The sequence below is a fragment of the Stagnihabitans tardus genome (assembly GCF_009925085.1).
In the GTDB taxonomy this organism is placed as follows: domain Bacteria; phylum Pseudomonadota; class Alphaproteobacteria; order Rhodobacterales; family Rhodobacteraceae; genus Stagnihabitans; species Stagnihabitans tardus.
The window spans coordinates 1-111,749 of sequence record NZ_JAABNR010000007.1; the positions used below are offsets into that span (position 1 = coordinate 1).

At 66.1% G+C, this 111,749-nt stretch carries 108 protein-coding genes, 2 tRNA genes and 2 pseudogenes (1 of these 112 running past the window's edge); 50 read left to right on the forward strand and 62 right to left on the reverse strand.

Annotation, left to right across the window (positions count from 1 at the left end):
- From GV832_RS08595 to mdh, 22 genes and pseudogenes are all read right to left on the reverse strand, one after another.
- A pseudogene (locus GV832_RS08595) lies at positions 1-1,096 on the reverse strand (IS66 family transposase); the annotation flags it as partial.
- A gap of 220 nt (positions 1,097-1,316) precedes the next feature.
- Positions 1,317-1,553 (reverse strand): IS66 family insertion sequence element accessory protein TnpB, encoded by a 237-nt coding sequence (gene tnpB, locus GV832_RS08600; RefSeq protein ID WP_168774446.1) that lies wholly within the window; start codon positions 1,551-1,553, stop codon positions 1,317-1,319.
- 282 nt (positions 1,554-1,835) lie between these two features.
- Positions 1,836-1,997 (reverse strand): annotated as a pseudogene (locus tag GV832_RS21995) (transposase); the annotation flags it as partial.
- Positions 1,998-2,224: 227 nt separating this feature from the next.
- Complete coding sequence (gene lpdA, locus GV832_RS08605) at positions 2,225-3,613, reverse strand: dihydrolipoyl dehydrogenase (RefSeq protein WP_168774447.1); 1,389 nt, start codon at positions 3,611-3,613, stop codon at positions 2,225-2,227.
- Between the two features lie 110 nt (positions 3,614-3,723).
- Positions 3,724-4,119, reverse strand: a complete 396-nt coding sequence (locus GV832_RS08610) for an MAPEG family protein (protein ID WP_168774448.1) — start codon at positions 4,117-4,119, stop codon at positions 3,724-3,726.
- Positions 4,116-4,478 carry a nuclear transport factor 2 family protein gene (locus GV832_RS08615; protein WP_168774449.1) on the reverse strand — a complete coding sequence of 121 codons (363 nt, stop codon included), beginning with the start codon at positions 4,476-4,478 and terminating at the stop codon, positions 4,116-4,118. Before GV832_RS08615 ends, GV832_RS08610 begins: the two co-directional genes overlap by 4 nt.
- Positions 4,475-5,311 carry a sulfotransferase family 2 domain-containing protein gene (locus tag GV832_RS08620; protein WP_168774450.1) on the reverse strand — a complete coding sequence of 279 codons (837 nt, stop codon included), beginning with the start codon at positions 5,309-5,311 and terminating at the stop codon, positions 4,475-4,477. Before GV832_RS08620 ends, GV832_RS08615 begins: the two co-directional genes overlap by 4 nt.
- 103 nt (positions 5,312-5,414) lie before the next feature.
- Positions 5,415-5,966: a L,D-transpeptidase family protein gene (locus GV832_RS08625; RefSeq protein WP_168774451.1), complete on the reverse strand. Its 552-nt coding sequence runs from the start codon at positions 5,964-5,966 to the stop codon at positions 5,415-5,417.
- Between the two features lie 3 nt (positions 5,967-5,969).
- A complete protein-coding gene (odhB, locus tag GV832_RS08630) occupies positions 5,970-7,157 on the reverse strand; it encodes a 2-oxoglutarate dehydrogenase complex dihydrolipoyllysine-residue succinyltransferase (RefSeq protein WP_227754322.1) in 1,188 nt (395 codons plus the stop codon).
- Between the two features lie 11 nt (positions 7,158-7,168).
- Positions 7,169-10,114 carry a 2-oxoglutarate dehydrogenase E1 component gene (locus GV832_RS08635; protein ID WP_168774452.1) on the reverse strand — a complete coding sequence of 982 codons (2,946 nt, stop codon included), beginning with the start codon at positions 10,112-10,114 and terminating at the stop codon, positions 7,169-7,171.
- A gap of 49 nt (positions 10,115-10,163) precedes the next feature.
- Positions 10,164-10,709 (reverse strand): hypothetical protein, encoded by a 546-nt coding sequence (locus tag GV832_RS08640; protein ID WP_168774453.1) that lies wholly within the window; start codon positions 10,707-10,709, stop codon positions 10,164-10,166.
- An 88-nt stretch (positions 10,710-10,797) separates the two neighbouring features.
- The gene (locus GV832_RS08645; RefSeq protein WP_168774454.1) at positions 10,798-11,520 is read right to left on the reverse strand and encodes a hypothetical protein; all 723 of its coding nucleotides are present in this window, start codon (positions 11,518-11,520) and stop codon (positions 10,798-10,800) included.
- Entirely contained in the window at positions 11,517-12,182 is a 666-nt protein-coding gene (locus tag GV832_RS08650; RefSeq protein WP_168774455.1) for a DUF805 domain-containing protein, read from the reverse strand. The genes GV832_RS08645 and GV832_RS08650 overlap by 4 nt, the downstream gene beginning before the upstream one ends.
- 279 nt (positions 12,183-12,461) lie before the next feature.
- Complete coding sequence (locus tag GV832_RS08655; protein WP_168774456.1) at positions 12,462-12,998, reverse strand: DUF805 domain-containing protein; 537 nt, start codon at positions 12,996-12,998, stop codon at positions 12,462-12,464.
- 2 nt (positions 12,999-13,000) lie between these two features.
- Positions 13,001-13,885: a succinate--CoA ligase subunit alpha gene (sucD, locus tag GV832_RS08660; RefSeq protein WP_168774457.1), complete on the reverse strand. Its 885-nt coding sequence runs from the start codon at positions 13,883-13,885 to the stop codon at positions 13,001-13,003.
- Between the two features lie 217 nt (positions 13,886-14,102).
- Complete coding sequence (locus GV832_RS08665) at positions 14,103-15,299, reverse strand: hypothetical protein (RefSeq protein ID WP_168774458.1); 1,197 nt, start codon at positions 15,297-15,299, stop codon at positions 14,103-14,105.
- Between the two features lie 68 nt (positions 15,300-15,367).
- Positions 15,368-16,561, reverse strand: coding sequence for an ADP-forming succinate--CoA ligase subunit beta (sucC, locus tag GV832_RS08670; RefSeq protein WP_168774459.1), 1,194 nt, complete (start codon positions 16,559-16,561; stop codon positions 15,368-15,370).
- A 157-nt stretch (positions 16,562-16,718) separates the two neighbouring features.
- A complete protein-coding gene (locus GV832_RS08675) occupies positions 16,719-17,891 on the reverse strand; it encodes a hypothetical protein (protein WP_168774460.1) in 1,173 nt (390 codons plus the stop codon).
- A gap of 44 nt (positions 17,892-17,935) precedes the next feature.
- Positions 17,936-18,601 (reverse strand): class I SAM-dependent methyltransferase, encoded by a 666-nt coding sequence (locus tag GV832_RS08680; protein ID WP_168774461.1) that lies wholly within the window; start codon positions 18,599-18,601, stop codon positions 17,936-17,938.
- Positions 18,602-18,751: 150 nt separating this feature from the next.
- Positions 18,752-19,966, reverse strand: a complete 1,215-nt coding sequence (gene pepT / locus GV832_RS08685) for a peptidase T (protein ID WP_168774462.1) — start codon at positions 19,964-19,966, stop codon at positions 18,752-18,754.
- A 4-nt stretch (positions 19,967-19,970) separates the two neighbouring features.
- Positions 19,971-20,147 carry a hypothetical protein gene (locus GV832_RS08690; RefSeq protein WP_168774463.1) on the reverse strand — a complete coding sequence of 59 codons (177 nt, stop codon included), beginning with the start codon at positions 20,145-20,147 and terminating at the stop codon, positions 19,971-19,973.
- A 129-nt stretch (positions 20,148-20,276) separates the two neighbouring features.
- On the reverse strand, positions 20,277-21,239 hold the full coding sequence (gene mdh, locus GV832_RS08695; RefSeq protein WP_168774464.1) for a malate dehydrogenase: 963 nt from the start codon (positions 21,237-21,239) through the stop codon (positions 20,277-20,279).
- Positions 21,240-21,440: 201 nt separating this feature from the next.
- Here mdh and GV832_RS08700 point away from each other — a divergent pair, with 201 nt between their 5' ends.
- Positions 21,441-22,217, forward strand: a complete 777-nt coding sequence (locus tag GV832_RS08700; RefSeq protein ID WP_168774465.1) for a sulfite exporter TauE/SafE family protein — start codon at positions 21,441-21,443, stop codon at positions 22,215-22,217.
- On the opposite strand, the gene GV832_RS08705 is transcribed toward GV832_RS08700, so the two are convergent.
- A complete protein-coding gene (locus GV832_RS08705) occupies positions 22,214-22,510 on the reverse strand; it encodes a hypothetical protein (protein WP_168774466.1) in 297 nt (98 codons plus the stop codon). The two genes, GV832_RS08700 and GV832_RS08705, sit on opposite strands and share 4 nt — an antisense overlap.
- Positions 22,511-22,707: 197 nt before the next feature.
- Between GV832_RS08705 and GV832_RS08710 the strand changes: the two genes are divergently transcribed.
- From GV832_RS08710 to GV832_RS08770, 13 genes are all read left to right on the forward strand, one after another.
- The gene (locus GV832_RS08710; protein WP_168774467.1) at positions 22,708-23,538 is read left to right on the forward strand and encodes an HpcH/HpaI aldolase/citrate lyase family protein; all 831 of its coding nucleotides are present in this window, start codon (positions 22,708-22,710) and stop codon (positions 23,536-23,538) included.
- A complete protein-coding gene (locus GV832_RS08715; RefSeq protein ID WP_168774468.1) occupies positions 23,535-24,086 on the forward strand; it encodes an NnrU family protein in 552 nt (183 codons plus the stop codon). Before GV832_RS08710 ends, GV832_RS08715 begins: the two co-directional genes overlap by 4 nt.
- Position 24,087: 1 nt before the next feature.
- Entirely contained in the window at positions 24,088-24,291 is a 204-nt protein-coding gene (locus tag GV832_RS08720; protein WP_168774469.1) for a DUF1737 domain-containing protein, read from the forward strand.
- A gap of 70 nt (positions 24,292-24,361) precedes the next feature.
- Positions 24,362-25,384 carry a MaoC family dehydratase gene (locus tag GV832_RS08725; protein WP_168774470.1) on the forward strand — a complete coding sequence of 341 codons (1,023 nt, stop codon included), beginning with the start codon at positions 24,362-24,364 and terminating at the stop codon, positions 25,382-25,384.
- Between the two features lie 34 nt (positions 25,385-25,418).
- Positions 25,419-26,171, forward strand: coding sequence for a DUF4344 domain-containing metallopeptidase (locus GV832_RS08730; protein ID WP_168774471.1), 753 nt, complete (start codon positions 25,419-25,421; stop codon positions 26,169-26,171).
- 84 nt (positions 26,172-26,255) lie between these two features.
- Positions 26,256-26,879 carry a TorF family putative porin gene (locus GV832_RS08735; RefSeq protein ID WP_168774472.1) on the forward strand — a complete coding sequence of 208 codons (624 nt, stop codon included), beginning with the start codon at positions 26,256-26,258 and terminating at the stop codon, positions 26,877-26,879.
- A gap of 179 nt (positions 26,880-27,058) precedes the next feature.
- Positions 27,059-27,460, forward strand: a complete 402-nt coding sequence (gene sdhC, locus GV832_RS08740; protein WP_168774473.1) for a succinate dehydrogenase, cytochrome b556 subunit — start codon at positions 27,059-27,061, stop codon at positions 27,458-27,460.
- A gap of 7 nt (positions 27,461-27,467) precedes the next feature.
- Entirely contained in the window at positions 27,468-27,845 is a 378-nt protein-coding gene (gene sdhD, locus GV832_RS08745) for a succinate dehydrogenase, hydrophobic membrane anchor protein (RefSeq protein WP_168774618.1), read from the forward strand.
- A 7-nt stretch (positions 27,846-27,852) separates the two neighbouring features.
- Positions 27,853-29,655, forward strand: a complete 1,803-nt coding sequence (sdhA, locus tag GV832_RS08750; RefSeq protein ID WP_168774474.1) for a succinate dehydrogenase flavoprotein subunit — start codon at positions 27,853-27,855, stop codon at positions 29,653-29,655.
- Between the two features lie 67 nt (positions 29,656-29,722).
- On the forward strand, positions 29,723-30,172 hold the full coding sequence (locus GV832_RS08755) for a DUF3052 family protein (RefSeq protein WP_168774475.1): 450 nt from the start codon (positions 29,723-29,725) through the stop codon (positions 30,170-30,172).
- Positions 30,169-30,453 carry a hypothetical protein gene (locus GV832_RS08760; protein ID WP_168774476.1) on the forward strand — a complete coding sequence of 95 codons (285 nt, stop codon included), beginning with the start codon at positions 30,169-30,171 and terminating at the stop codon, positions 30,451-30,453. The genes GV832_RS08755 and GV832_RS08760 overlap by 4 nt, the downstream gene beginning before the upstream one ends.
- A gap of 9 nt (positions 30,454-30,462) precedes the next feature.
- Entirely contained in the window at positions 30,463-31,239 is a 777-nt protein-coding gene (locus GV832_RS08765) for a succinate dehydrogenase iron-sulfur subunit (RefSeq protein WP_168774477.1), read from the forward strand.
- Positions 31,236-32,000 carry a sulfotransferase family 2 domain-containing protein gene (locus GV832_RS08770; RefSeq protein WP_168774478.1) on the forward strand — a complete coding sequence of 255 codons (765 nt, stop codon included), beginning with the start codon at positions 31,236-31,238 and terminating at the stop codon, positions 31,998-32,000. Before GV832_RS08765 ends, GV832_RS08770 begins: the two co-directional genes overlap by 4 nt.
- Here GV832_RS08770 and GV832_RS08775 read toward each other — a convergent pair.
- Entirely contained in the window at positions 31,997-32,431 is a 435-nt protein-coding gene (locus tag GV832_RS08775; protein ID WP_168774479.1) for an autoinducer binding domain-containing protein, read from the reverse strand. The two genes, GV832_RS08770 and GV832_RS08775, sit on opposite strands and share 4 nt — an antisense overlap.
- Before the next feature lie 169 nt (positions 32,432-32,600).
- On the opposite strand from GV832_RS08775, the gene GV832_RS08780 reads away from it, so the two are divergent.
- The 3 genes from GV832_RS08780 (at position 32,601) to GV832_RS08790 (ending at position 34,888) form a co-directional block, all read left to right on the forward strand.
- Positions 32,601-33,194 (forward strand): helix-turn-helix transcriptional regulator, encoded by a 594-nt coding sequence (locus GV832_RS08780; RefSeq protein ID WP_227754323.1) that lies wholly within the window; start codon positions 32,601-32,603, stop codon positions 33,192-33,194.
- 123 nt (positions 33,195-33,317) lie between these two features.
- Positions 33,318-33,977 (forward strand): acyl-homoserine-lactone synthase, encoded by a 660-nt coding sequence (locus tag GV832_RS08785; RefSeq protein ID WP_168774481.1) that lies wholly within the window; start codon positions 33,318-33,320, stop codon positions 33,975-33,977.
- A 50-nt stretch (positions 33,978-34,027) separates the two neighbouring features.
- Positions 34,028-34,888: an urea carboxylase-associated family protein gene (locus tag GV832_RS08790; RefSeq protein ID WP_168774482.1), complete on the forward strand. Its 861-nt coding sequence runs from the start codon at positions 34,028-34,030 to the stop codon at positions 34,886-34,888.
- Between the two features lie 51 nt (positions 34,889-34,939).
- Here the strand turns inward: GV832_RS08790 and GV832_RS08795 are convergent, their stop codons facing one another.
- Entirely contained in the window at positions 34,940-35,770 is an 831-nt protein-coding gene (locus tag GV832_RS08795; RefSeq protein ID WP_168774483.1) for an SDR family oxidoreductase, read from the reverse strand.
- Between the two features lie 85 nt (positions 35,771-35,855).
- Here GV832_RS08795 and GV832_RS08800 point away from each other — a divergent pair, with 85 nt between their 5' ends.
- Complete coding sequence (locus GV832_RS08800) at positions 35,856-36,227, forward strand: winged helix-turn-helix transcriptional regulator (protein ID WP_168774484.1); 372 nt, start codon at positions 35,856-35,858, stop codon at positions 36,225-36,227.
- Here the strand turns inward: GV832_RS08800 and GV832_RS08805 are convergent.
- The 4 genes from GV832_RS08805 to GV832_RS08820 all read right to left on the reverse strand — a co-directional run bounded on the left by GV832_RS08805 (position 36,224) and on the right by GV832_RS08820 (position 39,699).
- Positions 36,224-36,682: an arsenate-mycothiol transferase ArsC gene (locus GV832_RS08805; RefSeq protein WP_168774485.1), complete on the reverse strand. Its 459-nt coding sequence runs from the start codon at positions 36,680-36,682 to the stop codon at positions 36,224-36,226. The genes GV832_RS08800 and GV832_RS08805 overlap by 4 nt on opposite strands.
- Before the next feature lies 1 nt (position 36,683).
- Positions 36,684-37,151, reverse strand: a complete 468-nt coding sequence (locus GV832_RS08810) for a UPF0262 family protein (RefSeq protein WP_168774486.1) — start codon at positions 37,149-37,151, stop codon at positions 36,684-36,686.
- The gene (hisD, locus tag GV832_RS08815; protein ID WP_168774487.1) at positions 37,148-38,458 is read right to left on the reverse strand and encodes a histidinol dehydrogenase; all 1,311 of its coding nucleotides are present in this window, start codon (positions 38,456-38,458) and stop codon (positions 37,148-37,150) included. Before hisD ends, GV832_RS08810 begins: the two co-directional genes overlap by 4 nt.
- A 218-nt stretch (positions 38,459-38,676) precedes the next feature.
- On the reverse strand, positions 38,677-39,699 hold the full coding sequence (locus tag GV832_RS08820; RefSeq protein WP_168774488.1) for a GlxA family transcriptional regulator: 1,023 nt from the start codon (positions 39,697-39,699) through the stop codon (positions 38,677-38,679).
- A 216-nt stretch (positions 39,700-39,915) separates the two neighbouring features.
- On the opposite strand from GV832_RS08820, the gene GV832_RS08825 reads away from it, so the two are divergent.
- Entirely contained in the window at positions 39,916-40,707 is a 792-nt protein-coding gene (locus tag GV832_RS08825) for a sulfite exporter TauE/SafE family protein (protein WP_168774489.1), read from the forward strand.
- 73 nt (positions 40,708-40,780) lie between these two features.
- On the opposite strand, the gene GV832_RS08830 is transcribed toward GV832_RS08825, so the two are convergent.
- Both GV832_RS08830 and metG read right to left on the reverse strand, forming a co-directional pair.
- A complete protein-coding gene (locus GV832_RS08830; protein WP_168774490.1) occupies positions 40,781-41,704 on the reverse strand; it encodes a hypothetical protein in 924 nt (307 codons plus the stop codon).
- Positions 41,671-43,389, reverse strand: coding sequence for a methionine--tRNA ligase (gene metG / locus GV832_RS08835; protein WP_168774491.1), 1,719 nt, complete (start codon positions 43,387-43,389; stop codon positions 41,671-41,673). Before metG ends, GV832_RS08830 begins: the two co-directional genes overlap by 34 nt.
- Before the next feature lie 164 nt (positions 43,390-43,553).
- Here metG and GV832_RS08840 point away from each other — a divergent pair, with 164 nt between their 5' ends.
- Positions 43,554-44,150, forward strand: a complete 597-nt coding sequence (locus GV832_RS08840) for a hypothetical protein (protein ID WP_168774492.1) — start codon at positions 43,554-43,556, stop codon at positions 44,148-44,150.
- On the opposite strand, the gene GV832_RS08845 is transcribed toward GV832_RS08840, so the two are convergent.
- Both GV832_RS08845 and GV832_RS08850 read right to left on the reverse strand, forming a co-directional pair.
- The gene (locus tag GV832_RS08845) at positions 44,151-44,897 is read right to left on the reverse strand and encodes an SDR family NAD(P)-dependent oxidoreductase (protein WP_168774493.1); all 747 of its coding nucleotides are present in this window, start codon (positions 44,895-44,897) and stop codon (positions 44,151-44,153) included.
- An 81-nt stretch (positions 44,898-44,978) separates the two neighbouring features.
- A complete protein-coding gene (locus GV832_RS08850; RefSeq protein ID WP_168774494.1) occupies positions 44,979-45,614 on the reverse strand; it encodes an ImuA family protein in 636 nt (211 codons plus the stop codon).
- Positions 45,615-45,710: 96 nt separating this feature from the next.
- Between GV832_RS08850 and GV832_RS08855 the strand changes: the two genes are divergently transcribed.
- From GV832_RS08855 to GV832_RS08865, 3 genes are read left to right on the forward strand one after another with little or no spacing between them, the layout of a single operon-like run.
- Complete coding sequence (locus GV832_RS08855) at positions 45,711-46,745, forward strand: aldo/keto reductase (RefSeq protein ID WP_168774495.1); 1,035 nt, start codon at positions 45,711-45,713, stop codon at positions 46,743-46,745.
- Complete coding sequence (locus GV832_RS08860) at positions 46,745-47,314, forward strand: hypothetical protein (protein WP_168774496.1); 570 nt, start codon at positions 46,745-46,747, stop codon at positions 47,312-47,314. Before GV832_RS08855 ends, GV832_RS08860 begins: the two co-directional genes overlap by 1 nt.
- Positions 47,311-47,769 (forward strand): lipocalin family protein, encoded by a 459-nt coding sequence (locus GV832_RS08865; RefSeq protein ID WP_168774497.1) that lies wholly within the window; start codon positions 47,311-47,313, stop codon positions 47,767-47,769. Before GV832_RS08860 ends, GV832_RS08865 begins: the two co-directional genes overlap by 4 nt.
- Positions 47,770-47,803: 34 nt before the next feature.
- On the opposite strand, the gene GV832_RS08870 is transcribed toward GV832_RS08865, so the two are convergent.
- Positions 47,804-48,634 (reverse strand): helix-turn-helix domain-containing protein, encoded by an 831-nt coding sequence (locus GV832_RS08870; RefSeq protein WP_354001943.1) that lies wholly within the window; start codon positions 48,632-48,634, stop codon positions 47,804-47,806.
- 114 nt (positions 48,635-48,748) lie between these two features.
- Here GV832_RS08870 and GV832_RS08875 point away from each other — a divergent pair, with 114 nt between their 5' ends.
- Entirely contained in the window at positions 48,749-49,639 is an 891-nt protein-coding gene (locus tag GV832_RS08875) for a fatty acid desaturase (protein ID WP_168774499.1), read from the forward strand.
- A 43-nt stretch (positions 49,640-49,682) separates the two neighbouring features.
- Here the strand turns inward: GV832_RS08875 and GV832_RS08880 are convergent, their stop codons facing one another.
- Both GV832_RS08880 and GV832_RS08885 read right to left on the reverse strand, forming a co-directional pair.
- Positions 49,683-50,276 (reverse strand): NUDIX hydrolase, encoded by a 594-nt coding sequence (locus GV832_RS08880; RefSeq protein ID WP_168774500.1) that lies wholly within the window; start codon positions 50,274-50,276, stop codon positions 49,683-49,685.
- Positions 50,263-50,697: a DUF983 domain-containing protein gene (locus GV832_RS08885; RefSeq protein WP_227754324.1), complete on the reverse strand. Its 435-nt coding sequence runs from the start codon at positions 50,695-50,697 to the stop codon at positions 50,263-50,265. The genes GV832_RS08880 and GV832_RS08885 overlap by 14 nt, the downstream gene beginning before the upstream one ends.
- A 181-nt stretch (positions 50,698-50,878) precedes the next feature.
- Between GV832_RS08885 and GV832_RS08890 the strand changes: the two genes are divergently transcribed.
- From GV832_RS08890 to GV832_RS08905, 4 genes are all read left to right on the forward strand, one after another.
- A complete protein-coding gene (locus GV832_RS08890) occupies positions 50,879-51,379 on the forward strand; it encodes an EF-hand domain-containing protein (RefSeq protein WP_168774501.1) in 501 nt (166 codons plus the stop codon).
- Positions 51,380-51,472: 93 nt separating this feature from the next.
- Positions 51,473-52,081: an RNA polymerase sigma factor gene (locus tag GV832_RS08895; protein ID WP_168774502.1), complete on the forward strand. Its 609-nt coding sequence runs from the start codon at positions 51,473-51,475 to the stop codon at positions 52,079-52,081.
- Complete coding sequence (locus tag GV832_RS08900; RefSeq protein ID WP_168774503.1) at positions 52,081-52,443, forward strand: dihydroorotate dehydrogenase; 363 nt, start codon at positions 52,081-52,083, stop codon at positions 52,441-52,443. Before GV832_RS08895 ends, GV832_RS08900 begins: the two co-directional genes overlap by 1 nt.
- Position 52,444: 1 nt before the next feature.
- Positions 52,445-52,951, forward strand: a complete 507-nt coding sequence (locus GV832_RS08905) for a periplasmic heavy metal sensor (protein ID WP_168774504.1) — start codon at positions 52,445-52,447, stop codon at positions 52,949-52,951.
- 814 nt (positions 52,952-53,765) lie between these two features.
- Here GV832_RS08905 and GV832_RS08910 read toward each other — a convergent pair.
- Positions 53,766-55,133, reverse strand: coding sequence for a diguanylate cyclase (locus GV832_RS08910; protein ID WP_168774505.1), 1,368 nt, complete (start codon positions 55,131-55,133; stop codon positions 53,766-53,768).
- A gap of 107 nt (positions 55,134-55,240) precedes the next feature.
- On the opposite strand from GV832_RS08910, the gene GV832_RS08915 reads away from it, so the two are divergent.
- The 7 genes from GV832_RS08915 (at position 55,241) to GV832_RS08945 (ending at position 62,778) form a co-directional block, all read left to right on the forward strand.
- Positions 55,241-55,546, forward strand: a complete 306-nt coding sequence (locus tag GV832_RS08915) for a DUF3572 domain-containing protein (RefSeq protein WP_168774506.1) — start codon at positions 55,241-55,243, stop codon at positions 55,544-55,546.
- A complete protein-coding gene (locus tag GV832_RS08920) occupies positions 55,531-56,220 on the forward strand; it encodes an HAD family hydrolase (RefSeq protein ID WP_168774507.1) in 690 nt (229 codons plus the stop codon). The genes GV832_RS08915 and GV832_RS08920 overlap by 16 nt, the downstream gene beginning before the upstream one ends.
- Positions 56,217-57,053, forward strand: a complete 837-nt coding sequence (locus GV832_RS08925; RefSeq protein ID WP_168774508.1) for a sugar phosphate isomerase family — start codon at positions 56,217-56,219, stop codon at positions 57,051-57,053. Before GV832_RS08920 ends, GV832_RS08925 begins: the two co-directional genes overlap by 4 nt.
- Before the next feature lie 115 nt (positions 57,054-57,168).
- Positions 57,169-58,725, forward strand: coding sequence for a trimethylamine methyltransferase family protein (locus tag GV832_RS08930; protein ID WP_168774509.1), 1,557 nt, complete (start codon positions 57,169-57,171; stop codon positions 58,723-58,725).
- 566 nt (positions 58,726-59,291) lie between these two features.
- A complete protein-coding gene (locus GV832_RS08935; RefSeq protein ID WP_168774510.1) occupies positions 59,292-60,938 on the forward strand; it encodes a DUF4153 domain-containing protein in 1,647 nt (548 codons plus the stop codon).
- Positions 60,939-61,138: 200 nt separating this feature from the next.
- Positions 61,139-61,723, forward strand: coding sequence for a heme NO-binding domain-containing protein (locus GV832_RS08940; RefSeq protein ID WP_168774511.1), 585 nt, complete (start codon positions 61,139-61,141; stop codon positions 61,721-61,723).
- A complete protein-coding gene (locus GV832_RS08945; protein ID WP_168774512.1) occupies positions 61,720-62,778 on the forward strand; it encodes a GGDEF domain-containing protein in 1,059 nt (352 codons plus the stop codon). The genes GV832_RS08940 and GV832_RS08945 overlap by 4 nt, the downstream gene beginning before the upstream one ends.
- Positions 62,779-63,693: 915 nt before the next feature.
- Here GV832_RS08945 and GV832_RS08950 read toward each other — a convergent pair.
- On the reverse strand, positions 63,694-64,260 hold the full coding sequence (locus GV832_RS08950; RefSeq protein ID WP_227754325.1) for a glutathione peroxidase: 567 nt from the start codon (positions 64,258-64,260) through the stop codon (positions 63,694-63,696).
- 171 nt (positions 64,261-64,431) lie between these two features.
- On the opposite strand from GV832_RS08950, the gene GV832_RS08955 reads away from it, so the two are divergent.
- Positions 64,432-64,506, forward strand: a tRNA-Glu gene (locus tag GV832_RS08955).
- 170 nt (positions 64,507-64,676) lie between these two features.
- A complete protein-coding gene (locus tag GV832_RS08960) occupies positions 64,677-66,926 on the forward strand; it encodes a beta strand repeat-containing protein (protein WP_168774513.1) in 2,250 nt (749 codons plus the stop codon).
- Between the two features lie 9 nt (positions 66,927-66,935).
- Here the strand turns inward: GV832_RS08960 and GV832_RS08965 are convergent, their stop codons facing one another.
- Complete coding sequence (locus tag GV832_RS08965) at positions 66,936-67,952, reverse strand: LacI family DNA-binding transcriptional regulator (RefSeq protein ID WP_168774514.1); 1,017 nt, start codon at positions 67,950-67,952, stop codon at positions 66,936-66,938.
- 149 nt (positions 67,953-68,101) lie between these two features.
- Between GV832_RS08965 and GV832_RS08970 the strand changes: the two genes are divergently transcribed.
- The 3 genes from GV832_RS08970 to GV832_RS08980 all read left to right on the forward strand — a co-directional run bounded on the left by GV832_RS08970 (position 68,102) and on the right by GV832_RS08980 (position 71,658).
- Complete coding sequence (locus tag GV832_RS08970) at positions 68,102-69,640, forward strand: sugar ABC transporter ATP-binding protein (RefSeq protein ID WP_168774515.1); 1,539 nt, start codon at positions 68,102-68,104, stop codon at positions 69,638-69,640.
- Entirely contained in the window at positions 69,641-70,645 is a 1,005-nt protein-coding gene (locus GV832_RS08975; RefSeq protein WP_168774516.1) for an ABC transporter permease, read from the forward strand.
- 62 nt (positions 70,646-70,707) lie between these two features.
- Positions 70,708-71,658, forward strand: coding sequence for a substrate-binding domain-containing protein (locus GV832_RS08980; RefSeq protein WP_168774517.1), 951 nt, complete (start codon positions 70,708-70,710; stop codon positions 71,656-71,658).
- 37 nt (positions 71,659-71,695) lie between these two features.
- Here GV832_RS08980 and xrtE read toward each other — a convergent pair whose 3' ends face one another.
- From xrtE to GV832_RS09000, 4 genes are all read right to left on the reverse strand, one after another.
- Positions 71,696-73,246: an exosortase E/protease, VPEID-CTERM system gene (gene xrtE / locus GV832_RS08985; RefSeq protein WP_265332507.1), complete on the reverse strand. Its 1,551-nt coding sequence runs from the start codon at positions 73,244-73,246 to the stop codon at positions 71,696-71,698.
- Between the two features lie 113 nt (positions 73,247-73,359).
- A complete protein-coding gene (locus tag GV832_RS08990) occupies positions 73,360-73,527 on the reverse strand; it encodes a hypothetical protein (RefSeq protein ID WP_168774519.1) in 168 nt (55 codons plus the stop codon).
- Positions 73,528-73,657: 130 nt separating this feature from the next.
- The gene (locus GV832_RS08995; protein WP_168774520.1) at positions 73,658-76,585 is read right to left on the reverse strand and encodes an SdrD B-like domain-containing protein; all 2,928 of its coding nucleotides are present in this window, start codon (positions 76,583-76,585) and stop codon (positions 73,658-73,660) included.
- A 419-nt stretch (positions 76,586-77,004) separates the two neighbouring features.
- Positions 77,005-77,460 (reverse strand): hypothetical protein, encoded by a 456-nt coding sequence (locus tag GV832_RS09000; RefSeq protein WP_168774521.1) that lies wholly within the window; start codon positions 77,458-77,460, stop codon positions 77,005-77,007.
- Positions 77,461-77,561: 101 nt separating this feature from the next.
- On the opposite strand from GV832_RS09000, the gene GV832_RS09005 reads away from it, so the two are divergent.
- Positions 77,562-77,966, forward strand: a complete 405-nt coding sequence (locus GV832_RS09005; protein WP_168774522.1) for a SufE family protein — start codon at positions 77,562-77,564, stop codon at positions 77,964-77,966.
- Positions 77,967-78,564: 598 nt separating this feature from the next.
- On the opposite strand, the gene GV832_RS09010 is transcribed toward GV832_RS09005, so the two are convergent.
- Complete coding sequence (locus GV832_RS09010; protein ID WP_168774523.1) at positions 78,565-80,340, reverse strand: aminopeptidase P family protein; 1,776 nt, start codon at positions 80,338-80,340, stop codon at positions 78,565-78,567.
- A gap of 69 nt (positions 80,341-80,409) precedes the next feature.
- The gene (gene cobT / locus GV832_RS09015; protein ID WP_168774524.1) at positions 80,410-82,275 is read right to left on the reverse strand and encodes a cobaltochelatase subunit CobT; all 1,866 of its coding nucleotides are present in this window, start codon (positions 82,273-82,275) and stop codon (positions 80,410-80,412) included.
- Between the two features lie 243 nt (positions 82,276-82,518).
- Between cobT and GV832_RS09020 the strand changes: the two genes are divergently transcribed.
- Positions 82,519-83,103 carry an NADPH-dependent FMN reductase gene (locus tag GV832_RS09020; protein WP_168774525.1) on the forward strand — a complete coding sequence of 195 codons (585 nt, stop codon included), beginning with the start codon at positions 82,519-82,521 and terminating at the stop codon, positions 83,101-83,103.
- Between the two features lie 43 nt (positions 83,104-83,146).
- On the opposite strand, the gene GV832_RS09025 is transcribed toward GV832_RS09020, so the two are convergent.
- From GV832_RS09025 to cobS, 3 genes are all read right to left on the reverse strand, one after another.
- Positions 83,147-83,500 carry a hypothetical protein gene (locus GV832_RS09025; RefSeq protein WP_168774526.1) on the reverse strand — a complete coding sequence of 118 codons (354 nt, stop codon included), beginning with the start codon at positions 83,498-83,500 and terminating at the stop codon, positions 83,147-83,149.
- A gap of 153 nt (positions 83,501-83,653) precedes the next feature.
- The gene (locus GV832_RS09030) at positions 83,654-84,049 is read right to left on the reverse strand and encodes a thermonuclease family protein (RefSeq protein ID WP_168774527.1); all 396 of its coding nucleotides are present in this window, start codon (positions 84,047-84,049) and stop codon (positions 83,654-83,656) included.
- 297 nt (positions 84,050-84,346) lie between these two features.
- Complete coding sequence (gene cobS / locus GV832_RS09035) at positions 84,347-85,321, reverse strand: cobaltochelatase subunit CobS (protein ID WP_168774528.1); 975 nt, start codon at positions 85,319-85,321, stop codon at positions 84,347-84,349.
- Between the two features lie 130 nt (positions 85,322-85,451).
- Between cobS and GV832_RS09040 the strand changes: the two genes are divergently transcribed.
- Both GV832_RS09040 and GV832_RS09045 read left to right on the forward strand, forming a co-directional pair.
- Positions 85,452-86,249 carry a class I SAM-dependent methyltransferase gene (locus GV832_RS09040; protein WP_168774529.1) on the forward strand — a complete coding sequence of 266 codons (798 nt, stop codon included), beginning with the start codon at positions 85,452-85,454 and terminating at the stop codon, positions 86,247-86,249.
- Positions 86,201-87,907, forward strand: a complete 1,707-nt coding sequence (locus GV832_RS09045) for a glycosyltransferase family 4 protein (RefSeq protein WP_168774530.1) — start codon at positions 86,201-86,203, stop codon at positions 87,905-87,907. The genes GV832_RS09040 and GV832_RS09045 overlap by 49 nt, the downstream gene beginning before the upstream one ends.
- 365 nt (positions 87,908-88,272) lie before the next feature.
- Here GV832_RS09045 and GV832_RS09050 read toward each other — a convergent pair whose 3' ends face one another.
- Positions 88,273-88,899 carry a J domain-containing protein gene (locus tag GV832_RS09050; protein ID WP_168774531.1) on the reverse strand — a complete coding sequence of 209 codons (627 nt, stop codon included), beginning with the start codon at positions 88,897-88,899 and terminating at the stop codon, positions 88,273-88,275.
- Positions 88,900-88,982: 83 nt separating this feature from the next.
- Between GV832_RS09050 and GV832_RS09055 the strand changes: the two genes are divergently transcribed.
- Positions 88,983-89,234, forward strand: a complete 252-nt coding sequence (locus GV832_RS09055; RefSeq protein ID WP_168774621.1) for a BolA family protein — start codon at positions 88,983-88,985, stop codon at positions 89,232-89,234.
- A gap of 131 nt (positions 89,235-89,365) precedes the next feature.
- Entirely contained in the window at positions 89,366-90,619 is a 1,254-nt protein-coding gene (locus GV832_RS09060) for an aspartate kinase (RefSeq protein ID WP_168774532.1), read from the forward strand.
- Between the two features lie 213 nt (positions 90,620-90,832).
- On the opposite strand, the gene GV832_RS09065 is transcribed toward GV832_RS09060, so the two are convergent.
- Positions 90,833-91,582 (reverse strand): hypothetical protein, encoded by a 750-nt coding sequence (locus GV832_RS09065; RefSeq protein WP_168774533.1) that lies wholly within the window; start codon positions 91,580-91,582, stop codon positions 90,833-90,835.
- Positions 91,583-91,804: 222 nt separating this feature from the next.
- Here GV832_RS09065 and GV832_RS09070 point away from each other — a divergent pair, with 222 nt between their 5' ends.
- On the forward strand, positions 91,805-94,042 hold the full coding sequence (locus GV832_RS09070) for a phosphoenolpyruvate--protein phosphotransferase (protein WP_168774534.1): 2,238 nt from the start codon (positions 91,805-91,807) through the stop codon (positions 94,040-94,042).
- A gap of 97 nt (positions 94,043-94,139) precedes the next feature.
- On the opposite strand, the gene GV832_RS09075 is transcribed toward GV832_RS09070, so the two are convergent.
- A complete protein-coding gene (locus GV832_RS09075; RefSeq protein WP_168774535.1) occupies positions 94,140-95,630 on the reverse strand; it encodes an alpha-glucosidase/alpha-galactosidase in 1,491 nt (496 codons plus the stop codon).
- Between the two features lie 80 nt (positions 95,631-95,710).
- Here GV832_RS09075 and GV832_RS09080 point away from each other — a divergent pair, with 80 nt between their 5' ends.
- Complete coding sequence (locus GV832_RS09080; RefSeq protein WP_168774536.1) at positions 95,711-96,571, forward strand: AraC family transcriptional regulator; 861 nt, start codon at positions 95,711-95,713, stop codon at positions 96,569-96,571.
- An 83-nt stretch (positions 96,572-96,654) separates the two neighbouring features.
- On the opposite strand, the gene GV832_RS09085 is transcribed toward GV832_RS09080, so the two are convergent.
- The 7 genes from GV832_RS09085 to GV832_RS09115 all read right to left on the reverse strand — a co-directional run bounded on the left by GV832_RS09085 (position 96,655) and on the right by GV832_RS09115 (position 107,593).
- Positions 96,655-98,148, reverse strand: coding sequence for a tryptophan halogenase family protein (locus GV832_RS09085; RefSeq protein ID WP_168774537.1), 1,494 nt, complete (start codon positions 98,146-98,148; stop codon positions 96,655-96,657).
- 87 nt (positions 98,149-98,235) lie between these two features.
- Positions 98,236-99,597 (reverse strand): alpha-glucosidase/alpha-galactosidase, encoded by a 1,362-nt coding sequence (locus GV832_RS09090; protein WP_168774538.1) that lies wholly within the window; start codon positions 99,595-99,597, stop codon positions 98,236-98,238.
- Positions 99,598-99,637: 40 nt separating this feature from the next.
- Positions 99,638-101,656 carry an alpha-galactosidase gene (locus tag GV832_RS09095; RefSeq protein ID WP_168774539.1) on the reverse strand — a complete coding sequence of 673 codons (2,019 nt, stop codon included), beginning with the start codon at positions 101,654-101,656 and terminating at the stop codon, positions 99,638-99,640.
- The gene (locus GV832_RS09100; RefSeq protein ID WP_168774540.1) at positions 101,657-103,264 is read right to left on the reverse strand and encodes an ABC transporter ATP-binding protein; all 1,608 of its coding nucleotides are present in this window, start codon (positions 103,262-103,264) and stop codon (positions 101,657-101,659) included.
- A gap of 10 nt (positions 103,265-103,274) precedes the next feature.
- A complete protein-coding gene (locus GV832_RS09105) occupies positions 103,275-104,372 on the reverse strand; it encodes an ABC transporter permease (protein ID WP_168774541.1) in 1,098 nt (365 codons plus the stop codon).
- Positions 104,372-105,394 (reverse strand): ABC transporter permease, encoded by a 1,023-nt coding sequence (locus GV832_RS09110; RefSeq protein WP_168774542.1) that lies wholly within the window; start codon positions 105,392-105,394, stop codon positions 104,372-104,374. The genes GV832_RS09105 and GV832_RS09110 overlap by 1 nt, the downstream gene beginning before the upstream one ends.
- 132 nt (positions 105,395-105,526) lie before the next feature.
- On the reverse strand, positions 105,527-107,593 hold the full coding sequence (locus GV832_RS09115) for an ABC transporter substrate-binding protein (RefSeq protein WP_168774543.1): 2,067 nt from the start codon (positions 107,591-107,593) through the stop codon (positions 105,527-105,529).
- Positions 107,594-107,763: 170 nt separating this feature from the next.
- Here GV832_RS09115 and GV832_RS09120 point away from each other — a divergent pair, with 170 nt between their 5' ends.
- Positions 107,764-108,666: a helix-turn-helix domain-containing protein gene (locus tag GV832_RS09120; protein ID WP_168774544.1), complete on the forward strand. Its 903-nt coding sequence runs from the start codon at positions 107,764-107,766 to the stop codon at positions 108,664-108,666.
- Between the two features lie 202 nt (positions 108,667-108,868).
- Here GV832_RS09120 and GV832_RS09125 read toward each other — a convergent pair.
- A tRNA-His gene (locus GV832_RS09125) sits at positions 108,869-108,945 on the reverse strand.
- A 158-nt stretch (positions 108,946-109,103) separates the two neighbouring features.
- Here GV832_RS09125 and GV832_RS09130 point away from each other — a divergent pair.
- Complete coding sequence (locus GV832_RS09130) at positions 109,104-109,322, forward strand: DUF6324 family protein (RefSeq protein ID WP_168774545.1); 219 nt, start codon at positions 109,104-109,106, stop codon at positions 109,320-109,322.
- A gap of 81 nt (positions 109,323-109,403) precedes the next feature.
- Here the strand turns inward: GV832_RS09130 and GV832_RS09135 are convergent, their stop codons facing one another.
- The 3 genes from GV832_RS09135 to purD form a co-directional block, all read right to left on the reverse strand.
- Entirely contained in the window at positions 109,404-109,853 is a 450-nt protein-coding gene (locus tag GV832_RS09135; RefSeq protein ID WP_168774622.1) for an MmcB family DNA repair protein, read from the reverse strand.
- 694 nt (positions 109,854-110,547) lie between these two features.
- Positions 110,548-110,847, reverse strand: coding sequence for a hypothetical protein (locus tag GV832_RS09140; protein WP_168774546.1), 300 nt, complete (start codon positions 110,845-110,847; stop codon positions 110,548-110,550).
- A 308-nt stretch (positions 110,848-111,155) separates the two neighbouring features.
- A protein-coding gene (purD, locus tag GV832_RS09145) for a phosphoribosylamine--glycine ligase (protein WP_168774547.1) crosses the window boundary here: on the reverse strand, positions 111,156-111,749 show its final stretch. Its footprint extends 675 nt past the window's final position; only the last 594 of its 1,269 coding nucleotides appear in the window; the start codon falls outside the window, past its right edge — the gene reads right to left on this strand; the stop codon is at positions 111,156-111,158.

The window sequence follows — 111,749 nt, forward strand, 5'->3', positions numbered from 1 at the left end:
ATTTCGGCGGCATATTCGCCTTTGCGCCCGGGTCGATAGTGGAACACGACACCCGGCGGGGCGCTGCCGCTCCAGCCCCGGTCGTCCCGAAGAACCGCCCAGAGATATCCGGTCTTCGTTTTGCCTTTCCCGGGGTCCAGCACCGGGGCGGTGGTCTCATCGACGTAAAGACGCGTGCTGTCGGCCATCAGCCGCTTGGCCATGTGATCGACCACCGGGGCGATCATCGCGCCTGTGCGCCCCATCCAGTCGGCCAGAACCGACCGGTCATCAGGCCACACCATGCCGCGCCATGACCACGGCCTGCCGGTTCAGCGGCATGTGCGGGGACATGCTTGGAGACGGCGATCTGGGCGAGGAGCGCCTCGGTCGGCCAGCTGCCCTCCAGCAAATGCGCCGGGGCTTTGGCTTGCACCACGCCGGTCCTGCCTTTGGGGCAAGCATACTTCGGGCGGATCGTGACGATGACCTGATAGCGCGCCTGGGTCGACGAGGATCAGCGAACAGTCCGGGTGCGAGCAAAAGCAATTGATCCGGGGGATCAATTGACTTGCGAAGCGGTTCGCCCGAGGAGGATCGAGCCGTTCGCTCCGGTCTTCGCCGATCCGGACCATGTCGCCACATCCGCAGGGGCAGGCAATGCTGGCAGGCAGGGTCACCCGTTCCACCCGCGGGCCAAGCTGTCCGGCAAGGCGCACGACTTGCGCGGAGCACGCGCAGGGGCCGCCTCGGGATCTGTCGCGCGCGCCGCGATCTTCGCCTCGACGGTGGCAATTTGTGCCTGGGTCTCGGCGATAGCCGTTTCCAGGTCTTCCAGCCCCAGTTCCAGCTGCGCCGAGTCCCGCTTCTCGGACTTCGGCCCGAACTTCGTGCGCCGGTAGTCCTGGACCTGGCTCTCCAGCTTCTCGATCAGGACCTTCAACTCGGTGATGAAGGCGTCTTTCTCGGCAACTACCGCCTGCTCGTGCCGTCGCGCTGCACGCTCGACCAAGGCCTCGGACCGAGCAGCTTCCAAAGCAGCCTGCTGGTCAGCAAAGGCCTTCACCACCTCGGGCGGCGGGTCAGGGAACTGGCTCAGATCTAGGCGCTGCGACATGCGTTTTCCTACCCGATACAGGCAGGAAAGCCCAGTAAAACAAAGACAAAATTAGCCTCCTGATCATCCTGCCGAAGTCGGAGGCAACACCCTCTGGGCGATCACCCGCCGCCAGTCCAGACCTTCGAACAGAGCCTCGAACTGTGCCCGCGACACCCGCATCACCCCGTCCTGAACCTTCGTGCCCGGGCAAAGTTGCCCTGTTCGAGGACCTTGTAGATCAGCACCATCCCGGTCTTGCGCCATGGCCGCTCGGACCAGTGGCGCGTCCATGGCTCACCCAGACCAGGATCTTCAGTCTGTCGCATCGCTTCGAGCGAAAGACCACCGTCACCCCGGAATGTGGATCGAGCTTCAGCTCGCTCTCCACCATCAGCGCCAAGGCCTGATGGCCGCATCGGAAGTCCACCGGCTTCGTCGCGATCAGGACGGGCAGCCGTTGTCCCGCGACGATCATGCCGCCCTGCGCAAGGCGCGCACCAAAGCGGTCACCCTTTCCACGGGGACGTCGCTCGGAACGCGCAGCACCAGGTCGCCACCAAATTCCAAGGTCAGGGTGCCGGATCCCATGTTCTCCTCCGGCCCGCTCCTCGGCATCTCTGCCTCGGGTTCGACCGATAGAGGCACAAACCCGATCTCGGCCGGGGGGCATCGAGCTCGGCGACAGCCCGATCAACAATTCTGCCGGGAGGGCCAGAATGCCGTCGCGAGCCTGTCGCCGCCAATCCGAAAGCTGATGCGCAACGACACCATGCCGACGCGCAACATCCACGACCCGAACCCCGGGCGCAAAGCTCTCCGCGATAATCCGCGCCTTCAAAGCTTCCGGCCACCGCCGATTGCCCCGGCGCGGCTCAACGACCTCACATCGCCCCGCAAACCCGTCCCCACCATCCGCCATCCGAAAACCTCCCGTCGATCCCAGCAATCAGATCGCAGAGCGGCAGACCTTCAGAAACCCGCGAAATCAATGGGGTGCAGGCGGCGGAGACGCCCCACCGGGCAACGGGTTGCGCGATCCGCCAAGGCGTGCCGCAACGAAAAGGGCGCAAGGTCTCCCCGGCGCCCTATTTCATTGGTCCATAAACATCCCACGGGGGTCCGGGGGTGTGAAACCCCCGGGGCCTGTCACGCGTGAATCGCGCCGTCGCCGCAGGCCAAGGCCGCCTCGCGCACGGCTTCCGAATAGGTCGGATGGGCATGGCAGGTCAGGGCCAGGTCCTGGGCCGAGGCGCCGAATTCCATCGCCACGCAGACCTCGTGGATCAGGTCGCCCGCGCCCGGGCCGATGATGTGGCAGCCCAGGATCCGGTCGGTCGCGGCATCGGCCAGGATCTTGACGAAGCCTTCGGCCTGGAAGACCGCCTTGGCGCGCGCATTGCCCATGAAGGGGAACTTGCCGGCCTTGTAGGCGCGGCCCGCCTCTTTCAGCGCCTCCTCCGTGAGGCCCACCGAGGCCACTTCGGGCGTCGTATAGATCACGCCGGGGATGACGCCGTAATTCACATGACCATGTTTGCCGGCCAGGACCTCGGCCACCGCCATGCCCTCATCCTCGGCCTTGTGCGCGAGCATCGGGCCCGCCACCGCGTCACCAATCGCATAGACGCCCGGGATATTGGTCGCCCAATGGGCATCGGTCTTGATCGTGCCGCGCGGGCCCATCTCGACGCCCAAGGCCTCGAGCCCGAGGCCGGCGGTATAGGGCTTGCGGCCGGTGGCCACCAGCACGACCTCGGAATTCAGCGTGGCCAAGCTGTCGTCCTTGCGGAGCTTGTAGGTCGTGACCGCACCCTCGGGGCCGGTCTCGACGCCCTGGACTGCCGCGCCCATGATGAACTTCAGCCCCTGCTTGGTCAGGATGCGCTGGAAGGTCTTTTGCACCTCGGCATCCATGCCGGGGGTGATGACGTCCAGATATTCCACCACGGTGACCGCAGCGCCGAGGCGCGCATAGACCGAGCCGAGCTCCAGCCCGATGACGCCCGCGCCGATCACGGTGACGGAGGCGGGGATACGGGCCAGCTCCAGGGCGCCGGTCGAGGTGACGACGGTCTTCTCATCCACCGTCACGCCCGGCAGCGACGCGGGCTCCGACCCCGTGGCGATGACGATCTTCTTGGCCGTGTGGGTCTCTTCGCCGACCTTGACCTGGCCCGGAGCCGTGATCTGGCCCCAGCCTTTCAGCCAGGTGACCTTGTTCTTCTTGAAGAGGAACTCGATCCCCTTGGTGTTGCCGTTCACGACATCCTGCTTGTAGGCCAGCATCTTGACCCAATCGACCGTGGGCGCGCCGCCCATCAGGCCCATCTTCTCGAAGTTCTCGTGAACCTCGTGCAGGTGGTGAGTGGCGTTCAACAGCGCCTTTGAGGGGATGCAGCCCACGTTCAGGCAGGTGCCGCCAAGCGTCTCACGCCCCTCGACCACGGCGGTCTTCAGCCCGAGTTGGGCGCAGCGGATGGCGCAGACATAGCCGCCGGGGCCAGCGCCGATGATGATGACGTCGAAGTCGGACATTGTGGTCTCCTTTGGTCAAGGCCGGGGGGCGCTGCCTCCCGCGTCACTTGTTGCTTGAACCAGTGGCGCAATCAAGCGACGCACCCCGGGATGTTTTCGAACAGATGAAGTCAGATGAGGGCTGCGATCAACATGGCATTCGTGGCGAAGAAGCCCGCCGACCAGATCAGCGAGCGGAGGGGCGCCCAGCCCAGGGCATAGGCCGGGACATAGGCCACGCGGGCGGCGAGGTAGGTCCAGGCGCAGGCAGCAGAGAAAGGGGTCGATTGGCCGCTTTGGACCGTGACGAGGACGGCGATGGTGAAGAGGATCAGCCCCTCGAAATGGTTGTTCAGGGCGCGTTGCAGCCGGGCGGTGACCTTGGACAGGGCCCGGGGCGGCGGCGTGTCGCGCGGCGAGGTCGTGTAGGCCGGGGTCAGCTCCAGGTTCGCCGGCAAGGCGAAGAGCACGAACTGGATGGTTTGCCACAGCGCGGCAAGGGCCAGGGCGGTGAGTTCGGGTGTCATGGGCTTTCCTTCGCCATGGTGGGTGTGCCCTGGTGGAAACGCAGCTGCCAGCGTCCGGAGCTGCGGTCCCAAAGCGAGGCGCGGTTGGCCCATTCGAGTCCGTCTGGGCCGGTCAGCTCCGAGACATAGGTCACGAGGGCGATCGTGTCGGACATTTCCTTCACCTCAAGGTCGTGCAGTTGGGCGGTGAAGGGCCTGGCCGCGCTGGGGGCAAGGATCAGCTCCTCGCGCGTATAGCGCCGGCCCGAGCGTCCGAATTCGAAGAAATCGGCGGCCAGGGTCGCCTCCATCAGGGCGGGATCATGGCGGGTCTCGGCGCGCCAGAGCTGCCATTCCAGCAGGGGCAGGTCCCGGGTCATGGAGCCCCCAGGTCATGCGGATCATATCCGAACCGCGCGTAGTCCTCGCCATAGACCTCGGCGATGCGGTTGCGCAATTCGCGGGAGGCGAGCAAATCGTCCTGCGCCCGACCTTGGGTGTTCTGATGGCCCATCGGGGGGATTTCGGAAAGGTTCAGCCTTTCGGCCACATCCCGGGCCAGGCGGTCAAGGTCTTCGACGCGGCCGATCACGCTGGGGGGCAGGATATCGGGGCGCAGGTTGCGGACCTGGGCGCGCCAATGGATGGCGGCGGGGGTCTGGTCCGCAGTCTCATGCAGGATCTCGACATAGTCGAGGAACTTCGCCAGGCCGCGTTCGGTGCCGGGGTCCCTGTCCCAGTCGAAGCCGGTTTCGGCATTGATCCGCAGGCGGACGGGCAGGAACTGCTCGCTCCCCGTGGCGCCCGATTTGCAGAGATAGCGAAAGCTGGACAGGGCGCGGGTCGCGGGGTGGCGGACGGTGACGATCCGGCAGGCCGTTTGCAGATGTGCAAGGCCCGAGCGCAGTTGCAGCGCGGGGCGGAAGATATCGGCCTGGACCGTGTGATGGGCGACCGAGTTCTCGTTCAGCATGGCCTCGCGCGAGAGGGGGGCGGTCAGGCGCGCGCCGAACTCGACCTCGAAGAGCCAGGAGAGGACCGAGGTCGTGCCGGTCTTGCCGTTGCGGCAAAAGCTCCAGCGCAGCGAGGGCGGCAGGATATGCCGCTGCAACAGGGCCTCTGCCTCACGCTCGGGCAGGCCGGACAGCCTTTGGGCCATCGCACGGGCTTCGTGCGGCGGCAGGGGGCTTTCGGTGAAGAGGCGCGAGGGCATGGGGGTCCTGGGGGTGGGAAGACGGAAGGGCGGCTTCAGCTTCGCAGGGCGGCTTTGGATGGAGGGACGGCGAGGGGGCTTCGGGGGGCGGTCGGTTCGGGGGTCATGACCTTATCTCGATTGGCGTGCCATCGGGCACGCGGGACCAGATATCCTGCATTTGTGCATTGGTAACCGCGATGCAGCCATCGGTCCAATCCCAGATCAGGTGCAAGGCGCTCAATGCGCCCCAACCATTGGGAAGGCCATGGATCATGATATCTCCGCCCGGGTCGCGCCCCTCGACCTTGGCTTGCGCCAGGTCTTCGGGGCGGGGGTAGGAAATGTGCAAGCTCAGATGCGCGATCGACTCGGGGTTGCGCCAGTCGATGACATAATGGCCTTCGGGCGTGCGTTCGTCCCCCCGGGTGGTCTTGGGGCCCGCATCGCCACGGGCGCCAAGAGAAACCTCGTATTGCGCGAGGACCTGATCGCCGCGCATCAAGGTCAGAAGCCTGGACGATTTTTCGACGAGAACCCGGTCAGCCTGCGCCTCGGTCGGGGCCATCGGAGGGGGCGTGCCGTGCCAGAGCCGCGCCGCGACCTTGGTATAGGCCAAGGTCGCGGCGGCCAGGCAAAGACCCGTTGCAGCCGCAATCGGAACGGCACGCCGCATCGGTCAGAGATCCATCAACAGCCGACGCGGATCCTCCAGCGCCTCTTTCACCCGGACCAGGAAGGTGACCGCGCCCTTGCCGTCGACGATGCGGTGATCGTAGCTCAGCGCCAGGTACATCATCGGGCGGATCACGATCTGGCCGCCGACCACCACCGGGCGGTCCTGGATCTTGTGCATGCCAAGGATGCCCGACTGCGGGGGGTTCAGGATCGGCGAGGACATCAGCGAGCCGTAAACCCCGCCGTTCGAGATGGTGAAGCTGCCGCCCTGCATCTCGGCCATGGTCAGCTTGCCGTCGCGGGCGCGCAGGCCCAGTTCGGCGATCTTCTTCTCGATGGCGGCAAAGCCCATCTGGTCGGCATCGCGCAGCACCGGAACCACGAGGCCCGAGGGCGTGCCCACGGCAACCCCCATGTGGACGTAGTTCTTGTAGACCACGTCCTGGCCGTCGATCTCGGCATTGACCTCGGGGATTTCCTTCAGCGCATGGATGCAGGCCTTCACGAAGAAGGACATGAAGCCGAGCTTCACGCCGTGCTTCTTCTCGAACTGGTCCTTGTAGGTGTTGCGCAGCTCCATGATGCCCGACATGTCGACCTCGTTATAGGTCGTGAGCATCGCGGCGGTGTTCTGGGCATCCTTCAGCCGCTTGGCGATGGTGGCGCGCAGGCGGGTCATCTTGACGCGCTCTTCGCGGGCGGCGTCGCTGGCGGGGATCGGCGCCCGCGGAATGGCGGCGGGCGCGGGGGCAGGGGCCGAGACCACGGCGGCCGGCACGTCCTCCTTCATGATCCGCCCGTCGCGGCCCGAGCCCTGGACCTGGTCGCGGGTCAGACCCGCCTCGGCCATGGCCTTTTTCGCGGCCGGGGCGTCTTCGACATCCTTGGCCGCCACGGGGGCAGGGGCAGGGGCAGGGGCCGCCACGGGGGCGGCAACCGGGGCCGCAGCCGAAGCCCCCTCGGTCACGATGGCCAGCCGGGCATTGGCGGCCACGGTCGCGCCTTCGGGCGCCAGGATTTCCGCCAGCACGCCCGAGACCGGCGAGGGCACTTCGACCGAGACCTTGTCGGTCTCAAGCTCGCAGAGCATCTCGTCCTGTTTCACCACATCGCCCGGCTTCTTGAACCAGGTCGACACCGTCGCCTCGGTCACGCTTTCGCCAAGGGCGGGCACCATCACATCGGTCATGTCTCTTCCTCTCAGGCCAGCGCGTCGTTCACGAGCGCGGTTTGTTGGGCTTTGTGCTTGGAGGCCAGGCCCGTGGCGGGCGAGGCGGATGCGACGCGTCCGGCGTATCGGGCGCGGCTGTTCTTGGCGCCGATCTTGGTCAGGATCGCCTCAAGCTCGGGCTCGATGAAGGACCAGGCGCCCTGGTTCTTGGGCTCTTCCTGGGCCCAGACCCATTCGGCGCCCTTGAAGCGCGAAAGCTCCGCCGTCAGCGATTTGGTCGGCACGGGGTAGAGCTGTTCGATGCGCAGAAGATAGGTGTCATCCTGGCCCCGCGCGTCGCGTTCGGCCAGAAGGTCGTAATAGACCTTGCCCGAACACAGCACGACCTTGCGGATCTGGTCATCGGCCTTCAGCTTCAAGGCCGAATGGCCCTTTTGCGCATCGTCCCACAGCACGCGGTGGAAGGTCGAGCCGTCGATGAAATCGGCGGTGTCGCTGACGGCCATCGGGTGACGCAGCAGGCTTTTCGGCGTCATCAGGATCAGGGGCTTGCGGAAGTCGCGGTGAATCTGGCGGCGCAGGATGTGGAAATAGTTGGCGGGCGTCGAGCAATTCGCCACGATCCAGTTCTCTTCCGCCGAGAGTTGCAGGAAGCGTTCCAGACGGGCGGAGGAGTGCTCCGGCCCCTGACCCTCGAACCCGTGGGGCAGAAGGACCACAAGGCCCGACATCCGCAGCCATTTCGATTCGCCCGAGTTCACGAACTGGTCGAACATGATCTGCGCGCCATTGGCGAAGTCGCCGAACTGCGCCTCCCACAGGGTCAACCCGTTGGGCTCGGCCAGGGAATAGCCGTATTCGAAGCCCAGGACCGCATATTCCGACAGCATCGAGTCGATGACCTCATACCGCGCCTGGCCCGGGCGGATGTGGTTCAAGGGATAGTGCCGCTCTTCCGTGGTCTGGTCGATCCAGCCGGAATGGCGCTGCGAGAAGGTGCCGCGCGTGCAGTCCTGACCGGCCAGACGCACCGGGAAGCCTTCGACTTGCAGCGTGCCGAAGGCCAGGGCCTCGGCGGTCGCCCAGTCGAAACCGGTGCCCTTGGCGAACATCTCTTTCTTTGCCTCAAGCTGGCGGGCGACCGTCTTGTGGAGGTCAAAACCCTCGGGCACGCGGGTCAGGCCGGCACCCACCTCGGCGAAGGTTTCAGGCTTTACCCAGGTCTCGCCGCGCTGGTAATTCTCCAGGTCCTTCGGAGCCATGTTCTTCCAGCGCCCATCCAGCCAGTCGGCCTTGTTGGGCTTGTAATTCTTGCCGGCCTCGAACTCTTCGTTCAGGCGGGCCTGGAAGGCGGCCTTCATATCCTCGATCTCGCCCTCGGGGATCAGGCCGTCTTTCACCAGGCGTTCCGCGTAAAGCTGCAAGGTAGTCTTCTGCTTGCGGATCTTGTTGTACATGGCCGGGTTGGTGAACATCGGCTCGTCGCCTTCGTTGTGACCGAAGCGGCGGTAGCAGAAGATGTCCAGGACCACGTCCTTGTGGAACTTCTGGCGGAATTCGGTGGCGACTTTCGCCGCGTGAACCACGGCCTCCGGGTCATCGCCGTTGACGTGGAAGATCGGCGCCTCGACCATCAGGGCGATATCGGTCGGATAGGGCGAGGTGCGCGAGAAATGCGGCGCGGTCGTGAAGCCGATCTGGTTGTTCACGATGATATGGATGCAGCCGCCCGAACGGTGCCCCTTGATGCCCGACAGCTGCAGACACTCCGCCACGACACCTTGACCGGCAAAGGCCGCATCGCCGTGCAGGAGGATCGGCAGGACCGAGATGCGGTCGGCGTCGTTCAGTTGATCCTGTTTCGCCCGTGCCTTGCCCAGGACCACCGGGTTCACCGCCTCGAGGTGGGAGGGGTTGGCGGTCAAGGAGAGGTGAACCGTATTGCCGTCGAAGCTGCGGTCCGAGGAGGCGCCGAGGTGGTATTTCACGTCGCCCGAGCCATCCACATCCTCGGGCTTGTAGCTGCCGCCCTGGAATTCGTGGAAGATCGCCTTGAAGGGCTTTTGCATCACGTTGGCCAGAACATTCAACCGGCCCCGGTGCGGCATGCCGATGACGATCTCCTTGACGCCCAGGTTGCCGCCGCGCTTGATGATCTGCTCCATCGCGGGGATCAGCGCCTCGCCGCCATCAAGGCCGAAGCGCTTGGTGCCCATGTACTTGACATGGAGGAACTTTTCATAGCCCTCGGCCTCGACGAGCTTGTTCAGGATCGCCTTGCGGCCCTCGCGGGTGAAGGCGATCTCCTTGCCGTAACCCTCGATCCGTTCCTTCAGCCAGCCCGCCTGTTCGGGGTCGGAGATATGCATGTATTGCAGGGCAAAGGTGCCGCAATAGGTGCGTTTGACGATCTCGACGATCTGGCGCATCGAGGCCATTTCGAGGCCAAGCACCATGTCGAGGAAGATCGGCCGGTCCATGTCGGCCTCGGTGAAGCCATAGGAAACCGGGTCAAGCTCGGGGTGGTTGCCGCGGTCGGTCATGCCCAGGGGATCGAGGTCGGCAGCCAGGTGGCCCCGGATGCGATAGGCGCGGATCAGCATGATGGCGCGGACCGAGTCCAGCACGGCGCGGCGGATCTGCGCCTCGGTCAGGGCCACGCCCTTCTCGGCGGCCTTCTCAGTGATCTTCTTGCCCCCGGCCTTGACCTCGGCTGGCCATTCGCCGGTCATCGCGGCGGTCAGGTCATCGTTGGGCTGCGGCGGCCAGTCGGTGCGCGCCCAGGACGGCCCCGCCGCCTGACGCTTTTGTTCCAGCGAGTCATCGCCCAGAAGCCGGAAGAATTCTGCCCATTGCGCATCGACCGAGGTCGGGTCATTGGCATATTTCGCGGCCAGCGCGTCGACGTAATCGCCATTCGCCCCTTGCAGGAAGGACGAGGCGTGGAGGGCTTTGTTCGGGGTTTGGTCGGTCATGGCTCAAGCCTTCGGAGTGTGATGGCGGCGCTGGGGCCGCGAAGATGGGTCAGTTGACGCGCTTGTCATAGGCGACGAGATGGATTCCGCGCTGCCCAAGGATCGGCGCGGTGGGCTCGAAGATCACGAGGTAGCCGGATTTCTGGTCCAGCACCGCAGCCAGCCCATCCTCGGCCATGCCCTTGGTGCCAAACCGGTCGACAAAGGCCTTGACGACGGTGCTTTCGCTGGAATTCGTCCCGAAGACCATCGAGCAGCGCCGATCCTGGCCGCTGCCTTCGATCTGGAAGGACAGGTTCTCTTCCACGCTGTAAAGCGTCGCGGTCCCCATGGGCGAGGGCACCTTGACGTCGTTGGCCGCCATCACCGCCGTGGCCCCGGCAAAGCGGTTGGGCGCGGTGGCGATGCAGACGGCGTCGAAAAGCTGCAGGGCGCGGGCGAAGGGGACAGCCTTGGCCGTGCCGGTGAAGACGGCCGAGGTCGCCCCCGGCTCCAGGGTCGGGGGCGCCGAGGCTGGGCTGGTCGCCTCGACACAGCCCGACAAGAGGGCGAGAGAGGCGCAGAGGGCGATGCACTTCGGGAGCAATTTGGTCATTCGGGGTCTCCTGCCTTGCGGCGACAGCAATTTAGATCGTGAAAGCGTAAAGTGGGGTTAACCCCGACCGGCGGGCGAAGGGGGAGGATCATGGCGCGGAGCCCTCCCGCAGCAGGGGTTGAGAATAGATCGACACGGCCGCCGCCGCCTGGGGCGGCGCGCCCAGGCGCTGGGCGGCCTCTGGCGTCAGGATCGCGACCAGTTGGGCAGAGACCTGGGTGACCCCCTCGTGGTTCTCCGTGGTCTCGAGGGAATACTGATGGACGAAGTTGTCGTTCATCTCGGTAAAGCGAGAGCGTTCCATCTGGGCCACGAAGCTTGCGATCTCGGTGGGCAGGGGGCCCGCGTAATAGCAATGGACCCGGCCTTCCAGAACCATGCCCTCGTCCAGGATCGCCAGCACGGCCACCGGGTTCCCGGTCGAGACCAGGACGGCATAGGTCAGGTCGGGTATGCCCGCCGCCGCGCGGTCGTCCGCCGACATGGCGAGGATCCCGGACAACTGGTCCGCCATCGCACGGGTCTCGGCCCATTGATCGGGGCTGGCTTGCGCCTTGATCGAGGTGGCGATGAAGGCCTCCGTCAAGAGGGGGCGATAGCTCTCCCACATGCCGGGGTTCCGGCGGCTCCACCCGGCTGCGGTCAGGGCATCGACGCGCTCGGCAAAGCCGAGGCGCGTGTCGCCGCAGATCGTGGGAAATCTGTCGATGAGCGCATCGGCCGAAGCCGGCCCGCAGAGAGCGAGGGTGCAGGCCACCAACAGCGCCGCGCCCAGCCGTCTTGGAGAAAGAGACAGGACCTGCCCGGTCATTTGAAAGCCTCCGAAAGGACGAGATCGCTGCCAGCCACCGGGGCCGAGGCAAAGACATAGACCGCAAAGAGCGCGCTTGCCTCGCTGGCACGGGGGGCGATTTGGGTGAAGAAGGGTCCGATGACGCTTTCTGTCCAAAGGCTTGCCAGGGACTGCGCGCCCAGCAGCCCGCCCACAAGCACCAGGCCGTTGCTGATCAGCAACAAGAGTTGCGGCCAGGTCCAGGCCAGAAGCACGGCAAAGGGCGGCCAGCCCGCATCCCGCGCGCGGCGCAGGGCAAGGCTGATCGTGGGCAGGGCAAGGGCGAGGAAAACCGGAAGGCCCAGCTGACCACTGGGCGAGGACAGGAAGGTCCAGTTCCCCATCCAGCTTCCCCGCAGGACACCGCTCTCGGGGAAATAGCCCAGCGGGACGGTCAGGAATTGCTGGACCGCGTTCGACGCTATCGAGAGGCCGTGCAGCCAGGCCAGGGTCGGGAGGGCCAGGTCGGCCTCGCGGATCCAGCCCGCGTTCCACAGCAGGAACTCGGCCTCGGACAGATAGCGCTGCACGACCAGGCAGAAGAGTGCAAAGGTCCAGAACTCGAGACGGCTGGCCCGCCCCGTGCAATCGAAGGACTTGGCAAAGCCCGTCCTGATGACCTGCGCCGGTCCCATGGTCACCTCGCCACGGGTTTCAGCATGTCGGGCGCAGGGCCCAGGTTCCCGAGGCGCGGCAGTCGCCGACGCTTGGGCAGAGGAGACAGGCTGTCTTTGGTCATGTGCAGGCCTCGGGTGAGGAAAAGGCGGTGGCGGCGGTCATGGTCGGACCGCAATGACAAGAAGGGTGGAGCGTGGGGTGTCTGGATCGGGCAAGCCGATCTTGAAGGCGAAGAACTGGATCGCCCTTGGCCCCTGTCACGAAGAACGAGGCGTGAAGGGCTTTGCTCGGGCTTTGGTCGGTCATTTGGGTGCCTCAGTGGGGCTGGGGCCGGAACGTGGGGGAGCCTGCCGGGAGGGTGCGGCCATTTGGCTGAACAGGGCAGACCCTGTGATCAGACCAACGAAAAATTGGTGAAAGAGGATGGGGAGCAGGAGGATATTCCCCATCAGCCAGCAGATCATGACGCCAAAGCCGCCCGGACCATCGGCGCCCTGAGCCCAAAGGTCGAAGGCCCAGCGATTGAGGCTGACTTCGGCCCAAAGGGCCGCGCAGAAGATCACCAGCGCCATCAGCGGGGTCTCGAACCAGATCGGCGCTTCTCCGCTGTCCAAAAGGCGCCGCCGGGTCACGGCCATCAGGGGAGACAAGGCAAGGGCGCCAAGCCCGAAGAGCAGGGGAAAGGGCATGTCGGGGCGCAGCGTCAGGGCCGTCCCCAGAGCCGCAACTGGCAGGGCGGCGCCGACAGGCAAAAACCACCAGTATTCAGAGCGGCTGGCCCGCCCCGAATACTGGAAGGACTTGGCAAAGCCGGTCCTGATGGCCTCTGCCGGTCCCATGTTTACTTGCCCATGGCCTTGAGCACGGCCTCACCCAGCGTCGCCGGGCTGTCAGCCACGACGATGCCCGCAAGCTTCATCGCCTCGATCTTCGATTCCGCGTCGCCCTTGCCGCCGGCCACGATGGCGCCGGCATGGCCCATGCGGCGGCCTTTCGGTGCCGTGCGGCCCGCGATGAACCCGGCGCAGGGCTTGGAACGCCCACGCCGCGCCTCGTCGGCCAGGAACTGCGCGGCTTCCTCTTCGGCCGAGCCGCCGATTTCGCCGATCATGATCAGCGCTTCGGTCTCGGGGTCGGCCAGGAACATCTCGAGCACGTCAATATGTTCGGTCCCCTTGATCGGGTCGCCGCCGATGCCCACGGCGGTGGATTGGCCAAGGCCAAGGTCGGTCGTCTGCTTGACCGCCTCATAGGTCAGGGTGCCGGAACGCGAGACCACGCCCACCTTGCCGCGACGGTGGATATGGCCCGGCATGATGCCGATCTTGCAGGCGCCGGGGGTGATGACGCCGGGGCAATTCGGCCCGATCAGCCGGGTCTTCGAATTGATCAGCGCGCGCTTGACCTTCATCATGTCCAGGACCGGGATGCCCTCGGTGATGCAGACGACCAGTTCGATCTCGGCGTCGATGGCCTCGAGGATCGAATCCGCCGCGAAGGGCGGGGGCACATAGATCACGCTGGCATTGGCCCCGGTCCGGGCCACCGCGTCATGGACCGAGTCGAAGACCGGGAGCCCGAGATGCTCGGTCCCGCCTTTGCCGGGGGTGACCCCGCCGACCATCCGCGTGCCATAGGCGATGGCCTGTTCGGAGTGGAACGTGCCCTGGCTGCCAGTGAAGCCCTGGCAGATCAGCTTGGTGTTTTCGTCGACGAGAATGGCCATGGTAATCTTCCGTTCGGCTGGTTCTGGCGCGAGATTGGCCGCGCATGGGTTGGGTCAGGGCCTGGCTTTTGGCGGCAAAGCCCCGGGGTTCGGGTCAGGGATGGGCGGGTCTCATGGGAAACCCGGGGTAAAGGGCACGCCTCCGGCTCGTCCCGGCCTGGGGCCGGGTCTGAAGGGGCAGGAAGAGAAGGGGCAGGGGCACGGGGTTGCGGTCCATTCAGGGGTGAAGAAAGGGGGTCAGGTCAACCGGCGGGGCTTCGGGGGCAAGACGCGACTCCAGGGCGGCCAGCGACAGATGCGCGCCGGTGATGGGCAGGCCCGCGATGAATGTCTCCAGCGAGGCGGCCATCGTCGGCTTGTCGGCCTGGATCAGCTTGGGCAGGGCCGTGCCCAGGGCCTCGACGACCGGGGCGGCGGCGATGTCCGAAAGCGGCTGGGGCGCCACGACCGGCTCGTGCAGCCAGTCATCGGTTGCGGGGACCTGGAACCACTGGCGCGCAAAGGCGGCGCGCTCGGTCTCGAACCGGGCGTTCATCGCCTCCTGGATATAGATGGGCAGGCGAAAGCGGCTGCCACCGATCCGTGCCGCCTTGGCCGCGACCTCGGCCCAGATCAGCCGCATCGACTGCGCCATGGTCGAAAAGACATAGGGCGCCCCTTCGACTTCGGCCCGCTCGGCCTCGGAGGCGCCGGCGTAAAGCGCCATCGCACAGGCCCGCATCACGGCGGTCACCTCTGCCGTGGGCGAGGGATTGGCGCGGGTCTCAAGCGCAATGGCCCGGGCGCGCAGGTCCGCCGGCAGACCGGCCATGTCCCAGAAATCGGCGACGACAGAGCCATCGGCCAGGGCCTTGGGGTGATATTCGCGCAGGGTCATGCGATCCTTGCCGAAAACCTCGGCAAAGCGCGCCATCGCCGCCATGAACTGCACCGGAGGTTCGCTGAGCATGTCCAGATGCGCGCTGATCGGGCCACGCCGGTGCCCCATCTTCGCCGATTGCAGGTAAAGCGCGCCCAGCATGGCGACACTGGGCCGCAGATAGCACAGGAGCGAGACATCATGGCATCCGATCTCGGACAGGACGCGGGCCAGGGTCTGGGGCGGCACATGGATCAGCGGCTCTGCCGTGATGAGAAACCGCGACCCCGCCGGAGCGGCAGCGATCTCTTGGCGCATCAGGGTCAGGAAGGGCTGCTCCCCCCCGGCCTCGATGTCATGGCGGATGCCGTAATGCGCGGTGAGATTCTTGCCCAGGCCCGGCATGATCACCCCCCGGGCCGCAAGCTCGCTGCGCAGGCTGCGCAGGACCAGTTGCACCGCCGTGGAGCCGGTCTTGAGATTGCCGATATGAACCACGGCCGCAGCCGCGCCCTGGGGGCGCGCGGTCTGCAGCGATGGAGCTTGGCTGGTCACGGGGCTTGTCCTGGTCTTGGGGGCGGGGCGGGAGGGGAGGCCCCCTCACCGCCGGAGTTTCCGGGCGCTTAGCCCTGAACGGCCTTGACGATCTTCTGCGCCGCGTCCGACAGGTTGTCGGCCGCGATCACGTTCAGGCCCGAGTTGCGGATGATCTCTTTGCCGAGTTCCACATTCGTGCCTTCAAGCCGGACGACCAGCGGCACCTTGAGGCCCACTTCGGTCACGGCGGCCAGGACGCCCTCGGCGATGATGTCGCAGCGCATGATGCCGCCGAAGATATTGACCAGGATGCCTTGGACATTGGGGTCCGAGGTGATGATCTTGAAGGCCTCGGTCACCTTCTCCTTGGTGGCGCCGCCGCCGACATCGAGGAAGTTGGCGGGTTCCGCGCCGTAAAGCTTGATGATGTCCATGGTGGCCATAGCCAGGCCCGCGCCGTTCACCATGCAGCCGATGTTGCCATCGAGCGCCACGTAGTTCAGGTCGAACTTCTGGGCGGCGAGCTCCTTGGGGTCTTCCTCGGTCTCGTCCTTCAGCGCCGCGATATCGGCATGGCGATACATCGCATTGCCGTCAAAGCCCATCTTGGCGTCGAGAAGCTTCAAGGAGCCGTCCTTCAGCACGCAGAAAGGGTTGATCTCCAGCATGTCCATGTCCTTGTCGACGAAGAGCTGGTAGAGCTTCTTGACGATCTGGACGCATTGCTTGACCTGGTTGCCGGTCAGGCCAAGGCCAAAGGCCACGCGGCGGCCGTGGAAATCGCTGATGCCCGAGGCCGGATCGACCGAGAAGGACAGGATCTTTTCCGGCGTGTCATGGGCCACGTCCTCGATCGACATGCCGCCCTCGGTCGAGGAGACGATCGAGATGCGCGAGGTCTGGCGGTCGATCAAAAGCGCCAGGTAGAACTCGCGCTCGATGTCGGAACCGTCTTCGATATAGATGCGGTTGACCTGCTTGCCCTGGGGCCCGGTCTGCACCGTCACCAGCGTGCGGCCCAGCATCTGGCGGGCAAACTCGGCCGCCTCTTCGACCGAGCGGGCCAGGCGGACACCGCCCTTTTCGCCGGCCTCGGGCTCGATGAAATGGCCCTTGCCACGGCCACCGGCGTGGATTTGCGATTTGACGACCCAGAGCGGGCCATCGAGCTCGCCCGCCGCGGTCTTCGCGTCTTCGGCGCGGGTGATGGCGCGACCGTCAGAGACAGGGATGCCATAGCTGCGCAACAACGCCTTGGCCTGGTATTCGTGAATGTTCATCCGAAAGGCTCCCGCATAGGATTTGCCGCGTTCTGGCACAGATTTCTGCGCGGGCAAAATGCGAAATCCTTGGGCAAGCCGGAAAAGCGACATTTGTGATCACAGCCAAAATTTTTGTGATCACGCGTAAGGATTAGGCAAGGTTTGAACGGCAGGTTCAGTTGAAATAGAGCGCGAAAAGCATGGCGTTGCCCTGCAAGAGCGCGTCAAACCTGTCCAACGACTCTGCGGTCACAAGGGGTCCCTGCTTCAAATAGGGCAGGGCGGACCAGCCCTGGACCCAGCCCGGAATGTCCAGGGGCGCGGGCTTGTCGAGGAAGGCGCCAAGGTCGATGCCCGCGCCTTCGATGCGCCACCAGGGGATCAGCTTGCGGCCCTCGAGCAGGGCCTGGACGTCGTCCAGCACCCTCAGCCACTCGGCCCCCGCGCCTTGCGGAACCGCGATGCCGAGCGCCGAGGTCTGGCGGTCGTTGGGGATCCACTCGGCCTGGTTGTCGGTCTCGGCATTGACCTTGGTCCAGAAGTCGCGGTTCAGGGCGACCATTTGCAGAAGATGCGCCTTGGCCGAGGCGGTGCGGGCGGGGTCGGGCTCCCGGCGCAGGGTCTCGATCACGACGGCAAAGAGGTCGACGAAGTCGAGACCGCCGGGGTTCATGTCGCCGAAGATCGGGTCGGGGGTGAGGGGGCCAAGCTCGGCCAGCTTCGCCTTGGTCGCGGCGACCTTGGTCATGGCCTCGGTCGGGTCATAGGCCAGGATCAGGTCGCAGAGGCCAGACAGGAGATGCGCATAGGCGGCAAGCCAGGCGGCGTCGGCGGTGTCGAAGGTGACCTTGGGCAGGGGTCCCGGACTGGCTGCGGTGAAGGGGGCGATGAGGGTGGCGAAGCCCTCTTCGGGTTCGCGCAGGGCATTGGCGTTGATGTCGAACCACAAGTCGTCGAGGCCGATGGTCAGGGCGAAATCAGTGGTGAGGGGGGCGACCTGGTCGAGTTCCGCCTGGGCCGCGCGGAAGAGGTTCGACAGGAAGGCTGGGTCGAAGGGCGCGGGGGAGGGGCTCTCGGGCAGGGGCAGTTGCAGGAAGGGCAGCATGCCCGTCCGGTCGGTCACGCCTGCGGCGTATCGGGCCTGGAAGGTGACCTCGACGGCGCGGAGGAAGTGCAGGCCATTGATCGCAAAGGCTTCCTCGGGGGAAGGCGAGGGCAGGGCCGAGAGGCGGGAGAGGGTGGGGGCGATGCCCTTGGCCGCGATCTCCTGGCTCAGGTCTTCGGCCTGGGCGGGCGGGGCTGCGAGGGAAAGGGCTGCAAGGGAAAGGGCGGGGATGAAATGGCGCATGGGACCTCCGTTGGTCTCAGGCTGCGCCTTTCGCCCGGATTTGTCTAGCCGGGCAGGCAGAGGCAGAGCCTTTGACCCCGGGGCAGATAGGGGTCTGACAGCGTGGCCACGAACCCCGCCGTGCTTGCGCAAGCGAGCACCTCTGCTTCGCGGTGGTGCCAGGGGAAGCGGTCCGGGTGCGTCACGACGCCATCGGGCTGGCGATGGGGTTTGTCATAGCCCTCATCCGGAGCGAGGAAGACGGTGAAGAGGAGCTTTTGCAGGCGGGGGAGTTTCTGGCGCAGTTTCGGCAGGGCCTCGGCCAGGTGCGAGAGCGGCAGATGGGTGAAGACGGCAAAGCAGATGGCGAAGTCGATGTCTTGCGGCACGCCGGGGAGGTCGAAACTCGCATCTTCGATCAGCTGGGTGGCGGGGAGGCGGGATTTGTCGGCGATCTCATCGCGGTAGCCGCGCTGAAGAAGCGCGCCGGAGAGGTCGGTCGCCCAATAATTGCCGGGGTTCAGATAAGGCACCGCGCGGCAGCCGAGGCGGAGGCTTCCCGCGCCGATGTCGAGGAGCTTGTGATGCGGGTCCAGCCCCTGGGCCAGCAGAAGCTGCATCTGGACGAGGCCCGTCTCCTCCCACCGCCCGCCCACGATGTCGCGGTGGCGACCCTTGGCCAGCGCCTCGTCGTAGAAGCCGGGGGCGTGATAGGGGGAGATCGGTTTCATCTGGCTTTACAGGGCCTTGGGCGATGCTCTTGTGGGACACGCCCGGGGGTTTCACACCCCCGGACCCGTTGCTGAAGCCGGGGGTTTCACACCCCCGGACCCCCGTGGGAGTATTTGAGCCAAGTTGAAAGAGCGGGGGGCTCTCTCGGGTCAGGGGGAGACGATCTTGAGCATGAGGTTGGTGGCGACCTCCATATCCTGGATCGAGACCCATTCCAAAGGCCCGTGGATTTCGGCCATGCCGGTGAAGAGATTGGGGCAGGGGAGCCCCATCTCGGTCAGGCGCGAGCCGTCGGTGCCGCCGCGAATGGGCGTGGTCGAGGGGGTGAGGCCGAGGGCGCGCGCGGCGTCCAATGCGCGGGTCACCGGGGTCATGTCCTTTTCCAGCCAATAGCGCATGTTGCGGTATTGCGGCTTGATTTCGCAGGAGATTTTCGCGCGGGGTTCCTCGGCCTGGAGCCTGGCGCAGGCGTCTTGCAAGAGGGCGCCCTTGGCGGCAAGTCCCTCGCGCTCGAAGTCGCGCAGGATCAGGCGGATGGTGACCTCGGAGGAACCGCCCGCCATGTCGGTGACATGGATGAAGCCCTCGCGGTCTTGGGTGTTCTCGGGCGTCCGGCTTTGCGGCAGGGCCATAAGGAGCTTCGCGGCCAGAGTCGTGGCATTGACCATTTTGCCCGTGGCATAGCCGGGATGGGCGGAAACGCCGGTGATCGTCACCGTGGCACCATCGGCGGAGAAGCTCTCGAACTCGATCTCGCCGACCTTGCCGCCGTCGAATGTATAGGCGAAATCGGCGGCCAGATCGCGGGGCAGCTGCGGATTGACGCCGCGGCCGATCTCCTCGTCGGGGGTGAAGGCGATGCGGATCTTGCCATGGGGGACGGGGTTGGCCAGCAGCTGGCGCGCGGCCGCCATGATGATCGCCACGCCCGCCTTGTCATCGGCGCCCAGAAGCGTGTCGCCGCTGGCGGTCACGATCGTATGGCCGATCTTCTTGGCCAGCTCGGGCGAGGTCTCGGGGGAGAGCACCAGATCGGGGTTGAGCGGATAAGTGATCGCCCCGCCGTTGTAGCCGCGATGGACGCGGGGCTTGACGCCCGTCGCCTTGTACTGCGGGGCGGTGTCGACATGGGCGAGGAAGGCGATGGTGGGCCCCTGCGCCGTGGCCGGGATCGTCGCCAGCACGGCGCCGTAATCGGTCAGGGTCACATCCTCGGCGCCGATCTCGCGCAGCTCGGCCACCAGAAGCCGCAGCATGCCGAATTGCACCTCGGTCGAGGGCGAAGTGGCAGAGCCCGCATCGCTTTGGCTGTCGATGGCGCAATAGCGGGTGAGGCGGGATTCGAGCTCGGCGGCGAAGGACATGGGATCAGCCGTTCTTGGACTCGGCGGCCTTCTTCTCGGCGGCGGCTTTCATGCGGGCCAGGAGCTCTTCCTTGGAAGGGTGCTGGCCATGCGGCTGCTTGGGCGCGCCGAAGCGGTTCTGGCCGTCGAAGGCGGGGCGGCCCTTTGCGCCCTTGGCGCTGCCGGATTTCGAATAGTCCATGTGGGGGCTCCTTTGCGAGATGGGGGTCTTTGCCCGAAGAACGCATCCGGCGCAAGGTTAGGGCCAGGCCAGGCTGCGGAAAAGCAAAAAGCGCGCCACGGGGGCGCGCTTTCCGCAAGGGTCAGATGGTCAGGCCAGCGAGGGGTCGATGGCCTTGCAGGCGGTGACGAGGCCCTTCACGGCATCGACCGACTTCTGGAACATGGCGTTCTCGTCTGCGGTCATCTGGATTTCGACCAGACGCTCGACGCCGCCCGCGCCCAGGATCACCGGAACGCCGACATACATGCCATCCAGACCGAAGGCGCCCTTGACATAGGCGGCCACGGGAAGGAGGCGCTTTTGGTCCTTGAGATAGGCTTCCGCCATCTCGATCGCGGAGGCTGCGGGGGCATAGAAGGCCGAACCGGTCTTCAACAGGCCCACGATCTCGGCGCCGCCATCACGGGTGCGCTGGATGATGCTGTCGAGCTTTTCCTGCGTGGTCCAGCCCATCTTCACCAGGTCGGGCAGCGGGATGCCGGCCACGGTCGAATAGCGCGCCAGCGGCACCATCGTGTCGCCATGGCCGCCGAGGACGAAGGCGGTCACGTCCTTCATCGAGACGTTGAACTCGGTCGCCAGGAAATGCCGGAAGCGGCCCGAATCAAGGACGCCCGCCATGCCGACGACCTTGTGGTGCGGCAGGCCGGAGAATTCGCGCAAAGCCCAGACCATGGCATCGAGCGGGTTGGTGATGCAGATCACGAAAGCGTTCGGCGCGTGCTCTTTCAGACCCTCGCCCACGGCCTTCATGACCTTGAGGTTGATGCCCAGGAGGTCATCGCGGCTCATTCCCGGCTTGCGGGGGACACCGGCGGTGACGATGCAGACATCGGCGCCCGCGATATCGGCATAGGAATTGGCGCCCTTCAGCGTCGCATCGAAGCCCTCGATGGGGCCCGATTGCGCGATATCCAGCGCCTTGCCCTGGGGCGTGCCCTCGGCGATGTCGAAGAGGATCACATCCCCCAGCTCTTTGATCGCGGCGAGGTGGGCAAGCGTGCCCCCGATTTGCCCCGCGCCGATCAGCGCAATCTTCGGTCTGGCCATGGAAATCCCCCCTTGGCATGGAAGTTGACGTCGCTGGCATAAGCGCAAGGGGGGCGTCTGGCAAGAGCGCTGCGCTGCGGCAAAGGGCTGCGGGGGTGGTGAAATGCCTCAGATTGCGCTAACGGAGCTCGGGCGGGGGCTCTGTCCCCAGGGCCTGCGGCCTTTCCCCCGGGATATTTGGGCCAAATTGAAAGCAAAAAGATGGACACTTGGCAGTTCTGGCTCGTGGCGATGATCGGTGCGGTCCTGACCGGGGCGGGCAAGGGGGGCTTGCCCATCGTGGGCGCCCTGACGGTGCCGGTCATGTCGCTGGCCATGTCTCCGGCGCTGGCGGCGGGGCTGATGCTGCCGGTCTATGTCGTCTCGGACATGTTCGGGCTTTACGCCTATCGCAAGGAGTTCGACCGGCGCGTCTTGTGGATCGCCTGCCTGGGGATGAGCTTTGGCGTGGCTCTGGGTTGGCTGACCGACAAGCAGATCCCCGAGAACTGGGTGACGGTGCTGGTCGGTGTCATTGCCGTGGCTTTCAGCCTGAACCAGCTCTTGCGGCGGGCTGTCGTGGCAGCGGCGAAGCGGGCGGAGGTCGCGCCGGGGGTCTTCTGGTGCACCATCGCGGGCTTCACGAGCTATGTCAGCCACACGGGCGGGCCGCCCTACCAGGTCTTTACCCTGCCGCTGGGGATGAAGAAGGCGGTCTTTGCCGGAACCTCGACCATCGCCTTCGCCTATATCAACGCCTTGAAGCTGATCCCCTATTGGTTCGTCGGCCGCATCACGCTGCAAAGCCTGGAGACCGCGCTTTACCTGATGCCGGTGGCGGCGGTCTCGGTCTTTGCCGGGGTCTGGGCGGTCAAGCGCCTGCCGGAGAAGGCGTTTTTCACCTTCGTCACCTGGTCTTTGCTGGTGATCGGGATCGACCTGGTGATCAAGGGCCTGACCGGGGTCGAGCCGCTGATCACGCTCTTCTCATTGCTTTAGGTCGGGTCGCCCTTGACCTGGGTCGGCGCGATGGATTCGAAATTCTTGCCCGTGGCCACCAGGCAGGTGACGCCGTTGGGCATGGTGACGGTCAGCGTCCAGGTTCCGGTCGTGGGGGCGGCGTAAAGCTCCATCACCGTGGAATCCTCGGCCAGGCCCATGGCATGGGCGCTTTCGCCATATTGGTCCATCAGGGCCCTGGCGATGGTGTCATGGGCCGCGCAGGGGCGCGGGTCGGCCTGGGCGGGCAGGGCAAGGCCCAGGAGGCAGAGCGCGAAGAAGGTCCTTTCCATGGGTCGAACCCCGGGGCGGAAGCGGCCGCCCTGACCGTTTGCCGTTCTGGCCGGATCAGGCTGCGCCCGGGGTGCTGATATTCGGTTAACGCGGGGTGCGCCTTTGGGAGACGGTTTTTCTGCGGCGCGGCAAAATGGCGCTTGCGGAAAGTGGCGGCATCGTGCCATCTGACGCAAGATTGTTGCGCGGAGGAATCATGGCTTTGATGCGGTCGGTCCTGTACATCCCGGGGTCCAAGGCGCGGGCCTTGGACAAGGCGGCGAGCCTGCCCTGCGACGCCATCATCTTCGACCTCGAGGATGCCGTGGCGCCCGGAGAGAAGGTGGCCGCGCGCGATCTTCTGGCGCAGATGCTGTCAGAGGTGGATTACGGACCGCGCCTGCGGCTGGTGCGGGTGAATGGCGCGGGCACCGAATGGGGCGCGGCGGATGTTGCGGCCTTTGCGGACCATCCCGGGGTGGACGGGATCTTGCTGCCCAAGGTGAATGGGCCTGCCGACCTGGACCTGCCGGGCGAGAAGCCGCTTTGGGCCATGATGGAGACGCCCCTGGCCATGCTGAACGCGGGGGCCATTGCCGCCCATCCGCGCCTGGCGGGACTGGTCATGGGGACCAACGACCTCTTGAAGGACCTCGGCGCGCGGTTCCGGCCGGACCGGGCGGGGCTTGCGACCGGGCTTGGCCTTTGCCTTCTGGCCGCCCGCGCCCATGGCAAGCTGGCGGTTGACGGGGTCTATAACGCCTTCAAGGACCTTGCCGGGCTGGAGGCCGAGTGCATCCAGGGCCGCGACCTGGGCTTTGACGGCAAGACGTTGATCCATCCCGACCAGCTGGAGGTCGCCAACCGCATCTTCGCGCCCTCCGAGGCCGAGGTCGACCTCGCCCGTCGCCAGATCGCGGCCTTCGAGGAGGCGGCGACACGGGGCGAGGGCGTTGCGGTTCTGGATGGCAAGATCGTCGAAAACCTGCATATCGTCACGGCACGGGCCACGCTGGACAAGGCCCGAGCCATTGCGGGAATGACATGACACTTCTGATCCTTGGGGTTCTTCTCTGGGCCGCCGCCCATCTTCTGAAACGCCTGGCGCCCGGGCTTCGGGCGCGGCTGGGGGAGGGGCCGGGCAAGGGCCTCGTGACCCTGGCGCTTCTGGTCTCGCTTTACCTGATGGTCACGGGCTATCGCGCGGCCGATTTCGTGCACCTTTGGGAGCCGCCGCTTTTCCTGCGCCATGTCAATAACTTGCTCATGGTCTTTGCGGTGATCCTGGTGACGATGCAGGCCAACCGGGGCCGCATGCAGAGCCTCATGCGTCACCCGATGCTGACCGGGGTCAAGACCTGGGCGCTGGCGCATCTTCTGGTGAACGGCGACCTCGCCTCGGTGGTGCTGTTTGGTGGCATGCTGGCCTGGGCCGTGGTCGAGGTCATCGTGATCAACCGCGCGAACCGCTCCTGGACCCGGCCCGCTCCGGGGCCCTTGGTGGCCGATATCGCCCATGTCGCGGGCGCCCTGGTGCTGATGGGCGGGATCATCTGGCTGCATGGCTGGCTGGGCTATCCGGCGGTGGGGGGCTGAGATGCGGCTCTATCGCTTTTTGTCCGACGACGACACTTCGGCCTTTTGCCACAAGGTGACGGCCGCGCTGAACAAGGGCTGGGAGCTGCATGGCGCCCCCACCTATGCCTTCGACGCCGCCCGCGGCGTGATGCGCTGCGGCCAGGCGGTCACCAAGGAGGCGCCGGGGACCTATACGCCCGAGGTGAAGCTGGGCGAGCAATGAGGGCGCGGTGGGTTGGCACCCACCCTACCCGCAAACGTAGGGTGGGTGCCAACCCACCATTAGGGAAGACATGAAAACCAATCCGGGCCGTTTCTTCGAGGATTACCGCATGGGCGAGGTCATCGCCCATGCCGTCCCCCGCACAATCTCGGGCGGAGAGCGGGCGATCTATCACGCGCTTTACCCGGCGCGGGGGGCGCTCCATTCCTCGGACGCCTTCGCCCAGGCCTGCGGGCTGAAGGCCAGCCCGATGGACGACCTGATCACCTTCCATACCGTCTTCGGCAAGACCGTCCCGGACATTTCCCTGAACGCCGTGGCCAACCTCGGTTATGCCGAGGGGCGCTGGCTGGAGCCGGTCTGGCCGGGGGATACGCTCACGGCAACCTCCGAAGTCATCGGGTTGAAAGAGAACTCCAGCGGGACGACCGGCGTGGTCTGGGTCCGCACCACGGGGCGCAACCAGCACGGCGTCCCGGTCCTGACCTATGTCCGCTGGGTCATGGTGAAGAAGCGCGGCACGGCGCCCACCGGGGCGGCCACCGCGCCGGTTCTCTCCCCCGTCGTCGCCCCGCTAGACCTGGTGGTCCCGCCGGGCCTGGACTTCACCCGCCATGACTTCACCCTTTCGGGCGAACCGCACCGCTGGGGCGACCATGCCCCCGGCGAGGTCATCGACCATGTCGACGGTGTCACCATCGAAGAGGCCGAGCACATGCTGGCCACGCGGCTCTGGCAGAACACCGCCAAGGTGCATTTCGACACGACCCAGCGCCCGGATGGCAAAAGGCTGATCTATGGCGGCCATGTCATCAGCCTGGCCCGGGCGCTCTCCTTCAACGGCCTGGCCAATGCGCATCTGATCGTGGCCCTGAACGGCGGCGCCCATGTGAACCCCTGTTTCGCCGGCGACACCGTCCGCGCCTGGTCCGAGGTGCTGGAGCGCGCCGAGACCTCCTCCCCCGGGGTGGGCGCCCTGCGGCTGCGGCTCGTGGCCACGCGCGGCGCCCCCGGTGTCCTGCGCGACGCTTCGGGAAAATACGAGGCATCGGTGCTGCTCGATCTGGATTACTGGGCGTTGATCCCGCTTTGAGCCTGTGGCAGCCTTCCCGAAAGCGGAGGTTGCCATGTTCAAGCGGTGCGTTGCGGTTCTGTGTCTTGTGGCGGGTCCGGCGCTTTCGGCGCCCTTCGTCTTTCCCGACGACCCCGACGAGGCCGATTTCATCGCGGGCGAGGTCATCGCCACCTTCTACCACGAGCTCGGCCATGCGCTGATCGACGTGCTGCAAGTGCCGGTTCTGGGCAAGGAAGAGGATGCGGCCGATACGCTTTCCGTCATCCTCATGCATGACGGCTGGCAGGAAGAGGCTGCGACCGCGATCCTGACCGCCGACGCCACCAGCTACGCCCTGCGCGCCAGCGACCCCAACCTCGAGCCCGACGAAAGCTCCTTCGCCGATGTCCATTCGCTGGACATCCAGCGCTATTACGCGGTGGTCTGCCTGTTCTACGGCGCCAATCCCGAAGAGCGGCGGCAAATGGCCCTGGACCTGGAACTGCCCGAAGAGAAACTGGAAAGCTGCCCCTATGAATATGACCAGGCCCGCGCCGCCTGGGGCACGGTTCTGGACCAGGCCGTCCCGGGGCCCGAGATGGCGGGCCTCGTCATGGCGCCGGGGCAGGAGGGGCAGGATCTCGCCGACCTCCTGGCCGAAGAGGTCGCGGCCTTGAACGAGGTCATCGGCCTGCCGGTCGAGGTCACTGTCGTGGTGGCCGATTGCGGCGAGGCCAATGCCTTTTACTCGCCCGACGACAAGACCATCACCATGTGCAACGAATATGCCGAGGACCTGCAAGCCCTGTGGCGCGCCAATCCCTGAGCGGGCTTTGTGATCACAAAGGCTTCCTTGCCTCTGCCCTCAGGCCTGATACGGTTGGTCCATCCAATCGAAAGGCCTGCCGCCATGCGACTTTCCCTCGCGCTTCTGCTTGCGCTTGCTTCACCCGCCCTGGCCGAAGGCCCCGTCGTGACCGGCGGCCTCTCGCTGAGCCTGACCACCGAGGACGACCCCGGCGCGCGCCAAAGCGCCGGCGCCTATGTCGAGGCCGAGTTCAGCGGGCTTTACGCCGGCCTGTCCTATGACATCTACAAGGACAACCTGCTGAACGAGGCCGATCTTTATGTCGGCTACCGCAACACTTTCGGCACGCTGGATGTGGATGCGGCCTATACCCGCTACATTTATCCCAGGGATGGCGGGGATTGCTGCGGCTCCCTCGACCTGACCCTGGGCCTGCCGCTGGCCGGTTTCGACACCGCGCTCGAGGTCAGCCATGACCCTGACCTGAAGCTGACGACGCAGGAGGCGACGCTGTCGCGCGACTTCACCCTGGCCGACCGCGTGACCCTGACGCCCAGCTTCACCGTGAACCATGCCCCCGGCGACTATTCGACCGAATGGGAGCTTCAGGCGGATTATGCCATCGGCACGGCTTCGACGCTGAGCGGCTATGTGGCCGATGGCAGCGATTACGCGCCCTATCTTGGGGTAGACCTGACCTGGGATGTGACCCTGCTCGGGGGTTGATTTTTGTGATCACGGTTTTTCTAGCCGTGATCACAAATGCAAGATTCTCCGCGACATTTCCGCCTCGCCCGGTTTTTGGTATGATATCGCGCGTGACAGATTAAATTTTGACGCTAAGAAAACCTTAGCTTCTGCGGCGCAGCATGTGGGCCGCAGGCGGACCAAGCGAGAGGGCAGCCATGTCCAGCAAGACCACTCCGGCGAAACGGGTCGAACGGCCCCTGTCGCCTTTCATGATCGGGCCCTACTACCGGCCGCAGATCACTTCGATTTCGTCGATCCTGATCCGGATCACCGGGCTTGGCCTCATGGCCGGGGTGATCCTGGCGGTCTGGTGGCTGATGGCCGCGGCCATCTCGGACAGCTATTTCGCCTTTGCCAACGCGGTCGTGACCTCGTGGTTCGGCAAGCTGGTCTTCACCGGCTCGCTCTGGGCGGTCTGGTATCACTACCTGGGCGGGCTTCGTCACCTCTACTACGACGCGGGCCATGGGCTCGAGATCAAGACGGCCGAGAAGCTCGGCTGGGCCATGGTGATCGGATCGGTCGTCCTGACCGTCCTGACGCTGCTGATCCTGTGAGGGCATGATGCGCTATCTGACCGACCGCAAACGCGCCGTGGGCAAGGGCTCGGCCCATTCCGGGACCGAGCATCACTGGTCGATGACCGTGACCGCCGTGATCCTGGCCTTCCTGGTGCCGACCTGGCTTTACATCTTCGGCAGCGCCCTGGGTGGCACGCGGGCAGAGGTCCTGGCCACCTTCGCCCGGCCCTTCCCGGCGATCCTGACCGCCCTGGTCCTGGTGGTCGCCATGCGCCACTTCGCCAAGGGCGCGACCAGCGCGATCGAGGATTACCTGCGCGGCTCTGCCCGCAAAGCCACCCTGATCGCCGTCTATTCCCTTGCCGCATTGATTGCCGCCGTGGGCTTCTGGGCCCTGCTGCGCATCATGATGATCTCCTGAGGACGACATGACCGCTTATCCTTACGAAGTGCATGACTATGACGTGGTCGTCGTGGGTGCGGGCGGCGCGGGCCTCCGGGCGACGCTCGGCATGGCCGAACAGGGCCTGCGCACGGCCTGCGTGACCAAGGTCTTCCCGACGCGCTCCCACACGGTCGCCGCGCAGGGCGGCATCGCGGCCTCCTTGGGCAACATGGGGCCGGATTCCTGGCAGTGGCACATGTATGACACCGTCAAGGGCTCGGACTGGCTGGGCGACACCGACGCCATGGAATACCTGGCGCGCGAGGCCCCCAAGGCGGTCTACGAGCTGGAACATTACGGCGTGCCTTTCAGCCGCACCGAAGAGGGCAAGATCTACCAGCGCCCCTTTGGCGGCCATACGACCGAATTCGGTGAGGGCCCGCCGGTGCAGCGCACCTGCGCCGCGGCTGACCGCACCGGCCACGCGATCCTGCACACGCTCTATGGGCAGTCCCTGAAGAACAACGCCGAGTTCTTCATCGAGTATTTCGCCATTGACCTGATCATCACCGATGGCCGCTGCACCGGCGTCGTCGCCTGGAAGCTCGATGACGGCACGATCCATGTCTTCAATGCCAAGATGACGGTCCTGGCCACCGGCGGCTATGGCCGCGCCTATTTCTCCGCGACCTCGGCCCATACCTGCACCGGCGACGGCGGCGGCATGGTGGCCCGCGCAGGCCTGCCGCTTCAGGACATGGAGTTCGTGCAGTTCCACCCGACCGGCATCTATGGCTCGGGCTGCCTGATCACCGAAGGCGCACGCGGCGAGGGCGGCTACCTGACGAACTCCAACGGCGAACGCTTCATGGAGCGCTATGCGCCCCACTACAAGGACCTCGCGCCGCGCGACTATGTCTCCCGCTGCATGACGCTGGAGATCCGCGAGGGCAGGGGCGTGGGCGAACATGGCGACCACATCCACCTGAACCTCTCGCACCTGCCGAAAGAGACGCTTGACCTGCGCCTGCCCGGCATCAGCGAGAGCGCCCGCATCTTCGCCGGCGTCGACCTGACCAAGGAGCCGATCCCCGTCCTGCCCACCGTCCATTACAACATGGGCGGCGTGCCGACGAACTATTGGGGCGAGGTCCTGAACCCCACCCATGACAATCCCGACGCCGTCTTCCCGGGCCTGATGGCCGTGGGCGAGGCGGGCTGCGCATCGGTCCACGGCGCCAACCGCCTGGGCTCGAACTCGCTCATCGACCTCGTGGTCTTTGGCCGGGCGGCGGCGATCCGCGCGGGCCAGGTGGTGAACCCGAAAGAGGCCGCCCCCGCCCTGAACAAGCCCGAGATCGACAAGGCCCTCGCCCGCTTCGACGGTCTGCGCCATGCAAACGGCGCCATCCCCACGGCAGAGCTGCGCCTTGACATGCAGCGCACCATGCAAAGCGACGCCGCCGTCTTCCGCGCCGAGGCCACCCTCGCCCAGGGCGAAAAGAAGATGACCGAGATCGCCGCCCGCATGTCCGACATCAAGGTCACCGACCGCTCGCTGGTCTGGAACTCCGACCTGATGGAGACGCTCGAGCTCACGAACCTCATGCCCAACGCCTTGGCCACGGTCTACGGCGCCCATGCCCGCACCGAAAGCCGCGGCGCCCATGCGCATGAGGATCACCCGCACCGCAACGACGCCGAGTGGCGCAAGCACTCACTGGCCTGGGTCGATGGCGCAAAGGTGAAACTCGACTACCGCGCCGTCCACACCGCCCCGCTGACGACCGAGGCCGAGGGCGGCATCTCCCTCAAAAAGATCGCCCCGGCGGAGCGCAAGTTCTGATGGCTTTCAATTTGGCCCAAATATCTCTCGGGGGTCGGGGGGCAGACAGCCCCCCGGCGGTCCGCCCATGACCACCGCAGGCTATTCCGGCACGCCCCTCGCGAAGAAGCTCGGCCTGAAAGACGGCCAGGCCGTGGCCTTCGTGCGCCTGCCGGACAGCCTGCAAAGCCTGAAAGACGCAGCCCTTTTTCGCCGGCTGGAGCTTGCGCCGGACTGGCGCGCGCTCCCGGAAGGGGCCCGCGACGTCATCCACCTTTTCTCCACCGAAAAGTCCGATCTCGCGGCCCTGCCGGTCCTGCGCGACCTGATCGCTTCTGACGGGATGATCTGGGTCTCCTGGCCGAAAAAGGCCTCCAAGGTCCCGACCTCCCTCACCGAGGACCTGATCCGCGACGCGGCGCTTGCCGACGTCCTGGTCGACGTCAAGGTCTGCGCCGTCGATGCCACCTGGTCGGGGCTGAAGCTGGTGATCCGCAAGGAGCACCGTGCCACCCATATCCATGCGGGGCTGCAATGAAACGCCTCTCGCTCCTCTTGCTTCTTGCCGCCTGTGGCCCGATCCCCCTCGCCGATGCCGAGCGGCAATGCCTGGACGAGGCCCGCCTGGCCCAGCAACCGCGCGGCCAGATCGCATTTGGTGCGGGCTCGGGCGGCCTTGGCGGCGCTTTCGACGTCACGATCTCTTCCGACTACCTCCTTGGGCGCGATCCCGATGCGGTCTATGCCTCTTGCGTGCAAAGCCGCGCAGGGCAGGGCCCCTCGCGCCCCTTCTCCTCCTTGCCGCAATCCCGGATGTAAGGCTGACAGATGGTCCAGTTTTCGCTCCCCAAGAACTCCAAGATCCGCACCGGAAAGACCTGGCCCAAGCCGGATGGCAAGAACATCCGCAAGTTCCAGATCTACCGCTGGTCGCCCGATGATGGCGAGAACCCCCGGGTGGACACCTATTTCATCGACCTCGACAAATGCGGGCCGATGGTCCTGGACGCGCTGATCAAGATCAAGAACGAGATCGACCCGACCCTGACCTTCCGCCGCTCCTGCCGCGAAGGCATCTGCGGCTCCTGCGCCATGAACATCGACGGGATCAACACGCTCGCCTGTATCTATGGCCTGGATGAGGTCAAGGGCGATGTCCGCATCTATCCCTTGCCCCATATGCCGGTCATCAAGGACCTGATCCCCGACCTGACGCATTTCTACGCGCAACACGCCTCGATCATGCCCTGGCTGGAAACCAAGACCAACCGCCCGGCGAAAGAGTGGCGCCAGTCGATCGAGGACCGCTCCAAGCTCGACGGGCTTTACGAATGCGTCATGTGCGCGTCCTGCTCGACCTCTTGCCCGTCTTACTGGTGGAACTCCGACAAATACCTCGGGCCGGCGGCCCTGCTCCATGCCTATCGCTGGATCATCGACAGCCGCGACGAGGCCACCGGAGAGCGGCTGGATGACCTGGAAGACCCGTTCAAGCTCTATCGCTGCCACACGATCATGAACTGCGCCAAGACCTGCCCCAAGGGGCTGAACCCGGCCAAGGCGATTGCCGAGATCAAGAAGATGATGGTCGAACGCCTGGTATGAGTGCCGCGCCCGAGCCTCTGGCCCATGTGCCCCTGATCACGCTGGATGATCTGCGGGCCATGCTGGCGCTCTATTCGGGCTCTGCACGGCATCTCTTCATCCATATCCCGAAGAATGCCGGGGTCTCGATGCGGATGGCGCCGCAGTTGCGCTGGAAGATGGTGGGGGTCCACAAGACCTTCCTGAAGGACCGCGCCTACCTGATGGACCTGCGCCGCGCCATGGGGGCGGCGGGCCAGCATCACGGCATCGCCCATGCCCGGCTTTGCGATGTCAGCCCGCGCATCCTGTCGCGGGTCCAGCCCCTGGCCGTGATCCGCAACCCCTTCGCCCGCGTCGTCTCGCGCTTTCGCTTCGCCCAGCTGATCGCGGAGCAGGGGTCGAAATTCGCCTCGGTGCCGACGACCAGTTTCGAGGCCTTTCTCGACACCCGCCATGAGGACGGCAACCGGCCCTTCTTCTGGCATCGCGCGGTCAGGGGCTGGTATCCGCAGGTCGATTACGTCACCGATGCGTCGGGGCGGATCGGCGCCGATCTCTTGCGGCAGGAACATCTGACCGAAGAGAGCGCGGCCTATTTCCGCCTCTCTTCTCCGATCCAGCCGCGCAACGTGACCCGCAAGGGCAGCGCGCCGGACTGGAAGAGCTTTTACACCCCGCAGACCATCCAGATCGTCGCCGACTGGTATGCCAAGGATATCGAGACCTTTGGTTTCGACTTCGACACGCCCGCCACCCGCAACACCTGGGCGCAGCGCTAGAGCCTGCGCGCCCGGTCCTGTTCGGCCGCGGGCCAGGTCTTGAAATCGGCGGTCATCTCGTGGATCTCGGTCATGATGGCCGTCATCCGGTCGATTTCCTCTGCCGTATGGGCGCGGTCCGACCGGGTAAAGCCCGCGATCGTCTTGTCCATCCTGTCGCCCAGGGCCAGGGTCCAGCCATGGTGCAGGCCAAAGTTGCGGGCGGCCGTCAAGACGCCTTCGGGGTCCTTGTCCGCCAGGCTGTCCCAGATCACCCGGCCGGTGTTTTCCAGGCCCCAGTGCACGACCGGATCGCTGAGCATGTAGCCATGCTCCGAGTAATGGTCGCTCCAGGCCGGGTCATAGGTCTGGAACAAGAGCGTGGGCCTGGTCAGGCGGATGTGGATGGCCAGGGCGAAGCCCGAATCACAGGTCTCGCGCAGTGTGCTCAAAAGAGTTGCGAGCTTGTCGCATCGGTCCGTGGCCGTGGTCAAAACTTCACCTCAAGGATGCTAATTGTTGCGTCGCACAGCTAAAACGGGCAAGTGTTAACGCCAAGAGGCTATGAGCAGTTCTGGCCACCGACAACCTGTTTTAAAGTAGATGGCAACGTTACAGGGGATGAAGGACCGAATCGACAAGATCGCGGATGCGGGCTTTTACCTGGCCCTCCGCGTCGGTTTTTCCTTTCCCGAAGAGGAACTGAACGCCCTGCCGGCCAATTGGGTCGAGTTCTACACCGCCAATGGCCTGGTCGTGCATGATCCGGCGTTGAAATGGGTCTATGGCAATACCGGCGCCACGCGTCTCTCCGACATCGCTTTGCCCGATCCGCAGCAGATCATGGGGCGGGCGCGGGTCTTTGGCCTGCAACATGGGGCTGCGGTTTCGGTCGTGACCCCGGCGGACCGGGGGCGGCGCAGTTACGGGCTGTTCTATCGCAATGCGGACGCCTTCAGCGATGGCGACCTCTTGGCCCTGCACGGCATGCTGCGCGAGTTGCACAACGGCAATGCCGCCGAGCCCGGCCTGACCGCCGCCGAGGTCGAGGCCCTGCAGATGCAGGCCTCGGGCTTGCGGCTGAAGCAGATCGCCGGAGACCTTGGCATTTCGGAAAGCGCGGTCAAGGCGCGGCTGAACAATGCCAAGCGCAAACTGGGGGCCCGGACGCTGAGTCAGGCCGCCTCGATCGCCGTCGGGCGTCGGATCATCTGAATCACTCGCCGAAAAGTTGAAATGGCGTGGCGTCGCGCCACCATGGGCGTCGTTTTGACCTTAGCATACAACCCAGAGCAGTTTAGAATCCATTTACTGCAACTTATTGTCTTGGGGACTCACATGGAAAACATCCGCTTCGACTTCTCTGGCCTGCACCTGCATGGCCGCGCCTTCTACGAATTCCTCGGCCTGCGCAAACAGGTCTTCGTGGACGAGCTCGGCTGGGACGTGCCGCACAATGCCCATGTCGAAATGGACCAATACGACACGCCATTGGCGCAGTATTCGCTGGTTCTGAAGAATGGCCGCGTGGTCGGTGGGGCGCGGGCCATGGCCACGACCGTGGCCTGGGGCGATCACACCTACATGCTGCGGGATGCCTATACGGGCAAGCTGCGCCATATCCCGGGCCATATCATGACCACCGACATTGCCGCGCCCGATGTCTGGGAATGCACCCGGCTCGTGGTCTCGGACGCGCTGACGACCCAGGCCGAACGGTCGGAATGCCTGCGCCTGATCGTCGACGGCCTGGTCGAGACGGCGCGGGCCCAGGGCGCCGTGCAAATGATCTGCCTCTCGTCGATGCTCTTGATGCGGGCGCTGCGCCAACTGGGCTACGGGGTCGAGAAGGCGGGTCCGACCTATGTCAACGACGAGGACGGGCGGGTCTACGGCGTCTTGCGGATGCCTGCGGATTATTCGACCGCCCGCCGCGCGGCCCCGGCCCGGGTCATCCGCCTGGATCTTGGCAAACCCGCCCTGGCCGAGGCCGTCTGACCCCTTGTCTCTGCCAGGCCTTCGGGTCAGCTTGACGGCAGGAGGACGTCATGAAACCCGAGACACCACAGCACCGCGCGCCCCTGGACGCCTCCGCCCGCAAGGCGGTGGCGCCCGTGATCTGCTATCCGGTCGAAAGCCTGACCCGTCCCGACCTCGCCCCCTTTCACGCGGCTCGCGAGGGGTGGCGCCTGGTCTCCTCCACCCTGGTCCCCGCCCGCGAGGCGCGGTGTTTCGATGTGCCCCAGGGCCATTTCTTCCGGATTTCAAGCGTCGAGGGACCCCAGGTCGGCGACCTGAACCTCTGGAACGCCCATGACCTTGGCGAGCGCTTCTTCTCGGGCAAGACCCGCGCGCTGCATGGCACGCATCTGAGCAGCGGCGACCGGATGTGGTCGAACCTGCCCCACCTGCGCCCCCTGGCGCTGATCACCGAGGATACGCTGGACTGGTATGGCTTCGACGCCTTTGGCGGCTCGGTCCATGACGTGATCGGCACGCGCTGCGACCCCTATACGCATAACCTGCTGAGCGGGGGCCAATACCACCATTGTTGCCATTCGAACCTGACCCGGGCCCTGGCCGCGCGGACGGGCCTGCCCCTGCACCAGGCCGAAGCCCATATCCATGACGTGCTGAATGTCTTCATGTGCACCGGCTTCACCCGCGACACGGGGCAGTATTTCATGAAGGCGAGCCCGGTGCGCCCCGGGGATTACCTGGAATTCTTCGCCGAAACCGACCTGATCGGCGCGCTCTCGGCCTGTCCGGGCGGGGATTGTTCGGCGGAGCATTCCTCCGACCAGGCCGCCTGCCACCCGCTTCTGGTCGAGGTCTTTCAACCGCAAGAGGCCCCGGAAGGCTGGACGCCCCCGGGACCCAATGCTTACGACCGCAGCCACGGTCTTTGATTTCATCTTTTCCCAAATATCCCGGGGGGTGAGGGGGGCTGGCCCCCCTCCTTACGCCAGCGCCGCAGCGACGACTTCGGCCATGGGCGTGGTGGGCCGCCCGATCAGGCCCGACAGGGTCTTGCTCTCATCGAACAGCGCCCCGCGCGAGGAATGGTCGTCCGAATCCGCCAGGATCGCGGCAAAGCCCGCAGGCAGGCCAAAGCCCTCCAGCGCCTTGGCGTAATCGGCCGGCGGCATCGAGACATAGGCCACCGGCTTGCCAGCCTTGGCCGAGACCACCGCAGCCATCTCGGCCATTGTAAAGGCCACATCGCCCGCCAGCTCGTAGACCTGTCCCTGCTTGCTCGCATCCAGTGCCACGGCGGCAATCGCCTCGGCATAATCGGCACGGGCGGCGCCCGAGATCCGGCCCTTTCCGGCCGAACCGATCATCGCGCCGTGCTGGATCGCAGCCCCCAGCGCGCCCGTGTAGTTCTCGATATACCAGCCGTTGCGCAAGAGGGTGAAGCCCAGGCCCGAGGCTTTCAGCGCGGCCTCCGTCCCGATGTGATCCTGCGCCAGGATCATCGGCGAGGCATCGCCCTTCAGGATCGAGGTATAGATCACGTGACCCACGCCATGGGCCTTGGCGGCCGCGATCACCGCCTTGTGCTGGCCGACGCGGTCGTTGAAATCATTGGACGAAATCAGCACCAGCACATCGACGCCCTTCAGCGCGCCAAAGGTCTCGGGCTTGGTATAGTCGAAGGCGCGAGCCTCGCCCGAAACTTTCGACGGGTCGCGGGCAAGCGCGATGGCCTGGCCGCCGCGGGCCTTGATGGCGGCAAGGGCGAGCTGGCCGAGTTGGCCGGTGGAGCCGGTGATGGCGATGGTGGTCATGGGAGCCTCCTGTGCTTGACGTCCCCTACCTAAACCCATACTTACGAAAAGGAAGAACCCACATTTCTGTAAGTATGCCGCACCCATGCACAAGTCCCTGAACGAAATCGCACAGCACTTGCCCGCCAATGTCCTGGCCGAGGATTGCCCCTCGCGGGCCATCCTTCAGCATGTCACCTCGCGCTGGGGCACGCTGATCCTGATCGCCCTGGCCCCCGGCACCCTGCGTTTTGCCGAGCTGCGGCGCCGGGTCCAGGGCATCTCGGAACGGATGCTGGCGCAAACCTTGCAGGTGCTGGAAAGCGACCACCTGGTGATCCGCACGGCGCATGAGGTCGTGCCGCCCCATGTCGATTATGCGCTGACCCCGCTTGGGGCAGAGCTGGCCGTGCGGGTCCTGTCGCTGGCGCATTGGATCGAAGAGAACTTGCCCGCCTTGCAAGAGGCGCAGACCTAGTCCTGTGTGATCGGCGGGCCAAAGCGGTTGAAGATCCGGTCGCGGATCTGGTCGCGGGCCTGGGCATAGGCGGACAGCTTGGCCTCGCGCGTTTCTCCCAGCCCCGTGGGATCGAGGATCGGCCAATATTCGACCTCGACATGATGGGTCCGCGTCAGCTCCAAGGCCATGCGCTGGCTGGCCGGAGACAGGGCCACGATCAGGTCATATTGCCCCAGGTCGTCGCCCCATTGCTGCATCTCTTCGAAGGACCGCGAGCGGTGGCGCGACAGCTCGACCCCCAGCTCTGCACAGACCGCGATCGAAAAGCCGTCGATCTCCATGTCGTTCTTGACCCCGGCGGACTGGACATAGACCTCCTGGCCATAGAACTTCTTCATCATCCCCTCGGCCATCGGAGACCTGACGGCGTTGTGGTCGCAGCAAAACAGCACGGCCGAGGGAAGTTTGCCCATGTCAGCCCCAGTGCATGACGCAAATCAGGGTGAAGAGGCGCCGCGCCGTGGCGGTGTCGACCACGGCCTTGCCCTCGAGCCGCTCTTGCAGCACCCGCGCGCCCTCGTTGTGGATGCCGCGGCGTGCCATGTCGATGGCCTCGATCTGGCTGGGGGGCAGGCGCTTGACCGCCTCGAAATAGCTTTCGCAGATCTGGAAATAGTCCTTCACCACCTGGCGGAAGGGGCCCATCGACAGGTGGAATTCGGCCACCTGCGCCCCGTCTTCGGTCGAGATGCCAAAGACCAGCCGCCCCTCGCGGACCGCCAGGCCCAGGCGGTAGGGCCCGGGGAATTCCGCCGCGCGGGGGATGGAGAAAGCGTTGTCCTCCAGGAGGTCAAAGACCGCGACCTTGCGTTCCTGGTCCACTTCCGGCGAGGGGGCAGGCAGCGCCCGGTCGTCGATGTCGATGGCGATGAGGCGGCTCATCTCTCCCCCCCGTTCAGAACGTCCAACCTGGCGCGCACCGAAAGCCCATGGGCCTGCAGGCTTTCCGAGATGGCCAGGCGTTCGGCATTCGGCCCGATGGCGGAAAGCGCCCCGGGTGTCATCTTGGCCAAGGTCGTGCGTTTGACGAAATCCATCACCGAAAGCCCCGAAGAGAACCGCGCCGAGCGTGCCGTGGGCAGCACATGGTTCGGCCCTCCGATGTAATCACCGATCGCCTCGGGCGTATAGGCCCCAAGGAAGATCGCGCCCGCATGGGTGATCTCGGCCGAAAGCGCCTCCGGGTCGGCGACGCAAAGCTCCAGGTGCTCGGGCGCCACGCGGTTCGAGAGGGCCGCCGCCTCGGAGAGGCTCCGCACGACGATGACCGCGCCATTCGTGGCCCAGGAGGCGCCCGCGATGGCGCGCCGCTCCAGCGTTTCCAGGCGCTTGGCCACCGCATCGGCCACCGCCCGGCCAAAGGTCTCGGAGGTCGTCACCAGGATCGACTGCGCGCTTTCGTCATGTTCGGCCTGGGACAGGAGGTCCAAGGCGATCCAGTCCGGGTCGTTGTCGGCATCCGCAATCACCAGGATCTCCGACGGGCCCGCGATCATGTCGATGCCCACGCGCCCAAAGACCCGCCGCTTGGCCGCCGCCACATAGGCATTGCCCGGCCCGGTGATCTTGTCGACCGGCGCGATGGTCTTGGTCCCATAGGCCAGGGCCGCAATCGCCTGTGCCCCGCCGATCCGGTAGATCTCGTCCACCCCGGCGATCTGGGCCGCCAGCAGAACCAGGGGGTTCACCACTCCGCCCGGGGTCGGACAGACCACTGCCAGCCGCGAGACACCCGCCACCTTGGCCGGGATCGCATTCATCAGGACCGAAGAGGGATAAGAGGCCAGCCCCCCCGGCACATAAAGCCCCGCCGCCGTCACGGGAGTCCAGCGCCAGCCAAGCGTCGCGCCGATCTCATCGGTCCAGAGCGCATCCTGCGGCATCTGCCGCGCGTGATAGGCCCGGATGCGCTCGGCCGCCATCTCCAGCGCGGCGCGGTCCTCGGTCGAGACCCTGGCCACCTCGGCCGCAATCTCGCCGGGCGAAAAGGCCAGGGTTTCGGGCGTCAGCTCCAGCCGGTCGAAGCGTGCCGTCAGCTCCAGCACAGCCCGGTCGCCCCGCGCCCGGACATCGGCGATGATGGCCGCCACCGCCTGATCCACATCCTCCGCCTCTTCGCGCTTCATCCCCAAAAGGGCCGCGAATTGCGTTTCGAAATCGGCATCGATCGTGGAAAGGAACAGGGGCATGGGGGAAACTCCGCTTTGCCCTTCCATAACGCTGCACCTGCGGCATCGCAAGCAGGGGGGCGCTGCCCCCCAAACCCCCCGGGATATTTATGAAAAGATGAATGGGAAGAGGGGCCTTCTATTTCATCTTTTCCCAAATATCCCCGCCGGAGGCTCCCTCGAGCCGAAGGGCGCAAGCCCGCAGGCGAGGCAAAAGGCTTGCGCCGCAAGGCGCTCCGTCAGGTCGTGGGGTCAGCGCCGCCGAAGTGGGAAAAGCGATAGGGGGAGAGCCCGTATTTCTTGCGGAAGCTCTTCGAGAAATGCGAGGCCGAGGCGAAACCGCAGGCCACGGCGACCTCGGTCACCTTCATGTCGGTCTCCGACAGCAAAGCCCGCCCCCGCGCCAGCCGCAGGTCGTTCATATAGCGCACCGGGGTCACGTCGAGATGCGTGGCAAAGAGCCGCTCGATCTGGCGGCGCGAGAGGTTCAGATGGGCGGCACAGGCGTCGAGGTCGAAGGGCTCCTCGATCCGCGCTTCCAGGAAGGCCGCGGCCTGCAAAAGCTTTTCATGCCGCGTGCCAAGCCGCGCGGCCAAGGAGGTCGTCTGCTGATCGGCCTCATCGCGTCTTTGGGTCAGAAGGCACATGTTCATCACGCCCTGCGCCAGCTCCGCGCCATAGCGGTCGGCGATCAGCTTCAGCATCAGATCCGCCGCAGCCACGCCCCCGGCACAGCTCATCACCCGGTCGTCGATGCAAAACACCTGCCGCGCCGGGGGCAGGTCGGGATGGAGCTCGGCAAAGGCCGGGATATTGTCCCAATGCAGCGTGAACCGCCGCCCCTTCAGGATCCCGGCCGTGGCCAAAGCATAGGCCCCGGTGCAAAGCCCCCCCACGATCCGTCCCCGCCGCCAGAGGCCGCGCAGCCAATCCCCCAGGGCGCCACTGGCCTTGCCCTCGGGCTCCACCCCCGAGATCACCAGGACGATCCCCTCGGGCTGCGCCTCGGCCCAGGGACCGTCCACCATGATCGGCACGCCGTTCGAACAGGCCACCGGAGCGCCGTCGTCCGAAAGCACCTGCCACTTGAACAGCACCTGTCCGGTCAGCTGGTTGGCCATCCGCAAGGGCTCGATGGCCGAGGAAAAGGCCAGCATGGTGAACTTGGGCAAAAGCACGAAGCTGACGGGCAGGGCCCGGCCCTGGGTGGCCAGGGTCACATGGGCAGCGCCCTTGGAGACGAATTTTGCGACCTCGTTCATGGCGCGATCTTAGCAGCTTGTGCCGCGGGTTTCACCCCCAGATCGCCGCAGTCGCGGCCTTATGCGTCATTTCCTCGTGAGTGCGTCGTTTTTGGGCGGGTTGGGGCGGCGATCTTCATCATAATCTCACCTTCATCAGTCGAGATTTGTTTTTTTCATTGACAGGAAAGCCCGGCCTGCGCCACCTCATCGCCGAAGCAAAAGGATTCCCCCCAGATGCAGTTCGGCGACATCAACCTTCTCTTTTCTCTCTCCGGCCTGGTGGTCGGCGTGATCGTCGGCCTGACCGGCGTGGGCGGCGGCTCGCTGATGACGCCGCTTCTGATCGCGCTTTTCGCGGTGGAGCCTTCCAAGGCCGTGGGCTCGGATCTCTTGTATGCCGCCCTGACCAAGTCGGTCGGCACGGCGGTCCATGGCAAGAACGGAGCGGTGGATTGGCAGATCGTGCGGCGGCTGGCCCTGGGCTCGGTCCCGGCGACGCTGCTGACCTTCCTGGTGATGATCCATTACGACCTGGCCGGGACGAAGAGCGGAGTTCTGGTGACAGCGCTGGCCTGTGTGCTGGTGGTGACGGCCTTCACCATGCTCTTGCGCGGACGGATCGTGGCCTATCTCGCCCGCGCGGTCGAGGGGGTGAGCGAGTTCTCCATCGCCGCGATGACCGTGGTGACGGGGGTCGTGCTGGGCGTCCTGGTGACGCTGACCTCGGTGGGGGCAGGGGCCATCGGGGTGACGGCGCTGTTGGTGCTCTATCCCCGCATGGCGACGGTGCGGATCGTGGGGTCAGACATTGCCCATGCCGTGCCCCTGACCCTGGTGGCGGGGCTCGGGCATTGGTATTTCCTGGGCGATGTCGATTGGGCGATGCTGGCGTCCTTGCTGATCGGCTCGGTGCCGGGGATCTATATCGGCGCCCATCTCGCCCCCCGCCTGCCCGAGGCCGCGCTGCGGACCATGCTGGCGGTGGTGCTCTTCCTGGTCGCGCTGAAGCTCTTTGGGGTCTATTGAGGCAAGGTGCGGAGCGGTGCGCTGAAGCGCACCCTACGCGCGGGGAAAGGGGCCGTCCTTCGGGGCGGCCTTGTCATTCGCGGACCTGGTCGGGCGGAGGGTAATCCGGCGTCGTCAGGCAGGTCTGGAACCAGTCGGTGAGCGGCGGCGCAAAGCCTCCGGGCAGGCCGTCCGGTCCCAGCATGGCCATGGCCACCACATCGGTTTCGCCCGGGTCCATCGGGTCCAGGTCGGGCCGCGCAACGAGGGGATCGGAAAAATCGTCCGGCGCCGTGGTCCAGCCGACCTGGGGCGCGTCGATGCTCATTTCCGGGCAGAAGGGCTCGCTCCCCCAGCCGCCCTGGTCCAGGATCGAACAGCGGCCTTTCAGAACCGGCTGTCCCGCGACGATCTGATCGACCCGCAGGTCGGTCATATAGTGGCCCGAGGCCCAGGTGACCTCAGCCGTGCAGACCCGGTCATGGTGCTGGATGCGGAAAGTCCCGGCACAATGCAGGTCTTCGTAGGGGCGCTCCAGCACCCAGGGCTCCAGCAGGCCGCAGTTGGCGTCGTCATGGCCGAAAGGCCCGCCGGTAAACTTGCGGCGGAACCGCATCTCCTCGCGCAAGAGGGCGAGGTTGGACGGATCGGCGGCAAAGCTGGACAGGCGCTCCAGCCGTTCGGCCAGCCAGTCCTTGGTGAACCAGGTCTCCGCACAAGAACTCGGTTCGTCGTCACAGGCCCCGGAGTCCTCTGGCTGGGCCTTGGCGTAATCCCAGGCGTTGCCATAGGCGTCCAGCTGATGCCGGATCGAACGACGCAGGCCGAGCGCGACCCATGGGTTGCGGTTCTGCGCGAGCGTTTCGGTGGCGGTGGTCCAGATCGCTTCGGCCTTGGCACGGAGCCCCGGGTCAGCGCAGATCGTGGCCTGGAAGTCGCCTTCTGGCGCGGCGCAGTCAGCATGGGCCGCCTGCGCCAGGAAGATCAGTCCCGCTTGCCAGCAAAGCGCGTTTGCCAATCGCTGCGCTCCTCGTCGGTGATCTTGCGGAAAAGGTTCTCGGGCACCTGGAAGCCATGGCCCGCCTCCAGCACCCGCATGGCATGGGCGATATCCTCGGGCCAGGACCAGTCCGCGCAACCCAGCGCGGTCATCATGGTCTGGGCCGCGTCCGGGATGAAGGGCGAGGAGAGGACCGCGTAAAGCCGGATCAGGTTGAAGGAGAGCCGGATCATCGCCTGCGCGCGCTCGGGGTCGGTCTTGACCACGGTCCAGGGGGCCGCCGATTGCAGGTATTCGTTGCCCACGACCCAGATGGCGCGGAGCTCGGCTGCGGCCTTGCGGACCTCCATTTGCGCCATCAGCGTCTCATACTCGCGGACACGGGCGCCGAGGTCGGCGATGAGGGCGGCCTCTTGGGGCCCGAACTCGCCGCCTTCGGGGATCGCATCGCCAAATTTCGACTTGGCGAATTTGGTGACGCGGGAGACGAGGTTGCCCAGCACATCGGCCAGGTCCTTGTTGACCGAGGCCTGGAAATTCTCCCAGGTGAATTCGGCGTCCGAGGTTTCGGGCGCGTGCGAAAGCAACCACCAGCGCCAGTAATCGGCGGGCAGGATGGACAAAGCCTGGTCCATGAAAACCCCGCGCCCGCGCGAGGTCGAGAACTGGCCGCCGTCGTAATTCAGGTAGTTGAAGCTTTTCAGGTAATCGACCAGCTTCCAGGGCTCACCCGAGCCCAGGATCGTGGCGGGGAAGGACAGGGTATGGAAGGGGACGTTGTCCTTGCCCATGAACTGGTAATAGGTCACGTCGCTCGCGCCCTTGTCGGTGCGCCACCAGCGTTGCCAAGCCTCATCCCCAAGCCCGTTCGCATCGGCCCATTCGGCGGTGCCTGCGATATACTCGATGGGCGCGTCGAACCAGACGTAGAAGACCTTGCCCTCCATCCCCGGCCAGGGCTGATCGCCCTTCTTCACCGGGATGCCCCAATGCAGGTCGCGCGTGATCCCCCGGTCCTGCAAGCCGTCACCATCGTTCAGCCATTTCTTGGCAATCGAGGTCGTCAGGATCGGCCAGTCACTCTTGCTGTCGATCCAGGCCTCGAGCTTGTCCTTCAAGGCGCGCTGCATGAGGTAAAGGTGCTTGGTCTCGCGCAGCTCCAGGTTCGTGGACCCCGAAACGGTCGAGCGCGGGTTGATCAGATCGGTCGGATCCAGCTGCTTGGTGCAGTTGTCGCATTGATCGCCCCGGGCGCTGTCGAAACCGCAGTTCGGGCAGGTGCCCTCGATATAGCGGTCGGGCAGGAAGCGGTTGTCGTCCACCGAAAAGATCATCTTCTCGGTCACTTCGCGGATCAGGCCCTGTTCGGCCAGAACGCCCGCGAAATGCTGGGTCAGGTGGTGGTTGCGGGCCGAGGACGACCGCCCGAAATGGTCGAAGCTCAGCCGGAAGCCCCTGGCGATCTCGGCCTGAACCTCGTGCATCTCGGCGCAATACTCGGCCACCGGCTTGCCCGCCTTGGCGGCCGCAAGCTCGGCCGGTGTCCCATGTTCATCCGTCGCGCAGATGAACATGACCTCATGCCCCCGCGCCCGGTTGTAGCGGGCGAAAAGATCGGCCGGCAGCTGGCTGCCCACCAGGTTGCCCAGATGCTTGATCCCGTTGATGTAAGGGATGGCAGAGGTGATGAGAATTCGCGCCATGACACGCCCCTTTTCGATGCTTGCCCCCAGATACCGCAAGCCCGGGCCAAGGGCCAGACGCTTGCGCGATTTCGCCGGCTGCAAGATCGCCTTCCCGACTTCGCTTGCCCGACTCGAGGGGCCGGGCTAGCCTGACCCCATTGCATCAAATCCTTGAGGGTCCCATGGCCAGCCTCGACGCCCCCGTGCTGAAAGAGATTTCCGAGGCCGTGCAGGACATGTCGGTCCTTTCCAAGCTCTTGAAGCCCTTGGTCACCCCCCATGGCGCCGAGATGGACGCGGCCAAGCTGAAGACCGCCGCGCTGAAGGTGCGCAAGTTCCTGACCCGCTATGCGCCCTTGATGAAGCTCGCGGGCTCCTCCCATGCCGACAAGCTGGGGGAGAAGACCAAGGCGGGGCTTCTCTGGCTCGATGAGACCATGGGCGAGATGCTGAAGCTCGACAGCGCCTTGGCCGATGCGATCAAGGTGGCGAGCCTCGATCCGGCCAAGAACCATGCCAAGATCGTCAAGGCGATGAAATCGGCCAATGCGGATGCGGGCAAGCCCTCCTGGGCCACGGCCAAGATCTCCAGCATCGAGAAGGAACTCAAGACCTTCACCGCGCAGCGTGAAAAGCTGGACACTTTGGGCGATTTCCTCGACACCGCCAAGGATTTCGGCGGGGTCGAGGGGAAGTATCTCTCCTCCTTCGGCCTGGTCATCCTGTTGTTCTATATCTGGAAATACTTCCAGACCCGGCTGACCAAGCTGCCGAAGTGATCACTGCGCCGTATAGCCGCCATCGACCAGGTGATAGCTGCCGGTGATGAAGGAGGCGCGGTCCGACAGAAGGAACAGCGTCAGGGCAGAGACCTCCTCAGGCGTGCCGAGCCGTCCGATGGGGTGGACGGCAACCAGCCCCGCCTTGGCGTCGGGCGGCAGGGCCGAAAGCAAGGGCGTCTCGATGAAGGCCGGGCCCACGGCATTCACGCGGATCCCCTTGGCCGCATATTCGATGGCCGCGACCTTGGTCAGGCCCAGAAGCGCATGTTTGGCCGCCACATAGGCCGAAGCCCCGGCAAAGCCGACCGAGCCCAGGATCGAGGCCATGTTGACGATGGCGCCGCCCTCTTTCATCGCGGGAATGGCAAAGCGCATGCCATAGAAGACGCCGTTGAGGTTGACGTCGATCACCTTCTTCCAGCCGTCCAGCGGGTATTCGCCCACCGGGGCCAAGGGGCCGCCGATGCCCGCATTGTTCACCAGAAGATGCAGCCCATCGCCCCAGCCCACGGCGTTGCGCACCAGGGCCGCCACCTTGTCGGGGTCCGAGACATCGCCATTGGCCGCAGTCGCCTTGCCACCCTTGGCCTCGATCTCGGCCACCACTTCCTTGGCCTTGTCCAAGTCCAGGTCCTGCACCACCACCTTGGCGCCCGAAGCCGCCAGGTCGCGCGCAATCGCCGCCCCGATCCCCGAGCCCGCGCCCGTCACGATCGCCACTTTGCCGTCGAATCTCAGGTCCATGCTCGCCTCCTTGGGTTGCATGTCCCTTGTGGGGCAAAGCCGGACCGGGCGCCTTGATCCACGGCAAGTGGGCGGTTTGATCTAGGGCAAGCGGGCCTCATGCAGCGCCAACCGCCCCTCCTGTCCCGTCACCCGCCATTCGGCCACCGGCGCCATCCGCGCCCGAAGCCGCCGCAAGCCCCAGGCCTCGCGCCGTTCGTACAGCGTCGAGCCCGAGGGGGCGGGCCAGAATTGCCAGCGCGTCTCGACCCCCTGTGCGCCGCCCTCGCCCGGGGTCATCAGCACGCCGAGGGGGGCGAGGCGGTCGGCATGACGCGCGGCCTCCGCCCCGGTTTCGGCCGCCAGGTGCAGGCGGCGGACCGGGGTCAGGCCGGGCGGGGCCAGGACCTCGCCGATCACCAGGGGCACGGCGCCGGAGCGGAGCGCCTCCTCCATCGTCCAGAGGATATCCTCCGGCCGGCGGGCGCGGGCAAAGATGATCCGGCCAGGGTCGGCGAATTCGGTCAGGCCTGCGGGATAGATCCGTTCGGCCTGCCAGCCGGGCAGGACCCAGACGACCGGACCCTGGGAGTGGCGCATCAGGATCGCCCCCAGCGTCACCCGCGCCGCCCCGCAGAATTCATGCAACCGCCCCCGCGCCAGGCTCAGCGGCCCGATCAATTGCTGATCGGGCCAGCCCTTGCGGGCATCGGGCAGGTGAAGAATCGGTGATACCATGGGGACAGTGTAAATGTTCCTCAAATGTTCTCAACCCCGCCCGCTTCCCTTTGGGCCGCAAACCCCCTAGCCTGCGGCCAAAATCAGGAGAGCGCGATGAAGCAGGTTCAGCTTGGCCGGACGGGGATGCAGGTCTCGGAGATTTGCCTCGGGACAATGACCTGGGGGTCGCAGAATTCCGAGGCCGAGGGCCATGCGCAGATGGATATGGCGCTGGCCGCCGGGGTGAATTTCTGGGACACGGCCGAGATGTATCCCGTGCCGCCGGATGCGAAATATGCGGGCCGGACGGAAGAGATCATCGGGACCTGGTTTGCCTCCCGGGGCGGGCGGGAGAGGGTGGTCCTGGCCACCAAGCTCGCGGGCGGCGGTCAGCCTGCGGTGAGGGCGGGGGCCTGGCCTGACGCGGCCTCGATGCGGGCGGCGGTGGAGGGGAGCCTGAAGCGGCTCCAGACCGATTACATCGACCTTTACCAGCTGCACTGGCCCTCGCGCGGGCATTACCACTTCCGGCAGTCCTGGAGCTTTGATCCGCGCAAGGCCGATCCGGTCGCGGTGCGGGCCAAGATGCTGGAATTGTTGCAAGAGGCCGGGCGGTTGGTGGCGGAAGGCAAGATCCGCGCCTTTGGCCTGTCGAATGAAAGCACCTGGGGCACGATGGAATGGCTGCGGATTGCCCGCGAGCATGGGTTGCCGCAGGTCGTGACGGTGCAGAACGAATATTCGCTGATGTGCCGCCAGTTCGACACCGACTGGGCCGAGCTCGCGCAGATGGAGAACCTGCCCCTGCTGGCCTTCTCCCCCCTGGCGACGGGGCTTTTGTCGGGGAAATACCAGGGTGATGTGATCCCGGAGGGCACGCGGCGGGTCTTGAACCCGGCGCTTGGCGGGCGGATGGGGCCGCGCACCCTGCCCACGGTGCAGGTCTATCTCGACATCGCCGCAAAGCATGGGCTGAACCCCTGCCAGATGGCGATTGCCTTCACCCTCTCGCGGCCCTTCCCGGTGATCCCGATCATCGGCGCCTCCTCCACGGCGCAGCTGGAGGTGAACCTCGGGCAGGTGACCCTCTCGGCCGAGGTCCTGCGCGACATCGAAGCGGCGCACCGCGCCCATCCGATGCCCTATTGATGCGGCGGCTGGCGCTGGTTCTCTTGCTCGCGGCCTGCCAGATGCAGGCGCCCGGGGGCGGTCCTGCGGGGGTGAGCGGGATTGCCGATGAGGCGATCGAGGTGACGACCCTGGAGGCGGCCCTGCCGACTGATGCGGCAGTTGCCTCGCCCGCCGTGACTCCGCCGACTGCGGGGGCGGCTCCGCCGACTGAGGGGGCGGGTGTGACGCCCGCCGTGGCCCCGCCGACTGCGGGGACGGCCCTGCCGACTGATGGCACGGGTGTGACGCCCGCCGTGGCCCCGCCGACTGAAGAAGCGGCTCCGCCCGTGGAAGAAGCCCTGCCGCCGCCGATCTCGCCGGAACAGGCGAAATGCGAGCGCGGGGGCGGGACCTGGGCCAAGGTCGGTGCCTTGGGCCGCATTTGCGTGAAACCGACCGGGCAGGGCGGCAAGAGCTGCCGGGTCAAGTCGGATTGCAAGGGAGAATGCCTCGCGCAATCAGGCACTTGCGCGCCGATTGCGCCGCTCATGGGCTGCAACGAAGTCATGGACAACCAAGGCCGAAGGATGACGCAATGCCTGGAATGAGACGCCTTGGACTTTTGGTCTTGCTGGCCGCCTGCACGGCGCGGCCCGAGCCCGTGGCCGTGACGCGCGACCTCTCGCGGCCGGTCTATTCCATCGCCGGGTTCGATGCCGCCCGGCTTTCGGGCGACTGGGTGCAGGTCGCGGGCTTTGGCGACTGCGCGGGCGGGCGGTTGCAGGTCGGCGCCCGCGTCGCCTATGACCTCTGCCTCGCCTCGGGTCGGGCGGCGGGGGAGGCACAGGCGACCGGGGTTCCGGGGCGGTTCGAGACGCAGGACGGCGGGCTTTGGGTGCTTTGGGCCGATGCCGACAACCGGACCCTGGTGATCGGTGCGCCGGATGGGCGGATCGGGGCGGTGCTCAACCGGGGGGCGGATATCTCGCCCGACCGGCTGACGGCGGCGCGCGATATCCTGTCGTTCAACGGCTATGACGTGGAGCGGCTCCGGGCCTACTGACGCCTGTCCGGCAAAGTGGGAACCGGTCTTGCCGCTAAACCGCCAGCCCCCGGATCAGCCCGGGCGTATCGCGGGCGGAGTGGCCGGCCTCGCGGACCAGGTGGTCGAAATGCTGCGCGGCCTCGGCCACGCGGGCCTGGTCGGTCAGGACCAGGTATTGCTGGCCGAGATAGACCACGGCGCGGTCCGACCCAAAGACCGTGACGGGGGCGGAAAACACCCGGTGGGCGTCGAAAAGATAAAGCCGCAGCGCGGGATAGCGGGTCTCCAGCACTTCCGCGAAATGGTCCAGTTGGGCGCGGCGGAGCTCGGGCGCGAGGCCCGACCAATAGCCCGTGCCGCTGGCGAAACTGACGAGTTCATGGCGCGGCAGGGCGATCTCGAAATCGGGCAGGCTGGCGTCCAGGCCCTCGCGCTGGGCCTGAAAGGCCGAGAGCGCGGGGCCGGGGTCGGGCAGGATGGCCGCATATTCAAAGGCCAGGACCTCGGGCGTCTTCAACAGGTCGGGCAGGGTTGCGGGCACATGGCGGATCTTGGCGCCCTTGGCCGCGCGGTGCCAGGCCAGGATCGTGTCGTCGAAGAGCGCGCGGGCCGCAGGAACCAGGGTCACCGCGCGTGCGGCCAGGACATCGGGCGGGTCGCGCCTGTCGGTCAGGCCCAGAAGCCAGTCGCAGGAGACCCCCAGCACAGAGGCGCAGTCGGCCGCCGCCTGGGCATTGGGCAGCCGCGTCCCCGGGGCCAAGAGCGCCGAGATGGTGGAGCGGTCGAGCCCCGTCTCCCGCGCGAGCCAGGATTGCGAGCGCCCCTCCAGCGCCTGAAGCAGCCTTGTGCGGAACAGTGTGGCGCGGTCGCGTCTGTCGATCATTTCCGGCATCTGGTGACTTTACGCAACATTGGTGAGGAAAGCTTGCGTATTCTCGGAATTTTCAAGGTCTTCGGCAAGTGCTATCGCTAAGGCGCAAAAAAGGGACAAGCCGTTGTGACGGAAAAAGAAATCGAATGGCCGACGCTGGCCTTACTGGTCGCCACCTATCTGACCTGGGGGCTTGGAACCGCGCTTTGGGCCCAAGCGCCTTGGGTCTCGGTGATCCTGACCGGGGTGGCCATCGCGCAATTCTCCTCGCTGCAACACGAGGCGCTGCATGGCCACCCCTTCCGCAGCGCGGCCTTGAACGAGGCGCTGGTCTTTCCGGCCTTCGCGCTCTTCATCCCCTATCGCCGCTTCGTCACGACCCATCTGCAGCACCACTACGACCCGGCCCTGACCGACCCGCATGACGACCCGGAATCGAATTTCCTGGAGCCCGCCACCTGGGCAAGCCTTTCAAAACCCGTGCAAATCCTGTTCCGGCTGAACAACACGCTTCTGGGCCGCATCCTGATCGGGCCGATCCTGGGCACCGGGCTTTGGCTCTGGAACGACCTGAAGCTGATCGCCAAGGGCGATGCCAAGATCGCCCGCGACTGGGGGATGAACCTCCTGGGCCTGGTCCCGGTCCTCTGGTGGCTGCACGACCGCATGCCCCTCACCGCCTATCTGGGCGCGGTCTATCTGGGCTTCGGGCTCTTGAAGATCCGCACCTTCCTCGAACACCGCGCCCATGAGGCCCACCGCGCCCGCACTGTCGTCATCGAGGATCGCGGGCCGCTTTCCCTGTTGTTTCTGAACAACAATTTCCACGTCGTCCACCACATGCACCCGCAAGTGCCCTGGTACAAGCTCCCCGCGCATTACGCCGCGCGGAAGGATCACTTCCAAAAGCGCAACGACCATTACCTTTACCGCAGCTATGGGGAGGTCTTCCGGCGCTATTTCCTGCGCGCCAAGGACCCGGTCGCCCATCCGCATTGGCCCGTCCGCCGCGACTAGGGTCTGCCCGACCGAACCGGTTGCCACTTTGGCCGGAGAGGATTCACAGCCGCCGGAAGGTCGGCACCGGGCCGGAATTGTCGAAGAAGGGCACGCCGGGCTGATCGAGGCCGCGGGCCAGGGCGCCGACCTCGGAGAGGACGACCTCGGTGATGAAGGGCAGGTCCAGGCCCCGCGCCTGGTCGAGGCCGATCCAGCCCAGGTGCGACAGCTCCGCCTCGGCCTGCGAGAAATCCAGCGGGTCGCCCAGCACATCCCCCACATCGGCGAGGAAGAACCGCGCGTCGAAGCGGCGCGGGCTGCCTGCGGGCGTGATGGCGCGGAAGATGAAGCGCAAAGGCGCGGCCTCGCGCAGCCGCAAGCCGGTCTCCTCCTGCAACTCGCGCCGGGCGCAGGCGGCGAGTGCCCCGGCAGAAGGGCTGCCGGGCAGGGGGTGGCGCGCCAGCCGCTCAGCGCAGGTCTCTGAAATCCCAAGGCCCCCGGCATCTTCCGAATCCACCCGCCCCCCCGGAAAGACCACCTTGGAGGGCATGAAGACCGCCTCCGCCCCGCGCTGCCCCATCAGGACGGCGCCCCGCTGGGGCCAGAGCAGCACGACGGCCGCAGCCGCCAGGATCGGCGTCTCAGGCGTCGCCATGGGCGGGGTCGACGGCCTTGGCAAAGCCATGCATCCGCTTGGCCCATTGCAGGGCCACCAGCGCCCCCTTCATCCGGGGCAGAAGGAAAAGCGCCAAAGACCCGGTCGCCAGGCAAAAGGTCGTGGCCATGACCAGGGGCTCGGGCCGGAACTCGACATAGAACCAGTAGATCACCGGCGCCAGGATATGGCCCACGATCAGGATGGTCAGATAGGCCGGGCCGTCATCGGCGCGGTGATGCAGCAGGGCCTCGCCGCAGACCGGGCAATGGTCGCGCACCTTGAGATAGGCCTTCAGCATCGGCCCCGCCCCGCAGGCGGGACAGCGGCACATCAACCCGCGCCGCACGGCGGGCCAAAGCGGGCGCTCCCCGGTTTCGGGGTCTTCGGCCAGGTTCGGCGTCATGGAAATATCGGTCATCGCGGGTTCCTTTATGCGTCCAACCTAGCGCCATGGGGCGGGCTGGGAAACCCCCCGCCGCCCGCGCCCTAGTGTCGCGGGGGAGGGGTGACGATTTCGTGAAGGGAACTGCGACGGAAAGCCCGGGCCGGGGCGTATCTCTGGCATCGGATCGGGCAAGACGCCCGGACAGGAGAACAAGATGAAGATGACGCACAAGACCCTTGGCCTTTCGGTGATCGCCCTGGCCGCAGCCCTCTTTGCCACCGCCTCGGTGGCGGACAACATGGGAGCCGGCATGATGGGGGCCGATGCCGACAAGGATGGCAAGGTGACCCAGGCCGAGTTCGAGGCTTGGCGCACGTCCCGGCTGGTCTCGGTCGATGCCGACAAGGACGGAAAGCTCTCGGTCGATGAACTGGTGGCCGCGCGGATGAAGGAGGCCGAGACCCGGGCCAAGGCGATGGCCGAGCGGATGATCGCGCGGCAGGACACCGACAAGGACGGCAAGCTTTCGGCCGAAGAGCTGGTTGCGGCGCCGATGCCGGGCTTCGAGATGCTGGATGCCAACAAGGACGGCGCCATCGACCAGGCCGAGATGCAGGCCATGCGCGGCGACCATGGGCCGCGCGGCGGCAAGGGCCGCCACGGCCACCACAAGGGCGGCATGATGGGCGACGAGATGCCCGAGGGGGGCAACTGAGCCACCCAAAGGGCCCGCGCGCTGCCCCGCTCCGTCCCCGGGGCAGCGCGCGACCCGCTTGCCGCAGCAGCCCTTCAGGGCTAATCCCGACGGATGCAGATGCCACGCGACACTTTGGACCAGGTTTCGGACGAGAGCCTTCTGGTGCTCTATGCCAATGGCGACCCGGATGCGGCGCGTCTTCTGACCGCCCGCCTGGCGCCAAGGGCCCTGGGCTATGCGGCAAGGCTCCTGTCCGACCGGGCCGAGGCCGAGGATGTGACGCAAGAGGCCATGCTGCGGCTGTGGAAGATCGCGCCCGACTGGCGGCGCGGCGAGGCCCAGGTCTCGACCTGGCTTTACCGCGTGGTGACGAACCTTTGCACCGACCTGCGTCGGGCGCGGGTGCGGCGTGGCGCCGTGGCGCTGGAGGACGCGCCCGAGGTGGCATCGGGCGGGCGTTCGGCCGAAGCGGGGCTGATCGAGGCCGACCGGGTGACGGCCCTGGAAGAGGCCCTGGGCCAGTTGCCCGACCGGCAGCGCCAGGCCGTGATCCTGCGCCATATCGAGGGGCTCTCGAACCCCGAGATTGGCGCCGTGATGGAGCTTGGCGTCGAGGCGGTCGAGAGCCTGACCGCGCGGGGCAAGCGAGCCCTGGGCGCGATCCTTGCGGGGCGCAAGGCGGAATTGGGCTATGAAGGCGAAGAAGAGGAAGAGGCGTGATGCAAGACGATCTGGACCTTGACGGGCTTTTCGCAAAGGCTGCGGAGCGCGGTCCCCTGCCCTCGGCGGCGCTTCTGGCGCGGATCGAGGCGGATGCGCGGCGCGAGCAGCCGCGCCCCATGGCGGTGGCTGCGCCTCCGCGTCCCGCCCGGGGCTGGGGGATGATCCTGGCCGACGTGCTGGGCGGCGGTTTGGGGGGGGGCAGGGGCCTTGCGGGCCTGAGCCTGGCTGCGGCCTCGGGCCTCTGGATCGGGGTGGCCCAGCCCACGGCCCTGTCGCCGGTGACCGAATACCTGACGGGCACGAGCACGGCTTCGCTGGAGCTCTTGCCCTCTGACCTGAGCCTTCTGGCGGGAGAGTGAGATGACCGAGACGACCCATCCCCAGGCGCCGGAGACCCCTGGTGTGCCGCCGAAACCCAAGGCGCGGGCGCGGAACTGGCTGCTTTACGGCTCGCTGGCGCTGAACCTTCTGGTGGCGGGGCTGGCGGTGGGGGCCTGGGTCAAGGGGCCTCCGGGGATGCGCGACGGGCGCGACCTGGGCTTTGGCATGTTCGACGAGGCCTTCCGGCCTGAGGATCGCATGGCGCTGCGCGATGCGGTGCGGGCGCGGGCCGGGGATCTGAGGGCGGCGCGCGGGCAGATGGCGGGGGATCTCGCGGCGGTGGCAGCGGCCTTGCGGGCCGAGCCCTTCGACGCGACCGCGCTGAAGGCCGCGCTTGCGACGCAGCAAGAGCACCTGACGGCGCGGCTGCGCATCGGCTCGGAGGTGATCGGCGACTACCTCGCAGGCCTGAGCCCCAAGGACCGCGCCGCCTTTGCCGAAAGGCTTGAGGCGCGGGCCAAGCGCGGGGGCCAGGGGAAGGACTGAGGCGGCGGGGCCCTGCGGGCTGGTCCTGCCGACTGGCAGGGCGGTGGCTTTGGGCCGGGGTTGGGCCCTGCCGACTGGGCGCGTGGTGCTTTTGGGCCGGGCCTGGGCCCTGCCAACCGTGGGGTAGGCACCGCCGACTGGCAGGGCGGTGCTTTTGGGTCGGGCCTGGGCCCTGCCGACTGTGGGGCTCGCTCTCCCGACTGGCAGGGCGGTGATCTTGGGCCGGACCTGGGCTCTGCCAACTGTGGGGCTGGCTCTACCGACTGACGTGAGGTATCCTTGGACCTGGCCTCAGCCCTGCCGACCGCAGGGATGCCTCCCCGTATTGTATCCTTGGAACATGCGGCTTGGCCCAGCCGGGCGCGCGCAAGGCCTTGGCGACTGACCGCAATGCGCCTGCGCGCCTGCCGGGGGATCCGCCTTTGGCAGGAGCTCCCGGCCCCCGGCCCCCGCCTCGTCTCGAACTGCCCCCGGGGTCTCTCCTCGGGCCAAGGTTTGCCTCGCCTTGACCCGCCCGCGCAGCACCCCGACCCCGGGGGCAGACGCATCCAGACCGGGCCCGCTTCGATGCCGTCTTGCCTTCCCCGTCGGGTCCGAGCGCCATCCGCGACTTCGCTCCCCCTCGGGGAGACCTTGCCGCCCAACCCGTCTCCCAGTCGGCAGGGCCCATCCCCGGGGCCCTGATTCCCTCCCTCCAGTCGGCAGAGCCCCGGGTCCACGGCGCGGCGCAGGCCGCCCCGCGCCATGACACCGACCCCGCAGTCGGCGGGGCCCGGGCCCTCGCCCCGGCGCAGCGTGGCAGTCGGCAGGGCCCTCAGGCGGCAGAGCGGACGATGGTCACCTGGTTGCGGCCATGGGTCTTGGAATGCATCAGCGCGCGGTCGGCCTGGTCGACCAGCTCCGCCACCGAGGCCGGATCGGAGGGCCCCGCCCCCCCCGTCGTCATCCCGATCGAGATCGTCACATGGATCCGCCCCCCATCCGGCAGACGGATCGGCTCGCTCTCGATGGCGCGGCAGAGCCGCTCGGCCACGCCCTGGGCGGTGGCAAGCTCGGTCCCGGGCAGGACGGCCAGGAACTCCTCGCCCCCGATCCGCGCCAGGATATCGGAGCCGCGCAGATTGGCCGAGAGCCGGGCCGCGACCTCGACCAGCACCGCATCGCCCGCCGCATGGCCGTAACGGTCGTTCACCGACTTGAAGCGGTCGATGTCCAGCACCATGACCGCGAATTCCTCGCGCTCGGCCCTGGCCCTTTCGGCCACCGCATTCAGGTGGATCGTCGCGTAACGCCGGTTGTGGATCCCGGTCAGCGGGTCGAACATCGCCAAACGCAGTCCGTTGTTCACCGTGGCCCGCATCCGGTCGCGCTCGCGCTTCCTTTGCACCAGCTTGTTCAGCCGCAGGGCGACCTCGTCCAGGTCCATCCCCGCCTCGACCACGTCATTGGCGCCAAGGTCGAAGGCGCTGGCCGCCTCAAGCGGGTTGGGGCCATCGAGCCAGATGCAGAAATTCGCCATCCGGCTGTCGCTGCGCGACAGAAGGTCGGACATCATCCGCAGGCCCGAGCCGGGGCCGTAAAGATCGGAATGGATCAGGAAGACATCCGGCGCCTTGGGACCCATCAGCCCATAGACCTGTTCCGGCGTCACCAGCTGGAAACGGTCCTCGCCCCTCACCTGCAACTCGCGCCGCAGATGCAGCGCCTGTTCGTTGCGCGGCATGATCAGGCCCACCAGTCCCGGCGTCACGAAGCCCGCGCTGGGTTCGGCCAGGCCAAGCGCCTGAAGCTCTCCGCCGCCCGACAGCGCATCATTGGACCGCAAGATCCCCCGCAGCCGCGCCAAGAGCCGCTGGTCGTCGATGGGCCGCGCCATGAAATCCTCGGCCCCCTGGCGCAAAGCCTCGATCCGCAGGGCAGAATCGGCATCGGAAGAGACCATGACCACCGGAATCCGCGCCGTCACCGGCCCCGCCTTCAGCGCCTGAAGCACATCGATCCCGGTCATGTCCTGCAAGAAGAGGTCGAGGAGGATGATATCCGGCCGCTCGACCCGGGCGAGGCGCAAAGCCTCGACCCCGCTGGAGGCCATCACCGCCTGATAGCCCGCCGCCGCGAGCTTGACCTTGAAGACGATGCGATTCGTCGCGACATCGTCTACGATGAGGATCTTGCCGAGCATTCTGCCAAACGGTCCATTGATGAACAGCGATGGAACAAGATGGTATCCAAGTCGTTAACAAATCCTTTCCGAACGGCTAAAGAAATCGTGAAATCTTGAGGTGTCTGATGAAAAACCCCGGAAAACCCCCGGTTTATGGGCGGGAAGCCGCCGAAACCCTGGGCGCGCAGGCGTTGGAGTGGCTGGCGGGGGATCCCGAAAGGTTAACGGGCTTCCTGGGCGCCAGCGGTCTCTCCCCGCGCGAGCTGATGACGCGGGCCTCGGACCCCGCGATCCTGGGTGCCATTCTCGACCACCTGATGACCTCGGATGACTTGGTCATGGCCTTTTGCGATGCGATGGGGTTGAGTTACCTCGCCCCGCAAGCGGCGCGGGCGGTCTTGCCGGGAGGGGAAACATGGCACTGGACGTGATCAGGGCGGTTCTCTTCGACAAGGACGGCACGCTGTTTGACTTCCGCCAAAGCTGGGGCGGCTGGACGAAATCGATGCTCGACCGGCTGGCGCCCGTGACCACGGGCCCCCTGGCCCAGGCCCTGGGCTTCGACCCGCAAGCCATGGATTTCGAACCGGATTCGGTCGTCATCGCCTCGACCATGGAAGAGATCGCCACGGTGATCGCCGCCCATGTGACGCTGCCCTATCCCCAGGTCGTGGCGCTGATGGAGGAGGTGGGCAAGGCCGCGCCCATGGTGCCGGCGGTCGATCTGCCCTTGGTCCTGGGCGAGCTGCGCGCGCGCGGCCTGCGGCTGGGGCTCGCCACCAACGACACCGAGGCGCCGGCCCGGGCGCATCTGGCGGGGGCGGGGGTGCTCGACCTCTTCGACCTCGTCCTCGGCTGCGATTCGGGCCATGGCGGCAAGCCCGCGCCGGGTCAGCTCCTGGCCTTTGCCGAGGCCATGGGCCTGCCCCCCGGCCAGATCGCCATGGTGGGCGACAGTCTGCATGACCTCGAGGCCGCGCGGCGGGCGGGCATGGTCCCCGTGGGCGTCCTGACCGGCCCCGCCCCGCGCGAAAAGCTCTCCCCCCATGCCGAAGTGGTGCTGGACACCATCGCGGGCCTTGGCGCCTGGCTGGACGCCAGATGAGCGACCTGGCCGCCCTGATCCCCTTTGAGACCCAGGTCGCACAGAACCTGCATTTCGAGACCTCGGACCATTTCTTCGAGCTGCATCACTTCGGCTTCGACCGCCTGGTCGTGACCTTCGAGGATGCCCGCCTGCCGAAAGAGCGCCCGCAGCGCTATCGCCAGGGCTGGGGCGTGGCGCCTTTTCTCAAGCGCGGGGCCTCGATCCTGGCGGTCAAGCCCAAGCAGTGCCACTGGTATTCCAAGCCCGATCTTGCGGCGGCCTTCGCCGCCCTGCGTCCCTTCCTGGCACAATACGGCGAAGTCGTCACCTATGGCATGTCGATGGGCGGCTTTGCGGCCCTGACCTATGCCGATCTCCTGGGCGCGGCCCGGGTCGTCGCCCTGGCCCCGCAGGCCACCTATCGCTTCGTGGGCCCCCGGCGCGAGACCCGCTTTCCGGCGAGCTTCGACTGGGACCACTCGGGGCCCCATGGCGACGCGGTGACGGGCTGCAAGGGGGCCGAGGTCTTCATCCTCTATGACCGGATGGAGCGGACCGACAAATGGCATGCGGGCCGTTTCCAGGGGGGCAATATCCACCGCATCGCCTTGCCCTATTTCTCGCATGGCGTGCCGCGGATGCTCTTGAACATCGGCGCCCTGGGCATGGTCGTCGACCTGGTCCTGACCGGAGAGCTGGACGAGCTTGCCCTCTATCGCCTGGCCCGACAACGCCGCGATTTCGCGCAATACCTGACCTTTCTCAAGGCCAAGGCGCGCCAGCATCCCGCCCATACCGCCCGGGTCTATGGGCTTCTGGGCGAGGTTTTCGACCCCTCCGCCCGGGCCTAGGGCCGGGCGCATCGCAAAAACGACGATTCCTTGTCGGTAACGGAGTAAGCGCGGCGCGCGCCTTTGGGTCATCTTGCCCCAACGCCGGATTGGCGGAGTGAACGGAGGGTTGGGCATGACCGAAGAGGCCACCAAGCGGCGTCGCGCCGGGGGCAGGGCGGGCAACAAAGAGCGCGCGGGTTCTGCGGCCATCGACCAGATGCCCTGGCGTCTGCCCGTGAACCCCGACCGCCCGACAGAGCCCCTGGACGAGGACGGCGTCCAGGCCGTCCACCGCGCCACGATGCGCATCCTGCGCGACATCGGCATCGAATTCCTCAACCCCGAGGCGCTGGAGATCATGCGCCAGGCCGGCTGCAAGATCACGGGAACCAATGTCCGCATGGACGAGGATTTCGTCATGGAGATGCTGGCGCGTGCGCCCGAGACCTTCACCATGACGCCGCGCAACCCCGAGCGCGAGCTGATCATGGGCGGCAAGTACATGCTCTTCGGGAACGTGTCCTCTCCGCCCAATTCCTGGGACCTGGAGCGCGGCAAGCGCCCCGGCACGATGGAATCCTTCCGCGAATTCATCAAGTTGACGCAGTATTTCAATTGCATCCACTTTGCCGGCGGCTATCCGGTGGAGCCCATCGACATCCACCCCTCGGTCCGTCACCTCGATTGCCTCTATGAGAAGCTGACCCTGACGGACAAGGTCGTCCATGCCTACAGCTTGGGTGCCGAGCGGGTGGAAGACGTGATGGAGATGGTCAAGATCGCGGGGGGCCTCTCGGAAGAGGAATTCCAGGCGCGGCCCCGGATGTATACCAACATCAACTCGGTCTCGCCCCTGAAGCATGACTTCCCGATGCTGGACGGCGCCATGCGGCTCGCCCGGCGCGGGCAGCCCGTGGTGGTGACGCCCTTCACCCTGGCCGGCGCCATGGCCCCGGTCACGCTCTCGGGCGCCGTCGCCCTGTCTCTGGCCGAGGCGCTGGCCGCGATTGCGCTGTTGCAATACATCGCCCCGGGCTGCCCGGTGGCGATCGGCACCTTCACCTCCAATGTCGACATGAAGTCCGGCGCCCCCGCCTTCGGCACGCCGGAATACATGCGCGCCACCCAGATGACCGGCCAGCTGGTCCGCCATTACAAGCTGCCCATGCGCTCCTCCGGCGTCTGCGCGGCCAATGTGCCGGACGGCCAGGCCATGTGGGAGACCTCGAACTCCCTCTGGGCCGCCGTCCAAAGCCGCACGAACATGGTCTATCACGCGGCCGGCTGGCTCGAGGGCGGGCTCATCGCAAGCCCTGAGAAATTCGTCATGGACTGCGAGGTCCTGCAGATGATCCAGCGCTATTTCGAAGAGGCGACCTTCGCCACGACGGAAGAGGACCTGGCTTTCGATGCCATCAAGGAGGTCGGCCCCTCGGGTCACTATTTCGGCGTGGCCCATACCCAGGCGCGCTACCAGACCGCCTTTTACGCCCCCATCGTGTCGGATTGGCGTAATTACGAGGCCTGGAACCTGGACGGCGCGCAATGGACGGCCGAGCGGGCCCACAAGATCTACAAGGCGATCATCGCCGAATTCGAGGCCCCGGCGATGAACGGCGACCACCAGGAAGAGCTGAAACGCTTCGTGGCCAAGCGCAAGCAAGAGGGCGGGGCGCCGACCGACTTCTGACGACCGACTTCTGAAGAGGGTTTGCGCCGCCTGACGGCGTCGCCCGAAGCGGGGGGCTGCCGCCCCCCGAGCCCCCTGCCCAAAGGGGAGCACGCTCCCCTTTGGAAACCCCGTGGATGTTTGAGTCAGTGTGAAAGGGGCCAAGGGGGGCTGCGCCTTGGGGGGCAGGGCTCTTGGAGCGTGTTTTGCCTCAGCCTTGGCGCGGCAAGTGGCTTTGCCCCGCATCCATGTCCCAAGGGGAGCCATCATGCCGGTTTTCTGAACCAGCCACGAAACCACCCGGCAACGCCTTTGCAGACCCGCCTTGGGTATTTGGACCAAGTTGAAAGGGGCAAAGGGGCATTTTCGGGACGGGGTGGTGGATTTCGCTTCGGGTCATGACGCGCTTCGGAGGCCATTGGCGCGAAAGGGATTGAAGAACTTGTTTTCAGAAGGGGGTTTCACAAGGGGGCCAAGGCCCCCTTGTGCGAGGGGGGCTCGGGGGGGCGAGCAGCCCCCCCGATCTTCCCCCCCCGATCTTCCCAAAGCCAGCATCCTCGCCTAGGCTGCTCCCAAAGGAGCCCCCGATGCCGCAGCGCAGCCTCATGACCCTGATCGGCGCCAGCCTTGGCCTGTGCCTTTACGCCCTTGCCGAATGGACCGCGACCGAGGCCCTGCCGCCCCGCCTGGCCTTCGCGGCCTTGACCTTCACCCTGGGCCTCTCGCTGGGCCTCATGGTCCTGACCGGGCCCCTGGGCCTGCGCCGTGCCAGCCTGCGCGCGGGGGGCCTGGCGCTCATCCTGTCCGGGCTCCTCTCCCTCGCCGCCCTGCGCTTTGCCGCGCCCGAGGAGCTGTTTTCCTCCGCCCTGCCCACCGCCGCGCTGATCCTTTTGGTCACCTTGCCCTGGCCCTTCCTGATCACCGCAACCTCGCCCGAGGGCTGGCGCGACTACCCCGGGCTTTTCCGCGAAAGCTGGTCGATCGTCGCCCGCGCGCTCCTGGCGTTTCTCTTCACCGGGCTTTTGTGGCTGACGCTTTACCTGTCGGACGAGATCCTGCATCTGGCCAAGTTCGAGGGCCTGCACTGGCTCCTCCAAAGCGACCCCGCGCCCTTTGTCATCACCGGAGCCGCGCTCGGCCTTGCCACCTCGGTGGTGGACGAGATCGCCCCCGCCCTCTCGCCCCGCCTCTTTCTGCGGCTTCTCAGGCTCTTGCTCCCCCTGGTCCTGGCGGTCATGGCGCTTTTCCTGGCCATCCTGCCCTTCCGCGGCCTGACCGGGCTTTTCGGCAATCTCTCGGCCGGGACGACGCTGATGCTCCTGGCGGGCTTGGCCGTGACGCTGGTCACCTCGGCGCTGGACGAAGAGGATGCCGAGGCCGCCCCCATGCGCGGGGCGACGCGGGCCTTGGCGGGGCTGGCCGTCGTGCCTGCGGGGCTCGCGGCCTGGGCCCTGGGGCAGAGGGTCGCCGATTACGGCTGGACGCCCGACCGGCTGATGGCCGCCACGGTGACCGCCGTGCTTCTGGCCTATGGCCTTGCCTATCTCGCCGTCCTCGCGCGGCGCGACTGGATGGCGCGCATCCGCCAGGTCAACCTGGTCCTGGCCCTGGGACAGGTGGCCGTCGCCATCCTCTGGCTGACCCTCCTGAACCCCGAGGCCATCGCCTCGGCCTCGCAGTCCGCGCGGATCGAGGCGGGGCAGGGCGCGCCGGAAGACCTCGAGCGGCTTTCCGACTGGGGCCTGGCGGGGAAGGCGGCCCGCACCGCGCTCGAGGCCCGGGGCCTCGCGCCCCAGCCCGAGCCCGACCCGCGCCCGAAGCTGGCCGAGGTTCTGCCGCTGCGCCCCGACACGCCAGAGACAAGGGCGCTGCGCGACCGCATGCTGCCGTTCCTGTCCGATGACCAGGCACAGACGCTTCAGCGCCACTGCGCGCCGCCGAAAGGGGCCTGTGTCCTGGCCTTTGCCGATCTGCTGCCCGCCCTGCCGGGACCGGAGGCGATGCTTCTCACCGATGGCGACGGCTATGGCTCCCCCCTGGGGTTTTCCTTCGATTCTGGCACGGTCCAGGATCGCTATTTCACCCAGGACGGCACGCTTTACGATCCTGAGGCCAATGCGGCCCTGATCGCCGCGCTCCTGGCCCTGCCGCCCTCCGAAGGTCCGCCCATCGAGCCCATCGCCCGCAACCAACTGGCCCTGCCGGAAGCGAAGGGCCTGACGCTGAACCCCTGACCCCGCCAACCGTAGCGTGAACCCTGCGCCAATCCGCACCGCCCCCGCTCCCCGGCGCGGTCGGGCCCCTTCGGCCCTGTCGCAACCACAGGTTGCACCCTTGCGGGATTGATAAAATCCCGCGCAGCTGCCTGGATCCGGTCAGAGGTTTTCAGCGGTCCTTAACCTCCTGCCCCTAGTCTGCCTCAAACGAGGGCGCGATGCTGGGCTTGATCAACCGATCTTTCCAATTCTTCCTGATCGACACCTGGGGGGTCGAGGCCTGGGAAACCGTGGCCGCCGAACTGGCTTTGCCCTTCGCCGGGTTTGAAGCCATGCTGACCTATGACGATGCGGCGCTCGACAAGCTGGTCGATGCCTCTTCGGCCCATCTGCACCGCCCGCGCGATTCACTGATGGAGGATCTGGGGACCTATCTCGTCGCCCATGAACGCCAGGCCACGGTCCGGCGGCTCTTGCGCTTTTCGGGGGCGAATTTCTGCGACTTCCTCGCCTCGATCGAAGAGATGCCCGATCGCGGCAGGCTCGTCCTGCCCGAGCTCGACCTGCCCTTCCTGGTCCTGACCGATCTCGGCGCCGGGGCCTTCCGGCTGACCTGCCACTCGCCGATCCGGGGGGCGGGCCATGTCATCATGGGGCTTTTGCGGGCGATGGCCGATGACTACGGCGCGCTGGTCCTGCTGGACCATCTGGGGCAAGAGGGGGGCGCCGATGTCATCTCGATCCAGATCGCCGACCTCGAACACTATGCCGCGCGGCCCTTCAGCTTTGGGTTGACCGCATGAACAAGCCCCTGTCGCGCGCGATCCTGCCCCTGACGACCGAGGCCCTGGATCACCTCATGCCCTTGAACCTGCGGCTGGATTCGGGCGGGCGCATCATGGCGCTGGGCCCGACCCTGGCGCGTCTCTTGCCGCAACCCGTCGTGGGGCGTTCTTTCTTCACGCTTTTCGACCTGCGCCGCTCCTCCGCCCTGACCGGGGTCGAGGATCTCATGTCCCATTCCGGCCTGCGCCTGCGCCTGACGCTGCGGCCCGAATTCCGCAGCCCCGGCCTGCGCCCCATTCCCTTCCGCGGCATGGCCATTCCCCTGGCCGACCGCTCGGGCCTGGTGGTCAATCTCTCCTTCGGCCTGGGTGTGGTCGATGCCATCCGGCAATATGGCCTGACCGACAATGATTTCGCCCCCACCGACCTGGCGCTGGAAATGATGTACCTGGTCGAGGCGAACACCGCCGCGATGGATGCCCTGCGCGGTTCGGCCATGCGGCTGCAGGGCGACAAGCAGATGGCCGAGGCGCAGGCCATGACCGATACGCTGACCGGCCTGCGCAACCGCCGCGCCCTCGCCCAGGCGCTGGAGCGGCTCTCGCGCGGGACGGCGCCCTTTGGCCTGATGCATATCGACCTCGACTTCTTCAAAGAGGTCAACGACACGATGGGCCATGCGGCGGGGGACCATGTGCTGCGCCGCGTGGCCGAGCTTTTGATGCAAGAGACCCGGGCCGAGGATACGGTGGCCCGCGTCGGTGGCGACGAATTCGTTGCGGTCTTTCCTGATCTGGTCGATCCGGGCCGCCTGGATGCGATCGCCCGCCGGGTCATCGAAGTCCTCTCCCGCCCCATCCCTTTCGAGGGCAAGACCTGCCGCATCTCCGCCTCTATCGGCATCACGACCTCCACGGCCTATCATGTGACCGACATCACCCAGATGGAGCAGGACGCCGACGAGGCGCTTTACGCCTCCAAGCGCGCAGGCCGGGGCAGAGCGACCTTCCATCCCGGTGCAGCCCAGGCGGCTCAGCCCAGCGCGCCCGAACGGCGCAGTCCGCAGGGTTAAGGCGCCCGCGCAAGAGGCCAGACGCCAAGGCCGAAGGCCCCGGGGCGCGCGCGACACGCGACAAGACCATCAACTGACGGCCGCGCCCCCGTGAAATCCGTGTCAATCGCGTGTTCAGATCCCCCGGGCGCGCTCCCGGCCCCCCCTCGGAGGACTGGCCCGCGGATGAGCCGCCCGAATGCATCCAAGTCAGAGTGGCGACACCCACCTGCCAAAGGCCCAGACCCTCATCGCCCACAAGGCCCCCCAAGCCCTGTGGCGCGCGGTCTCCCGCCTGCCTTCACATTCGACCAATTACTCTCGGGGGGGGCGCCCCCCTGAGGCCAGGCTGTGACCGGCCATCGCGCTCCAGACGTCGCCCTGCGCCGATCCAGAGCGACGCTATCGGCCCGGGGGGCAACGCAGTCGGCGCAAACCCTCCCCTGGCCTTGCCCACCGCCGCGGCGAGCCTCGCCGCATGAGCCTCCTGCCGCGCCGGGCCCGCCTCGTCGGGCGCTCTTTCCTTCTGACCCTGCGCCTGCGCCCGCCGCGACCCGGCTCGGGCCGATGCAGGCCGCCATCCTCCTCGCGTCGTGGGCGCGCTTGCCCCGAACCTCGCGAGCACGGTTTGGCTTGCCGCCCTGGCACATGACGCCGGCCAATGCGCTCATCGGCTAGGGCCCGGGGCCTGCGCTTACCCCCCCCAAGAGGTCAAAGCGGCCATGACGGTCTTTCCCCGCGCCTGGCCGCGATCCTCGCCTGCGGCCTGGCGGTGCTGGCGCGGCCCGGCGGCATCGACCTTCCGAACGCCTGTATCGCCGCCCCGCCGATTCCCTGACCATCATCGCCAGGCAGGTCCGGGTCGACGGTCAGGGCCATGCAGATGACCCGCTTCCTCGTCGGCCTTCTCGCCGGACCTCGCCTCGCGCGGCTCTGTCACGACAGCGCGGCTGAGACCGCCGCCTCGATCTCGCCGCCCAAGGGCTCGGCGCCAGAGCCCCAGGTGCCGATGACCCTCCCCTCCCCGTCGAAGAGCACCTTGTTGAAGTTCCAGCGCGGCACGAAGCCCAGCTCTTGAGCGAGCCACGGATAGGGCCCGGCAGCCTCGGGCCCCGTCACATGCGAGATCTCGGCCATGGGCAGGCTCAGGCCGAAGGTCAGCTCGCAAAACTCCTTTACGGCGCCATTGCTGTCCTTTTCCTGGTTGAAGTCATCCGAGGGCACGGCCAGGACGACCAGCCCCCGGTCCCCCCATTTGTCCTGCAAGGCCTGAAGTCCGGTATATTGCGGCGTATAGCCGCAAAGCGAGGCGCTGTTGACAAGCAGCAGGGCTTTGCCTTTGAAATCGCTGGAGGAAATCACACCCCCCTCGATCGAGGGCAAAGACCATCGCGGCGCGGGTCCCGAGAGGGGTTGGGCGAACATCGGCAGGGCTCCCGTCAGGATCAGGCTCAGGATCAGGGGCGGGGCGCCAAGAACCGCCCGGCGGTTGGGATGCATCATGGCATGGCCTTCATCGATGCCCTGTCGCAGGGCGATTGCGGGGTCTTGGAAAGGATATGGCGCAGGCTTTCGCCCTGCCAAGCCCGCCCTCGACCAGGGCCGCAGATTTTGCCGCAAAAAGCCCCTTGCCACCGGATCACGCTTTGGCTAGATAGCCGCCACCGACAGCGTGGCCCGTTCGTCTATCGGTTAGGACACCTGGTTTTCAACCAGGTAAGAGGGGTTCGACTCCCCTACGGGCTGCCACTTTCCCCGATCGCAATCAAAGCCTTTGCCTGTGCCACGGTGCGGGCTTCGTCGCTTTGCCGCCCTCCCCCGACCTGCGAAAGAGGGTGCAGGGGCCGCATGATCTGCTAGACTGGCCAAAGCCCGCATATTGCCAAACCTGGCGCACAGCCTTTGCCAAAGAGATTGCCATGCCCCTGATCACCGGAACCGCCAATCCCGAAATCCTGACCGGAACCCTCGCCGGTGACACGGTCCTGGCCCTGGCCGGAGACGATGTCGTCTATGGCTTCGACGGCAACGACCTCATCATGGGCGCCGCTGGCGACGATATCCTTTATGGCGGCTCGGGCGATGACACGCTCCAGGGCGGCGCGGGAGAGGATTTCCTCTTTGGCCAGTCGGGCAATGACCTCGTCACCTATGCCGCAAGCCTTGCGGCCATCACCCTGGACCTGACCATCCCGGGCCTTTCGACCGGAGATGCGGCGGGAGATGTGCTGCAATCCATCGAAAGGCTGCAATTGACCGCGTTCGACGACATCCTGCGCGGCAGCCTCATGGCGGAGAATGTCCAGGGCGGTGCGGGCAATGACCTGATGTTCGGCGAGGGCGGCAATGACCTTCTGATGGGCAATTCCGGCAATGACACGCTGTGCGGTGGCGCGGGAACCGATACGCTGGATGGCGGCGCGGGCATCGATACGGCCTCTTTCGCCACGGCCCAGGCCGCGATCCTGCTGGACATGACCGGTGTCGGCCCCAGCTCGGACGAGGCGCGGGCCGATGTCTGGATCTCGATCGAGGCCGTCGAGGGCAGTGGCTTCAACGACAAGATCACCTTGGGCGGGACGATCAAGGTGGCCGCTGGCGGTGAGGGCAACGACCGGCTCCTGGGGTGGTTCAGCAACGAGACGCTCTCGGGCGGGGCGGGCAGCGACACCTTGCTCGGCAACGAGGGCAACGACCTGCTCTTGGGCGGCGATGACGGTTTCGGGTCTTTCACCGACATGCTTTTCGGCGGCACGGGCAACGACACGCTGATCGGCGGAACCATGGTCACGCTCTTCGATGGCGGTGAAGGGCGCGACAGCTTCATCGGCAACAGTTCCAGGGACGGCGTCTTTTACAACGAACCCGGCCTGGTCCTGAACTTGCGCAACCCGGGTGCCGGCCTTGACGCGGCGCAGGGCGACACGTTCCAGGGCATCGAGGAGCTGCATTTCCTTGGCGGTGACGTCACGGTCATCGGGGGCTCTGCCTCCATGTCCTTCTTTGCCGCTTTTGCGGGCTTCCATTTCCAGCCCGGCATCGGGGCCGAGACCATCGCGGGCGTGGACCGGACCACCATCGACTATGGCCTCACGCTCAGCCCGGTGACGCTGGTCGCGGGCAGCAGCGGGATCGTCGGGACGCGCGGCGCGGCCGGGGACCTGATCGGGATAGCCAACAGGCTGATCCTGACCTCCAAGGCCGATGTCTTCACCCAGACCACCGACAGCCAGCGCGTCCAGACCCTGCTGGCGGGGGAGGGCAACGACCGCCTGACGCTCTTGCAGTCCAGCGCGCTGAGTGTCGAGGCGGGCGGCGGCAAGGACCGGGTGCTGGGTCTCCTGGACCAGGGCTCGGTGCTTTTGGGGACGGGCGACGACTTCGCCGACCTGACCACGACCGGCTCGGGCCTGTCGCAAGTGACCGTGGAGGGGGGGGACGGCGAGGATGTCATCTCGATCGCCGGGCAGGGCGGAACGCTCACGGCCACGGGCGGGGCGGGCAATGACCACTTGACCCTGGACCTGGGCGCCCTCTCGGGCCAGGGCCTGGCCCTGGGCGGAGCGGGCAACGATGTCATCACGCTGACCGGGTCAAGCGCCGTGGTCGAGGTCCTGGCCGGTGCGGACAATGATGCGATCATCGTCGATGCCATGTCCCTTGGCGCGCTGGGCGTCGCGGGCGGGGACGGGAACGACACGGTCGAGGTCACGGCCCTGGCAGGCCAGGTCTCGGGCGGCAAGGGGGATGACCTGGTGACCGCGACTGTGGTGGCCTCGGGGGCAGGGGGGCTGAATGTCCTTCTGGGCGAGGGCAACGACGTTCTGACCCTTTCGGTCGAGGTGCCGGGATCGGTCCTGCCGGGGTCGCATGTGACGGTCCTTGGCGATGCGGGCGACGATGTGATCCTGTCGACGCTGGATTCGACCTTTGCCACGGCATTTTTCGACTTTGGCACCGGCTGGGGCGATGACCGGATCACCGGCTACACGCTCGGCGCCGATGTGATCCGTTTTGTCGGAACGGCGGCGGGCGGGCTGGACGACTTCACCGATCTGGACATTTCCGGCGGGCCGGATGAGACCATCATCGCCTTTGGTGCCGACAGCATCACCCTGGTTGGCGTCAACTGGATGGATGTGACGGCGGCGAATATCTTCTTCCTCTAGGCGCGGCGCCTAGAGGCGCCGGGGCGGCCCGACCGAGTTGCGCACCACGACATCGGGGCGCAAGAGGATCTCGGTCTGGGCGGGCTCCGTGTCCGAGAGGAGCTGCAGCAGCAGTTGCATCGCGTGTTTCCCGATCAGCCCGCGCGGCTGGCGGATCGTCGTCAGCCCGGGCTGCATGAAGGCGGCCTGGGGCACGTCGTCGAAGCCCGTCACCGAGAAATCGCGCGGGATGTCATAGCCCCGCGCGGTCAGCCCCAGCATGACGCCGATGGCCGTCTGGTCGTTCACGCACATGAAGGCCGTGGGCAATGTGTCGCGCAGGAAAAGCTGATCCACCGCCAGCCGCCCGCTTTCGATCGTGCCGTCGCCGTCCAGGACGATGCGGCTGGCCTCGGGGATGCCCGCCGCATCCAAGCCCGCCTCGCAGCCCATGCGGCGCCGGACATAGGCCAGGCGGTTCCTCGCATCGCCGATGAAGGCGATCCTGCGGTGACCCTCGGCGATCAGAAGCTCCACCGCCTTGCGCGCGCCCTCCAGGTCATCGACGCCGACGTAAGGAATGCCGCCGTTGAAGACGGGTTCAAAGACGCCCACCGTGGGGGGCAGGCGGGCGGTCATGGTCTGATGGCCAAAGGGCAGGATCCCGGTGAAGAGGATCATCCCCGCCGCCTGGTTCGAGGAGAAGAACTTCAGATACTCGACGCCGCGCTGGGCGTCGTTCTGGGTATGGCCGATCAGCACGCCGTAACCATGGGCCCGGGCCTCGTTCTCCAGCCCCACCAGGATCGAGGAGAAATTCGGGTCGCCGATGTCGGGCGCCACGACCAGGATCATGTTCGACTTGCCCAGCCGCAGGCTGCGGGCATTGGCATTGGGCGTATAGCCGGTCAGGGCGATGGCATGGGCCACCTTCAACCTTGTCGAGACCGCCACCTTCTCGGGCAGGTGGATGGCGCGCGAGACCGTGGCGATCGAGACCTCGGCGATGCGGGCAACGTCTTCGATGGTGGCGGGAGAATTCGACACGGGCGCTGGCCTCTGCTTGATGATCCAGCAATAGCGCGGCCTTGGGCCCGGTGCAAAGGAGATGCGCTCTGGCGTAAATGTAAACCTTTACATGAGAAATGCAAAGGTTTACATCAAGGGGGCGGAGAGGAGCCGCGAGGGGGAGTTACATGGTGTCCACGCCTGTGAGCGACGGTGCCCTGCCGCCGTCCGATACTGTCCTGTCTGCCCAGAGGATCGCCAAGTCCTTCAACGGGGTGCAGGTCCTGTTCAGCGTCGATTTCGAGCTGCGCCGGGGCGAGATCCATGCCTTGATGGGCGAGAACGGGGCGGGGAAATCCACCCTGGTCAAGATCCTCTCGGGCTTCGAGCAACCCTCCTCGGGCAGCATCCTCCTGGACGGAAAGCCCGTGCGTCTGCCGCCCAATGGCGCGGCCGAGGCGCTTGGCATCGTCGTCATCCACCAGGAATTCAACCTGGCCGAACACTTGACCGTCACCGAAAGCCTGTTCCTTGGCCGCGAGGTTACCCGGCATGGCCTGCTCGACCGCAAGCACATGCGGGCCGAGACGCGGCGGGTGCTGGACCTTTTGGGCTGCAAGATCAGTGAAACCGCGGTGATCGGCGCGCTGTCGGTGGCCGACAAGCAGATGGTGGAAATCGCCAAGGCCATCAGCCGCAACGCCCGCATTGTCTTCATGGACGAGCCGACCGCCGTCCTGTCGCAAAGCGAATCGGCGGCGCTTTTTGCCCAGGTGCGGATGCTGCGCGACCGGGGGACGAGCTTTGTCTTCGTCTCGCACAAGCTGGACGAGGTCATCGCGCTCTCGGACCGCGTCACGGTCCTGCGCGACGGGCAATGGATCAAGACCGCGCCGACCTCGAGCCTTGACGGCGAATCCATCGCGCAACTGATGGTGGGGCGCGAGCTTTCCAGCCTTTATCCGCAAAAGACCGAGCCCAATGTCGACGAGGCCCGGGTCCTGACCGTCACCGGCCTGACCACGGCCCATGTGCGGGACGCCCATTTCGACCTGCGTCGCGGCGAGATCCTGGGCTTCTCCGGCATGATCGGCTCGGGCCGCACGGAACTCATGGAGGCCATCGCGGGCCTCGGGCCGCGCAGCGGAGAGGTCCGCATCGGCCAGGCCCTGATGCCGCCCGGCGATGTCCAGGCCACGACGGCGGCGGGGCTGGCCTATATGACCAAGGATCGCAAGCACAAGGGCCTGCTTCTGGGCGCCGACATGACCGCCAACCTGACCTTGCAGTCGCTGGATCAGCACGGCGCCTGGGGATACCTCAGCCCGAAGAGCATGGCCCGCGCGCTGGAGCGCGCCCGACGGCGCTTTGACATCCGGGTCCGGGATGCGCGCGTTCAGGCCGGGCGCATGTCGGGGGGCAACCAGCAAAAGCTGCTCCTTGCCAAGGTCATGGAGGTCGCGCCCCATGTGCTGATCATCGACGAGCCCACGCGGGGCATCGATGTCGGCACCAAGCAGCAGATCTACCACTTCATCGCGGCGCTGGCGCGCGAGGGATGCTCGATCATCGTGGTCTCGTCGGAGATGCCCGAGATCATCGGGCTTTGCACGCGTGTCGTTGTGATGCGGGCGGGGCGGATCGTGGGCGTCCTTGAGGGGGATGAAATCAGTGAACAGGAAATCATGCGCTATTCGGCCGGGTTGAAGCAGAAGGCGGTGGCATAGATGGGGACGGATGTGAACCAAGAGGTCGAGGTCAAATCGCGCTGGCAAGAGATCGACCTGCGCGCCGTGGCGCCCTTCGTGGCGCTGGCGCTGTTGCTCTTGCTCGGCGCACTGGTGAACCCCAATTTCATCGGGCTGAACAACCTGGCCAATGTCGCCACCCGCAGCGCCTTTATCGCCTTGATCGCCGTGGGGGCGACATTTGTGATCTCGTCCGGAGACCTTGACCTTTCCGTGGGCTCCATGGTGGCCTTCGTCGCCAGCGTCATGATCCTGTTCATGAACACCAATGTCATTGCCGACCCCGGGATGATGATCGCCGCCGCCATGGCGCTGGCCCTGGTCATGGGGGCGCTTTGTGGCCTCGCCAACGGCTTGATCACCACCCTGGGCAAGATCGAGCCCTTCATCGCCACCCTGGGCACCATGGGCATCTACCGCGGCCTGACGACCTGGCTCTCCCAGGGCGGCGCCATCACGCTGCAATCGGCCGAGCAGCAAGAGCTTTACCGACCCGCCTATTTCGGCGAGGTCGCGGGCCTGCCGGTGCCGATCCTGGTGGTCCTGGGCGTCACCTCGGTCGCGGCCTTCGTGCTTTACCGGATGCGCTATGGCCGCCATGTGGTCGCCGTGGGCTCGAACCCCAGCGTGGCGCGCTATTCCGGCATCAAGGTCGACCGGGTGCGGACCACGGCCTTCGTCATCCAGGGTGTCTGCGTCGCCATCGCCGTCGTGCTTTACGTGCCGCGTCTGGGCTCGACCTCGGCCACGACCGGCATCCTGTGGGAGCTTCAGGCCATCACCGCCGTCGTCATCGGCGGCACGGCGCTGAAGGGCGGCTCCAGCCGGGTCTGGGGCACGATCTGCGGCGCCTTCATCCTGGAGCTGGTGGGCAACATCATGCTCCTGTCCAACTTCATCAGCGAATACCTGATCGGAGCCATCCAGGGCGCCATCATCATCATCGCCATGCTGGTGCAGCGGTCGCTGGTGCGCCGATCCTGAGACAGCGGGGGGGCTTTGGGTCGCCCCTCCGTTTGACACCAGACCCAAAAGGGAGGACTAGAATGCGTAAAAGTCTCTTGGGCTTTGCGACCGTTGCCGCTTTGGCCTTTGGCCAGGCCGGTTTCGCCGAGGACAAGCCCGTCACCATCGGCGTCTCGATCCCGGCCGCGGACCATGGCTGGACCTCGGGCGTCGTCTTCCACGCCAATCGCGTGGCCGAGACCCTGATGGCCCAGCACCCCGGGCTGAACATCATCGTCAAGACCTCGCCCGATCCGGCTTCCCAGGCCAATGCGCTGCAGGACCTGGAAATCCAGGGCATCGACGCCCTGGTGATCTTGCCGACCGACCCCGATCCGCTGGTCAATTCGATCAAGGAGATCAAGGGCAAGGGCACTTTCGTGGCCATCGTCGACCGCGCGCCCTCGGTGAACGACGAAAGCGTGCGCGACCTTTACGTCGCGGGCAACAACTTCGCCCTGGGCGAGGTCGCGGGCAATTACATCAAGGCCACGACCCCGGATGCCCAGGTCGTCGTGATCCGCGGCATGCCGATCCCGATCGACCAGACCCGGCAGGACGGCTTCGACAAGGCCATCGCGGGCTCGGGCGTGACGGTGCTGGACCGCCAGTTCGGCAACTGGAACCGCGACGACGCCTTCAAGGTCATGCAGGACTACCTGACCAAGTTCCCCGAGATCGACGTGGTCTGGTGCCAGGATGACGACATGGCCGTCGGCGTCCTGCAGGCCATCGAACAGGCCGGCCGCACCGACATTCAATATGTCGTCGCGGGCGCAGGGTCCAAGGACATGATCAAGCGGGTCATGGACGGCGACAAGATGATCCCGGTCGATGTGCTTTACCCGCCGGCCATGGTCGGCACCGCGCTCGAGATGACGGTTGCGGGCATCTATGGCCAGGTGCCGGTGCGCGGGACCTTCACGGTCGATGCCACGCTGATCACCAAGGACAATGCGGCGGCCTATTACTTCCCCGACTCGCCCTTCTGAATCCTTGCCCGCGCCCCTCAAGGGGCGCGGGCTTCCGTCAGATCAAGGACCAGTCATTGGCGAGGATCGCCGCCGCCGCGATCCAGGCATTCGAGGCCATATGCGCCAGGATCGCATCCCCGATCCGCCCCGACCTCAGCCTCAGACCGCCATAGACCAGCCCCGCCACGAAGGCCAAGGCCCAGCGGTCATGCAGCGCGGCAAAGAGGCCGGAGGTCACCAGCAAGGCCAGGGCGATGCGCCAGGTCTCTTTCCCCGCCAGCCGCTGCAGCAAGTAGTTGCGGAAGAACAGCTCCTCGATCACCGGCACCAGGACGACGGTCCCCAGCATCCGCGCCGCGATCCAGACCGCCAGAAGCGGCATCGAAAGCTCGGCCAGGGCCTGGGCCAGGACCAGGTCTCCGCCCGCAGCCTGAGGCGCCGTCACCGTCCAGACCAGGCCCACGGCCAGCCCCAGGCTCAGGGCCAGCGGGTCCAGCCGCCAGGTGATCTGGCGCAGATAGGGCAGGAACAGCGCCAGCCCCCCCGCCATCACCAGGGCGCGCAGCGGATAGACCAGGGCGGGCATCGTGGCGAAGGTCGAGGCCAGGAGCGCCGAAGCCATGAACAGCGCAAAGGGCAGGATCTGGGCCACCATGGGATCGGCCAGGAAGGGCAGGGCAGGGCGCCTCTGTTGGGCGGGCGCCGCCAGGAAGAACCCGGTCGAGCGCGCCAAAAGCACGATGGCCAGCGCCAGAAGCGTGAACATCAGCCAGCCCGCATGGCTGTGGAAGCCATTCACCGCCAGCTCCGGGTTGCCGCCAAGGCCAATGGCGATCAGGACCGCGATGCGCACCACGTTCAAGAGCCAGCTTGCCGCGATCCCGAGGGGGTAAAGCCAAAGCGCCGCCGGAAAGCGCAGCTCGCGGCGGAAGAGAACCAGGTAGAGCGTCACGAAAAAGGTGATGAGCCCGATGCCCTCGATCCCCGAACAGAGCGGCGCGATGATGGCCCGGAAGGCCTCGGTCCCGATGGATCGTTCGGGGAAGTTCACCGTCACCTCGTAGCCCAGGGCCTGCATGAGCCAGACGACGCAGTGGAAAGTGGCATCCGACAGGACCTGGATGCGCCAGAGCCCTTGGGCGTTCTGCGCGATGAAGGGCGCGGCGAGGCCGGCGGCCAGGCAAAGCGCCAGGACCCCTCCGCGTTGCCGCAGCAGCACATGCCAGCGCGCCGAAGGGGCCAGCATCAGACAGGCGCCGAGCCCGGCCAGCGCCATTCCCGCGCCCCAGGCGATGAGGCTTGGCCAAAGAAAGCGCGTGCCGGTGCCATCCTCCAGCCAGAGAACCGGCAGGAGAAAGACCACCAGCCCCGCAAGGTTCAGTCCCAGGGGAAGGGGGCGCAGCGCGGCATCCTGGGTCAGCGCCTTGCGCTCGGGCGAAAGCAGCATGGCCAGGAGGACGAAGCAGGGCACAAGGGTATAGATGCTGACCTTCGAGGCGAAAAGCGGCCCGCAAATCGCGGCTCCCCAGTTCTGCCAGCAGTCGAAACTCACGAAGAGCTTGTGCAGCGGCACGGCCAGAAAGACCTCGGCCGCAAGAAGCGTCATGACACCATAAAGCCCCCGCCAAAGAGCGGCGGGTTCAGCCGGTTTGGCAGGGGTTGGAAAGATCATCGCGTGGTTCCAGGCATGGTCCGCCCCCTTGGGGGCGGATCAAGGCATCAGGCCGCCCGGCGGCGTTCCCAGACGAGCAGAACCACGGCCGCCACGACGGCCAGGGCAGCAGCGCCGTCGAGCGCGCTGATTTCGGGCACATTGACGGGAATCAGGCTGGCGTGAGCAGGCAGGGTAGCGGCCACAAGGCCAAGGGCAGCGAGCACGGACTTCATATTAGCTTCCTCTTTACTGTCTTTTCGTTGTCGTCTTGCGGCCCTTGCGGGCCGGTCTTACTCTGTCATTCTGGACTGCAAGGGCCTCGCCGTCCAGAACTATCATCATGACCTGTCAGGTTTGGACCTGTCAGGCGCAGAGGCAATCCTCGACGAAGAGGTCGAAGCGCACCCCGATGATCATCGGCTGATCCTGAACGGCAGGCGCCGTCGGGTTGAGGATCAGACCCAGGATCTGGCCCGCGCCGACCTCGAAGCCGTCGCCCTCGGCAAGGGCGCGTTCGTAGATGTCCATCGCATTTTCGACCGTTGCCTTTTCGACCCCATCCCGCACGCCATTGTTGTTGTCGGCGAAGGCCGCACCAAGAAGCGGGTTGTTGATCAGGAAGACATCGCCGTTCAGCAGAACCCAGATCGCCTCTTGCACCTCGAGATCGGTGAAGGTCTTGCCATTGCCATCGCCATTGTCCTGGGCGGTGAAGTTCTGGTTCAGGATCCAGTTGACCGAGTCCATGCGCGATGCCGCCTGGGCCGAAAGCCCCGCCTCAAGCGCGTTGCCTTCGGTCGCAACGCCCAAAGTGGCCGTCGTCAGGATGTTGGCCGAGATGTCCTGCGCCGAGTCCAGGCAGTAGACCGCCGAGAAGACCGGGCCGCCAAGGTCTGCCACGGTCAGCTTCGGATCGTGGAAGTCATTGGGAATATTGATCGAGTTCAGGGTGATCGTATAGCCGTCGATGGCGTTCTGGAAGGTGAAGAGCTGAACCGTAAAGGTCGCCGTCGCGCCCTGGAAGACCCTGGCGTCGATGGTCTCGGCCGTGTTCAGCTCGCCGCAGATCGTCACGTCGACATCGGCGCTGGCCGTGAACTCGCCATCGGTGATCGTGTAGCTGAAGCCCTCGGTCACGCTCTGGCCGATGGTCAGGCCAGCCCAGGCGGCGGTGCCGTCATGGGTCACCGTGCCATCGGCGTTCAGCGTCACCTTGGCCCCCGAAGCCAGGGTCAGCGTGCCGCCCACGGTCACGGTCTCGTCCTCGTCCGAGATCGAGACGACCGAGATCGGATTGCCGTTCGGATCGCTGTCATTGCCCAGAAGGTCGATGGTCAGGGTCTCGTCGGCGCAGGTCTTGCCCGCGTCGTCCAGCGCCACGGGCGGATCATTCGGCAGGTAGACGCCCGCATCGACATCCTTGGTCGTCTGCCCCGCCAGAACCGAGACGATCCCGGTCACGCCGGTCGTCGCATTGGCGTCGCTGTCGATCGTGTCGTCGCCACCCGCATTGGCCGCCACGAAGGCGCGGCCCTGGGCCGAACTGTCCTCGAAGCCCACGACATAGGACCCCGCCGCCAGACCGGTGAAGCTGTAGGACCCATCCGCCCCGGTCGTCGTCGTCGTGATCACCGTCACGCCATCGGCGGCGTAAAGCGTCACGGTCTTGCCCTCGACCCCGGCATCGCCGTTGTCGGTGTCGTCGCGGCCCGCGTCGAAGAAATAGCGGCCCTCCAGCGCGCCCAGGTCCTCCGAGACGCCGACATCGACGTCCTTGGTGGTCTGGCCTTCCAGCACGGAGACCACGCCGGTCAGGCCCGTGCCCGCATTGGCATCGCTGTCGATCGTGTCATCGCCGCCGACATTGGCCGCCACGAAAGAGCGGTGCTCGGAGGCGCTGTCCTGGAAGCCCACGACGTAGGAGCCGGGGGCGAGGTTGGTGAAGCTGTAGCGGCCATCGGCATCGGTGGTCGTGGTGGCGATCACCGTCACGCCATCGGCGGCGTAAAGCGTCACGGTCTTGCCCTCGATCCCGGCATCGCCATTGTCGGTGTTGCCACGGTCCGCGTCGAAGAAATAGCGGCCCTCCAGCGCGCCCTTCTTGATCGTGCAAAGCCCAAGGTCGATGTCGTAGCAGGCGCCCTTGGTCACGGTGATCAGGTCGGACTGGCCATTGGCGCCCACATCCGAATCGATCGCGTCATTGCTGCCCGCATCCTTCAGGGTGAACTTGGTTCCATCGGGCGCCTCGCCCATGACGCGATACTGGCCGGTGGGCACATTGTCGAAGCGGTAATTGCCATTGGCATCGGTATAGGTCGTGGCCACCACGTCGCCATCGGCCTCCATCAGCACGATCTTGACGCCGGCCTTGGGCGGCTCGGCCACCAGCGTGGTGACCGGAGCGCCCTGGAAGGTCACCTTGTCCAGGCGGACATATTCGCCCGCATCCCCGCTGACCAGGAGCTCGATCTTGGACCCGGCATTCAGCCGCACGCCGGTGATGACGAAATCCGAAAAGCCGCCATTGTCGCTGCCCGCGCCATCGGTGTTGCGGTCCAGCCGCACGGCCGACACCACGACGCCATCGACCTTGAGCCGGATCGTGCTTTGGCCGTCGTTCTCGTCCTGAACGCGCAGGACCACGTCATAGGTCCCGCTCTTGCCGTCGAAACGGTCCGACAGCGTGCCGGTCGACCCGCAGGCCAGCTTGACGAAACGCCCGCCCGAGGCCTCGGAGCCCGAATAGACCCCCAGGCTGCCCGAACGGCACATGGCCTCGGCCTCCATCACATAACAGGCGCCGGGGACCTGGGTGAGCTGGCCGTTGATCCCGTCGCAGCCGATGTCCGAGAAGACCGAACCCGAGATCTTGCCCACATCCGACTGGATCGAGGCGTCGATGTCGCAGATGTTCTGGCAGCTCGAGAGGCAGATGACCCCGGTCTTGCCTGCGCTGTTCACATCCGAGTCGTAACGCCCGTCGCCGACATCCTTGGTGGCGAAGCTGTGGCCCGTGACGCTCTCGAAGGCGACCTGGTAATAGCCCGCCTTCAGTTGCGCGAACTTGTAGCTGCCGTCATCGGAGGTCGTGGTCGAGGCCACGACACGGCCGTAGCTGTCCAGGAGATAGACCTTCTTGCCCGCCACCCCGGCGTCGAAACCCGACCCGTTGCGCTCGGTGTTGTCGCGGTTCGCATCCAGTGAGTAGCGACCGCTGATCGAGGACGCATTCCAGTCGTTCGACTTGCAGCTGTAGGAATGGTAGGTCGTCGGCGCGCAGTAGGTCATTGCAATCTCCACTCATGAACGGTGTTACGCAGGCCAGCCAATCAGCGAATCATTGGGGGCTTTTCCCGGACCGCGCAGATTTACCAAGGCTTCCGCCTATCAGTTTGTGGCGGAACCTGTCAATGATTGCGGCAGGAATGCGGCAGAAGGCGATAAGGCCATCTGTTTGAAATTACACAATTAATCGGTATTCTTGGGATCGTTCTCAATCAGGAAACATTAAATCCCGATTGGAGGTGGGGGCAATTTCCAAATCCATTATGGATTGATTTGCCATCTGAAATGCAACCCCAGATTGCAGGATTCAGGAATTGCATGAGACCTAGTCCGAGCGCCCCGAAGCACCGCGCCCCCGCCCGGCACGGGGCAAGGCCCTGAGATCGCAGGACAACCCACCTCGCCCGCTGCGGCGCAAAGCCTCAGGGCCGCACGACCACCGCATTCGTGGCGGCGCGGACCTGGATCTCGGCGATCTGGTCCAGTTGGTAAAAGCTCAGCGCGGCGGCCACGGTGATTGTCCGGCTGCGCTCCGGCCCCGGGCCGGTTGCCGTCAGGGGCTCGGTCACGCGGAATTCGAAGACCTTGACGCCCTCGGCATCCAGCGGCAGGCCGACCAGTTCCGCATCGTGATAGCCCTGGGCCGGGGCCAGGCCCGTGGCGCGCAGGATCACCCCGGTCGAGGTTTCCTCGACCTTGACCGAGGTCACGCGCTCCATCAGCCCGCGCGGGTCCTCGGGTGCGGTGAAGCCGGTCTGGTCCACGACCTCGGGCTTGCGCCGCCGGAACCAGTTGAAGGGGTTCAGCCGCCCGCCACAAGAGGCCAGCATCGTCATGCCGCCCACGAGCCCGCCCAAGATCAAGAAACGCCGCCGCATGGGACCCTCCGTTTGGTTCTGACTACCGCAAGGCGCTGGTCTTGAAAAGCGTGGCTTTACCTTGGCCCCGCCCGAGATTATCCGAAGGGCAGGAGGGTCCCATGGCCACAGAAGCTTTCGAAGACATTGCCGATACCTTTGCCTTCCTCGACGATTGGGAGGACCGCTACCGCCACGTCATCGAACTGGGCAAGGCCATGGCGCCCCTGGAAGAGGCCTTCAAGGTCCCCGCCTTGAAGGTGCAGGGCTGCGCCAGCCAGGTCTGGCTGCGGCCGATGGTCTCCGAGGGGCGGTTCGATTTCCAGGGCGAAAGCGATGCGCTGATCGTGCGGGGGCTGATTGCGATCCTGCATGCGCTCTATTCCGGCCTGACCCTGGCCGAGGTCCTTGCCGTCGATGCCCAGGCCGAACTGGCCCGGCTCGGCCTGACAGATCATCTCTCGGCGCAGCGCTCGAACGGGGTCAGGGCCATGGTTCAACGCATCCGCGAAACCGCCAGCGCCTGAGGCCGAGAGGCGCCCGACGCCGCCGAGCCTTGGCACGTGGCTCCAGCCCCGGGGTATACCCCGGGCTACGCAGCGCCCCCGGATCCCGGCCCGGCCCCAAGTCGCCCTTCCGCGAAACCGCATTCCCCCAGGTGGCGCTCCTCTCGTAGCCCGGGGCATACCCCGGGTCTCCCCGGGCTAGGCAGCGCCCCCGGATCCCGGCCCGGCCCCAAGTCGCCCTTCCGCGAAACCGCATTCCCCCAGGTGGCGCTCCTCTCGTAGCCCGGGGTATACCCCGGGTCTCCCCGGGCTACGCGGCGCCCCCGGATCCCGGCCCGGCCCCAAGTCGCCCTTCCGCGAAACCGCATTCCCCCAGGTGGCGCTCCTCTCGTAGCCCGGGGTATACCCCGGGTCTCCCCGGGCCACGCAGCGCCCCCGGAGCCCGGCCCCGCCTCTCCGGGAACGTGCCGACCGTCCCCCCTCCCCCCGCCGCCCCGGGCCTGACCCGGGGCCTCGCCCCCCCCCAGAAACGCCCCCCAAATCCCTGCCAAAAAGTTAACGCCGCCAGGTTTCCCCAGCGGCATCAATGCCTTGCAAATCTTGCACGCGTGCAAGAGCCTCAAATCGGCGCGCAGGCCCCCACCAGCCAGTCCCGCGCCCCGGCCGAGACCCGGGGACCGATGAGCTCCAGGACCCGGGCATGGTAAAGGTTCAGCCAGTCCCTCTCTCCCGGCCCCAAAAGATCTCCCCGGATCAGCCGGCGATCCAGCGGAACGAAGGTCAGGGTCTCGAAGGAGAGCTGGTCGCGCCCGTCGCCAAGCTTGGCAGCCTCCTCGACCACGATCAGGTTTTCCAGCCGGATCCCGAAGGCGCCTTCCCGGTAATAGCCCGGCTCGTTCGACAGGATCATCCCGGGCTCGAAGGGGACCTCCGACACGCGGGACAGCCGCTGCGGTCCCTCATGTACCGAGAGGAAAGCCCCCACCCCATGCCCCGTGCCATGGTCGAAATCCTGGCCATGGACCCAAAGCGGATAGCGCGCCACCGGGTCGAGGTCGCGCCCCGAAAGCCCCCTCGGCCAGCGCAGGCGAGAGATCCCGATCATCCCCTGAAGGACGCGCGTGTAACAGGTCCGCGCCTCGTCGCCCGGGTCGCCGATGGCCACGGTCCGGGTGATATCCGTCGTCCCATCCAGATACTGTGCCCCGCTGTCGACCAGCAGAAGCGTATCCTCCCCGATGGTCCGGTTGCTTTCCTCCGTCACGCGGTAGTGCATGATGGCCCCATGCGGCCCCGCCCCGCAGATCGTGTCGAAAGAGATGTCGTGGAAGGCATTCGACGCCCGCCGAAAGCCCTCCAGCGCCACGACCACGTCAATTTCCGTCTTGCCCCGGGCGGGGCTGTCCAGCCAGGCCAGGAACTCCACCATCGCCGCCCCGTCGCGCAGATGGGCCTCGCGCATGCCCGAAAGCTCGGCCGCATTCTTCCGCGCCTTGGGCAGGCGGCAGGGATCATCGCCCCAAACGCAAGTCCCGACAGCCAAAGAGACCGCCAGCGGCGCCGTCCCCTTGTCGACCCGAACCTTGCCCTGCAAGCCCCGCAAGGCCGCCTCAAACCCCTCGGGCGCCTCGACCGTCACATCCCCCAGATGCGCCCGGACCGTCTCATCCAGCTTGGCGGCATCGACAAAAAGCCTGACCCCGCCATCGGCCCCAAGGATCGCAAAACCCTGCACCACCGGATTCTTCGGCACGTCCGAACCCCGGATGTTCAAGAGCCAGCAGATCGAGTCGGGCAGGGTGATGACGGCGTGGTCCTGTCCCAGTTCCCGCAAGCCCGCAGCCAGCCGCGCCCGCTTGTCGCCCGCACTCTCGCCGGCAAATTCCAGCGGATGGACGAAGACCCGCCCCACCACGGGCCCCGGCTGCCCCTCCCAGATCGCATCGACCTGGTTCTCCACCGCCCGCAACGAAACCCCCGAGCCCTGAAGCGCCGCCTCGATCCGCTCGATCTCGTCTGCGGTATGGAGCCAGGGATCGAAGCCCACCACGCCCGAGGCCAGGTTCGCACGGATCCAGTCGCCCGCCTTGACCTCGGGCCAGGGGACAGGCGTGAAATGCCCAAGGTCGACCTGGCCCTTCACTTGGGTCCGATAGCGCCCGTCGATGAAGACCCCCGCCAGATCCGGCAGAACCACGCAGAACCCGGCCGAGCCCGTGAACCCGGTCAGCCATTGCAACCGCTCATCCCGCGCCGTGACATATTCGCCCTGGTGGACATCGGCGCGCGGCACGAGGAACCCCGCCAGCCCCTCCTCTGCCAACCGCGCCCGCAGGGCCGCCAAACGCCCCGGCCCCTGATCCGGCGAGGCATGGCTGTCAAAGGTCTGGAACATCGCTCACCTTTTCATTGGTCCATAAACATCCCACGGGGGTCCGGGGGTGTGAAACCCCCGGGGGCAGGGTCAGGCGACCCGCTTGGCCTTCAAGGCCCGGTCCCGCTTCTTGGCATCGACCTCAAACAGCCCCGCAAGCTGCTCGGTCATGGCCCCTGCCAGCTGTTCCGCATCGGTGATCGTGACCGCGCGCTGGTAATAGCGCGTCACGTCATGGCCGATGCCGATGGCGATGAGCTCCACCGCCCGGCGCTTTTCGACCATGGCGATGACGTCGCGCAGGTGCTTTTCCAGGAAGTTCGCGGCATTGACCGACAGCGTCGAATCATCGACCGGGGCGCCGTCGGAAATCACCATCAGGATCTTGCGCTGCTCGGGCCGCGCCATCATCCGACGATGCGCCCATTCCAGGGCCTCGCCGTCGATGTTCTCCTTCAAGAGGCCCTCTTTCATCATCAGGCCAAGGTTCGGCCGCACCCGCCGCCAGGGCGCATCGGCCGACTTGTAGATGATGTGGCGCAGGTCGTTCAGGCGCCCGGGACCCGAGGGCCGCCCCGACGCCAGCCAGCGCTCGCGGCTTTGGCCACCCTTCCAGGCGCGGGTCGTGAAGCCCAGGATTTCCACCTTCACATTGCAACGCTCCAGCGTGCGGGCCAGGACATCGGCGCAGATCGCGGCAATCGAGATCGGACGGCCGCGCATCGAGCCCGAATTGTCCAGAAGCAGCGTCACACAGGTGTCTCGGAATTCGGTGTCCTTCTCCCATTTGAAGGAGAGGGGCGTCGTCGGATTGGCCACGACGCGCGCCAGGCGGCCTGCATCCAGCACGCCTTCCTCAAGGTCGAAAAGCCAGGAGCGGTTCTGCTGCGCCTGGAGCCGCCGTTGCAGCTTGTTGGCAAGGCGGCTGACGGCGCCCTTCAAAGGCTCCAGCTGCTGATCCAGATAGGCCCGCAGCCGCTCCAGTTCGGCCGGTTCGGCCAGCTCTTCGGCGCGGATTTCCTCATCGAAATCCGTGGTATAGACGGCATAGTTCGGGTCGGCATCGGAATGGGGCGCGGGCGGCGGAGGCTCCATCGGCGCCTCGCCCTCGGGCAGTTCGGCCTCTTCGCCCTGTTCGACGTCGGAATCCTCCATCGTCACCTGGGCCTGGCTCTCGTCCTGCTCCTCCTCCTGCGCCTGTTCTGGAGAGGCCTCGGCCTCCTCCTGTTCCTCGCTCTCGGCGCCCGCTTCTTCGGGGCCGTCTTCCTCTTCCTCTTGCGCGCCCTCATCGGTCGGGTCGTCGCGGTCGGGATCCTCGCCCAGCTGATCGCCGTAGCCGAGGTCGGAAATCACCTTCCGCGCCAGACGCGCAAAGGCCGCCTGATCGGCCAGGACCGCGTCGATATCGGTCAGCGTGCCCGCCGCCTGTTCCTCGATGAAGCCGCGCCAGAGATCCATGACATGGGCCGCCGATTTCGGCAGGTCGCGCCCGGTCGCCAGATGCCGCACGAGGTAGCCCGCCGCGACCGGAAGCGGAGCCTCGGAGGCCGTGGTGATCTGGCCATAGCCCTTGCGGTCGGCCTCATGCGCGATCTTGGCGTCGATATTGGTGGCCGTGCCCGGCATGGCCCGCGCCCCCACCGCCTCGCAACGCGCCACTTCCATCGCGTCGTAGATGTCGCGCGCGAGCTGCCCCGTGGGGGCATATTTCGCGGACACCGCCTCGTTGTGATACTTCCGCCGGAGCGCAAAGGCATCCGCCGTGCCGCGCGCCAAAAGCACCTCGTCGCGCGTCATGCGGCGAGAGACCTGCGGCAGACGCACGCCCTCCTTGTTCATGCCGGAGGGATCGACGGAATAGGTCACCGTCATCTCGGGGTCATCGGCCATGGTGCGCGTGGCATCGGCCAGCGCTTTCTTGAACGGATCGGCGGGGTTGTCGCTGGGCTTGCTCATGGAGCGGAGATTGCACCCGCGCGCGGGCAAGCGCAAGAGAGCCCCGGGGTATACCCCGGGCTACGCAGACCCGCCAGAGCGACCTATCCTGCACGCGCGCTCTGTCTCCGCCGCGTAGCCCGGGGTATACCCCGGGTCTCTCCTTGCAAAAATGCACAAGTCTCGCGCTAAGACAGCGAATTGAGACCGCGTGCCCCGGGCGCTAGGTTCCCTGCAACGTAACCGCTCAGACAGGAAATCCAAATGTCCAAGCCCAAGATCGCCCTTATCGTCTCGTCCACCCGCAAGGTCCGTTTCGCCGATATCCCGACGAAGTGGTTCGCCGAGAAGGCCGCGGCCCATGGTGGCGTCGATATCGAAGTCGTCGACCTGCGCGACTATCCGATGCCCTTCTTCGACGAGGTCGCCTCGAACGCCTGGGCGCCGACCCAGGACCCGGCTGCCGTCAAGTGGCAGAAGAAGCTGGCCGAATTCGACGGCTATATCTTCGTCGTGGCGGAATACAACCGCTCGATCACCGGCGTCTTGAAGAACGCTCTGGACCAGGCCTATGTCGAATGGGCCAAGAAGCCGATGGGCGCCGTGGCCTATGGTTCGATGGGCGGCACCTCGGCGGTCCAGCACCTGCGCCAGATCGGCGTGGAGCTGCAGATGGTTCCGGTGCGCAACTCGGTCCTGATCGGCGCGGGCGACTTCTTCCGCGTGCATCCGGGCTTTGGCGGGTCGGGCAACCTGGCCGATATCGCGGGCTCGATCGACGCTTCGGCCACTGCGCTCCTGGACGACATCACCTGGTGGGCCAAGGCCACCATGGCCGCCAAGGCCTGAGAGAGGCTGGACTGACCGGAAAGGGGCCTTCGGGCCCCTTTTTTCATGCCTGGGGCAGAAGGCGCAGGCAGGAGCGGACCTGGGCCATGACGCGGGTCCTCGCGGCGGGATGGCCGCCGAAATCCGCCGCCTGGAGTGCGGCAGCCGTGGCGGCCTTGGCCTCGATCCGCATGGACATGGCGCGGGCGGGATCGAGGGCCACGGCCTGGACCAGGTCGGCAAAGGCATCGCGCTGGCGCTTGGTCAGGTCGGCGGCGGGGTCCTGCATCAGCCACTGATGCTCCATCAGCGCGGAAAGCCGCCCGGTGCAGGTGGCAAAGGTCCGAAGCTCGTCGCCAAGGGAAGGCCCCGAGGCGAGCGTCAGGCAGAGACAGATCAGGTGTCGCAGCTGGCCCATGGGCCGAAGTCTGCGCCTGATTCCCTGATGCTTGGTAAACCCGCAGGACGGCAGCCCCCGGCGCTGCCGGGCGCGTTCCGATGCGACATCTTTTCGCAAACCGCCCATGAAGTGATCATGGCGCCGGTTTTCCCGCCTGTAAACAGGGCTGTTTCAGAACATCCCGCACCAGTCGGGCTTTTGGCGCGGCACATAGACCACGGCCAGGCCCGAGGCGAGCATCTGCGTCGTCACATCCCGCCCCGCGATCTCGACCCAGGCGAGGTCGCGGCCATAACGGTCCTGGCCCTTGAAGGTCACCGCCGTCACCGGACCCGAGGCGACAAGGCGCTCCATGACCCGCGTCGCCCGCAGGCCCATGGCCTTTTCGGCCTGGCATTTCGGGCTGTAGATTTCGGGCGTGTCATAGCCCAGAAGCCGCACCTTATGCCTGGCCCCGTCGCAGGCCATGTGCAGCGTGTCGCCATCGGTGACCTTGGTGACCCGGCATGCGGCCTCGGCCGCCGCAAAGGAGAATACCACCGCGAAGGCGGCGAGAAGGAAGCGCATGTGACCTACCCCAAGGGCGCGACCCCTCGCGCCATGGGGAAAGGATGGGGTGGCGGAGCAGGTGGGTCAAGGCGATGGGGGGGAGTTTAGGCGCTTTGCCGGGGCCTGGGTGACAGCGTTTGTCGCCTTGGGGGCGAGGCCTTGGGGCTCAAGCCCGGGGCGGCGGAGGGAGGGGGATGAGGGCGGAAAAAGCAAAACCCGGGGTATACCCCGGGCTACGCTGTGGAAGCAGAGCCCGACATCCGACACGGGCGCTTTGGTGTCGCTGGCGTAGCCCGGGGTATACCCCGGGTTCGCTTACTTCATCGCCTGGCTGGCGGCCGACTCGGGCAGCTCTTCGCCAAAGCAGCGCTGGTAGAACTCGGCCACCGTCTGACGCTCGAGCTCGTCGCATTTGTTCAGGAAGGACAGGCGGAAGGCATAGCCCACATTCCGGAAGATCTCGGAGTTCTGCGCCCAGTTCAGCACGGTGCGCGGCGACATCACGGTCGAGAGGTCGCCGTTCATGAAGGCCGTCCGGGTCAGGTCGGCGACGGTCACCATCTGGTTGATCGTCTTGCGGCCCTTCTCGGTGTTGTAATGCGCGTTCTTGGCGAGGACGATGGCGGCCTCGGCATCATGGCTCAGGTAGTTCAGCGTGGCGACCAGGGACCAGCGGTCCATCTGCGCCTGGTTGATCTGCTGGGTGCCGTGATAGAGGCCCGTCGTATCGCCCAGACCCACGGTATTCGCGGTGGCGAAGAGGCGGAAGGAGGGATGGGGCGTGATGATCTCGTTCTGATCCAGGAGCGTCAGCTTGCCGTCATGCTCCAGCACGCGCTGGATGACGAACATGACATCCGCCCGCCCCGCATCGTATTCGTCGAAGACGATGGCGACAGGGTTGCGCAGGGCCCAAGGCAGGATCCCCTCGTGGAACTTCGTCACCTGCTTGCCGTCTTCCAGCTTGATCGCATCCTTGCCGATCAGGTCGATGCGCGAGATGTGGCTGTCCAGGTTCACCCGCACGCAGGGCCAGTTCAGCCGCGCGGCAACCTGTTCGATATGCGTGGATTTCCCCGTGCCGTGATAGCCCTGGATCATCACCCGGCGGTTATAGGCAAACCCCGCCAGGATCGCCAAGGTCGTGTCCGGGTCGAACTTGTAGGTCGGGTCGATCTCGGGCACGCGGTCGGTCCGCTCGGCAAAGCCCTTGACCCGCATTTCGGTATCGATCCCGAAGACATCGCGGACAGAGATTTCTTCGGTCGGTTTCATCACGGTATCCAGCATCTGCCTCGGGCCCAAATCTGTTTCACCGCAACCTTTGACCCATAAGCCGGGGGGCTGCAAGAGGGCGACGTTTACACACCGCGCGCCAAAGGCTAGTCATGCAGAAAACCTTCGCAATCCAGAGCCCTTCGTGACGCAAAAGACATTGACCGAGACCACCCTCGCCGCCTTGCAGCAGACCCTGGACGCAGGCGCCTCGCCCGAGACCCTGAACCGGGCCCTCAGGCTTCTGGCGAAATGGCGCAGTCAGTTGATCGGCAACACGATCCAGCATCGCGATGGCGCCACGGTCCAGCATGGTCCCTTCAAGGGCATGAGCTTTTCCACCCGCTCGACCGAAGGCGCCCGGGCGGCACGCATCCTGGGCGCCTATGAGGCCAGCCTGATCCCGGTCATCGAAGAGATCATCGCGCGGAATTACCCCTTGGTCGTCGATATAGGCTCGGCCGAGGGCTATTACGCCGTGGGCCTGGCGCGGCGGATGCCGGGAGTGCGGGTCCTGGCGCGGGATGCCTCCGAGATCGCGCAGGCCGCCTGCCGGTCGCTGGCCATCGAGAATGGCGTGGCGGCGCGGGTCCAGGTCGGCGGGCTTTTCGGTCATGCCGATTTCGAGGCGCTGGAGGGGCCGCGCGTCGTGATCTGCGACATCGAGGGGGCGGAGGTCGAGCTTCTCGACCCCGAAAAGGCGCCCTCGCTGACCCGGACCGATATCCTGGTCGAGTGTCACGACGGCATCGTGGAACGCGCGACCGAGACGCTGGTGGCGCGGTTCCGGGCCAGCCATGAGATCACGCGGATCGAAAGGCAGCTTGCGGGGAACTGCCTGCCGGGCTGGATGGACGGGTTCAGCGACCTTGACCGGCTTCTGGCCCTGTGGGAATGGCGCTCGGGCCCGACGCCCTGGCTTTGGATGAGGGCGAAAGCATGACGGCGGCCAATGCGGCGATCTTCTATGCCTCGGACGGCTATCGCCCGGGCGACAAGGGCATCAATGGGCGGCGGGTGGCGGGGGAGAGCTTCCTCAAGGGCTATGTCCGCCATGCCGAGGTCGATGAATTCGTCATCCTGACCAAGTCGAACCCCGAAGCGGCCGAGGTGCGCGAGCTGATCGCGCAGAACCGTCCGGGCAAGGGCTTGCGGGCCGTGGGGCTCTTGCGGCCCGGCCAGATCGCGCCCTGCGAGGTGCTCTATTACCCGGCGGCCAATATCGCGCCGGAGAGCTGGCGGCGGGCGGACAGCGGGACCAATGCCTGGGCGATTTGCGGGCTGACCCATACGACCTCGACCCAGGGCATCATGAACGGGCTTTTCGACCTGCGCATGGCGCCGGTCATGGCCTGGGATGCGGTGATCTGCACCTCGAATGCGGTGCAAAAGTCTGTGCTGACCCAGATCGAGCTGATCGACAACCATATCCGCCACCGCTTCCGCACCGAGCCCCCGGTGCGGCCCCTGTTCCCGGTGATCCCGCTGGGGGTCCATACCGAGGATTTCGGGCGCGACGAGGCGGCGCGGGCGGCTTTGCGGGCGCGGCTCGGGGCCGGAGAGAAGGACGTGGTCTTCGTCACCATCGCCCGCCTGACCCCGCATGAGAAATTCGATCCGGTGCCGATTTACCTCTCGATGCAGGCGGCGGCCAAGGAGCTTCCGCCCGATGTCAAGCTGCATGTCGTCTTCTGCGGCCAGTTCAAGCATGACTATGCCCGCAAGGTCTTTGCCGAGGGTGCGGCCAAGCTGATGCCCGATGTGGGCTACCTGGAGCTGGACGGCGGCAGTGCGGCGGATCGCAAGATGACGCTGTCGGGCGGCGATGTCTTCCTCTTCATGATCGACAATATTCAAGAGACCTTTGGCCTTGCGCCGCTCGAGGGGATGGCGGCGGGCCTGCCGGTTCTGGGGTCGGATTGGGACGGGTTGAAGGATACGATCAGCCCGGATGTGGGGTTCCGGGTGACGAGCCGGATGCTCTCGCCGCATCACATGGTGAACGAGAGCCTGCGGTTCCAGGGCGGGATCGACGATTATACGCAGTATTGCGCCGCCGTCTCGGCCATGACCGAGTTGGACATGGGCGAGATGAAGGCGCGGATATTGGACTTGGCCTTGAACCCCGATCTGCGCGCGCGGATGGGCCGCGCCGCGCAGGCGAGGGCGCGGAGCCTTTACGACTGGCGCGCCGTCATTCCCCAGATGCAGGCGCTTTGGGCCGAACAGGGCGCGATGCGAAGGGCTGCGGGCGATGCGGCCTACCGGATCCGGGGCTACGGCCTGCCCATCGGGCCTTCTCCGTCACTGCTCTTCGGGTCCTATCCGACGGCGCCGCTGGAGACGGGCAAGGAGCGCTATGTCGCCAACCCGGACGCCCGCCCCCTGGCCGAGGTCCTCGCGGTGCGGAACTACCAGGGCCTGAACCGCATCTTCGCCGAGCCCGCGCAGATCGCCGCCGTGCTGGAGGCGGTGAAGGCGGGAAGCGAGACGGTCGAGGCGGTGTCAGGGGCGATCAAGCTCGCGCCCATCGTGGTGGATCGGGTGGTGATCTGGCTCTTGAAATACGACTTCATCCGGCGGAAGGGCTCTGCCGACTGAGAGGTTGCGTTTGGGCAGGGGCCTTGGGCTCTGCCGACTGTGGGGATGCGTCTTGTGGCGCGGAGCGACTGAGGCTTTGGCCGTCGCTCTTCTCCGGGGGAGCCCCGGGGTATCCCCCGGGCTACGAGGATGGGGCTCTGCCGACTGAAAGCTTGGGGTTTGGACTTCTGGCATGGGCTCTGCCGACTGGGGGAACCCGGGGTCACGACCCCGGGTTGCGGATTGGGGGCTTTGGCCGTCTTTCTCCCCGCCGCCCCGGGCTTGACCCGGGGCCTCGACCAGATGGGAGTGCCCTCCGATGCTGGGCAGGCGCTGGCCTTGGTCATCCTATACCGGGGCAGGGTGCGTGATCTCACGCACCATCCTCAATCCTTGAAGAAACGCGAGTCCTTGATCTGGTCCCAGGCCCAGACGACCTGCTGCAAGCGTTCTTCATCGGCGCGGTTGCCGCCGTTCATGTCCGGGTGAAGATCCTTCACCAGGCTCTTGTATTGCTTGCGAATCTCCGCCTTGGTCCAGGTGTCGCGGGCGTCCATGATCTCCAGCGCCTTGCGTTCCGTGGGGGGCAGTTTGCGGGTGGAGACCGCCGCCACCGGGGCCGATTTCGTGGCCTTTTCGCCGAGGATCTCCATCGGGTCATTCACGCCAAGACGCGCCCAGGAATTGCCGTCGTCCTTGCGCGAGAAGGGCTTGGTCTCCCGCTCCCACAGGCGATCCCTTTCCTGGAGGGCTGCGAATTCCTCGGCCGTGGCGGTGCCGAAGTAGTTCCACTTCAGGTTGTATTCCTTGATGTGATCCTTGCAGAACCAGAAGAACTCGTCGAGGTGGTCGGGCGATTTCGGCGCGCGGAAGGCGCCTTTCAGATTGCAGCCGGGAAAGTCGCAGCCGCGGTTGGCGGTTTCCGATGCCCCGGTCATGCCGCGACGGCCTGTGGTCTTCTTGGCCTTGGCGCTGGAGACGCGCAGGTCGAATTCGAACGGGGCTTTGGACATGCGCGGGAACCTCTTCTGGGCCTTTTCGAGTCGGGCCCGTAAGGATAGGGCATTTGGCGGGAGATTGAAGGGGGTCCATGAAGATGGCGCTAAAGGACGAGATCGAGACAAGGCTCAGGGCGGCTTTTTCGGTGACCGAGCTTCGGGTCGAGAACGAGAGCCACAAGCATGCGGGCCATGCAGGCGACGATGGCACCGGGGAGAGCCATTTCGCCATCTATCTCCGGGCGGAGGAGCTTGGCCCCATGGGGCGGCTGGCGCGGCATCGGGCGGTGCAGGCGGCCCTGGGGGATATCCACCAAAGGCTCCATGCCCTGGCGATGGACCTTGGGTGAGGGCGCGGTGCGCTGAAGCGCACCCTACGGGGGCGGCCGCCCTGGCTTTTGCGCTTGCAGCCGGACCCTGTCCCGCCTAAAGAAACGCCGGTTTCAATGCCGGGTTCGCCCGGGTGCAGGGGGGAGGCGCGATGCCGCTTCTGGTGATGAAATTCGGCGGGACCTCCGTCGCCAACCTGGACCGCATCGAGAATGCGGCCAAGAAGGTGCAGGAAGAGGTCGCGCGGGGCTATGACGTGATCGTCATCGTCTCGGCCATGTCGGGCAAGACCAATGAACTGGTGGGCTGGGTCGAGGGGACCTCCAAGCTCTATGACACCCGCGAATACGACGCGATCGTCTCGAGCGGGGAGAATGTGACGGCGGGGCTCATGGCCCTGCGGTTGCAGGAGATGGGGATTGGCGCGCGGTCCTGGCAGGGCTGGCAGGTGCCGATCAACACGACCGATGCCCATGCCTCGGCGCGCTTCGTCTCGATCCCGCGCGAGAATATCGACGCGGATTTCGCGGGCGGCAACAAGGTGGCGGTGGTCGCGGGCTTCCAGGGCGTGACGGAAGGTGGGCGGATCACCACCCTGGGCCGTGGCGGCTCGGATACCACGGCCGTGGCCTTTGCGGCGGCCTTCGGCGCCGAGCGCTGCGACATCTACACCGATGTCGATGGCGTCTATACGACGGATCCGCGCATCGTCTCCAAGGCCCGCAAGATGGAGAAGATCGCCTTCGAGGAGATGCTGGAGCTGGCCTCTCTCGGCGCCAAGGTCCTGCAGACCCGGTCGGTGGAACTGGCCATGCGCTACAAGGTGCGGCTCAGGGTGTTGTCGTCCTTCGAGGCGACGGATGAAACTTCGGGAACGCTCGTCTGCGACGAGGAGGAAATCATGGAATCGAAAGTTGTTTCGGGTGTCGCCTTCTCGCGCGATGAGGCCAAGATGACGCTGGTCCGGGTCGAGGATCGGCCGGGCGTCGCTGCGGCGATCTTCGGGCCCCTGGCCGAGGCGCAGGTGAACGTGGACATGATCGTCCAGAACATCTCGGAAAAGGTTGCGGGGGATGCGAAGCTTTACACCGACATGACCTTCTCCCTGCCGGTGAACCAGGTGGAGCGCGCGAAGAAGGCCCTGGAGGACAGCCGGGCCTCGGGCGCGGTGACCTATGCGGAACTCATCACCGATACGGAGACCGCCAAGGTCTCGGTCGTGGGGATCGGGATGCGGTCCCAGGTCGGCGTGGCGGCCAAGATGTTCGCGGCGCTGGCGGCGGAAAACATCAACATCAAGGTGATCACGACCTCCGAGATCAAGATCTCGGTGCTGATCGACCGGAAATACATGGAACTGGCCGTGCAGACCCTGCACGATACGTTCGGGCTGGAGCAGGCCTGAGGGTTTCCGCCCCTTGACCGCGCCCTGACGGGCTGCGGTCCCCGGGCGGAGGGGGCGCGCCCCTGCGGGGCGCGCTTGGGGATCCGGCTGGGGCCGGACAGGGCCAATGCATCGGAACAAAGGGCGCCTTGCGGCGCCCTTTTCCTTTGGATCAGGGGTTGGGAGAGGGGCGGCCTGTCCGGTTCAGGGTCCCGCAGTCCCCCGCGCGGCCTTTCAGGCCGGGCTGGGGCCTGCGGGAGGGGGCGCGTCCCTGCGGGACGCGAAGAGCCCGAGCCAGGCCAGGGGGAGACGGCGGTTCTCCGCCTTGCTCCCCGCCCCATCCCGGCGCTTCTTGCGGCGGCCCGAGCGCAAGAGCACCACGGTGGAGCCCACGACATTGGCCACCTGCTCATAGGCGACGCGGCGCTGGTCCGACCCGCTGGCCGAGCGCAGGAGCACCAGTTGCGTCCCCTCGATGATCCCCGCAGCGGCGGCATTGACTTCGGGCGTGCGGACCACCGGGCGCAGGCGCTCGGGCGGGGAGCGGCGGCTGGTCGGGCCCACCTTGGCCGGGCGGCTTTCGTCCGTATTGGCGATGGCCAGCTCATGCAGCTTGGTCCCGGCCTCGATCAGGGCGTTCCGCGCTTTGCCGTAGCCGCTGCGATAGGGCAGGGTCTTGCCGATGCGGACATAGGCGCGGGCAATGCAGTCGATGAAATAGACCGGATCGTAGCGGTCGCGGCAGTAGCGGTTGGATTCGTTGACGGCATCGACGATGGCCTTGGTCGCGGCGGGCGTGATGTCGCGGGCATCGGCAGGGACGCCGGGAGGCAGGGGCTCGGCAGGAGGGTCACTGTCGCAGCTCTGGTACTGGCAGCCCGTGCTGCCGCCCGTGCTGCCGCCGCCTCCGGTGGATTGGGCCAGGGTCAGGCCGGGCAGGGCAAGCCCCACCAGAAAAGTCAGGATGAAAAGGACGCGGGTCATGTCTTGCCTCGCAAAAGGGTGCAATGGCTTGATCCTACATCGCCGGGGCCCCTGCGTCCATCTTTGCGGAACTGCCGCAAAGGTCGCCGGCCCCAGGAACTTCGCTAGCCCCGGGGCAAAAATGCCGCCCCGGGGGGGATTTCCGGGTCCCGGGGGCGTTCGGCCCTTCCCCCGGGACCCATGTCAGGCAATAAGGGGGGCAAGACAGTTCAGGTGATCCAGATGGCAGACCGGAGGGAAAGCGACAGCCGCAGACTTTTGCGCCGCTTGCGCGATGTTCTCTCCATGCCGGTCAAGGGGCAGGAGCGGCTGGACCGCATCACGCATCTGATCGCCTCGTCGATCGGGACCGAGGTCTGCTCGATCTACCTCTTCCGCGATGCCGAGACCTTGGAGCTTTGCGCCACGGAAGGTCTGCGCAAGGATTCCGTCCACAAGACCCGGATGAAGCTGGGCGAGGGCCTGGTGGGCCGCGTCGCCCGCACCGGCCTGCCGGTCAACACCGCCAATGCACCGGCCGAAAAGGGCTTTCGCTTCATGCCCGAGACGGGGGAGGAGATCTATTCCTCCTTCCTGGGCGTGCCTATCCAACGGGTTGGCGAGAAGCTGGGCGTCCTGGTCGTGCAGTCCAAGGATGCCCGCACCTTTGGCGAGGACGAGATCGACGCCATCGAGGTCGTCGCCATGGTGCTGGCCGAGATGACCGAGCTTGGCGCCTTTGGCGGCGACACGGGGCTGGCGCTGCACAAGCAGCCGGTGATGTTCCGCGGCACCTCCGGCCAAGAGGGCGCCTCGGAGGGCCGGGTCTGGCTGCACGAACCCCGGGTCGTGATCACCAACCCGGTGGCCGATGATCCTCTGCTCGAGATCGACCGCATCCGGGCGGCGGTGGGGGAGCTGCGTGTCTCCATCGACGACCTGATGGAGGCCGAGGCTCTGGACAAGGAGCAGAAGGCGGTCCTGGAGGCCTACAGGATGTTCGCCCATTCGCGCGGCTGGCTGCGGCGGATGGAGGAGGATATCCAGAAGGGGCTTTCCGCCGAGGCTGCCGTCGAAAAGGAACAATCGGCGGCAAGGGCGCGGCTCGAGCAGGTGCCGGATGCCTATCTGCGCGAACGCCTGTCCGACCTCGACGACCTGTCGAACCGGCTCTTGCGCATCCTGACCGGGCAGGGACGCGACACCGGCGCCGCCATGCCCGAGAATCCGGTTCTCGTTGCCCGCAGCATCGGGCCTGCCGAGCTTCTGGACTATGGGCGCAAGCTGAAGGGGATCATCGTCGAAGAGGGCTCGGTGGGGTCTCATGCTGCCGTGGTGGCGCGGGCCTTTGCCATCCCCATGGTGATCCATGCCAAGGGCATCGTGGCCGAGGCCCTGAACGGCGATCCGGTCCTGGTCGATGGCGACCAGGGCCTCGCGCATCTGCGGCCTGAAGAGACCGTGGCGCGGTCCTTCCGCGACAAGATCGCCATGCAGGCCGAGGCGCAAAAGCGCTATGACGGCTTCCGCGACCTGCCCGCGCAGACGCTGGACGGCGCGGTGATCGAGTTGCACATGAACGCCGGGCTGATGGCCGACCTGCCCTCGCTGGCGGGGTCAGGGGCGCTGGGGGTCGGGCTTTTCCGCACCGAGCTGCAATTCCTGATCCGCAACAAGATGCCGCAACGGGCCGAGCTCGCGCAGCTTTACGCCCGCGTCATGGATGCCTCCAAGGGCAAGCCGGTCTGCTTCCGCACGCTGGACATCGGGTCGGACAAGGTGCTGCCCTATATGAAGCCGCAGGACGAGCCCAACCCGGCCATGGGCTGGCGCGCGCTGCGGGTCGGCCTCGACAAGCCGGGCGTCCTGCGGATGCAACTTCAGGCCTTGATCCGCGCCTCGAAGGGGCGGCCCCTGACGGTGATGTTCCCCTTCGTCAGCGAATTCGGCGAGTTCAAGATGGCGCGCAGCCATGTCTTGCGCGAATTGCACCGGGAAAAGAGCCTGGGCCACCCCGTCCCCGAGGTCGTCAAGATCGGCGCCATGCTGGAGACGCCCTCCCTGGCCTTCGCGCCCGATGACTTCTTCCGCCTGGCCGATTTCCTGTCGATCGGCGGCAATGACCTGAAGCAGTTCTTCTTCGCCGCCGATCGCGAGAACGAGCGGGTCCGCAAGCGCTATGACGTGCTGAACTACTCCTTCCTGGGCTTCATGGAACAGATCATCGCCCGCTGCGCCCCCTTTGGCACAAGGCTGTCTTACTGCGGCGAGGATGCGGGGCGGCCCATCGAGGCCCTGGCCTTTGCGGCCTTGGGGCTGCGGGTCCTGTCCATGCGCCCGGCCTCGATCGGGCCGGTCAAGGCGCTGTTGCGCTCCGCTGACCTGCGCGTCGCGCGCGAGGTCATGGACGAGGCCCGCGACAAGGGGGCCGAATCGGCGCGCGAGGCGCTTGGGGCCTATCTGTCCAGGCTTCAGGTCTAGACCTTCCAATGAAAAAACCGCCGGCCCTTGGGCCGGCGGCGGGGCATCGCTGCCCCAAGGCGCGGCTCCTGGGGGAGCCTACCGAGCCGCGCAATCCTTACCCCATGACCTTGGTGCCAAGCCCATGACCGTCGGAGAGCTTGGCGCTTTGCTTGGCGCGCAGTTCCTCGACCGAGCGCACGCCCATCCGCGCCGCCCCGTTCCACTCGCGGGTCTTGACGCGCGGGTTTTCCAGCCGCTTCTTCGCAGCGGGGATGGCATCGGCATATTGCGGCAGCCACTGGGCCTGGGCCACCAGCATCTCGTCCACCATCTGCCAGACCTCTTCGGGCGTGCAGATCGCGCCCACCAGCGGGTCATGCAGGACGGATTGCTTCAAGAGTTCCACATTGCCGGCGATCGCAGCCTTCATCCCCATGCGCTGGACGTTCACGCTTGCACTGCAAGTCGCCGCACAGGCATCGGGGAGCGTGATCCCCTCCACCATGTTGATGCCGAAGCGGTCGACGAAGCCGGGGCTTTCGATGATGCAATCCGCAGGCAGGTTGCGGATCACCCCGCCGTTCTTGACGTTGAAATGGCCGCGATAGGTCCGCCCGGTCTCGAGCGCCTCCAGGATATGCGAGGCGTGCTCATCGGTGCGCTTGTAATCCTTCAGCGGCTTGCCCGCCTCTTCCAGGAACTTGGGGAAATCCGTCTCGAACCAGTTGCGGTTCTCGGTCGTGTAGCGCAGGTAGCCGCCCGTCTCGCCATGGATCCATTCGTCAAGCGAGATCCAGTCCAGGATCTGCTCGGGACGCTTGCGATACCAGGGCAGGTATTCGGACAGGTGGCCATTGGACTCGGTCGAGTAGAAGCCGAACCGCTTCAGAACGTCGATCCGGACCTTTTCCTGTTGCGAGAAGACCGGATGCCGCTCGAAAGCCTCGGTCAGCTCTTCGCGCGTGACCTTGCGGCCCTTGTGGCGGATGTCCAGATACCAGGTCTGGTGGTTGATGCCCGAGCAGATGATATCGGTCTCGTCCATCGGCACGCCAAGCGCGGTGGCGATCTGGCGATGGCCGTTCTGCACGCCGTGGCAGAGGCCCACGGTGTTCACTTTGCCATGGTCTATGGCCGCCCAGGTCATCATCGCCATCGGGTTGGCATAGTTGAGCAGCAGCGCGCCGGGCTCGGAGACCTCGCGGATATCCTGGCAGAACTCCAGCATGGCATGGATGCCGCGCTGGGCATAAAGGATGCCGCCCGCGCAGATCGTGTCGCCCACGCATTGATCGACCCCGTATTTCAGCGGGATCGAGATATCCGAGGCAAAGGCCTCGAGCCCGCCGATCCGCACCACGTTCATGACATAGCGCGCACCCTCCAGGGCTTTGCGGCGGTCGGTCGTATGGGTCAGCCTTGTCTTCAGCCCATTGACCTCGATGATCCGCGCGATGATGCCCGCGATCATCTCGAGGTTATGGGCGTTGATATCGGTCAGCGCGAATTCGACCTCTTCGAATTCGGGGACCTTCAGAAGGTCCGAGATCAGCTTCTTGGTAAAGCCCACCGAACCGGCCCCGATGATGGCGATCTTGAATGTCATGGCATCCTCCCTGTTGGGGAAAGACTAGATCGAAGCCCCGTTCTGCTATAGAGGAAATCCATGCCCAGTCGGGGAATTTCATGCTATCCGCGCTCTTGTCCCATGGCCATGACGTCACGCAGGGCTCCGCTCCCCGACCGGCGCGCCTGCAAGCCTTTGCCGTGGCTGCGGGCTATGAACAGCGGCGCAACGAGACCTATTCCTGGGACGGGATGCAGCGCGGCGCCTCGCCCTTCCTGGTCATCCAGCACACGCTTGTGGGCGAGGGGCGGCTGGATTACGCCGGACGGCCCTATCGCCTGCGTCCCGGAGACTGCATGCTGGTCACCATGCCCCATGCCCATCGTTACTGGCTGGAACGCGGCGGGCAGTGGGAGTATTTCTGGCTCCTTCTCACCGGCGCCGAACCCCTGCGCCTCGCCCGGGATATCCTCGCCCATGCCGGCCCCGTCCTGCGGCCCGATGCGGCGCAGACCGATCGGCTTGCGGCCGCCACCCTGGCGCTTCTGACCGGGCAGAGCCTGGCCGGAGCCGCCTCGGCCCAGGCCTATGCCGCGATGATGGCGCTGCAGGACATGGCTTTCGCGATGCCCCCGCCGCCGAACCATCCCCCGCCCATCGCCCGGGCCCTCTCCCATGTCGAGGCCCACCTGGCCGAAAACCTGACCATCGACCGCCTGGCTCAGGTGGCGGGCCAAAGTCGCGCCCATTTCGTCCGCCAGTTCACAGCGGCCCTGGGCCTGCCCCCTTCAGCCCATGTCGAGGCCCGCAGGCTCGACCGGGTCGAGCGCCTGCTCCTGGCCTCCGAGCTGACGGTCGACCAGATTGCGCGGATGGCGGGCTATGCCGATGGAAATTACCTGGCCAAGGTCTTTCGTCGCGCGCGGGGCCTGTCACCTCTCGCCTGGCGGGCGACGCGGGCCGAGGCGGAACGCGGGTAACGAGAGTATTTGGGCCAAATTGAAAGACCATGTGCTTTCATCTTGGCCCAAATATCTCCGTTGTGTCTGAGGGGCAGCGCCCCTCAGGCGACGGAGACCGCTTGCGACAGGCTCTCCAGCCAGGCGCGGTGCGGCAGGCATTGGCTGGCCGCGCGGGTGTATTCGGCGACCAGCCCGGCATGAGTGGCCCTTGTCCGCTCACGCAAGGCGCGGTCGGCCATCTCGACCTGACCTGCCGCGCGCGGCAAGAGCCCAAGGCCGTCCAGGACCGGCGTGTATAGCTGGCCCTGCAGATGCGGCAGGCCGAGGGGGAAGGGTTCGAAGTCCGCAGGCCGCGGCATCCGTGTCGACCAAAGCGCAACCCGCGCCTTGACGCTATCCGGATGGCTGGCCGCCACGTCGCACCAAAAGGCGCTGTCGCGCCGTTCCGATACATAATGCAGCCGGATGAAGTCGCGGAAATCGTCCACCTGGCGCCCCACGGCGGCATTATACCGCGCCCGGCCATCGGGGGCCGCAAGCCACTCGGCCAGCATCATCACCTGGGTGATCGTGCCATGGATCGAGGTCGCCTCCAAAGGCTCGAGGAATGAACTCGCCAGGCCCAGGGCCACGCAATTGCCGATCCAGGGGGCCTTCAGCCGCCCGGCGTCGATCTTGATATCCCGGCGCGGCTCGATCTTGTGACCCAAGGCCGCCTCGACCTCGAGCTGGGCCGCTTCGGGGCCGATATGGGCATCCGAATAGACATAGCCCATACCGAAACGCTCTTGCGTCGGGATCTGCCACATCCAGCCGTTCTTCTGCGCCCAGGCCACCGTCATCGGAGGGATCTCCTCCCCCGGCTTCAGATCGACCCAGAAGGGCATGGCGCGGTTGACCGGCAGGACATCGGCATAGCTGACCCATTCGCCGCCAAGCCCCAGGATCAAGGCCCGCCGAAAGCCCGAGGCATCGATGAAGAAATCCCCCTCGACCCGCGCGCCCGAGACCATGTTCAGCGCCGTGATCCCCGCCTCCCCGGTCTCGATCCCCGAAACCTCGTCGTCGATCACCGCAATCCCGCGCGCCTTGCGCCGGAGCCAGGCCCCCACCAGGGCCTGGTCGAAATGAAAGGCGTGGTGAAAGGGCCCGGCCGCCACCCGCCGCCCGGCGACCAGCGCCACCGGGGCCCGCGCCTTGTTCATCAGCTGCTGGAACAGATGCGCCTCGCCCACCGAACGTCCCGCCGCCACCGCATAGGCATCCAGGGGCAACCCGCCAGAGACCAGGCCAGGGTCATCTATCGGCCCGTCATAATGATGCCCGACCCGGCGCCAGTCGCGATGCCGGATCCCGTATTTGATCGTGGCCCCGGTCTCGCGCAGGAACTCCTCTTCGTTCAACCCGAAATGCAAAAGCATCTGGCGGAACACCGCCGTCGAGCCCTCGCCCACGCCAATCGTCCCGATCCGGGACGATTCCACCACCGAAACCGCAGCGCCCCAGCCCTTCCGCCGCGAGACATCGGACAGCATCATGGCGGCGAGCCACCCCGCCGTCCCCCCGCCCACGATCACGATGCGCTTCGGTATCATCCTGAAACCCTTCTTGCGCCTTTCACACTGGCACAAATATCCCACGGGAGGGTCCGGGAGGGTGTGAAACCCTCCCGGGCGATCCGTTCACGCCACCTTGGTCGTCTTGACCCGCGCCCATTCCGGCAGCCAGTCGCCATGCGCCGCCAGAAGGTCGGTCGTCAGGTCCCAGATCTGCTGCAGATCAAGCTCGGCCCCGGTGTGCGGATCGAGCATCGCCGCATGATAGACATGCTCGACATTCTCGGTCAAAAGCGCCTGCACCGTCAGCTCCTGCACGTTGATGTTGGTCCGCATCAGGGCGATCAGCTGCGGGGGAATGTCATGCACGACCGTGGGTTGCAGGCCCATGTGATCGACCAGCGTCGGGACCTCGACCGCGCAGCCCTCGGGCAGCTGGGGGATGAAGCCGCGGTTGCCGTGGTTGCCATAGATCACCGACGGCTCGCCCGTCACGACCGAATTGACGATCTGGGAGGCATATTCATGGCTCTCCTTGACCTCGACCTTGTCGGCATTCTTCAGGCTCTCGGCCTCGCGCTTCCAGCGGGCGATCTGCTCGATGCAGCGCTTGGGATATTCGTCCAGCGGGATGCCGAATTTCTCGATCAGGTCGGGCCGGTCACGCTTGATGAACCAGGGGGTGTATTCGGCGAAATGCTCGGAAGACTCGGTCACGAAATACCCAAGCCGCGTCAGCATCTCGTAGCGCACCTTGTTCGGGCAGCGCGGGTTCCAATGCGAGGGCTTGGGGAAGCGCCCCTCGCGATAGCCCTTGACCAGGTCGGGGTAGAGGTTCTTCCAGGACCCATCGGCCTGGCGGTGTTCAAAGGTCGTGTAAAAGGCCATGTGGTTGATGCCAGCGGCCTTGTAGCGGATTTCCGAGACCGGAATGTCCAGGTCGCGGGCCAGCTCATAGGCCGTGCCCTGGACCGAATGGCAGAGGCCCACCTGTTTGATGGTCGGATATTTCGCAGCCATGGCCCAGGTGTTGATCGCCATCGGGTTCACATATTGCAGCATGATGGCATTGGGGGCCACTTGCAGCATGTCCTCGCAGATCGACCACAGATGCGGAACGGTGCGGATGCCGCGCATGATGCCGCCGATGCCAAGGGTATCGGCGATGGTCTGGCGCAGGCCGAACTTCTTCGGGACCTCGAAATCGGTGATCGTGCACGGGTCATAGCCGCCGACCTGAAAGCAGCAGACGACGAAATCGGTGCCATCCAGCGCCTGGCGCTGATTGCTGAACGTCCGCACCTTGGCCTTGCCGCCCAGGGTCTGGGCCAGCTTGCCGACGATGATTTCCGACTCGGCCAACCGTTCCGGGTTGATGTCCATCAACCGGATCTCGGCATTGGCCAGCGCGGGGCGCGACAGGATATCCCCCGCGATGTTCTTGGTGAAGACGGCAGAGCCGGCTCCGATGAAAGTGATCTTGGTCATGTGCGGTCTCCTTTAAAGGCGCCGGGCCTTCAATTCATGCTTACAGGCGGGTGCCTTCGACGATCTGGATCGTCGCGGGCCAAGAGAGGGGCAGGTTCAGGCCCTGGGCCATCAGGGCCTGGCCGGAAAGGGTCAGGCTTTGGTCGCGCAGCGCCACCGGCCCGCGTGAGGCATTGGGCGTCGGTGCCGGGCGCCGGGTGATGCGGTAGCGGGCCTTGGGGTCCAACCCGGTCAGGCGCAGCGCCAGGGGAAGCTGTTCCTTGGGCATCTCGGTCTGGATGGCGAAGGCCACGAAGCGCGACCCGTCGGCGGCGATCTGGATCTCGGCGGTCCGCCCGGCCTCGCAGTCCAGTTGCCGGGTTTCCCCGGCATGCATCCAGTCGCGGTTCGCCTTGTACCAGGCGGTGACCTCGGTCAACAGCGCCTCGTCCTCGGGCGCAAAGGCGGTGAGGTCGCTTTCGAACCCCATGTGGCGCATGGCGGCGACCCAGGCGCGCAGATGCATCGGCAGATTCCGCCCCGTCGTATGCGCGTGGAAGGCGCCGACATGGCTTCCGACGAGCGCGCCAGGCAGGAAGAGGCTGGCCGTGGCCTGCATCCGCACCCGCTCCACCGCGTCGATGCAGTCCGAAAGCCAGACGCGGCAGGTCTGGGTCAGGATGCCATAGTCGATCCGCCCACCTCCGCTCGCGCAGCTTTCGATCTCGACCCCCGGATGGGCCGCCCGCAGCCGTGCCATCAGCGCCATGACGCCATGGCCCTGTCCCGCATCCAGGACCGGCAAGAGCCGGTTGTGGTCCCATTTCAGGTAGTCGATGTCATTCTCGGCCAGGACGCGGTCGATCTTGTCGAACAGGTAGTCCTGCACCGGGGCCAGGCCCATGTTCAGCACCATCTGGTAGCGCCCCATCACTTGATCGGGCCGCCCCAGGGCCCAATCCGGATGGGCGCGGTAGAGGTCGCTGTCGGGGTTCACCATCTCGGGCTCGACCCAAAGGCCGAAGGTCATGCCACAGGCATGCACCTTGTCGATCAGGGGCTTCAACCCTTCGGGCCATTTCACCCGGTCGACCTCCCAATCCCCCAGCGAGCTCTTGTCGTTTTTGCGCCCCTTGAACCAGCCGTCATCCAGCACGAAGCGCTCGGCCCCGATGCGGGCGGCACGCTCGGCCATGTCGGACAGGACCCCGAGGTCATGATCGAAATAGACCGCCTCCCAGCAATTGTAATGCACCGGGCGCGAGGGCCGGACAAAGGGGGCAAGGCTGCGGGCATGGGATTGCATCTGCACGGCCACGCCGTTCAGCCCCTCGTCGCTGCGGGCCACGGTCAGGATCGCGGTCTCGAAGCGCGTGCCGATGCCATAAGACCCGGTGACATGGCCGAACTGCATCTGTCGACGGCCGCAGGGCAGCTCTTCGGCGATCATCCGGTGACCGCCGGGCCAGCCATAGGCAAAGGCCGTGACCTCGCCGCGCGTCCAGGTGGCGCCGGGCGTGCAGGTCAGGGCGAAGGGCGGGTTTTCCTGGCCCGACCGGCCCTGCCGTGCCTCGCGCAGCCGCGCGCCGGGGGAAAAGCGCTGGCGGTCAAGGTGCAATTCTCCGACCCAGCGGCCCGAAAGCTCGAGGATTTCGTCCTGGCCCGGCGCGACCGGCAGGACGGGGGCGGAAAGCCAGTCCACCCGGATCGGCTGGTCGCTTTCGACCCTGGCCCAGGCGGTCAGAACCCCGTTCAAGGTCAGCTCGGCCGCATAGCGCAGACCCTGCGCCGCGTCGGTGGCCGAGATGGCCAGGGTCTGGCCCCGGACCTCGACCGAAGCCGTCCAGCGCGGCAGGACGCTGCCCGCAAAGCCCGGCTGGCCCATGAAATGACCATCCCCCAGCGGGCACAGCGTCAGGGGCGCCAGGCTGTCCAGCATCCCCCCGTTCAGGTCCAGCCGCGCGGCCGCGACAAGGTCATCCAGCGCGTCCAGGCGCGGGCCGAAATAGACCACGCGGGGCAGGGAGTCGGTCGTCTCCAGCACCAGGGTCGAGCTTTGGTCGTCGATACGGTAGGTCATTCAGGTCGCAATCTCGAAGGCCGCGCGGACGAGGCGGCGGGTATAGTCGGTGGAGGGTCGTTCCAGCACGTCGTCCACCGTGCCTTCCTCGACGATCTTGCCGTTTTGCATCACGATCACACGGTGACACAAGGCGCGGACGACTTTCAGGTCATGGCTGATGAAAAGGTAGCTCAAGCCCTTTTCCGCCTGCAATTTCCGCAAAAGCTCGATGATCTGGGCCTGGACCGACAGGTCCAAGGCCGAGGTCGGTTCGTCCAGAAGGATGAACTCGGGCTCCATGGCGATGGCGCGGGCGATGGCGAGGCGCTGGCGCTGGCCGCCCGAGAACTCATGCGGAAAGCGGTTTAGGATCGTGTCGGGCAGGCCCGCATCGCGCAAGGCCGCCTTGACGCGGTCGGCGCGGTCGGCCGAGGTGCCGATGCGGTTGACGATCAGGCCCTCCTCGATGATCTGGCGCACCGACATGCGGGGGTTGAGGCTGGCGAAAGGGTCCTGGAAGACGATCTGCATGCGTGACCGCAGCGGCTTCATCTCCTTGCGGCCAAAGGCCTCGATCCGCTGGCCGCGATAGGTCACCGTGCCGCCCGAAAGCGTGTTCAGTCGCAAAAGCGCCTGGCCGAAGGTGGTCTTCCCCGAACCCGATTCCCCCACCAGCCCCAGGGTCTCCCCCCGGCGGAGCTGCAGCGAGAGCCCGTCCACGGCCTGAAGCTGGTGATAAGACCCCCGGAAGGCGCCGCCCCGGCGCAGCGTATAGGTCACGCGGACCTTGTCGCCGGAAAGGACGACCTCCTGGCCCTCGGGCAGGGGATTGGCGCGGCCCTTGGGCTCGGAGCCCAGGAGGCGTTTGGTATAGGGATGCTGCGGATTGGTGAAGATGGCCTCGGTCGGGCCCTCCTCGCGCACGAGGCCATGCTGCATGACATAGACATGGTCGGCGAATTGGCGGACGACGGTCAGGTCATGGGTGATCAGGATGACGGCCATGCCGGTGCGGGTCTTCAGCTCCTTGATCAGGTTCAGGATTTCGGCCTGGACCGTCACATCCAGGGCCGTCGTGGGCTCGTCGGCGATCAGCACGTCGGGGTTGTTCGCCAGGGCCATGGCGATCATGACGCGCTGCCTTTGCCCGCCCGACAGCTGGTGCGGATACTGGTTCACGCGGGATTCCGGGTCGGGGATCTGCACCTCGCGCAGAAGCTCGATGGCGCGTTTCCAGGCGGCGTCCTTGGAGATCTTCTGGTGGATGCGCAGGACCTCGGCGATCTGGGTGCCGATCTTGTAGACCGGGTTCAAAGAGCTCATCGGCTCCTGGAAGATCATCGACATGCGGTTGCCCCGCATCTGCCGCATCTCCAAGGGCGAGGCCTGGGCCAGGTTCTTGTCGTTGAAGAGGATCTCGGTCTGGGGCGAGACCATGGCGCGCTTGGACAAAAGCCGCATGATGGCCCGGGCGGTCACGGATTTGCCGGAACCGCTCTCGCCCACCAGGGCGATGGTTTGGCCCTTTTTCAGCGTGAAGGAGACATCCTTGACCGCCTCGATCGTGCCGCCCAGGACCTTGAAGGTGACGCCGATCTTGCGGGCGTCGATGACCAAATCTGACATGGCTTTCACCTCAATAGGGGTCGACGGCGTCGCGCAGACCGTCACCAAGGGCGTTGAAGGCGAAGACGGCCAGAAGCACGAAGCCCACGGGCGAGAGGATCCAAGGGTAGGAACCGATGGAGGAGAAGGTCTGCGCGTCCTGCAGCATCAGCCCCCAGGAGATCAGCGGCGGTTTCACGGCGAAACCGAGGAAGCCCAGGAAACTCTCCAGAAGGATGATGGTCGGGATGCCAAGCGTCACGCTGACGATGACGTGGGAGAGGACATTGGGCAGGATATGCCGCGTGATGATCCGCCCGTCACTGGCCCCCACGGCCACGGCCGCGCGGACATAGTCGATCCGCGCCATGGACATGGTCTTGGACCGCACCTCACGGGAAAGCTGCGCCCAGCCCAGACCCACGATGACCAGGATGACGAAGCTCAGGAAGACCGGAGAGGGCGAGGTCGGCGGGATCAAGGTCGTCAGGGTCAGGTACAGAGGCAGCTGCGGGAAGGCCAGGACGATCTCGACAAAGCGTTGAAACCACATGTCAAACCGCCCGCCGATATAGCCCGAGGTAATCCCCATCAGCGTCCCGATGATGGTGATCAGCGTGATCGACACCAGCGAGATCATCAGCGTCAGCCGCGCGCCATAGATCCCCCGCGACAGGATATCGCGGCCGAGCTTGTCGGTGCCCAGAAGGTGCAAGGGCTGGCCATCGCTGAGCCCCACCAGCCTTGTCTGCATCGGGATCAGGCCCATCAGGTGATAGGGCTCGCCCTTGACGAAGAAGGCCAGGGGGCGGGGGTTCTCGAGATCGGGGCCCATCAGCGGCTGATAGGTGATCGGGTCCAGCTCGTCGGTCTCGACGATGGCATAGACCGTGGGCCAGGGGGTGAAGTCGATCTTGTCGGGCGGGGCAAAGCTGACATCGGGCTGGTTCGGGTCCATCGGCGCCACGAACTCGGCGAAGATGGCCGACAAAAGCAGCAAGGAGACCAGCACCAGCCCCATCATCCCCGGGAATGACCGGCGGAAGCGGCGCCAGACCAGGGCCCCATAGCTCTGGCTTTGGGTGTTGACGGTCGAGACCCGGTCGTCGGCAGATTCGATATCGGTCATCAGTTGCTCCCCACCCGGATGCGCGGGTCAAGAAGGGCCAGGAGGACATCGGCGATGATGTTGCCGATGATGAGCGTGGCGCCCAGAACCAGAAGCAGCGAGGCGGTCACGAAGACATCGCCGATCGCCATGGAGCCCACGATGGCCGGCCCGATCGTGGCCAGGCCAAAGACGATGGCGACCTCGATTTCGCCGGTCAGCATGTAGGGCAGGACGACGCCTTGATAGGCCACCAGGGGATGCAGCGCATTGGGCACGGCATGGCGCATGATGACGGCGCCTTCGGACAGGCCCTTGGCGCGGGCGGTCTCGACATATTGCGCGTTCAGCGTGTCCAGAAGATTGGCCCGCATGACCCGCATGTTATAGGCCAGCCCCCCGAAGGTCGCGACCGCCACCACGGGCCAGACATGCTGGATCAGGTTCCAGGCCTTGCCCCAGTTGAACCAGATGCCGTCGAACCAGGGCTGGCCGCCGTATTTCGTCGAAAAGAACGAGCCGATCTCCTGGACGTTCAGCTTGTAGGCCAGGATGTAGAGGATGATCAGCGCCAGAAGGAACCGGGGGATGGTCATGCCGAGGAAGCTCACGAAGCTCAGCACCGTATCGACCCAGGTGTATTGCCGCGTCGCCGCCAGGATGCCGAAGCCGATGCCGATCAGCGAGGCCAGGAGGTGGCAGGTCAGCGCGATCAGAAGCGTCTTGGGCAGGCGCTGTTCGATGACCTCGAGCACCGGCTTGTTATAGGCATAGCTCTGCCCGAAATCGAGCCGCGTGACGATGCCATACATCCAGCGCGCATATTGCACGACGAGCGGATCGTTCAGCCCGTTCTTCTCGCGGTATTCGGCCGCGAAACGGTCTGCCGCCTCGATCGTCGCGTTCCCTTGCGTGATCATGTTGGTCCGCAGGAAGTCGGCATAGTCGCCGGGCGGCGCCTGGATGATGAAGAAGGTGATGAGCGACATCACGAAGAGGACAGGGATGGCCTGTCCCAAGCGGATGGCCAGGAATCTCAGCATGGCATGCCTCGTGGGTAAAGGGGGGCGGGGCAAAACCGCCCCCGGGGTGCCGCGCAGGGCAGCTGTCCCGGGCAGGGGGAGACCCGCCCGGGCCTTGGTCAGGGGCGCCCGCAGGCGCCCCCGCCTGTCACATCACTCGACCGAAACCGGTCCGGCAGAGCCCGGGGCACCCGGCAGGGTGTTCGGGTGCAGCTCGGCGCCGATCTGCTTGTCGGCGGGCACGAAGACGCGCTCGCGGATGATGTTGTCCTCGGCCCAGTTGTACATGAAGATGGGCGCACCGGCCGGGATATTGGCGAAGCGCTTGTTCACGATCAGCGCGCCGGGATAGGCCGTCAGGCCGATGCCGTCGAGATTCTCGGTATAGAGCTTCTGGTAGTCCTTCATCAGGGCCTGACGCTCGGCCGGATCGCGCGAGGCGATGAACTTGTTCACGATATCGACCATGGCCTTTTCATGGTCGAGGAGATCAAGCTCTCCGGCGCCATTGGCCTTGTGGTTGACATCGGTCGTCGGTCCGGTCGGCGCAAGCGCCGTGGTGTTCTGGACGACGGTGATCAGCTCGGTGCCGTTGCGGATGATGATCCAGTCGAACTTGCCCGAGTCGCGGGCATTGTCGAAGTCCTTGCCGGTCAGGGCGCTCAGCGTCACCTTGACGCCCACTTCGCCCATCATGGCCACGACACCCTCGGCGAGGTTCTTGTCGGTGGCATAGTCGGACTGGGTCAGGAGCGTGACGTTCAGGTTCCCGCCACCCGCGACGTTGACGAAGCCGTCGCCGTCGGTGTCGGTCAGACCCGCCGCTTCCAGCTGCGCCTTGGCCGAGGCCGCGTCATAGGGATAGAAGACGGTCGAGGCCTTGTCGTAGTAGGAGGTCCCGTCATAGAGGCCGCCCGGATAGGGCACGGTGAAGGGGCCCTTGACCAGGCTGTCGCCCAGGCGCTGGCGGTCGATCGCATAGGTGATCGCCTTGCGGAAATCGAGGTTCCGGTTCAGGTCACGGATCGCCTGGCCCTCGGGCGTGGGTTCACCCCAGCCATTGCCCGACAGGTTCGGATAGAGCGTATAGCCGATGGTGCGCGGACCGAAGGCGAGCTTGGCGGGCGAAGCCGGGTCGGCCGCCTTCTTCAGCGCCTCGACATAGTTTTCCGCCTGTTCCAGGTTCGAGAAGTCGCCCGTGCCGGCCACGGCCTGCACGTCGCGGTCGCCCCAGGTGCTCAGGCGATACTGCATCTCGTCGAGATAGGGCAGCTGGTTGCCGGCCTCGTCGACCTTCCAGTAATAGGGGTTGCGGCGCAGGACGACCACGTCATCGGGACGATGCTCGACCACGGTCCAGCCGCCCATGACGGGGAAGTTCATGTAATCGCTGGGGAAAGCCTTCTGGAAGGCCTCGTAGGAGGCGCCGCCATACTTCGGATGCTGCGGCTTCAGGATATGGCTCGGGCCGGGGCAGAAGTTGCCGTAAGCCATGTTGTAGAGCACCGCTTCGGGGAAGGGCGTCTGGAAGGTCAGCGTGAAGGTATAGTCATCCACGTTGGCATAGACGGCGTCCGAATAGGTCGCAGGAGCGGCGCCCATCAGCGGCGTGACCTCGGGGTCGCCCACGACGTCGTTGAAGTAGAATTCGGTGTCAGCGGTGGTGAAGGGCGCGCCATCCGACCACTTGGCCCCCTCGACGAGGTGCACGGTCAGCGTCTTGCCATCTTCGGACCATTCCCAGGACTTGGCCAGGTTCGGCATGGGCTGCAGGTCGGCCGCATTGACCTGGAAGAGCGGACCCGTGCGGGTCAGGCATTCCACCAGGCCGATGTCGATGCCGCCCCAGCCGTAGGATTGACCGGCCCAGAAGTTCCAGCCCTCGGGACGGCCGCCGATCACATGGCGCATCACGTCGCCATAGACGCCATTGCCGTCGGGCATGTTGGCGGTCTTGTAGACCATGGGCTCTTTCGGCAGGCGCTCCGCCACCGGAGGCAGCTTGCCCGCATCGACGAAAGCCTTGACCCAGGCCGGCTCGTTATAGGCGGGCAGGGCCTTGAACTCGGCGATGTCAGAGCGGTTGACGAAGACAGGCTGGCCCTGGGCATCGAATTTCGGGGCGTCCGGCGGGGTCGTGGGGGCCATCACATCGGCACTCACGGCGTAAGCGGACACGCCCAGCAGAAGCGCTGCCATCGCAGCGCGCTGGATCATCATGGTTTATCTCCTCCCGATGGCCCCATTCCAGGGCCGATTTTTCGCGTCAAAGATGCGAGACCCGAGGCAATCCTCCTCGCCTCGGGTAGGGTTACCTTGAGGCATGTCGGCCCTTGCCAACAATGGCGAATTGCGAGATTCTATTCCGGCTTTCTAAGATCGGGGGGATCATGAAGGATTTGGCCGAGGAAGAGCGCCTCAAGGGGGCTCCAAAGCACGAGCGGCACTTCTACTCCGCCTCCCGCGCCTTCGGCCGCTTCGGCATGCGGATCTTCGAGCCCCAGGTCATGGCGGCGCCGCATTGGCATGGCCACCTGGAGGCGAATTTCGCCATGGGCCATGCCATGGGCTATGACGTTGACAATGAAAAGATAATCGTGCCGCCGGGGCGGCTGGCCGTCTTCTGGGCGGGCATCCCGCACAGGCTTTACGACGTGACCCCCAGCGGTGAGGCCGCGCCGCGCCTCGCCAATATCTACCTGCCGCTCGATACCTTCCTGATGATGAACCACATCATGGCGATGCAGGTGGCCATGCTGGGCGGGGGGATGATTCTCTTGCCGGAATCCCTCTGCGACGAGGGGCTGATCCGGCGCTGGTATTCCGATTATCGCTCGGGCGACTTTGAACGCACCGAGATCATGAAGATGGAGCTGAACGCGCTCTTCCGCCGCGCCTTCCTGGGCCCGCCCGAATACCTGCGCCTGCCGCGCAACGATGCGGCGGGAGAGAGGGCGCTGTCCTCGGCCCATATCCGCCATGTGATCGCCATGGTGCAGGCGGTGCTCGAGAACCTGGGCAAGCCGCTGCGCAATGCCGAGATCACGGCGGTGACCGGGCTGCACGAGAATTACGCCCTGTCGCTTTTTACCCGGGTGATGCAGACGCCGCTGAAGCAGTTCGTGCTGCGGATGCGGTTGATGCGGGCGCGGGCGCTTCTGGTAGAAAGCGCGCTGGCCATCGCCTCGGTGGCCGAGGCTTCGGGATTTACCTCGATTTCCCAGTTCTACCACCAGTTCAAGGCGGCCTATGGCGCCTCTCCGAACGAGGTGCGCAACCAGTATCTCGGCTAGGGCGGGTTCCGCCGACTGCAAGGCCAGGGCAGGATCGGCGCGGTCGCCCTGCCGACTGGGCGAGGGTTTCCGGGGGCAGGGCCCCCGGGGGCAGCGGTCACGGTCCAGTCGGCGGGGCGAGGTCTGGAGGCCGGGCGCGGCGGGTGCAGTCGGCAGACCCCCGCCAACGAAAAAGCCCTCACCGGGGGTGAGGGCTTTTCGATGGTACCGCCTTCCCGGTTCGAACGGGAGACCCCTAGATCCACAATCTAGTGCTCTAACCAGCTGAGCTAAGGCGGCACACGGGGGCCATTTAGGCCCAACCGAGACCGGGGTCAACCCGAAAATTGCCGTCCCAAGGCAGGACTTGCCCCCTGTCCCCGGCTTGACAGAAGCCGCCCGGGGGCTCAAAGCACGGGAAACCTTCCACCGAAACCGATCCATCGGGGGCTCGCGCCATGGGCATCGACAAGCAAAGCGACCTTTCCGCCAATATCCAGATCGGGCCGACCGATCAGGGCATGGTGCGCATCTATATCGAGGCCGACAACGGCATCGAGATCCCGATGGATTTCGACCCCGAAGAGGCCTTGGAAATCGCCGAAGAACTCCGCGCCGCTGCCGAGGCGGCCCGCGACATGGGTGGGAAACCCGCAGGTGGCAAGAAGCGCCGCTGAAGGTAGGGTGCGCTTCAGCGCACCGCCCGGGATGGTGCGCTGAAGCGCACCCTACGCTGTCACGGCGGGTTGAAACCCGCCCTATGCCCGTGGATCGCGCAAAGCCTGAAGCCGCCCCGCCGCCTGGCGTGAGAACTTCAAGGTCAGCGCCTTGCGCCTTGCCCCGGCCAAGGGCGTCTCGGGCCCCATGCGGATGATCTCGGCATCATAGGCATCGGCCAGGATGAGCCCCGTCCCCTCGGGCAAAAGTGCCGTCGGGAAATCCGCATCCACCGCCCAGAAGAAGCGGTCGCAATAGTCGAGATAGCCCTGCCACTTGCGGTCAGCGGCATAATCCGCCCGCCCCGACTTGCACTCGATCACCCAAAGCTCTCCCTTGGGCCCCAGCGCCATGAGGTCGACCCGAAGGCCCGGCGCGGGGATCATCTCTTCGAGGCTGACGAAATCCAAAGCCATCAGCGCCCGCGCCACCCCCCGCGCGAGGCGCTGGCCAGGCAAGAGCCTGGCATCGGGCAGAGCCTGGGGCCCCAAATCGCCCGGAAGGAGCGCTGCCCCCGGCGCCTGTCCGGGCCCCGCGCCGCAAGCCGTCGCAGGCTGGTCTTGCGTCACTTCTCCCCCTGGAGCCGAGGCCCCGAACCGCGCCGGATCCGCGTCTCTCTCCTCCGTCGCAACAGGGATCACTTGGCTTTGGCGTTCCATCCCGGGCTCCGACAGGGTCTGGAGCGAATATGAACCAAGGGTGAACACCTGTCCAGACCAGGCCCAGCCCAGACGCGAAGCCCCATGCAGTCGCGCCTTGCGCCTGCCCCCCATGAGGCCTACATTCCCCCTTGGCGGGTTCTGCTCTTCTCGTGCGAGGCTACTTTTCCAGTGGCCGATAAGCAAGCGAACGGGGGCTGGCTCTGGCAGGATCCTGGTCCTGCTACCTGGCGCCCACCTGAGACCTCTGGCTCTCGGGAAAACCCAAGCCTTCACGGCCGCTGCGGGCCCGCCACCTGAAGACCACGAAACCTGGCGGCCCAAGACAAGTCCAGGGACCTTGGCCCAGGTGCCCCGGCAAACGGCGTGCCGATTGCCGAGGGGCAGGAGGCAGAAGTTGCGGCCCGGCCCTCCAGGCCCGAGCCTTCCTCCAAGGTCCGAACCTCTCCCCCCGCGTCAAACGAAAAGGCCCGGGGGTCAATCCCCCGGGCCTTTTCGCGCCCCTCTCGGGGCCTGTCCTGCAAGATCAGCGCCGGATGCCCGGACGCTTCTGAACCCGAGCCTCAACCCGGATCGGAATCAGCTTGCCGCCACGCGGGCCCTCGTCCTCGGCCAGGGACATGACGGCGATGGCGAATTGCACGCCGGCGAAAACGACCCCATGGAAGACCCAAAGCATCAAGGCCGCCACGACACCCATGTCGCTGCCCCGCACAAGGTGACCGATCCCCGCCACGTCCAGCGCCACGAGGGCAAAGACGAAAGCGGCCGAGACGGCGAAACCGAAGGCAACCTGGGTGATGTAAAGGCGGACGAGCTGCGGCATGATTCCTCCCATGAACGAGCTTCCTGTAATGAAAGCGTAACACTTCAAGATTGCAAGGGAAGTCAGAAAAAAGACACAATCTGTCGCGGTCGCGGAAATCCGCCGCCGCTGCGCAGAAAGATGGCAAGCTGCGCCCGCGAGAACGGGGGGCTCCCGCAGGAACGGGGGGCTCCCGCCCCCCGACCCCCCCGGCCCAAGGGGCGCAGGCGCCCCCTGGGAACCCCCGTGAGTATTTGGGCCAGGTTGAAAGCCGAAGAGTGCCCAGGGATCGCTTGGGTCCAGGGTCCTGCCGTGTGACGCGGGGAGGCTCAGCCCTTCAAGGCCCGCCAGCCGATGTCGGAGCGGCAAAAGCCCTCGGGCCAGTCGAGGTGGTCGATCATCGCATAGGCGCGGTTGCGCGCCTCTTCGAGGCTGGCGCCCCGCGCGGTCACGTTGAGCACGCGGCCGCCATTGGCGACGATCCGGCCCTCCTTCTCGGCGGTGCCCGCATGAAAGACCATGTGGCGGCTGTCCTCGGGCACGCGTTTCAGCCCATGGATGACCGAGCCCTTCTGATAGGCGCCGGGATAGCCCCTGGCCGCCATGACCACGGTCAGGGCATGGTCATCGGCCCAGTTCACGCGGGCTTGGTCCAGGGTGCCCTCGGCACAGGCCAAAAGCAGGTCCAGCGCCTGGCCCCCCAGCCGCATCATCAGCACCTGGGTCTCGGGGTCGCCGAAACGGGCATTGTATTCGACGAGGCGCGCGCGGCCCTTCTCGATCATCAGGCCCGCATAGAGCACGCCCTGATAGGGGGTGCCACGCCGGGCCATCTCGGCAATCGTCGGCATCACGATCTCGGCCAGGACCTGGGCCTGGATCGCCTCGGTCAGGACCGGGGCAGGGGAGTAAGCCCCCATCCC

Coding starts and splice junctions, on each gene's coding strand:
- sucC (WP_168774459.1), bottom strand. CDS start 16,561: ATGAACATTCACGAATACCAGGCCAAGGCGTTGTTGCGCAGCTATGGC.
- GV832_RS08785 (WP_168774481.1), top strand. CDS start 33,318: ATGGAAAACATCCGCTTCGACTTCTCTGGCCTGCACCTGCATGGCCGC.
- GV832_RS08885 (WP_227754324.1), bottom strand. CDS start 50,697: ATGACCGATATTTCCATGACGCCGAACCTGGCCGAAGACCCCGAAACC.
- GV832_RS09140 (WP_168774546.1), bottom strand. CDS start 110,847: ATGCCGCAGCTCGTCCGCCTTTACATCACCCAGGTTGCCTTCGGTTTC.
- GV832_RS09110 (WP_168774542.1), bottom strand. CDS start 105,394: ATGCTGAGATTCCTGGCCATCCGCTTGGGACAGGCCATCCCTGTCCTC.
- GV832_RS08855 (WP_168774495.1), top strand. CDS start 45,711: ATGAAGCAGGTTCAGCTTGGCCGGACGGGGATGCAGGTCTCGGAGATT.
- GV832_RS08915 (WP_168774506.1), top strand. CDS start 55,241: ATGAAAAACCCCGGAAAACCCCCGGTTTATGGGCGGGAAGCCGCCGAA.
- GV832_RS09025 (WP_168774526.1), bottom strand. CDS start 83,500: ATGGGCCAGCTGCGACACCTGATCTGTCTCTGCCTGACGCTCGCCTCG.
- tnpB (WP_168774446.1), bottom strand. CDS start 1,553: ATGATCGTCGCGGGACAACGGCTGCCCGTCCTGATCGCGACGAAGCCG.
- GV832_RS08930 (WP_168774509.1), top strand. CDS start 57,169: ATGACCGAAGAGGCCACCAAGCGGCGTCGCGCCGGGGGCAGGGCGGGC.
- cobS (WP_168774528.1), bottom strand. CDS start 85,321: ATGCTGGATACCGTGATGAAACCGACCGAAGAAATCTCTGTCCGCGAT.
- GV832_RS09050 (WP_168774531.1), bottom strand. CDS start 88,899: ATGTCCAAAGCCCCGTTCGAATTCGACCTGCGCGTCTCCAGCGCCAAG.
- GV832_RS08880 (WP_168774500.1), bottom strand. CDS start 50,276: ATGGCGACGCCTGAGACGCCGATCCTGGCGGCTGCGGCCGTCGTGCTG.
- cobT (WP_168774524.1), bottom strand. CDS start 82,275: ATGAGCAAGCCCAGCGACAACCCCGCCGATCCGTTCAAGAAAGCGCTG.
- GV832_RS08725 (WP_168774470.1), top strand. CDS start 24,362: ATGAAAACCAATCCGGGCCGTTTCTTCGAGGATTACCGCATGGGCGAG.
- GV832_RS09060 (WP_168774532.1), top strand. CDS start 89,366: ATGCCGCTTCTGGTGATGAAATTCGGCGGGACCTCCGTCGCCAACCTG.
- GV832_RS09045 (WP_168774530.1), top strand. CDS start 86,201: ATGGCGCTCGGGCCCGACGCCCTGGCTTTGGATGAGGGCGAAAGCATG.
- GV832_RS09030 (WP_168774527.1), bottom strand. CDS start 84,049: ATGCGCTTCCTTCTCGCCGCCTTCGCGGTGGTATTCTCCTTTGCGGCG.
- GV832_RS09100 (WP_168774540.1), bottom strand. CDS start 103,264: ATGTCAGATTTGGTCATCGACGCCCGCAAGATCGGCGTCACCTTCAAG.
- hisD (WP_168774487.1), bottom strand. CDS start 38,458: ATGCCCCTGTTCCTTTCCACGATCGATGCCGATTTCGAAACGCAATTC.
- GV832_RS09075 (WP_168774535.1), bottom strand. CDS start 95,630: ATGACATTCAAGATCGCCATCATCGGGGCCGGTTCGGTGGGCTTTACC.
- GV832_RS09090 (WP_168774538.1), bottom strand. CDS start 99,597: ATGACCAAGATCACTTTCATCGGAGCCGGCTCTGCCGTCTTCACCAAG.
- GV832_RS08895 (WP_168774502.1), top strand. CDS start 51,473: ATGCAGATGCCACGCGACACTTTGGACCAGGTTTCGGACGAGAGCCTT.
- metG (WP_168774491.1), bottom strand. CDS start 43,389: ATGGCGCGAATTCTCATCACCTCTGCCATCCCTTACATCAACGGGATC.
- GV832_RS08980 (WP_168774517.1), top strand. CDS start 70,708: ATGCGTAAAAGTCTCTTGGGCTTTGCGACCGTTGCCGCTTTGGCCTTT.
- GV832_RS08845 (WP_168774493.1), bottom strand. CDS start 44,897: ATGGACCTGAGATTCGACGGCAAAGTGGCGATCGTGACGGGCGCGGGC.
- GV832_RS09005 (WP_168774522.1), top strand. CDS start 77,562: ATGGCCACAGAAGCTTTCGAAGACATTGCCGATACCTTTGCCTTCCTC.
- odhB (WP_227754322.1), bottom strand. CDS start 7,157: ATGACCGATGTGATGGTGCCCGCCCTTGGCGAAAGCGTGACCGAGGCG.
- sdhD (WP_168774618.1), top strand. CDS start 27,468: ATGCGCTATCTGACCGACCGCAAACGCGCCGTGGGCAAGGGCTCGGCC.
- GV832_RS08900 (WP_168774503.1), top strand. CDS start 52,081: ATGCAAGACGATCTGGACCTTGACGGGCTTTTCGCAAAGGCTGCGGAG.
- GV832_RS08925 (WP_168774508.1), top strand. CDS start 56,217: ATGAGCGACCTGGCCGCCCTGATCCCCTTTGAGACCCAGGTCGCACAG.
- GV832_RS08615 (WP_168774449.1), bottom strand. CDS start 4,478: ATGACCCGGGACCTGCCCCTGCTGGAATGGCAGCTCTGGCGCGCCGAG.
- GV832_RS08920 (WP_168774507.1), top strand. CDS start 55,531: ATGGCACTGGACGTGATCAGGGCGGTTCTCTTCGACAAGGACGGCACG.
- GV832_RS09080 (WP_168774536.1), top strand. CDS start 95,711: ATGCTATCCGCGCTCTTGTCCCATGGCCATGACGTCACGCAGGGCTCC.
- GV832_RS08765 (WP_168774477.1), top strand. CDS start 30,463: ATGGTCCAGTTTTCGCTCCCCAAGAACTCCAAGATCCGCACCGGAAAG.
- GV832_RS08640 (WP_168774453.1), bottom strand. CDS start 10,709: ATGACCAAATTGCTCCCGAAGTGCATCGCCCTCTGCGCCTCTCTCGCC.
- GV832_RS09070 (WP_168774534.1), top strand. CDS start 91,805: ATGGCAGACCGGAGGGAAAGCGACAGCCGCAGACTTTTGCGCCGCTTG.
- GV832_RS08950 (WP_227754325.1), bottom strand. CDS start 64,260: ATGATGCATCCCAACCGCCGGGCGGTTCTTGGCGCCCCGCCCCTGATC.
- GV832_RS08735 (WP_168774472.1), top strand. CDS start 26,256: ATGCGACTTTCCCTCGCGCTTCTGCTTGCGCTTGCTTCACCCGCCCTG.
- pepT (WP_168774462.1), bottom strand. CDS start 19,966: ATGTCCTTCGCCGCCGAGCTCGAATCCCGCCTCACCCGCTATTGCGCC.
- GV832_RS09010 (WP_168774523.1), bottom strand. CDS start 80,340: ATGTTCCAGACCTTTGACAGCCATGCCTCGCCGGATCAGGGGCCGGGG.
- sucD (WP_168774457.1), bottom strand. CDS start 13,885: ATGGCCATTCTCGTCGACGAAAACACCAAGCTGATCTGCCAGGGCTTC.
- GV832_RS08690 (WP_168774463.1), bottom strand. CDS start 20,147: ATGGACTATTCGAAATCCGGCAGCGCCAAGGGCGCAAAGGGCCGCCCC.
- GV832_RS08645 (WP_168774454.1), bottom strand. CDS start 11,520: ATGACCGGGCAGGTCCTGTCTCTTTCTCCAAGACGGCTGGGCGCGGCG.
- sdhA (WP_168774474.1), top strand. CDS start 27,853: ATGACCGCTTATCCTTACGAAGTGCATGACTATGACGTGGTCGTCGTG.
- GV832_RS08890 (WP_168774501.1), top strand. CDS start 50,879: ATGAAGATGACGCACAAGACCCTTGGCCTTTCGGTGATCGCCCTGGCC.
- xrtE (WP_265332507.1), bottom strand. CDS start 73,246: ATGACGCTTCTTGCGGCCGAGGTCTTTCTGGCCGTGCCGCTGCACAAG.
- GV832_RS08720 (WP_168774469.1), top strand. CDS start 24,088: ATGCGGCTCTATCGCTTTTTGTCCGACGACGACACTTCGGCCTTTTGC.
- GV832_RS09000 (WP_168774521.1), bottom strand. CDS start 77,460: ATGCGGCGGCGTTTCTTGATCTTGGGCGGGCTCGTGGGCGGCATGACG.
- sdhC (WP_168774473.1), top strand. CDS start 27,059: ATGTCCAGCAAGACCACTCCGGCGAAACGGGTCGAACGGCCCCTGTCG.
- GV832_RS08805 (WP_168774485.1), bottom strand. CDS start 36,682: ATGGGCAAACTTCCCTCGGCCGTGCTGTTTTGCTGCGACCACAACGCC.
- GV832_RS08860 (WP_168774496.1), top strand. CDS start 46,745: ATGCGGCGGCTGGCGCTGGTTCTCTTGCTCGCGGCCTGCCAGATGCAG.
- GV832_RS08970 (WP_168774515.1), top strand. CDS start 68,102: ATGGTGTCCACGCCTGTGAGCGACGGTGCCCTGCCGCCGTCCGATACT.
- GV832_RS08620 (WP_168774450.1), bottom strand. CDS start 5,311: ATGCCCTCGCGCCTCTTCACCGAAAGCCCCCTGCCGCCGCACGAAGCC.
- GV832_RS09115 (WP_168774543.1), bottom strand. CDS start 107,593: ATGATGATCCAGCGCGCTGCGATGGCAGCGCTTCTGCTGGGCGTGTCC.
- GV832_RS08795 (WP_168774483.1), bottom strand. CDS start 35,770: ATGACCACCATCGCCATCACCGGCTCCACCGGCCAACTCGGCCAGCTC.
- GV832_RS08905 (WP_168774504.1), top strand. CDS start 52,445: ATGACCGAGACGACCCATCCCCAGGCGCCGGAGACCCCTGGTGTGCCG.
- GV832_RS08800 (WP_168774484.1), top strand. CDS start 35,856: ATGCACAAGTCCCTGAACGAAATCGCACAGCACTTGCCCGCCAATGTC.
- GV832_RS09095 (WP_168774539.1), bottom strand. CDS start 101,656: ATGACCTACCGTATCGACGACCAAAGCTCGACCCTGGTGCTGGAGACG.
- GV832_RS08780 (WP_227754323.1), top strand. CDS start 32,601: ATGAAGGACCGAATCGACAAGATCGCGGATGCGGGCTTTTACCTGGCC.
- GV832_RS08635 (WP_168774452.1), bottom strand. CDS start 10,114: ATGACCGACCAAACCCCGAACAAAGCCCTCCACGCCTCGTCCTTCCTG.
- GV832_RS08995 (WP_168774520.1), bottom strand. CDS start 76,585: ATGACCTACTGCGCGCCGACGACCTACCATTCCTACAGCTGCAAGTCG.
- GV832_RS08700 (WP_168774465.1), top strand. CDS start 21,441: ATGGACACTTGGCAGTTCTGGCTCGTGGCGATGATCGGTGCGGTCCTG.
- GV832_RS08935 (WP_168774510.1), top strand. CDS start 59,292: ATGCCGCAGCGCAGCCTCATGACCCTGATCGGCGCCAGCCTTGGCCTG.
- GV832_RS09020 (WP_168774525.1), top strand. CDS start 82,519: ATGTCCAAGCCCAAGATCGCCCTTATCGTCTCGTCCACCCGCAAGGTC.
- GV832_RS08755 (WP_168774475.1), top strand. CDS start 29,723: ATGACCACCGCAGGCTATTCCGGCACGCCCCTCGCGAAGAAGCTCGGC.
- mdh (WP_168774464.1), bottom strand. CDS start 21,239: ATGGCCAGACCGAAGATTGCGCTGATCGGCGCGGGGCAAATCGGGGGC.
- GV832_RS08945 (WP_168774512.1), top strand. CDS start 61,720: ATGAACAAGCCCCTGTCGCGCGCGATCCTGCCCCTGACGACCGAGGCC.
- GV832_RS08910 (WP_168774505.1), bottom strand. CDS start 55,133: ATGCTCGGCAAGATCCTCATCGTAGACGATGTCGCGACGAATCGCATC.
- GV832_RS09105 (WP_168774541.1), bottom strand. CDS start 104,372: ATGACCGATATCGAATCTGCCGACGACCGGGTCTCGACCGTCAACACC.
- GV832_RS08715 (WP_168774468.1), top strand. CDS start 23,535: ATGACACTTCTGATCCTTGGGGTTCTTCTCTGGGCCGCCGCCCATCTT.
- GV832_RS08820 (WP_168774488.1), bottom strand. CDS start 39,699: ATGAACGAGGTCGCAAAATTCGTCTCCAAGGGCGCTGCCCATGTGACC.
- GV832_RS08625 (WP_168774451.1), bottom strand. CDS start 5,966: ATGCGGCGTGCCGTTCCGATTGCGGCTGCAACGGGTCTTTGCCTGGCC.
- GV832_RS08990 (WP_168774519.1), bottom strand. CDS start 73,527: ATGAAGTCCGTGCTCGCTGCCCTTGGCCTTGTGGCCGCTACCCTGCCT.
- GV832_RS08790 (WP_168774482.1), top strand. CDS start 34,028: ATGAAACCCGAGACACCACAGCACCGCGCGCCCCTGGACGCCTCCGCC.
- GV832_RS08610 (WP_168774448.1), bottom strand. CDS start 4,119: ATGACACCCGAACTCACCGCCCTGGCCCTTGCCGCGCTGTGGCAAACC.
- GV832_RS08870 (WP_354001943.1), bottom strand. CDS start 48,634: ATGATCGACAGACGCGACCGCGCCACACTGTTCCGCACAAGGCTGCTT.
- GV832_RS08655 (WP_168774456.1), bottom strand. CDS start 12,998: ATGGGACCGGCAGAGGCCATCAGGACCGGCTTTGCCAAGTCCTTCCAG.
- GV832_RS08840 (WP_168774492.1), top strand. CDS start 43,554: ATGGCCAGCCTCGACGCCCCCGTGCTGAAAGAGATTTCCGAGGCCGTG.
- GV832_RS08975 (WP_168774516.1), top strand. CDS start 69,641: ATGGGGACGGATGTGAACCAAGAGGTCGAGGTCAAATCGCGCTGGCAA.
- GV832_RS09120 (WP_168774544.1), top strand. CDS start 107,764: ATGAAGGATTTGGCCGAGGAAGAGCGCCTCAAGGGGGCTCCAAAGCAC.
- GV832_RS09065 (WP_168774533.1), bottom strand. CDS start 91,582: ATGACCCGCGTCCTTTTCATCCTGACTTTTCTGGTGGGGCTTGCCCTG.
- GV832_RS08675 (WP_168774460.1), bottom strand. CDS start 17,891: ATGCGCCATTTCATCCCCGCCCTTTCCCTTGCAGCCCTTTCCCTCGCA.
- GV832_RS09055 (WP_168774621.1), top strand. CDS start 88,983: ATGGCGCTAAAGGACGAGATCGAGACAAGGCTCAGGGCGGCTTTTTCG.
- GV832_RS08710 (WP_168774467.1), top strand. CDS start 22,708: ATGGCTTTGATGCGGTCGGTCCTGTACATCCCGGGGTCCAAGGCGCGG.
- GV832_RS08680 (WP_168774461.1), bottom strand. CDS start 18,601: ATGAAACCGATCTCCCCCTATCACGCCCCCGGCTTCTACGACGAGGCG.
- GV832_RS08770 (WP_168774478.1), top strand. CDS start 31,236: ATGAGTGCCGCGCCCGAGCCTCTGGCCCATGTGCCCCTGATCACGCTG.
- GV832_RS08730 (WP_168774471.1), top strand. CDS start 25,419: ATGTTCAAGCGGTGCGTTGCGGTTCTGTGTCTTGTGGCGGGTCCGGCG.
- GV832_RS08810 (WP_168774486.1), bottom strand. CDS start 37,151: ATGAGCCGCCTCATCGCCATCGACATCGACGACCGGGCGCTGCCTGCC.
- GV832_RS08940 (WP_168774511.1), top strand. CDS start 61,139: ATGCTGGGCTTGATCAACCGATCTTTCCAATTCTTCCTGATCGACACC.
- GV832_RS08850 (WP_168774494.1), bottom strand. CDS start 45,614: ATGGTATCACCGATTCTTCACCTGCCCGATGCCCGCAAGGGCTGGCCC.
- GV832_RS09130 (WP_168774545.1), top strand. CDS start 109,104: ATGGGCATCGACAAGCAAAGCGACCTTTCCGCCAATATCCAGATCGGG.
- GV832_RS08760 (WP_168774476.1), top strand. CDS start 30,169: ATGAAACGCCTCTCGCTCCTCTTGCTTCTTGCCGCCTGTGGCCCGATC.
- GV832_RS09085 (WP_168774537.1), bottom strand. CDS start 98,148: ATGATACCGAAGCGCATCGTGATCGTGGGCGGGGGGACGGCGGGGTGG.
- GV832_RS08705 (WP_168774466.1), bottom strand. CDS start 22,510: ATGGAAAGGACCTTCTTCGCGCTCTGCCTCCTGGGCCTTGCCCTGCCC.
- GV832_RS08960 (WP_168774513.1), top strand. CDS start 64,677: ATGCCCCTGATCACCGGAACCGCCAATCCCGAAATCCTGACCGGAACC.
- GV832_RS08865 (WP_168774497.1), top strand. CDS start 47,311: ATGAGACGCCTTGGACTTTTGGTCTTGCTGGCCGCCTGCACGGCGCGG.
- lpdA (WP_168774447.1), bottom strand. CDS start 3,613: ATGTCCGACTTCGACGTCATCATCATCGGCGCTGGCCCCGGCGGCTAT.
- GV832_RS08825 (WP_168774489.1), top strand. CDS start 39,916: ATGCAGTTCGGCGACATCAACCTTCTCTTTTCTCTCTCCGGCCTGGTG.